This is a genomic window from Pseudomonas sp. TH32 (assembly GCF_016650855.1).
Classification (GTDB): domain Bacteria; phylum Pseudomonadota; class Gammaproteobacteria; order Pseudomonadales; family Pseudomonadaceae; genus Aquipseudomonas.
This window is the reverse complement of sequence record NZ_JAEKFA010000002.1, coordinates 169,728-285,070: the sequence shown is the minus strand read 5'-3', so window position 1 is coordinate 285,070 and position 115,343 is coordinate 169,728. Positions and strand designations below refer to the sequence as shown.

At 61.5% G+C, this 115,343-nt stretch carries 89 protein-coding genes, 1 other RNA gene, 5 pseudogenes and 1 riboswitch (2 of these 96 cut by a window edge); of the genes and pseudogenes, 41 read left to right on the top strand and 54 right to left on the bottom strand.

Annotation, left to right across the window (positions count from 1 at the left end; genetic code table 11):
- On the bottom strand, positions 1 to 1,987 hold the 5' portion of the coding sequence (dnaX, locus tag JFV30_RS04980) for a DNA polymerase III subunit gamma/tau (RefSeq protein ID WP_201122208.1). The gene continues 71 nt to the left of window position 1, outside the view; only the first 1,987 of its 2,058 coding nucleotides appear in the window; its start codon is at positions 1,985 to 1,987; the stop codon falls past the left edge of the window.
- Positions 1,988 to 2,120: 133 nt separating this feature from the next.
- On the opposite strand from dnaX, the gene JFV30_RS04975 reads away from it, so the two are divergent.
- Positions 2,121 to 2,870 carry a substrate-binding periplasmic protein gene (locus tag JFV30_RS04975; protein ID WP_010176391.1) on the top strand — a complete coding sequence of 250 codons (750 nt, stop codon included), beginning with the start codon at positions 2,121 to 2,123 and terminating at the stop codon, positions 2,868 to 2,870.
- Between the two features lie 54 nt (positions 2,871 to 2,924).
- Here JFV30_RS04975 and JFV30_RS04970 read toward each other — a convergent pair whose 3' ends face one another.
- The 3 genes and pseudogenes from JFV30_RS04970 to JFV30_RS33560 form a co-directional block, all read right to left on the bottom strand.
- Positions 2,925 to 4,616 carry a putative bifunctional diguanylate cyclase/phosphodiesterase gene (locus JFV30_RS04970; protein ID WP_201122206.1) on the bottom strand — a complete coding sequence of 564 codons (1,692 nt, stop codon included), beginning with the start codon at positions 4,614 to 4,616 and terminating at the stop codon, positions 2,925 to 2,927.
- 18 nt (positions 4,617 to 4,634) lie between these two features.
- The gene (locus JFV30_RS04965; RefSeq protein ID WP_446739871.1) at positions 4,635 to 5,744 is read right to left on the bottom strand and encodes a methyl-accepting chemotaxis protein; all 1,110 of its coding nucleotides are present in this window, start codon (positions 5,742 to 5,744) and stop codon (positions 4,635 to 4,637) included.
- 129 nt (positions 5,745 to 5,873) lie between these two features.
- Positions 5,874 to 6,350, bottom strand: a pseudogene (locus tag JFV30_RS33560) (PAS domain-containing protein); the annotation flags it as partial.
- A gap of 310 nt (positions 6,351 to 6,660) precedes the next feature.
- On the opposite strand from JFV30_RS33560, the gene JFV30_RS04960 reads away from it, so the two are divergent.
- Together JFV30_RS04960 and JFV30_RS04955 are read left to right on the top strand one after the other, a co-directional pair.
- A complete protein-coding gene (locus JFV30_RS04960; protein ID WP_003219061.1) occupies positions 6,661 to 6,975 on the top strand; it encodes a helix-turn-helix domain-containing protein in 315 nt (104 codons plus the stop codon).
- Positions 6,976 to 7,122: 147 nt separating this feature from the next.
- A complete protein-coding gene (locus JFV30_RS04955; RefSeq protein ID WP_177045735.1) occupies positions 7,123 to 7,494 on the top strand; it encodes a VOC family protein in 372 nt (123 codons plus the stop codon).
- Here the strand turns inward: JFV30_RS04955 and JFV30_RS04950 are convergent.
- On the bottom strand, positions 7,408 to 8,376 hold the full coding sequence (locus tag JFV30_RS04950) for a DMT family transporter (protein ID WP_201122202.1): 969 nt from the start codon (positions 8,374 to 8,376) through the stop codon (positions 7,408 to 7,410). The genes JFV30_RS04955 and JFV30_RS04950 overlap by 87 nt on opposite strands.
- A gap of 97 nt (positions 8,377 to 8,473) precedes the next feature.
- Here JFV30_RS04950 and JFV30_RS04945 point away from each other — a divergent pair, with 97 nt between their 5' ends.
- Both JFV30_RS04945 and JFV30_RS04940 read left to right on the top strand, forming a co-directional pair.
- Positions 8,474 to 9,337 carry a LysR family transcriptional regulator gene (locus JFV30_RS04945; protein ID WP_003219067.1) on the top strand — a complete coding sequence of 288 codons (864 nt, stop codon included), beginning with the start codon at positions 8,474 to 8,476 and terminating at the stop codon, positions 9,335 to 9,337.
- Between the two features lie 61 nt (positions 9,338 to 9,398).
- Complete coding sequence (locus JFV30_RS04940; protein ID WP_201122200.1) at positions 9,399 to 10,310, top strand: DUF2167 domain-containing protein; 912 nt, start codon at positions 9,399 to 9,401, stop codon at positions 10,308 to 10,310.
- Positions 10,311 to 10,367: 57 nt separating this feature from the next.
- Here the strand turns inward: JFV30_RS04940 and JFV30_RS04935 are convergent, their stop codons facing one another.
- From JFV30_RS04935 to JFV30_RS04900, 8 genes are all read right to left on the bottom strand, one after another.
- Positions 10,368 to 10,979 (bottom strand): hypothetical protein, encoded by a 612-nt coding sequence (locus tag JFV30_RS04935; protein ID WP_242487025.1) that lies wholly within the window; start codon positions 10,977 to 10,979, stop codon positions 10,368 to 10,370.
- Position 10,980: 1 nt separating this feature from the next.
- Complete coding sequence (locus JFV30_RS04930; RefSeq protein WP_201122198.1) at positions 10,981 to 12,027, bottom strand: N-acetylmuramidase family protein; 1,047 nt, start codon at positions 12,025 to 12,027, stop codon at positions 10,981 to 10,983.
- Positions 12,028 to 12,339: 312 nt separating this feature from the next.
- Positions 12,340 to 12,436: signal recognition particle sRNA small type (gene ffs, locus JFV30_RS04925), an RNA gene on the bottom strand.
- Between the two features lie 112 nt (positions 12,437 to 12,548).
- Positions 12,549 to 13,715, bottom strand: a complete 1,167-nt coding sequence (locus JFV30_RS04920) for a zinc-binding metallopeptidase family protein (protein ID WP_201122196.1) — start codon at positions 13,713 to 13,715, stop codon at positions 12,549 to 12,551.
- A gap of 138 nt (positions 13,716 to 13,853) precedes the next feature.
- Entirely contained in the window at positions 13,854 to 16,214 is a 2,361-nt protein-coding gene (gene ligA / locus JFV30_RS04915; RefSeq protein WP_201122194.1) for an NAD-dependent DNA ligase LigA, read from the bottom strand.
- Positions 16,215 to 16,301: 87 nt separating this feature from the next.
- Positions 16,302 to 17,153 carry a cell division protein ZipA gene (gene zipA / locus JFV30_RS04910; protein ID WP_010176398.1) on the bottom strand — a complete coding sequence of 284 codons (852 nt, stop codon included), beginning with the start codon at positions 17,151 to 17,153 and terminating at the stop codon, positions 16,302 to 16,304.
- 258 nt (positions 17,154 to 17,411) lie between these two features.
- Complete coding sequence (smc, locus tag JFV30_RS04905; RefSeq protein ID WP_201122193.1) at positions 17,412 to 20,900, bottom strand: chromosome segregation protein SMC; 3,489 nt, start codon at positions 20,898 to 20,900, stop codon at positions 17,412 to 17,414.
- A gap of 2 nt (positions 20,901 to 20,902) precedes the next feature.
- Positions 20,903 to 21,562 (bottom strand): GntR family transcriptional regulator, encoded by a 660-nt coding sequence (locus tag JFV30_RS04900; RefSeq protein WP_010176400.1) that lies wholly within the window; start codon positions 21,560 to 21,562, stop codon positions 20,903 to 20,905.
- Between the two features lie 280 nt (positions 21,563 to 21,842).
- On the opposite strand from JFV30_RS04900, the gene xdhA reads away from it, so the two are divergent.
- The 4 genes and pseudogenes from xdhA to guaD all read left to right on the top strand — a co-directional run bounded on the left by xdhA (position 21,843) and on the right by guaD (position 27,960).
- Entirely contained in the window at positions 21,843 to 23,291 is a 1,449-nt protein-coding gene (gene xdhA / locus JFV30_RS04895; protein ID WP_201122191.1) for a xanthine dehydrogenase small subunit, read from the top strand.
- Positions 23,284 to 25,682, top strand: a pseudogene (xdhB, locus tag JFV30_RS04890) (xanthine dehydrogenase molybdopterin binding subunit). The gene xdhA and the pseudogene xdhB overlap by 8 nt, the downstream one beginning before the upstream one ends.
- A 123-nt stretch (positions 25,683 to 25,805) precedes the next feature.
- Complete coding sequence (gene xdhC, locus JFV30_RS04885; protein WP_201122189.1) at positions 25,806 to 26,648, top strand: xanthine dehydrogenase accessory protein XdhC; 843 nt, start codon at positions 25,806 to 25,808, stop codon at positions 26,646 to 26,648.
- A 7-nt stretch (positions 26,649 to 26,655) separates the two neighbouring features.
- Positions 26,656 to 27,960, top strand: coding sequence for a guanine deaminase (gene guaD, locus JFV30_RS04880; protein WP_169387406.1), 1,305 nt, complete (start codon positions 26,656 to 26,658; stop codon positions 27,958 to 27,960).
- A 123-nt stretch (positions 27,961 to 28,083) separates the two neighbouring features.
- Here the strand turns inward: guaD and JFV30_RS04875 are convergent, their stop codons facing one another.
- A complete protein-coding gene (locus JFV30_RS04875; RefSeq protein ID WP_003219095.1) occupies positions 28,084 to 28,848 on the bottom strand; it encodes a GntR family transcriptional regulator in 765 nt (254 codons plus the stop codon).
- A 233-nt stretch (positions 28,849 to 29,081) separates the two neighbouring features.
- On the opposite strand from JFV30_RS04875, the gene JFV30_RS04870 reads away from it, so the two are divergent.
- Positions 29,082 to 30,272, top strand: coding sequence for a benzoate/H(+) symporter BenE family transporter (locus tag JFV30_RS04870; protein ID WP_201122187.1), 1,191 nt, complete (start codon positions 29,082 to 29,084; stop codon positions 30,270 to 30,272).
- A 55-nt stretch (positions 30,273 to 30,327) separates the two neighbouring features.
- On the opposite strand, the gene JFV30_RS04865 is transcribed toward JFV30_RS04870, so the two are convergent.
- Positions 30,328 to 30,672, bottom strand: a complete 345-nt coding sequence (locus JFV30_RS04865; RefSeq protein WP_003219101.1) for a YggL family protein — start codon at positions 30,670 to 30,672, stop codon at positions 30,328 to 30,330.
- A gap of 235 nt (positions 30,673 to 30,907) precedes the next feature.
- Here JFV30_RS04865 and dacB point away from each other — a divergent pair, with 235 nt between their 5' ends.
- The gene (dacB, locus tag JFV30_RS04860; RefSeq protein WP_010176406.1) at positions 30,908 to 32,368 is read left to right on the top strand and encodes a D-alanyl-D-alanine carboxypeptidase/D-alanyl-D-alanine endopeptidase; all 1,461 of its coding nucleotides are present in this window, start codon (positions 30,908 to 30,910) and stop codon (positions 32,366 to 32,368) included.
- Between the two features lie 53 nt (positions 32,369 to 32,421).
- Here the strand turns inward: dacB and JFV30_RS04855 are convergent, their stop codons facing one another.
- Positions 32,422 to 34,821: a sensor domain-containing diguanylate cyclase gene (locus JFV30_RS04855; RefSeq protein ID WP_201122185.1), complete on the bottom strand. Its 2,400-nt coding sequence runs from the start codon at positions 34,819 to 34,821 to the stop codon at positions 32,422 to 32,424.
- Positions 34,822 to 34,961: 140 nt separating this feature from the next.
- Positions 34,962 to 37,226, bottom strand: coding sequence for a bifunctional 23S rRNA (guanine(2069)-N(7))-methyltransferase RlmK/23S rRNA (guanine(2445)-N(2))-methyltransferase RlmL (gene rlmKL / locus JFV30_RS04850; RefSeq protein ID WP_010176408.1), 2,265 nt, complete (start codon positions 37,224 to 37,226; stop codon positions 34,962 to 34,964).
- Between the two features lie 532 nt (positions 37,227 to 37,758).
- Here rlmKL and rmf point away from each other — a divergent pair.
- Positions 37,759 to 37,974, top strand: coding sequence for a ribosome modulation factor (gene rmf / locus JFV30_RS04845; RefSeq protein WP_002553055.1), 216 nt, complete (start codon positions 37,759 to 37,761; stop codon positions 37,972 to 37,974).
- Positions 37,975 to 38,095: 121 nt separating this feature from the next.
- Here rmf and JFV30_RS04840 read toward each other — a convergent pair whose 3' ends face one another.
- The 4 genes from JFV30_RS04840 to sctC all read right to left on the bottom strand — a co-directional run bounded on the left by JFV30_RS04840 (position 38,096) and on the right by sctC (position 41,669).
- Positions 38,096 to 39,121, bottom strand: a complete 1,026-nt coding sequence (locus JFV30_RS04840; protein ID WP_169387402.1) for a quinone-dependent dihydroorotate dehydrogenase — start codon at positions 39,119 to 39,121, stop codon at positions 38,096 to 38,098.
- A gap of 86 nt (positions 39,122 to 39,207) precedes the next feature.
- Positions 39,208 to 39,669: a transglycosylase SLT domain-containing protein gene (locus JFV30_RS04835; RefSeq protein WP_010176410.1), complete on the bottom strand. Its 462-nt coding sequence runs from the start codon at positions 39,667 to 39,669 to the stop codon at positions 39,208 to 39,210.
- Entirely contained in the window at positions 39,666 to 40,031 is a 366-nt protein-coding gene (locus JFV30_RS04830) for a winged helix-turn-helix domain-containing protein (protein ID WP_201122183.1), read from the bottom strand. The genes JFV30_RS04835 and JFV30_RS04830 overlap by 4 nt, the downstream gene beginning before the upstream one ends.
- A 174-nt stretch (positions 40,032 to 40,205) precedes the next feature.
- A complete protein-coding gene (sctC, locus tag JFV30_RS04825; RefSeq protein WP_201122181.1) occupies positions 40,206 to 41,669 on the bottom strand; it encodes a type III secretion system outer membrane ring subunit SctC in 1,464 nt (487 codons plus the stop codon).
- Between the two features lie 236 nt (positions 41,670 to 41,905).
- Here sctC and JFV30_RS04820 point away from each other — a divergent pair, with 236 nt between their 5' ends.
- The 8 genes from JFV30_RS04820 (at position 41,906) to cobA (ending at position 53,948) form a co-directional block, all read left to right on the top strand.
- Positions 41,906 to 43,105, top strand: coding sequence for a CmpA/NrtA family ABC transporter substrate-binding protein (locus JFV30_RS04820; protein WP_201122179.1), 1,200 nt, complete (start codon positions 41,906 to 41,908; stop codon positions 43,103 to 43,105).
- 12 nt (positions 43,106 to 43,117) lie between these two features.
- Positions 43,118 to 43,693 carry an ANTAR domain-containing response regulator gene (locus JFV30_RS04815; RefSeq protein WP_010176414.1) on the top strand — a complete coding sequence of 192 codons (576 nt, stop codon included), beginning with the start codon at positions 43,118 to 43,120 and terminating at the stop codon, positions 43,691 to 43,693.
- A 912-nt stretch (positions 43,694 to 44,605) separates the two neighbouring features.
- A complete protein-coding gene (locus tag JFV30_RS04810) occupies positions 44,606 to 45,817 on the top strand; it encodes a nitrate/nitrite transporter (protein WP_010176415.1) in 1,212 nt (403 codons plus the stop codon).
- Positions 45,817 to 47,487, top strand: coding sequence for a bifunctional protein-serine/threonine kinase/phosphatase (locus JFV30_RS04805; RefSeq protein ID WP_201126125.1), 1,671 nt, complete (start codon positions 45,817 to 45,819; stop codon positions 47,485 to 47,487). The genes JFV30_RS04810 and JFV30_RS04805 overlap by 1 nt, the downstream gene beginning before the upstream one ends.
- A gap of 232 nt (positions 47,488 to 47,719) precedes the next feature.
- Complete coding sequence (nirB, locus tag JFV30_RS04800) at positions 47,720 to 50,173, top strand: nitrite reductase large subunit NirB (protein ID WP_010176417.1); 2,454 nt, start codon at positions 47,720 to 47,722, stop codon at positions 50,171 to 50,173.
- Complete coding sequence (gene nirD / locus JFV30_RS04795) at positions 50,170 to 50,487, top strand: nitrite reductase small subunit NirD (protein WP_010176418.1); 318 nt, start codon at positions 50,170 to 50,172, stop codon at positions 50,485 to 50,487. The genes nirB and nirD overlap by 4 nt, the downstream gene beginning before the upstream one ends.
- Positions 50,487 to 53,195, top strand: coding sequence for a nitrate reductase (locus tag JFV30_RS04790; protein ID WP_201122177.1), 2,709 nt, complete (start codon positions 50,487 to 50,489; stop codon positions 53,193 to 53,195). Before nirD ends, JFV30_RS04790 begins: the two co-directional genes overlap by 1 nt.
- Before the next feature lie 9 nt (positions 53,196 to 53,204).
- A complete protein-coding gene (gene cobA, locus JFV30_RS04785) occupies positions 53,205 to 53,948 on the top strand; it encodes a uroporphyrinogen-III C-methyltransferase (protein WP_201122175.1) in 744 nt (247 codons plus the stop codon).
- 60 nt (positions 53,949 to 54,008) lie between these two features.
- Here the strand turns inward: cobA and JFV30_RS04780 are convergent, their stop codons facing one another.
- The 8 genes and pseudogenes from JFV30_RS04780 to ppsA all read right to left on the bottom strand — a co-directional run bounded on the left by JFV30_RS04780 (position 54,009) and on the right by ppsA (position 62,143).
- The gene (locus tag JFV30_RS04780; RefSeq protein ID WP_010176421.1) at positions 54,009 to 54,992 is read right to left on the bottom strand and encodes an OmpA family protein; all 984 of its coding nucleotides are present in this window, start codon (positions 54,990 to 54,992) and stop codon (positions 54,009 to 54,011) included.
- Between the two features lie 107 nt (positions 54,993 to 55,099).
- The gene (gene sigX / locus JFV30_RS04775; protein ID WP_003215014.1) at positions 55,100 to 55,690 is read right to left on the bottom strand and encodes an RNA polymerase sigma factor SigX; all 591 of its coding nucleotides are present in this window, start codon (positions 55,688 to 55,690) and stop codon (positions 55,100 to 55,102) included.
- Positions 55,691 to 55,777: 87 nt separating this feature from the next.
- Positions 55,778 to 56,602, bottom strand: coding sequence for a mechanosensitive ion channel family protein (locus JFV30_RS04770; protein WP_008432650.1), 825 nt, complete (start codon positions 56,600 to 56,602; stop codon positions 55,778 to 55,780).
- Positions 56,603 to 56,604: 2 nt separating this feature from the next.
- Positions 56,605 to 56,850 (bottom strand): hypothetical protein, encoded by a 246-nt coding sequence (locus JFV30_RS04765; protein ID WP_003215011.1) that lies wholly within the window; start codon positions 56,848 to 56,850, stop codon positions 56,605 to 56,607.
- A gap of 85 nt (positions 56,851 to 56,935) precedes the next feature.
- Positions 56,936 to 57,930, bottom strand: a pseudogene (locus tag JFV30_RS04760) (zinc transporter ZntB).
- Positions 57,931 to 57,955: 25 nt separating this feature from the next.
- Positions 57,956 to 58,447 (bottom strand): ribonuclease E activity regulator RraA, encoded by a 492-nt coding sequence (gene rraA / locus JFV30_RS04755; RefSeq protein WP_010176422.1) that lies wholly within the window; start codon positions 58,445 to 58,447, stop codon positions 57,956 to 57,958.
- 222 nt (positions 58,448 to 58,669) lie between these two features.
- Complete coding sequence (locus JFV30_RS04750; RefSeq protein ID WP_201122173.1) at positions 58,670 to 59,659, bottom strand: alpha/beta fold hydrolase; 990 nt, start codon at positions 59,657 to 59,659, stop codon at positions 58,670 to 58,672.
- Positions 59,660 to 59,767: 108 nt separating this feature from the next.
- Positions 59,768 to 62,143 (bottom strand): phosphoenolpyruvate synthase, encoded by a 2,376-nt coding sequence (gene ppsA / locus JFV30_RS04745; RefSeq protein ID WP_003215003.1) that lies wholly within the window; start codon positions 62,141 to 62,143, stop codon positions 59,768 to 59,770.
- A gap of 178 nt (positions 62,144 to 62,321) precedes the next feature.
- On the opposite strand from ppsA, the gene ppsR reads away from it, so the two are divergent.
- The gene (gene ppsR, locus JFV30_RS04740; protein WP_010176424.1) at positions 62,322 to 63,140 is read left to right on the top strand and encodes a posphoenolpyruvate synthetase regulatory kinase/phosphorylase PpsR; all 819 of its coding nucleotides are present in this window, start codon (positions 62,322 to 62,324) and stop codon (positions 63,138 to 63,140) included.
- 169 nt (positions 63,141 to 63,309) lie between these two features.
- On the opposite strand, the gene JFV30_RS04735 is transcribed toward ppsR, so the two are convergent.
- Positions 63,310 to 64,734: an aminotransferase-like domain-containing protein gene (locus JFV30_RS04735; RefSeq protein ID WP_201122171.1), complete on the bottom strand. Its 1,425-nt coding sequence runs from the start codon at positions 64,732 to 64,734 to the stop codon at positions 63,310 to 63,312.
- A 150-nt stretch (positions 64,735 to 64,884) separates the two neighbouring features.
- Between JFV30_RS04735 and JFV30_RS04730 the strand changes: the two genes are divergently transcribed.
- From JFV30_RS04730 to JFV30_RS04700, 7 genes are all read left to right on the top strand, one after another.
- Positions 64,885 to 65,778, top strand: a complete 894-nt coding sequence (locus tag JFV30_RS04730) for a DMT family transporter (protein ID WP_169389303.1) — start codon at positions 64,885 to 64,887, stop codon at positions 65,776 to 65,778.
- 1 nt (position 65,779) lies between these two features.
- Positions 65,780 to 67,639: a molybdopterin-synthase adenylyltransferase MoeB gene (moeB, locus tag JFV30_RS04725; protein WP_201122169.1), complete on the top strand. Its 1,860-nt coding sequence runs from the start codon at positions 65,780 to 65,782 to the stop codon at positions 67,637 to 67,639.
- A 24-nt stretch (positions 67,640 to 67,663) separates the two neighbouring features.
- Positions 67,664 to 68,578: a PLP-dependent cysteine synthase family protein gene (locus JFV30_RS04720; RefSeq protein WP_029616140.1), complete on the top strand. Its 915-nt coding sequence runs from the start codon at positions 67,664 to 67,666 to the stop codon at positions 68,576 to 68,578.
- Positions 68,579 to 68,600: 22 nt separating this feature from the next.
- Complete coding sequence (locus tag JFV30_RS04715) at positions 68,601 to 69,593, top strand: serine O-acetyltransferase (RefSeq protein WP_010176429.1); 993 nt, start codon at positions 68,601 to 68,603, stop codon at positions 69,591 to 69,593.
- 2 nt (positions 69,594 to 69,595) lie between these two features.
- Positions 69,596 to 70,324 (top strand): alanyl-tRNA editing protein, encoded by a 729-nt coding sequence (locus tag JFV30_RS04710; RefSeq protein WP_010176430.1) that lies wholly within the window; start codon positions 69,596 to 69,598, stop codon positions 70,322 to 70,324.
- A gap of 225 nt (positions 70,325 to 70,549) precedes the next feature.
- On the top strand, positions 70,550 to 72,295 hold the full coding sequence (locus tag JFV30_RS04705) for an ABC transporter permease (protein ID WP_201122167.1): 1,746 nt from the start codon (positions 70,550 to 70,552) through the stop codon (positions 72,293 to 72,295).
- Positions 72,296 to 72,309: 14 nt separating this feature from the next.
- A complete protein-coding gene (locus JFV30_RS04700; RefSeq protein ID WP_010176432.1) occupies positions 72,310 to 73,632 on the top strand; it encodes an ABC transporter ATP-binding protein in 1,323 nt (440 codons plus the stop codon).
- 166 nt (positions 73,633 to 73,798) lie between these two features.
- Here JFV30_RS04700 and prpD read toward each other — a convergent pair.
- The 6 genes and pseudogenes from prpD to JFV30_RS04670 all read right to left on the bottom strand — a co-directional run bounded on the left by prpD (position 73,799) and on the right by JFV30_RS04670 (position 82,180).
- Positions 73,799 to 75,282 (bottom strand): annotated as a pseudogene (gene prpD / locus JFV30_RS04695) (2-methylcitrate dehydratase).
- A 93-nt stretch (positions 75,283 to 75,375) separates the two neighbouring features.
- Entirely contained in the window at positions 75,376 to 76,566 is a 1,191-nt protein-coding gene (gene prpF, locus JFV30_RS04690) for a 2-methylaconitate cis-trans isomerase PrpF (protein ID WP_201122165.1), read from the bottom strand.
- A gap of 42 nt (positions 76,567 to 76,608) precedes the next feature.
- Positions 76,609 to 79,203, bottom strand: a complete 2,595-nt coding sequence (gene acnD / locus JFV30_RS04685) for a Fe/S-dependent 2-methylisocitrate dehydratase AcnD (RefSeq protein ID WP_201122163.1) — start codon at positions 79,201 to 79,203, stop codon at positions 76,609 to 76,611.
- Positions 79,204 to 79,408: 205 nt separating this feature from the next.
- Positions 79,409 to 80,536, bottom strand: coding sequence for a bifunctional 2-methylcitrate synthase/citrate synthase (prpC, locus tag JFV30_RS04680; protein ID WP_010176436.1), 1,128 nt, complete (start codon positions 80,534 to 80,536; stop codon positions 79,409 to 79,411).
- 40 nt (positions 80,537 to 80,576) lie between these two features.
- Positions 80,577 to 81,470 (bottom strand): methylisocitrate lyase, encoded by an 894-nt coding sequence (gene prpB, locus JFV30_RS04675; RefSeq protein WP_003214976.1) that lies wholly within the window; start codon positions 81,468 to 81,470, stop codon positions 80,577 to 80,579.
- Entirely contained in the window at positions 81,467 to 82,180 is a 714-nt protein-coding gene (locus JFV30_RS04670) for a GntR family transcriptional regulator (protein WP_008432676.1), read from the bottom strand. Before JFV30_RS04670 ends, prpB begins: the two co-directional genes overlap by 4 nt.
- A gap of 272 nt (positions 82,181 to 82,452) precedes the next feature.
- On the opposite strand from JFV30_RS04670, the gene rloA reads away from it, so the two are divergent.
- The 4 genes and pseudogenes from rloA to pabB all read left to right on the top strand — a co-directional run bounded on the left by rloA (position 82,453) and on the right by pabB (position 86,855).
- Positions 82,453 to 82,986, top strand: coding sequence for a retropepsin-like aspartic peptidase RloA (gene rloA / locus JFV30_RS04665; protein ID WP_029616141.1), 534 nt, complete (start codon positions 82,453 to 82,455; stop codon positions 82,984 to 82,986).
- A gap of 5 nt (positions 82,987 to 82,991) precedes the next feature.
- A pseudogene (gene rloB, locus JFV30_RS04660) lies at positions 82,992 to 84,523 on the top strand (osmotic stress tolerance membrane protein RloB).
- Positions 84,523 to 85,509 carry an alpha-L-glutamate ligase-like protein gene (locus JFV30_RS04655; RefSeq protein ID WP_010176439.1) on the top strand — a complete coding sequence of 329 codons (987 nt, stop codon included), beginning with the start codon at positions 84,523 to 84,525 and terminating at the stop codon, positions 85,507 to 85,509. Before rloB ends, JFV30_RS04655 begins: the two are co-directional and overlap by 1 nt.
- A 5-nt stretch (positions 85,510 to 85,514) precedes the next feature.
- Positions 85,515 to 86,855 carry an aminodeoxychorismate synthase component I gene (gene pabB, locus JFV30_RS04650; RefSeq protein ID WP_201122161.1) on the top strand — a complete coding sequence of 447 codons (1,341 nt, stop codon included), beginning with the start codon at positions 85,515 to 85,517 and terminating at the stop codon, positions 86,853 to 86,855.
- Between the two features lie 113 nt (positions 86,856 to 86,968).
- Here the strand turns inward: pabB and thrH are convergent, their stop codons facing one another.
- Entirely contained in the window at positions 86,969 to 87,586 is a 618-nt protein-coding gene (thrH, locus tag JFV30_RS04645) for a bifunctional phosphoserine phosphatase/homoserine phosphotransferase ThrH (protein ID WP_169387390.1), read from the bottom strand.
- A 152-nt stretch (positions 87,587 to 87,738) separates the two neighbouring features.
- On the opposite strand from thrH, the gene JFV30_RS04640 reads away from it, so the two are divergent.
- The 3 genes from JFV30_RS04640 to JFV30_RS04630 all read left to right on the top strand — a co-directional run bounded on the left by JFV30_RS04640 (position 87,739) and on the right by JFV30_RS04630 (position 91,091).
- Positions 87,739 to 88,473: a phosphoadenylyl-sulfate reductase gene (locus JFV30_RS04640; RefSeq protein WP_010176442.1), complete on the top strand. Its 735-nt coding sequence runs from the start codon at positions 87,739 to 87,741 to the stop codon at positions 88,471 to 88,473.
- 352 nt (positions 88,474 to 88,825) lie between these two features.
- Positions 88,826 to 90,355 (top strand): NCS1 family nucleobase:cation symporter-1, encoded by a 1,530-nt coding sequence (locus JFV30_RS04635; protein WP_201122159.1) that lies wholly within the window; start codon positions 88,826 to 88,828, stop codon positions 90,353 to 90,355.
- A 13-nt stretch (positions 90,356 to 90,368) separates the two neighbouring features.
- Positions 90,369 to 91,091 (top strand): aspartate/glutamate racemase family protein, encoded by a 723-nt coding sequence (locus JFV30_RS04630; protein WP_201122157.1) that lies wholly within the window; start codon positions 90,369 to 90,371, stop codon positions 91,089 to 91,091.
- Here the strand turns inward: JFV30_RS04630 and JFV30_RS04625 are convergent.
- On the bottom strand, positions 91,088 to 92,011 hold the full coding sequence (locus JFV30_RS04625) for a LysR family transcriptional regulator (protein ID WP_201122156.1): 924 nt from the start codon (positions 92,009 to 92,011) through the stop codon (positions 91,088 to 91,090). The two genes, JFV30_RS04630 and JFV30_RS04625, sit on opposite strands and share 4 nt — an antisense overlap.
- A gap of 114 nt (positions 92,012 to 92,125) precedes the next feature.
- Between JFV30_RS04625 and JFV30_RS04620 the strand changes: the two genes are divergently transcribed.
- Both JFV30_RS04620 and JFV30_RS04615 read left to right on the top strand, forming a co-directional pair.
- Complete coding sequence (locus tag JFV30_RS04620; protein WP_201122154.1) at positions 92,126 to 92,872, top strand: 3-oxoacyl-ACP reductase family protein; 747 nt, start codon at positions 92,126 to 92,128, stop codon at positions 92,870 to 92,872.
- A gap of 120 nt (positions 92,873 to 92,992) precedes the next feature.
- Positions 92,993 to 96,463 (top strand): hybrid sensor histidine kinase/response regulator, encoded by a 3,471-nt coding sequence (locus JFV30_RS04615; RefSeq protein WP_201122152.1) that lies wholly within the window; start codon positions 92,993 to 92,995, stop codon positions 96,461 to 96,463.
- Positions 96,464 to 96,565: 102 nt separating this feature from the next.
- Here JFV30_RS04615 and rmuC read toward each other — a convergent pair whose 3' ends face one another.
- Entirely contained in the window at positions 96,566 to 97,930 is a 1,365-nt protein-coding gene (gene rmuC / locus JFV30_RS04610) for a DNA recombination protein RmuC (protein WP_177325020.1), read from the bottom strand.
- A gap of 175 nt (positions 97,931 to 98,105) precedes the next feature.
- A complete protein-coding gene (locus tag JFV30_RS04605; protein ID WP_026078187.1) occupies positions 98,106 to 98,429 on the bottom strand; it encodes a hypothetical protein in 324 nt (107 codons plus the stop codon).
- 846 nt (positions 98,430 to 99,275) lie between these two features.
- Here JFV30_RS04605 and JFV30_RS04600 point away from each other — a divergent pair.
- The 3 genes from JFV30_RS04600 to JFV30_RS04590 all read left to right on the top strand — a co-directional run bounded on the left by JFV30_RS04600 (position 99,276) and on the right by JFV30_RS04590 (position 101,684).
- Positions 99,276 to 99,500 (top strand): hypothetical protein, encoded by a 225-nt coding sequence (locus JFV30_RS04600; RefSeq protein WP_003214941.1) that lies wholly within the window; start codon positions 99,276 to 99,278, stop codon positions 99,498 to 99,500.
- A 265-nt stretch (positions 99,501 to 99,765) separates the two neighbouring features.
- Entirely contained in the window at positions 99,766 to 100,248 is a 483-nt protein-coding gene (locus tag JFV30_RS04595; RefSeq protein ID WP_201122150.1) for a hypothetical protein, read from the top strand.
- Positions 100,249 to 100,394: 146 nt separating this feature from the next.
- Positions 100,395 to 101,684: an OmpP1/FadL family transporter gene (locus tag JFV30_RS04590; RefSeq protein WP_201122148.1), complete on the top strand. Its 1,290-nt coding sequence runs from the start codon at positions 100,395 to 100,397 to the stop codon at positions 101,682 to 101,684.
- Between the two features lie 65 nt (positions 101,685 to 101,749).
- Here JFV30_RS04590 and JFV30_RS04585 read toward each other — a convergent pair whose 3' ends face one another.
- The 13 genes from JFV30_RS04585 to cobO all read right to left on the bottom strand — a co-directional run bounded on the left by JFV30_RS04585 (position 101,750) and on the right by cobO (position 113,432).
- Positions 101,750 to 102,301 carry a glutathione peroxidase gene (locus JFV30_RS04585; protein WP_201122146.1) on the bottom strand — a complete coding sequence of 184 codons (552 nt, stop codon included), beginning with the start codon at positions 102,299 to 102,301 and terminating at the stop codon, positions 101,750 to 101,752.
- A gap of 150 nt (positions 102,302 to 102,451) precedes the next feature.
- A complete protein-coding gene (locus JFV30_RS04580; RefSeq protein ID WP_201126124.1) occupies positions 102,452 to 103,651 on the bottom strand; it encodes an MFS transporter in 1,200 nt (399 codons plus the stop codon).
- A gap of 62 nt (positions 103,652 to 103,713) precedes the next feature.
- Positions 103,714 to 104,118 carry a MarR family winged helix-turn-helix transcriptional regulator gene (locus JFV30_RS04575; protein WP_010176454.1) on the bottom strand — a complete coding sequence of 135 codons (405 nt, stop codon included), beginning with the start codon at positions 104,116 to 104,118 and terminating at the stop codon, positions 103,714 to 103,716.
- Positions 104,119 to 104,160: 42 nt separating this feature from the next.
- Positions 104,161 to 104,889, bottom strand: coding sequence for an adenosylcobinamide-GDP ribazoletransferase (locus JFV30_RS04570; RefSeq protein WP_201122145.1), 729 nt, complete (start codon positions 104,887 to 104,889; stop codon positions 104,161 to 104,163).
- 2 nt (positions 104,890 to 104,891) lie between these two features.
- A complete protein-coding gene (gene cobC, locus JFV30_RS04565) occupies positions 104,892 to 105,467 on the bottom strand; it encodes an alpha-ribazole phosphatase family protein (RefSeq protein ID WP_201122143.1) in 576 nt (191 codons plus the stop codon).
- Positions 105,464 to 106,519 (bottom strand): nicotinate-nucleotide--dimethylbenzimidazole phosphoribosyltransferase, encoded by a 1,056-nt coding sequence (gene cobT, locus JFV30_RS04560; protein WP_201122141.1) that lies wholly within the window; start codon positions 106,517 to 106,519, stop codon positions 105,464 to 105,466. Before cobT ends, cobC begins: the two co-directional genes overlap by 4 nt.
- On the bottom strand, positions 106,516 to 107,037 hold the full coding sequence (gene cobU / locus JFV30_RS04555; RefSeq protein WP_010176458.1) for a bifunctional adenosylcobinamide kinase/adenosylcobinamide-phosphate guanylyltransferase: 522 nt from the start codon (positions 107,035 to 107,037) through the stop codon (positions 106,516 to 106,518). The genes cobT and cobU overlap by 4 nt, the downstream gene beginning before the upstream one ends.
- Positions 107,038 to 107,450: 413 nt before the next feature.
- Complete coding sequence (locus JFV30_RS04550; RefSeq protein ID WP_201122139.1) at positions 107,451 to 108,902, bottom strand: cobyric acid synthase; 1,452 nt, start codon at positions 108,900 to 108,902, stop codon at positions 107,451 to 107,453.
- The gene (cobD, locus tag JFV30_RS04545) at positions 108,899 to 109,888 is read right to left on the bottom strand and encodes a threonine-phosphate decarboxylase CobD (RefSeq protein WP_169387380.1); all 990 of its coding nucleotides are present in this window, start codon (positions 109,886 to 109,888) and stop codon (positions 108,899 to 108,901) included. The genes JFV30_RS04550 and cobD overlap by 4 nt, the downstream gene beginning before the upstream one ends.
- Positions 109,881 to 110,789 carry an adenosylcobinamide-phosphate synthase CbiB gene (cbiB, locus tag JFV30_RS04540; RefSeq protein ID WP_201122136.1) on the bottom strand — a complete coding sequence of 303 codons (909 nt, stop codon included), beginning with the start codon at positions 110,787 to 110,789 and terminating at the stop codon, positions 109,881 to 109,883. Before cbiB ends, cobD begins: the two co-directional genes overlap by 8 nt.
- Positions 110,786 to 111,436, bottom strand: a complete 651-nt coding sequence (gene bluB, locus JFV30_RS04535) for a 5,6-dimethylbenzimidazole synthase (protein ID WP_201122134.1) — start codon at positions 111,434 to 111,436, stop codon at positions 110,786 to 110,788. Before bluB ends, cbiB begins: the two co-directional genes overlap by 4 nt.
- The gene (locus tag JFV30_RS04530) at positions 111,433 to 112,824 is read right to left on the bottom strand and encodes a cobyrinate a,c-diamide synthase (protein ID WP_201122132.1); all 1,392 of its coding nucleotides are present in this window, start codon (positions 112,822 to 112,824) and stop codon (positions 111,433 to 111,435) included. The genes bluB and JFV30_RS04530 overlap by 4 nt, the downstream gene beginning before the upstream one ends.
- Positions 112,821 to 113,432 (bottom strand): cob(I)yrinic acid a,c-diamide adenosyltransferase, encoded by a 612-nt coding sequence (gene cobO / locus JFV30_RS04525; RefSeq protein WP_003210751.1) that lies wholly within the window; start codon positions 113,430 to 113,432, stop codon positions 112,821 to 112,823. Before cobO ends, JFV30_RS04530 begins: the two co-directional genes overlap by 4 nt.
- An 80-nt stretch (positions 113,433 to 113,512) precedes the next feature.
- A riboswitch (cobalamin riboswitch) is annotated at positions 113,513 to 113,749 on the bottom strand.
- Between the two features lie 99 nt (positions 113,750 to 113,848).
- Between cobO and JFV30_RS04520 the strand changes: the two genes are divergently transcribed.
- Positions 113,849 to 115,162 (top strand): PQQ-dependent sugar dehydrogenase, encoded by a 1,314-nt coding sequence (locus JFV30_RS04520; RefSeq protein WP_201122130.1) that lies wholly within the window; start codon positions 113,849 to 113,851, stop codon positions 115,160 to 115,162.
- A 50-nt stretch (positions 115,163 to 115,212) separates the two neighbouring features.
- Here the strand turns inward: JFV30_RS04520 and JFV30_RS04515 are convergent, their stop codons facing one another.
- Positions 115,213 to 115,343: the 3' portion of a C40 family peptidase gene (locus JFV30_RS04515; protein WP_003210749.1), read on the bottom strand. Its footprint extends 412 nt past the window's final position; the window shows 131 of its 543 coding nt (coding positions 413-543); its start codon lies beyond the right edge, outside the window — the gene reads right to left on this strand; its stop codon occupies positions 115,213 to 115,215.

Sequence of the window (115,343 nt, the reverse complement as noted above, 5' to 3'; positions counted from 1 at the left end):
CCATCATCTGCTGGATGAGCGGATCACCGTGGATCGACTCTTCAGCCTCGCGCTGGCGGTTGACCCGGCGACGGGAAGCGGCCTGGGCCGGGGTTTCCTGCTCGGGCTTGATCAGCTCGATGCTGATGGTCAGCGTGCGTCCGTGGAACTGGTTCAGGGCATCGTTGAGCCGACGCTGCTGGGTCGCGTTGAACAGGGCGCTGTGGGCCGGGTCCAGGTGCAGCAACCAATGGTCGCCATCCACGGCAATCAGCGTGCAGTTGGCGGCGATGCTGCCGGTCATGCCGGAAATCGGCAGTTTCGGGAACAGCTCCAGCCATTGCAACGCCAGGCCGGTGGCCGGCATCGCTGCCGGTTCGGGTTCGGGCTCCGGGGCGGGCTCGGCGGTATGTTCGCTGGCCAGGTCGTCCAGGTAGCTGTAGGCCGAGTCCATGTCCGGCTCGATGTAGTCTTCGTCCAGCGGCGGCTCGTCGTCGAGGTCGGTGCCCGGGGTAGCGGCGTCCACTTGAGCGACGGTCGGCTCCGGCACCGGGGCCGACACCCACTCGGGAGCGTCCGGCACCACGCTGTCCGGGGTTGGCGACGGCATCGGCGTCAGTTCGGGCTGCTCGGCGGCGGTTTCCAGTACCGGCTCGACGGCAGGCTGCAGCTCGACTTCGGCTTCTACCGGGTCGTTCCACGGCAAGTCGACTTCAGGCACAGGGGCCGGCTCAACCACCGGTTCAGGCACGACCACAGGCGCTACGGGCTCGGCAACCACCGGGGCCGGTGCCGGCGCAACCGGCGCAGGCGGCGAAACCACTGGCGCGACAACAGCCGGGCCAGCCACTGGTTTGGCGGAATCAACTGTGGCCTGGCTGATCCCCACTGGCTTTAGCGGCTGTCTCGGCGCATCCGCCGTGTCGACGGGCCTGAAGGCCAGCATCCGCAGCAGGACCATTTCGAAGCCGCCGCGCGGGTCGGGTGCCAACGGCAAGTCACGTCGGCCAATCAGGCCCATCTGGTAGTAGAACTGCACATCTTCGGCCGGCAGCGCCTGGGCCAGGGCCAGCACGCGGTCGCGGTCGCCATGGCCGTTGTCGACACCTTCAGGCAAGGCCTGGGCGATGGCGACTCGGTGCAGCACGTTGAGAATTTCCGAGAGCACGCCATTCCAGTCCGGGCCTTGCTCGGACAGATGGCGCACGGCTTCGAGCAACGCCTTGGCGTCGCCCTCGATCAGCGCGTGCAGCACATCGAACACCTGGCCGTGGTCCAGGGTGCCAAGCATCGCCCGCACATCGGCCGCCATGACCTTGCCTTCACCAAAGGCGATGGCCTGGTCGGTGAGGCTCATGGCGTCGCGCATCGAGCCGTCGGCGGCACGCCCCAACAGCCACAGGGCGTCGTCTTCGAACGGCACGTTCTCGACGCCCAGCACGTGGGTCAAATGCTCGACCACCCGCTCCGGGGTCATGTTTTTCAGGGAGAACTGCAGGCACCGCGACAAAATCGTTGCAGGAAGTTTCTGCGGGTCGGTGGTGGCCAGGATGAATTTGACGTAGGGCGGCGGCTCTTCCAGGGTTTTCAACAACGCGTTGAACGAGTGGCTGGAGAGCATGTGCACTTCGTCGATCAGGTAGACCTTGAAGCGGCCGCGGCTCGGTGCGTACTGCACGTTGTCGAGCAGCTCGCGGGTGTCTTCGACCTTGGTGCGGCTGGCGGCGTCGATCTCGATCAGGTCGACAAAGCGCCCTTCGTCGATTTCCCGGCACACCGAGCAGGTACCGCAGGGCGTCGAGGTAATGCCGGTTTCACAGTTCAGGCACTTGGCGATGATACGGGCAATGGTGGTCTTGCCCACACCGCGGGTACCGGTGAACAGGTAGGCGTGGTGCAGCCGCTGGCTGTCCAAGGCATTGATCAGAGCCTTGAGCACATGGGTCTGGCCGACCATTTCGCGGAACGAGCGCGGACGCCATTTACGTGCAAGAACCTGATAACTCATCGAAAACCGTCGCAACTGGGAAGCGGAAGCGGGTAATGCTAGCGGAGCAAGGGGGAAATTGCATCCGGCACGCTCGTCTAATCTGACTAAGCTGGTCTAACCAAGCCTTTAAATGGCTGAAGCCGGAGAGTTTATGCGCGCAGTCCTGGGCGCCTTGTGGATGATTGCAACGGTCAGCCTGGCGGCCCCCGCACCTCTGCGTTTCTCCATTTCCGACAGCTGGACCATGCCCATGGTGCAACTCGACCAGGGCCAGCCGACCCAGGGCATTTTGTATGACGTGATGTTGAGCCTGGCCACCCAGGTCGGGCGCCCCGCGAAATTCGTGGTGCTGCCCCGTGCGCGCATCGACACCGCCATGGAGCGCGGGGACGTTGATGTTCGCTGCTACGTAACGCCGGCGTGGCTGAACAACCTGTCGGGCGACTACACCTGGAGCCTCCCGCTGATGGTGCAACGCAATGTGCTGGTCGCCGCGCAGGTGCCACCGCTGTCAGTGCGCCTGGACAGTCTGGCGTCGCAACACATCGGCACGGTGCTTGGCTATAGCTACCCGACCCTGGAACCACGCTTCGCCAGGGGCCAGCTCAGCCGCGAGGACAGCCGCAGTGAGGAGCAGGTGTTGCAGAAGCTCGCGGCCGGGCGCTTCAACTATGCGGTGAGCAATGAATGGATCCTCGACCGCTTTAATCAGCAATTACCGCCCACACAGCGCCTGCACACAGTGGCCGTGATCGAAGAACAAAGCCTGGGTTGTTATGTGCGCAACGACCCGCAGGTGCCCGGGCAACAGATCCTGCGCACGTTGCTGCGGATGAAAATGTCCGGCGAGATTGATGAAATCATCCAGCTGTACACCGGGAACAGCGCCCCCGCCCCTTGAGGTCATCTGATTTACTCTGTGGCGAGGGAGCTTGCGCCCTCGCCACAGTAAACATCACTCGAGCTTTTGCCACTGCAGCGGCGGCGCAAACCCTTCAACCCAACCCGGCACCTCCACCGCCGGCATCGGCCGGGCGATGAAATAGCCCTGGGCCACTTCGCAACCCATGCGCATCAATAGCTGCCCGTGCTCCAGGGTCTCCAGGCCCTCGGCGATCACTTCGCGGCCAAACGCCCGGGCGAGGCCGATCACGGCCTTGGTCAGCGCCAGGTCGTCCTTGTCGTGCAGGATGTCGCGCACGAACGACTTGTCGATCTTGATGGTCTGGGTCGGCAGCCGCTTGAGGTAGCTGAGGGACGAATAGCCGGTGCCAAAATCATCCAGGGAAAACTGCACGCCCAGGGCCTGGCAGGCTTCCAGGTGCTGGGTGACGCGCTGGATATTGTCGATGGCCACCGACTCGGCGATCTCCAGGTCCAGCCGGTGCGGCTCCACCTGCGGATAGTGCGCAAGCAAGTCTTGCAGCCGCTCGACAAAATCCTCGCGCTGGAAATGCCGCGCCGCGATATTCACGCTCACCGACCACCAGTGCCCATGCACCTGCCACTGGTGCATCTGACGCAACACCTGGTCGATCACCCATTCGCCGATGTCGACAATCAGGTCGGTCTGCTCGATCAGCGGCAGGAAGTCCCCCGGCGTCACCAGGCCACGCTCGGGGTGCTGCCAGCGCAATAACGCTTCAAACCCCACCACCGTGCCGCAGCGCAAGTTGACCTTGGGCTGGTAGTGCAGGCACAACTGCCCCGCCGCCAGGGCCTGGCGAATCTGCTCCACCGTCTGGTGGCTGGCTTTGACCTCTTGCTCCAGGGACACATCAAACAACTGGTAACGGTTGCGCCCGCTCTGCTTGGCCACGTACATCGCCTGGTCGGCATGACGCAGCAAGGTGTCGGCGTCTTCGTCATCCAGGGGAAACAGCGTGACGCCGATGCTGGCGAACACGTTAAGCTCGGCACCCTGGATCGAGTACGGCTCGGAAATCGCCTTGAGGATGCGCAGCAAGGCACCGTTGAGCTCATCGATATCACGCACGTAACGCAGGATCAGCACAAACTCATCACCGGCGAGCCGCGCGACCACGTCCTCGCCGCGAATAATCTCCCGCAACCGCGTAGCCACCTCCACCAACAGCAAATCGCCGCAGGCATGCCCATACCCGTCGTTGACCGCCTTGAAGCCGTCCAGGTCGAGCATGCACAACGCCAGCGGGATGTCTTCGTTGCGGGAGAATTCGAGGGACTGGTTAAGCAACTCGGACAGGTAGGCACGGTTTGGCAAGCCGGTCAGCACATCGTGGCCGACCCGCCATTGCAGGGTGTGCAGCAGTTGACGCTTTTCGCTGACATCAAAGCGGATCGACACGTACTTCTGCACGCGCCCGGTCTGCTCATCGAGCAGCGGCACCATGGTGCTGTCGACCCAATACAATGTCCCATCCTTGGCCCGGTTGCAGATTTCCCCACGCCACACCCGGCCTTCGCTGATGGCCTGCCACATGCCCTGGAAAAACGCCGCAGGGTGCAGCCCGGAACTGAGGATCCGGTGGTTTTGGCCCAGCAACTCGTCACGCCCGTAGCCGGACATGCCGCAGAACTGGTCATTGACGTAAGTGATGCAGCCCGCCAGGTCAGTCTCGGAGAAAATGGCGGCTGCATCCACGGCCCTGCGGTATTTCTCGTCCATGAGTCAGGCTCACTGTGGCTAGCGGTTGAACCGCTCGACCAGGGCGCGCAACCCGGAAGAGATGCTTTCGAGTTCCCTGCCACGGGTGACTGCAGCGTTGGCATTGCCCGCTGTCTTTTGCACCGTGGCGGCGACGTTATTGATCTGGTGTGACACTTCCTCGGCGACGTGGGATTGTTCCTGTGAAGCAGCAGCCATTTGCTGACTCATGTCGGTAATACGTTCCACCGCGTGGCGAATGCCTTGCAGCGCCTGTTGCGCCTCAAGCACTTGCTGCACGCCCTGCTCGGCTTCGTGAATGCCCAGGCTTGCGATCTCGACCGCCTCATCGGCACCGGCCCGCAGGTTCTGGATAATGCCCTGGATCTGCTGGGTCGATTCCCGCGTCTTGCCCGCCAGTGCACGCACCTCGTCGGCCACCACCGCAAAGCCGCGGCCTTGCTCGCCGGCGCGGGCCGCTTCAATGGCCGCGTTGAGCGCCAGCAGGTTGGTCTGGTCGGCGATTGCCTGGATCATGCTCGCAGCCACCTGGATCTGCTGGGTCTGCCCGGCCAGGTTGCCTACGGCCTGGTTGATCTGGGTGACGGTGCCGGCCAGCAACTGGATCGCCTCACGGGAAGTACCGGCCACCTGGCTGCCCTGTTCGGCGAGGGTGTTGGCGGTGTGGGCTTCGCTGGCGGTTTGTTGCACGTGCACCGCCACTTCGGCGATGGACGCGGCCATCTCGGTCATGGCGGCGGCGGTCATGTCGGTCTCGGCACGCTGTTCCAGCAGCGCCGATTCGGTGGTACTCGACAGCACACTGGAGTGAGCGGCGGCTTCGGCCATCTGGTTGGCCAGGTCGCTGAGTCGGGTAAGCGCGGTTTTCAGCCGCGCCTCTTCGCTGATCAGGATCATTTCCAACTGCGCGGTCGGGCCCAGCGCATCGCTGTAGGTCATGGCGCTGATAGGGTCGGAAAAGGTATTGGGCGTGTTCTGCACAATCCGCTTGAGCTGCAGTCCCAAGCGTTGATGGCCCCAGATGCCGACACCGAGAAACAAACCGGCAGTCAACGCCTGGGCCCACACACCTGGAGCCCATTGGAAGGCGGCGAGGCTGGCCACGGCGGCGGCCAATGGCAAGGCCATGGCCCGGGCGATCGACGCCAGGCGCCGCACTGGCGCGACCGCCGCACCACCGGCCTGCAAACGTGCGTACAGCGCCTCTGCGCGCCGCACCTGTTCGCGGGTGGGCTTGACCCGCACCGACTCGTAGCCGGTCAGGCGCCCGTCTTCGAGAATCGGCGTCACATAGGCGCTGACCCAATAATAGTTGCCGTTCTTGCAGCGGTTCTTCACCACGCCCATCCAGCTCTGCCCGGCCTTGAGGTAGCTCCACATCAGCTGGAACACGGCGGGCGGCATGTCCGGGTGGCGCACCAGGTTGTGGGTGCTGCCGATCAGCTCGGCCTGGGTAAAGCCGCTCATAGCAGCAAACTCGGCGTTGCAGTAGGTAATGTGGCTGTTGACGTCAGTCGCGGAAATTAGCCGTTGCTGCTCCCCAAAAGTCTGTTCAACAGCAGTGACCGGCAAATTGAGACGCACGTTAAAGCTCCATGGACAGCATTCGATCGCTCTCTGGACCACCGGGTAGGCAGGACAGGTGGATTCGTATTTCCAGTCGGGCTGCGCCGTCGATCGGCTGGTTGGCCGCAAAGGTACGCAAACCCACGATTTTGCACAGCAATTCACCATCCATTCAGTGATGATCAACTAGGCTTTAATTCGGGTATCCGGCACGTGAGGCGCAATGATGCGTGGCACTGACGAGCGACATTTCGGTCCCTGCCAAGCGACCGTTTTAGGGGCACATTTATGAGAGTAAGGAGAAAGCAATGATTTCCTGTTTCATAAACCTGCCTTCTGAAACGAGACCACCAAATACTTGTCCTAGATGCCGATTCTACGAATTACATCACATTTTGCAAGAAAAGGTGATGGTACGTGCGGTTGTCTAATTTTAAGATTTATCGTTAAGTTCTTGATTCTAAATGGGAATTGAGCGATGCACATTTCAAGTTTGGGTCCGGCCATCAGACGTTACCGCAAGGTCGCAGGGCTTACTCAGGCTGAACTAGGTGAAAAAACCGGTTTTGACCCTAAAACCATCAGCCGCTTCGAAACCGGCACCTATACACCCAGCGTCGAGGCTCTGTTCTTGTTCGCAGAGGCGCTGGGAGTGAAGCTGAAAGTCTTTTTCGCAGACCTGGTCGACGAGGAGGAACAGCGCGCTTATCTGTTCGGTGTCATTCATAAAGCCACCCCGAAGGATCTGGGAAAGCTGATCGCAGCGGTAGACCAGGCCTTGTCCAAGCCTTAGAGCTCGTAACACAAGTGCACGCAATAAAAAGAGCAGACAGCGAGACTGTCTGCTCTTTGCTGGATGACTCCTGACATGAACTGACAGGACAGCCCCTTAGACTAGGGACTGAGCCGCGCCATTGCTGCGCCATTCCAGGGAGTCATCATGAATAGCATTGCCCATTACTTTTTGTTGTACGTCGACAGCCCGGCCACCAGTGCCAACCTCTATAGCCGCCTGCTGGACAAGCCGCCCGTGGAACTGGGGCCGACCTTTGCCCTGTTCATCCTCGACAACGGCGTAAAGCTCGGCCTGTGGTCGCGCCATACCGTGGAGCCCGCGGCCCAGGCCACGGTCGGCGGTGGCGAAGTGGGATTCTGCGTCGCGGATGTAGCAACGGTCGATGAACTGCACGCGCGCTGGGCGGACCTGGGGCTGAGCATCATCCAGTCACCGGTCGAGGCGGACTTCGGCTACACCTTTGTCGCCCAGGATCCCGACGGTCACCGGCTGCGGGTGTTCACCGTGAACCCGTAGCGGCTTGCGGCGCCAGCGCCCTTCCAGGCTGATGGCGCCGACACTGGCCAGCACGATCAGGCCACCCAGCACCACGCGCAGCGAAACCTGCTCGCCCAGCAGCGTGGCGGCCATCACCATCGCCACGGGCGGCACCAGGTACAACGCCACCGAAGCGCGGCTGACCTCGACATGCCGCAACACATAGGCCCACGCCAGGTAAGCCATGGCGCTGGGGAACACGCCGAGCAGCAACACCGCTAAATCGGCTTGCATGGATGCCTGCGACACCACCGCCGGCAACCCCGGCAAATAGACACACAGCAGCAAGGTGCCCGACCACACCGTGTAGCACACGGTGGTCAGCGGGCTGTAGCGCCGGGAATAGTGTTTCTGAAGGGTGAAGTAGAGGCTCCACGACAGCGCCGCCACCAGGATCATCAAGCCACGGGGGTCGATCTCGCCCAGACCATGCTCGCCCCAGATCACCACCAGCACCCCGCTCAACCCCAGCAGCACGCACCCCCAGCGCCAACCGGTGACGCGCTCCTTCAACCCGAAAAACGCCACCAGCACCGTAAACAGCGGAACCGACTGCGCCAGCACACTGGACGCGGCAGCCGTGACAAATTGCTGGCCGAAGTTGATGGTCAGGTGGTGCAGGAAAATCCCGAAGAATCCCAGCACCAACAGCCACGGCAAGTCCCGCAGGCGTGGCCGCTCGATCCTCATGACCAATGCCACGCCGGCCATCAATACCGAAGCAATCAAGAACCGCCCCAAGGCTAACTGGCCCGGGCTGTAGCTGTGCAAGGCCATATGCACACCAATCGGCGAATACGCCCAACAGAGGATGACGCTGGCAGTGACTAGCGTAAGCTTTACAGGTGACGGGGCATTCATGAACGGCGTCCAGCAGTGGGAATGCCGTCAGTCTTGGCCCCGCCAAGACGCAGGACAATTAACCGTTTCTGACTTCTGCAATCACTGGAACTGAGCGATGGAACTGGCCCAACTGAAAATGGTGAAAGCCGTGGCGCAAACCGGCAGCGTGGCCCAGGCCGCCCTGCAATTGCACTGCGTGCCGTCCAACATCACCACGCGCATCAAGCAGCTGGAAAGCGAGTTGGGCACCCCGCTGTTCATTCGTGCCGGGCGCGGGCTGGCGATCAGTGCGGCCGGCGAAGTGTTTCTCGACTACTGCGAACGCATCCTGGCGTTAGTGGAAGAGTCCAAGCGCGCCGTCGACAGCAACGCGATTCCCCGCGGCAAACTGCGCATCGGCGCGGTGGAGTCCAGCGCCAGTGGCCGGTTGCCGCCGTTGTTGGCCGAATACCATCGACGTTATCCACAGGTGGAGCTGGAACTGGTAACCGGCGCCTGGGCTCAGCTACTCGATGACCTGCAACACCACCGCATCGATGCCGCGCTGGTGGCCGCCGGCGGCAAACGCCCGAAGCTCGAACAAAGCGTGGTCTACAGCGAGCGCCTGGTGCTGATCACCAGCGCTTCCAGCGCACCAATCGAGGATGCCCGAGACCTGGCCGGCCGCACCTTGCTGGTCTGGCCGCCCGGCTGCCCGTACCGCGCCGCCCTGGAAAACTGGCTCAAGCCCCACGACATCAAGCCGGCCATCGCCAGCTATGCCAGTTGGGGCACGATCATTGGCTGCGTCAGCGCGGGGATTGGCGTGGCACTGGCGCCGGAAGGCATCCTGGCGCGCTACGAGCAGGCCAACCAATTGACGTCCTATCGTTTTGACGAATTGGCGGCGGTGGACAACCTGCTGTTCTGGCACAAGGACACCCAGCGCCACTTGGCGCGGGACGCCTTTGCCGGGCTGCTGCGGGAAACATTCGGCTAACCCGTTGCAACATGTTTCAGTTATCCTGCCGCGAAATTAATTCAAATTGTAAGGGACTACCATGAATTACTTCCGCCTAGTGTTGGCGGCGGCCGCTCTGAGCCTGCCTGTCGCACCCGCTTTTGCCGCCCCCAAGCCGGCGCCTGTTGAAGCCACCGCCCCCGCCGAAGCTCCCGAAACCGCCGAACACTTTCTGGCTTCTCTCAAGCAGAAGACCGGCACGGTCACCCTGCCCGGCGACATTGCGACCCTCAAGCTCAACGATGAGTTCTACTACCTCGACCCCGCAGACACCGAGCGCCTGTTGACCGATGGCTGGGGCAACCCACCGGGCTTCAAGACCCTGGGCATGATCGTGCCGAAAGCCGTCAGCCCCTTGTCGGAGCGCGGCTGGGGCGTGATCGTCAGCTACAAGGCCGACGGGCACATTTCGGACGAAGACGCCGCGAAAATCGACTACACCGAACTGCTCAAGCAAATGCAGGAAGAAGACGTCGAAGACAACAAGGCGCGCCAGAAACAGGGTTACGCCGGCCTGCACCTGCTGGGCTGGGCCGAGCCGCCGCACTATGACGACACCACCCACAAGATGTACTGGGCCCGCGAACTGAAGGCCGACGACGCCAAGCAGACCACCCTCAACTACAGCATCCGCGTGCTGGGCCGTGAAGGCGTGCTGGAACTCAACGCCGTCGCCGGGATGTCCGACCTGGCCACCATCAAGCAGGAACTGCCCAAGGTCCTGGCCTTTACCAACTTCACCGATGGCAACCTGTACACCGACTTCAACCCGAAGACCGACAAACTCGCGACCTACGGCCTCGCGGCACTGGTTGCCGGCGGGATCGCCGCCAAGGCCGGGCTGTTCGCCAAGATCGGCATCTTCCTGCTGGCGGCGAAGAAATTCCTGGTAGTCGGCGTCGTGGCGCTGTTCGCCGTCATCCGCAAACTGTTCAACCGCAACAAGGCCTGATTCGCCGGCGTAAAAAAGCCGCGGCGTGCCTGGCACACCGCGGCTCACAGAACGACTTCAGCTTTTCGCAGGGGCCAGCCTGGCGTATTGGTCCTGGCTGATCCAGCCTTTGGAAGAGCGGCCCTCGCCATTGATGTACTCCACCTGGGCCCAGCCATCCTTGAACGCCAGCACCGCGACCACATCGTCCTTGACCACGTAGGCACGATGATTGGCCTTGGCGTCCGGGGTTTTCTGCAGGAAGGCCTTGTCGGCCGAGACAGTGACCAGGCCAATCCACTTTTTGGCAGCCGTCTGGGTCAGGTCCAGGCCGGTGGCAATTTCGGGCATCAACACGCTGATACAGCCGGGGTGTTCGCGGCCCTTCTCCACGGTCAGCGTCACACCGTCCGAGGACGCAGCGACGGTTCCCGGATACGCCGCATCCAGCCACGTGGACACCGACGCCTTCGCGCCATCGACCTTGCCCTGCAAATAGAACGTGCACGTGCGGGTCACACCCTCGCCCATCTCCTCAGAATAAAAACCTTCCACCTGATGCTCAGGCGTAACGGCCAGCATCAGCCCTTCGTACTTGCCCGAGTGCAGCGTGGCGGCAAATGCAGGCGTTCCGACCACACACACGAAAGAGGCAACCCACAACCGGGACAGGCAATGTTTGAACGGCATACTATTTTTTCCCTTCAAGTGCTTCGTAGGCTTTTTTGATGCGTTGGTCATAGTCGCCATAATCCTTGCCGTTATAGTTCAGCGCCATGGCGGCGTAATCCTTGTTCTTCATGGCCTTGACCAGTGCCGGGCTCTGGCTGCAAAAACCGAGGAAGGCCTTTAGTTGATGCCCGGCATTAATCTTCATCGCCACCACGAATTCAAACACCGTTTTATAACCGCATGCCGTGAAGTTGGAGCCCATTATCTGAAACATGCCCCAGGAGGCCGACTTCAAGGCCGCTTCCTGATCCAGTGCAAAGGCGGTGGCCATGGTTTCCCAGGCCTTGGTCTGGTCCTTGTTATTGGCCTTCCACTGGGGCCCGGCCTTCTTCACGTAGGGGTACGACAACAGCGGGTGGGTCTGATCGTATTTCTGATGGGTGTACTTGCGAAAGTGGTGCCCTTCAAAGGCGATCACCGGCAACTTGGCCGGCCCAAAGCCGGAGCGCCCGCCTGACTCCACCGTGGCGAAGGCCTTGATGATATTGACGGATATGCCGTTACCCAACTGCGTGGCGGCGTTCTGGAAGTCCGTGTCCGTCAGCGTCGTCCCGCCGTCGCACGTGGCCTGGAGCATCATCTGCCGGTTGCGCCGCTCGGCCTCGATCATCGCCCGCATGCGGTCCAGGTAATTATTGACGGTCGCCTGGACCATGTCGGAACTGGTGTTGCCGAACACATTCAGGAAAGTCGGAATGCGCAGGGTCGGGTGCGACTTGACGGGCACCTTCACCGCCTCTTCGATCAGGCTATTGAAAGTGCGCCCGGTGGGGTCGATAACACCATCCGGGTGAGCGTACTTGAGGTAGCGGAACTGATACTGGCTGATGCACTGCACCAGTTGGCCGTCGCACTTGCCGTTTTCGGCCAGGGGAAAACCCAACTTGGGAATGATCAAGTTGAACAAGTACTGGACGCACTGAACGTCGGCGGGCAAGTTGCGGGCTTTGCCCGGCGCCCCGACGGAAGCGCTGATGAGAGTAGGCAACCCTTGCAGGCTTTTCATTACCGACATCCTTGTTAGTTGGGGTGAATGAGCCCTAAAGCGCCATCACTTTAATATCATCCATGTGCCGTCGACATATTTAGAAATATGTCGCTGGCGCAAACTAACAAGGCGAAATTGGGTTGTCCAGAGTGGATTCTTGAAGTTGTGAAAGGGCACTCACAGTGTTTTTTCGATAGCGATTGCTTTGCGGCGGGTGAGCGCTTTGCCAACGGACGAACAGCAGAAATCGCTTCGCACTTGACGATTGTCAGCGAAGGGTCTCATAAGCGTATTTTTTTGAATCAAGGAGGGGTGGCGTTATGGAGGCAACCCCACCAGCCACACCCCGGCACACAATGTTCCCGCTGTGGCTGCTGCCTTCCGGCTCTGATCAGGTTCACGGGTAATCGTTGCGGGGGGACCGATGGGGTCACCATAACGACGCTCGCCTCTCGGCAAGCGGGGCCATTGTACCGATCTCATCGGAAGTTACAACCGTTCGCGTGGGATTAAAAATATGAAGGGCTTCAAGCACTTGCCTATTGGGCCTGGAGCACCTCATCCGCCCTGCCGCCCTCTTGCTGGATCACCAGGTGAATGAAGTGCAGCTTGGCAATCACCGCCGGCGGCAGGACGAACGGATAGAAATCCGGCTGGCCCATGCTGCGGGACAGTTCGTTGAGCATGCCGGCCAGTTCGATCCAGGCATTGACGAATGACAGGAACGCCGCGCCGCCGGGATGTTCAGGGTCATACAGCGTGCTGACGGGAAACGGCTGGTAATCCAGGTCCATTTCGCGGGCGCTCATGCCGAAGCCCAGCGCAGTGTCGACGGCGTCCATCATGTGCAGGTAATGCGCCCAGGTTTCCGCCCAGTCTTCCCAGGGGTGCATGGTGGCGTAGGCGCTGACGCAGGTTTGCTGCCAGTCCGGGCGCGGGCCGTTCTGGTAGTGCTGTTCAAGGGCGTCGGCGTAGCTGGCGCGCTCGTCACCGAACAACGTGCGGAATGGCTCCAGCCAGTGGCTGTTGGCGATCAGGCGGTCCCAGTAGTAGTGGCCGACCTCATGGCGAAAATGCCCGAGCAAGGTGCGGTAAGGCTCGCGCATCTGCACACGGATTTTTTCGCGGTGGGCGTCGTCGGCTTCCTTGATGTCGAGGGTGATCAGGCCATTGGCGTGGCCGGTGGTGGGCGCGTTGCCTTCCAGGTCGATGCCGACGAAATCGAAGGCCAGGCCGGTGTCTTCATCGACGGTCTTGGGGATGACCTGCAAACCCAGGCTGATCAGTTGCGCGACCAGACGGCGCTTGGCGGTTTCGACCTTGCGCCAGCGCTCGGGGTTTTCAGGGATCGACAGGTCGGGGATGGTGCGGTTCAGGCTGCAGGCTACGCACAAGGCCTGGCCGCTGTCGGAAGGCACCAGCCAGTTGCAGGCAGCCGGGCTGTCGAGGTTGGCACAGCGGCGAAAGGCGCCAGCTTCAGGGTCGGCGTCCAGCAGCCACGTGTCGGCGTATGGGCCAGGCTGCAACGATGTCAGCCGACTCTGCTCCGGCTGGTAACCCAGCAGCGCCGAACAGGCCAGGCACTGGCTGTTGCGAAAGAACAGCGACTGCCCACAGCGGCACTGCCAGACCTTGCTGTTGCGCGAGGTCTCGGCCATGAACGGTGCGGCAATGCGCGAACTGAGTTGTTCGAAGAAGCGGTACATGGCGATCTCTCCCTGGGCTGCCCAAGACTAGATCATTTCCTTCCGATGATCGTTCCCACGATTTGTAGGAGCCGGCTTGCCGGCGATGGCGATCTTGAAAACGCCATCGCCGGCAAGCCGGCTCCTACAGGATGAGCGTCAGGCAACGGTTATGCCGTGCTGGGCGAGGAACGCGACGAACGCCTCTTCATCCAGCACTTTCAAACCCAACTCACTGGCCTTGGCCAGCTTCGAGCCGGCGCCCGGCCCGGCCACCACGCAATGGGTTTTCGCCGACACCGAGCCCGCCACCTTGGCGCCGAGGCTTTCGAGTTTTTCCTTGGCGACATCACGGCTCATCAGCTCCAGGGAGCCGGTGAGCACCCAGGTGTGACCGGCCTCGGGCAAGCCTTCGACGACCTTCTTCTCGCTCTGCCAGTGCATGCCGAAGTCCTTGAGCTGCTGCTCGATGGCCAGCGCACGATTAGCGTTTTCTTCGATGTCGAAGAAATCCCGTACGGCCTTGGCCTGCTTCTCCGGCAACGCCTGGCGCATGTCGAGCCAATCGGCCTTGATCACGCCTTCCAGGGAGCCAAACTTGTCTGCCAGCTTCTGCGCCGCACCCGGGCCTACGGACGGCACGTGCAGCTTGTCGAGCAAGCCACCCAGCGTGGTGCTGGCCGCGAATTCGGCGCTGAGCTCGCCCTGCTCCTGCAACTCCAGGCCGCACTCCTCCTTGGAGATCAAGGCCCCGATCACTTCCTGGTTATGGCTGTCTTCAAAGAAGCTGTGAATCTCGTGGGCCACTTCCAGGCCGACGTCCGGCAAGTACGTCAGCACTTCCGGCAAGGCCTGCTGCACGCGCTCCAGGGACGCCAGCGAGCGCGCCAGCACCTTGGCGGTCTCCTCGCCTACATCGGGAATGCCGAGGGCGTAGATAAACCGTGCGAGGGTTGGCGTCCTGCTGTTTTCAATGGCGGTGATCAGCTTCTTGCTGGAAACGTCGGCAAAGCCTTCCAGGTCGATGATCTGTTCGTACTTGAGCTTGTAGAGGTCTGCCGGCGAGCCGATCAGCTTCTCGTCCACCAGTTGCTCGATGGTCTTGTCGCCCAGGCCATCAATGTCCATGGCGCGGCGCGAAACGAAATGGATGATCGCCTGCTTGAGCTGCGCACCGCAGGCCAGGCGCCCGACGCAGCGATACACCGCGCCTTCGCTGACGGTCTCCTTGCCCTTGCTGCGCTTGACCAGTTGCGTGCGCTCCACGTGGGAACCGCACACCGGGCAGCTCTCGGGGATCTGCACCGCGCGGGCGTTTTCCGGGCGACGCTCGGTGACCACCGAGACCACCTGGGGGATCACATCACCGGCACGGCGGATGATCACGGTGTCGCCGATCATCAAGCCCAGGCGCGCCACTTCGTCCATGTTGTGCAGGGTTGCGTTGGACACAGTCACACCGGCGACCTTGACCGGTTTCAAGCGCGCCACCGGCGTTACCGCGCCGGTGCGGCCGACCTGGAATTCAACGTCCAGCAGTTCGGTCAGCTCCTCCATGGCCGGGAATTTGTGAGCGATTGCCCAGCGTGGTTCGCGGGCACGGAAGCCCAGTTCCCGTTGGTAGGCAATGCTGTTGACCTTGAACACCACACCGTCGATTTCATACGGCAAGGCATTCCGGCGCTCACCGATATCGCGGTAGTAGTCGAGGCAATCCTGAATCCCCTTGGCCAGCTTCAGCTCATGGCTGATGGGCATGCCCCACTGCTTCAGCTGTTGCAGATTGCCGATGTGGGTGTCGCTGATATCCGTGGTCACTCCGTAGCAGCAGAATTCCAGCGGACGGCTGGCGGTGATCTTCGAATCCAGCTGGCGCAGGCTGCCCGCCGCCGCATTGCGCGGGTTGGCGAAAGTCTTGCCGCCGACTTCCAGTTGCGTGGCGTTCAGCCGTTCGAAACCGGCCTTGGACATGAACACTTCGCCGCGCACTTCCAGGGTCGCTGGCCAGCCGCGGCCCTGCAGCTTGAGGGGAATATTGCGCACGGTGCGCACGTTGACGCTGATGTCTTCACCGGTGGTGCCATCGCCGCGCGTGGCGCCACGCACCAGTTCACCGTCCTGATACAGCAGGCTGACCGCCAGACCATCGAGCTTCGGCTCGCAGCTGTATTCCACTGCCGCGCCACCGCCAAACAGGTCGCCTGCCGGCAGGTCCAGGCCTTCGGTCACCCGGCGATCGAACTCCAGCATGGTGCTTTCATCGAAGGCGTTGCCCAGGCTGAGCATCGGGATTTCGTGACGCACCTGAGTGAATGCAGACAATGCCGCACTGCCGACCCGCTGCGTCGGTGAATCACGGGTGACCAGGTCCGGGTGCTCGGCTTCCAGGGCCTTGAGCTCGTGGAACAACCGGTCGTACTCGGCGTCCGGGATGCTCGGTTCGTCGAGGACGTGGTAACGGTAGTTGTGCTGATCCAGTTCAGCGCGCAGTTCGAGGATGCGGGTGTGGGCGGCGGTCATGGGTGTTCTCTCATAAAGCAAAAGAGCAGCCGAAGCTGCTCAATATGTTAGTGCATGGATTCTACAGGCAACGCTTAAGCTTGAACCTCAGCGCTTCTGTGTCAGGGCGCGACGCTCGAACTCGACGATGCGCTGACGGTAATGCTCGATGGTCTGGGCGGTCAGGACGCTGCGTTGATCGTCCTTGAGTTCGCCGTTGAGTTCCTGGGACAGCTTGCGGGCGGCGGCCACCATCACGTCGAACGCTTGTTTCGGGTGACGCGGGCCTGGCAGACCGAGGAAGAAACTCACCGCCGGGGTGCTGAAATGGTCGATGTCGTCCAGATCAAAGATGCCCGGCTTGACCGCGTTGGCCATGGAGAACAGGACTTCACCGTTGCCGGCCATGCTTTCGTGGCGGTGGAAAATATCCATCTCGCCAAAACGCAGGCCGCTTTCCAGAATATTCTGCAGCAAGGCCGGGCCCTTGAAGCCGGCGGCGTCACGGCAGATCACGCTGATCACCAGCACCTCTTCGGCAGCCGGTTGGTCCTTGACGGATTCTTTATGGGCGCTCTTGGTCGGTGCTTCATCCGGGAAGTCATCGTCACGGCTGCTGAAACTCGGGCCTTCGTCCAGGTCCAGGTTCAGGTCGCCCTGAGCGGGTTCGCTGGCCGCAGCACGCTTGCCGCGCTTGGGCTCGCGGGCTTCACGCACCGGTGCGCTCATCGACGGCAGGTCGTGCTCGTCCAGTTGCGGCTCTTTATGGTTATCCAGGACACGCGGTGGCCCCAGCAGCTCGGCGCTGCCGTCGTCGTCCGGCAAATTGGACAGGTTGCGGTCCAGGCGGAATTTCAACTTGCCCTTGCCGCCGCGCATCCGGCGCCAGCCATCAAAAAGAATACCGGCAATGACAATAATGCCGATGACGATCAGCCACTCGCGCAGACCGATTTCCATGTAATCCCGTGCCTCTAATAAAAAATGCTGAAAAATAAGGGGTTTAGCACCGTGCAAACCGCTTTAAAACGTGGCGCCAACTCTATGTTCTGAATGACGTTTTGCCCACGCATACGAAAATTTGACATTAAACTAGCACGACCAAAGATAACTTTACACCGTCTGTCAAAATGCCTTGAACAAATATGTCCATTTGCCACTTTTCCCAGACCGGTAAATCACCTTACGTCCTGCTGAAAATCCTCCTTCGAGTGCGACTCAGGATTCCACCAGCGCCATCGCCTCTTCGACATCCACCGCCACCAACCGCGAACAGCCCGGCTCGTGCATCGTCACGCCCATCAACTGATCGGCCATTTCCATGGCGATCTTGTTGTGGGTGATATAGATGAACTGCACCGTCTGGGACATCTCTTTAACCAGTCGGGCATACCGTCCAACGTTAGCGTCATCCAGCGGGGCGTCAACTTCGTCGAGCATGCAGAACGGCGCCGGGTTCAACTTGAAGATCGCAAATACCAGGGCCAATGCCGTCAGTGCCTTCTCGCCACCGGACAACAAATGGATGGTGCTGTTCTTCTTGCCCGGAGGCCGCGCCATGATCGTTACCCCTGTATCGAGTAGATCTTCGCCCGTCAGTTCCAAGTAAGCGCTGCCACCACCGAAAACTTTCGGGAATAACGCCTGTAAACCGCCATTAATCTGATCAAAGGTATCTTTGAAGCGATTACGGGTTTCCTTGTCGATCTTGCGGATCACGTTTTCCAGGGTGTCCAGGGCTTCGACAAGGTCGGCGTTCTGCGCATCCAGGTAACGTTTGCGTTCGGACTGCTGCTGGTACTCGTCGATGGCGGCGAGGTTGATTGCGCCGAGGCGTTGAATGCGCGCGGCAATCCGTTCAAGTTCTTCTTCGGCTTCTTTCTCGTTGGCCTCGGCGGTCAGCGTATTGAGCACGCCGTGCAGGTCGTAGCCGTCTTCCAGCAACTGGTCTTGCAGGGTTTTGCGGCGCACGGTCAGGGCCTGCCATTCCATGCGCTGTTGTTCGAGTTGGCCACGGATCAGTTGCGACTGCTGCTCGGCCTGGGTCCGGCGTTTTTCGGCGTCGCGCAGTTCGCGGTCGGCGTCTTCCAGGGCGATTTGTGCAGTCTTGAGTTCTTCGTCGACGGTCATGCGCTTGTCGAGCAACTCTTCGAGCTTCAGGCGCAGCTCTTCCAGCGGGGCTTCGCCCTCCTCCAGGTTGAGGCTCAGTTGCTCGCGCTTTTCGGTCAGGCGTTCGGACTGCATCTCGAGACGCTCAAGGGCCTGGCGCGTGGAGTCATGTTGCGCACGCAGGGAACCGAGGCGCACGGCCAATTGATGGGCGTGATCCTTGTGCTGGCGGGCTTCCTGGCGCACCCGGTCGAGGCGCTCGCGCAGGCTGTCGCGCTGGGCCAGCAGCAACTCGCGCTGCTCGGTGTCCAGGGCCATGCTGTCGAGGGCTTCCTGCAATTGCAGGCGCGCTTCGCCGACTTGTTCGTGTTCAAGGGCGCGTTGCTCGCCCATCTCCGCCACTTCTTCGTCGAGACGAGTACGGCGCAGGGTCAGTTGCTCGACCTTGGCCTTGCTCGCCGAGAGCTGGGCTTTCAATTCGCCTTGCTGGCGCGCTTCGTCCTGCAACAGGCGGCGCAAGTGTTCGCGGCCGGTCTCTTGCTGGCGCTGGGTGGCGCGCAGGGTTTGCAGCTGGTTTTCCAGGGACTCAAGCGTCGCTTCGCGCTCTTCGCGCTCGGCGGTCAGGTTGACGATTTCCTGGCCACGGGCCAGAACACCGCTTTCCGCTTCGCTGGCGCGACGCACCCGCAGGAAGTGCCGGCCAACCCAGAAGCCGTCGCGGCTGATCAGGCTTTGCCCCGCCGCCAATTGGCCGCGCTGGGCCAGGGCCTGCTCAAGGCTGTCCACCGGTTTGACCTGGCCCAGCCAGGGCGACAGATCAATCGCCGCCTCGACCTTGTCCAGCAGGCTGCCCGGCACACGGGTGCCGTCCGCCGCCGGGCTGAGCAAGCGCAGATCGCCCTGGGCAAACCCCGCCAGGTCGAAGCCGCCAAAATCATCCACCAGCACCGCTTGCAGGTCGGCGCCGAGCACGGTTTCCACCGCCAGCTCCCAACCGGCTTCAACCTTCAAGCCTTCGGCCAGGCGCGGGCGCTCGGCCAGGTGTTGATCGCGCAGCCATTCCGCCGTGCCGGTGCCCGGGTCGAGCGCCGCTTGCTGCAAGGCTTCCAGGGAGGCCAGCCGGCCGTTGAGCCGCTGCAAATCGCCCTGGGCCTGCTGCTGTGCCTGGGTCGCCTGCTGCAGTTGCTGACGCAATTGCTCCAGGCGCTCCACTTGTTGTTCTTCGCTGGCTTCCAGCTCTTCCAGCGTCATTTCGCTTTCGGCCAGCTTCTCGCTCAACTCCAGGATCGCCGCGTCTTCCGGGTCGGCGGCGAGCAGCACACGCTCTTCCACCAAACGCCGCTGACGCTCGGCCAGACGCTCCATGCTGGTTTCCAGTTGCTGGATGCGCGACTGCTGCACCTCAGCCTGGCGGCGGGGCTCGGCGGATTGCAGGTTGAAAGTGTCCCACTGCTCCTGCCAGCCGTGCATGGTGGTTTCGGATTCTTCAAGGGCTGCAGCGGCTTCTTCAGCGGCAGCGCTGGTGACTTCCTGCTCGGGGGTGAGCATGTCCAGCTCTTCCCCAAGGGTCAGCAGCAGGGTGCGGTCGTGGCCCAGGTGGGACTCGGTTTCCAGGCGTGCGCGTTCGGCTTCTTTGAGGTCATCCTGCAATTGGCGCAAACGTTGTTGACCGTGCTGGATGCTCTGCTCGACCCGGGCGATATCGCCGCCCACCGAATAGAAACGCCCCTGCACCAGATTGAAGCGCTCGGACAGGTCATGGTGACCGTCCCGCAGGCGCTCGATACTGGCGTCGGCATTGCGCTGTTCGGCCACCAGGGCCTCAAAGCTGATTTCCTGGGTGCCGATAATCGCTTCGCGCTGGCCCACTTGATCGTTCAATGCCTGCCAGCGCAGGGCCGACAGTTGCGCCTTGAGCTGGCGCTCTTCGCCCTTGTATTCCTGATACTTCTCTGCGGCCTGGGCCTGGCGGTGCAGGCGCTCCAACTGGCGCTCCAGCTCTTCACGCAGGTCGGTCAGGCGGGCGAGGTTTTCATGGGTACGGCGGATGCGGTTTTCAGTCTCGCGGCGACGCTCCTTGTACTTGGAGATACCGGCCGCTTCTTCGATAAAGTTACGCAGGTCTTCCGGCTTGGCTTCGATCAGCTTGGAGATCATGCCCTGCTCGATGATCGAGTAGCTGCGCGGGCCCAGGCCGGTGCCGAGGAAAATGTCGGTAATGTCCCGGCGGCGGCACTTGGTGCCGTTGAGGAAGTAGCTGTTCTGGCTGTCGCGGGTGACTTTACGACGGATGGAAATTTCCGCGTAGGCCGCGTACTCGCCCACCAGGGTACCGTCGGAGTTATCAAATACCAGTTCGATGCTGGCCTGGCTCACCGGCTTGCGGCTGGTGGAGCCATTGAAGATGACGTCGGTCATCGACTCGCCACGCAGGTTTTTCGCGGAGCTCTCGCCCATCACCCAGCGTACGGCGTCGATGATGTTCGACTTGCCGCAGCCATTGGGCCCCACCACTGCCGCCATGTTACTGGGGAAGTTCACCGTGGTCGGGTCGACGAAGGATTTGAACCCCGCCAGTTTGATGCACTTGAGCCGCACGCTTAGGCGTCCGCCAACGCAGCGATGACCAGCGAGCAGCTGCGCTCGCCGTAAGCCGAGAGCACCTGGCGAATCTGCGGCAGGTCACGGGCCAGCACGGCGGCGAGCAATTGCTCAAACAGCACCAGGTACTCGCTCATGGACGCCTTGCGTTGATCCAGCGCCAGGTAATAGGCGCGGTTCATCGCCGGCTGCAGGTTCTCGACGGTCTCCTGCAAATACGGATTGTTGGCGAACGGATAGGCGGCGCGCATCACGTTGAAGCTTTCTTCGACGAAGGCGCGGATGTCCTGGCGTTCGAAGCTGGCGATCAGGCGCTGCTGGATTTGCACGAACGGCGCCATGTCGGCCTGGGTCTGCCAGCCGGCGGCGACCGCGTTGCCCAGCAGGATGTACAGCTCGCCCATCAGCGTGCACAGGCTCTGCACCTTGTGGGCAGTCAGCTCGGTGACATGGGCGCCACGGCGCGGCAGGATCGCGATCAAGTGCCGGCGCTCAAGGATCAGCAAGGCTTCGCGCACGGAGCCACGGCTGACATTGAGCGCCAGTGTGACCTTCTGCTCCTGGATCCGCTCCCCAGGCTTGAGGTCGCCGCGAATGATACGTTCGGCGAGGTGGTGAGCGATTTGCTCGGCAAGACTATCCGGCGCCTTGAACGTCATGTTTTCCCTTCAAAATCGTCTATCGGTACAAGCGCGGCAGTGTAGCGCAAATGCCCGCTGATGGCGCTGGGCCCACAAACCAGAATTTGGCATGAAATAAGCAGCCGTTAAAGTCCAGAAGCCCCCAAAAACGGCGGTTCCAGAGAACTGGACCATAATTAAAGATGTTGAGATCGCATTTTCTTGACCTTTCGGTCAGAAAATCGTTGACCGAAAAGTCAGACATGACTAGATTCGGCGCAAAGCGGTTAACAACAATAATGAGTCTGCGAGGCCTTCCGTGATCCAGTTTTTACTAAACCAGGAGCTCCGTAGCGAGCACGCCCTGGACCCGAACCTGACCGTGCTCAACTATTTGCGTGAGCACCTGGGCAAATCCGGCACCAAGGAAGGCTGCGCCAGCGGCGACTGTGGCGCCTGCACCGTGGTGGTCGGCGAGTTGCACACCGACGATCAGGGCGCGGAGCAGATTCGCTATCGCAGCCTCAACTCGTGCCTGACCTTTGTCTCGTCCCTGCACGGCAAACAACTGATCAGCGTCGAAGACCTCAAGCACCAGGGCCAACTCCACAGCGTGCAACAAGCCATGGTGGAGTGCCACGGTTCGCAATGCGGCTTCTGCACCCCGGGCTTTGTGATGTCACTGTTCGCCCTGCAGAAGAACAGTGATGCACCCGACAGCCAGAAAGCCCATGAAGCCCTGGCCGGCAACCTCTGCCGCTGCACCGGCTATCGCCCGATTCTCGCGGCTGCCGAACAGGCCTGCTGCAACAAACCCCAAGACCAGTTCGACAGCCGCCAGGCCGAGACGATCGCCCGCCTGAAAGCCATCGCCCCGACGCAAACCGGTGAACTGAACAGCGGCGACAAACGTTGCCTGGTGCCGTTGACCGTCGCCGACCTGGCCGACCTTTACGACGCGTACCCACAAGCCCGGCTGTTGGCGGGCGGCACCGACCTGGCGCTGGAAGTCACCCAGTTCCACCGCATGCTGCCGGTGATGATCTACGTCGGCAATATCGAAGAAATGAAGCGCATCGAAAGCTTCGACGACCGCCTGGAGATCGGCGCGGCCACGTCGCTGTCCGATTGCTACACGGCCCTCAATAACGAATACCCGGACTTCGGCGAATTGCTCCACCGTTTCGCCTCGCTGCAGATCCGCAACCAGGGCACCCTGGGCGGCAATATCGGCAACGCCTCGCCCATCGGTGACTCGCCGCCGTTGCTGATCGCCCTCGGTGCGCAGATCGTGCTGTGCAAGGGCAACACCCGCCGCACCCTGGCCCTGGAAGACTACTTCATCGACTACCGTGTCACTGCGCGTCAGGACAGCGAATTCATCGAAAAAATCATCGTGCCCAAAGGTGTGCCGCTGTTCCGTGCCTACAAGGTGTCCAAGCGCCTGGACGATGACATTTCCGCAGTCTGCGCCGCCTTTAACCTGAAGATCGATAACGGCGTTATCAGCGACGCCCGGGTTGCGTTCGGTGGCATGGCCGCCACCCCGAAACGTGCGAAGAATTGCGAAGCGGTGCTGAGGGGTGCCACCTGGAATTCCGCCACCGTGGAAAAAGCCTGCGCTGCGCTGGCCGAAGATTTCACCCCGCTGTCGGACTTCCGTGCGAGCAAGGAATACCGCCTGCTCAGCGCACAGAACCTGCTGCGCAAATACTTCATCGAACTGCAAACGCCGCACATCGAGACTCGGGTGACCGCTTATGTCTAACCATCATGCCGTGGAAAAATCCCAGGCCGAACTCGCCGAACTGTTTGCCAAGGACCTGACCAGCGGAGTCGGTCGCAGCGTCAAGCACGACAGCGCCGCCAAGCACGTCTCGGGCGAGGCGCAGTACATCGATGACCGCCTGGAATTCCCCAGCCAGTTGCACCTGTATGCACGCATGTCGGACCGCGCCCACGCGAAGATCATCAGCATCGACACTGCGCCCTGCTACGCCTTCGACGGCGTGCGCATCGTCATCACCCACGAAGACGTTCCGGGCCTGAAAGACATCGGCCCGCTGATGCCCGGCGACCCGCTGCTGGCCATCGACACCGTGCAGTTTGTCGGCCAGGTGGTGCTGGCGGTTGCCGCCCGCGACCTGGAAACCGCGCGCAAAGCTGCCATGGCCGCCGTGATCGAATACGAAGACCTGGAGCCGGTGCTGGACGTGGTCGAGGCGTTTCGCAAAAAGCATTTCGTGCTGGACAGCCATACGCACCAACGGGGTGATTCCGCCGGCGCGCTGGCGACCGCAAAAATCGTATCCAGGGCACCCTGCACATCGGTGGCCAGGAACACTTCTACCTGGAAACCCAAATCTCCTCGGTGATGCCTACCGAAGACGGCGGCATGATCGTCTACTGCTCTACGCAAAACCCCACCGAAGTGCAGAAGTTGGTGGCTGAAGTACTCGACGTGTCCATGAACAAAATCGTCGTCGACATGCGCCGCATGGGCGGTGGTTTTGGCGGCAAGGAAACCCAGGCGGCCAGCCCGGCGTGCCTGTGCGCGGTGGTCGCACGCCTCACCGGCCAGCCGACCAAAATGCGCCTGCCGCGGGTCGAAGACATGCTGATGACCGGCAAGCGCCACCCGTTCTATATCGAGTACGACGTGGGCTTCGACGACACCGGCCGCCTGCACGGTATCAATCTGGACCTGGCGGGCAACTGTGGCTGCTCACCGGACCTGTCGAACTCGATTGTCGACCGTGCCATGTTCCACTCCGACAACTCGTATTACCTGGGCGATGCCACGGTCAACGGTCACCGCTGCAAGACCAACACCGCGTCCAATACGGCTTACCGTGGCTTCGGCGGGCCCCAGGGCATGGTCGCCATCGAGGAAGTGATGGACGCCATTGCGCGCCACCTTGCGCTCGATCCGCTGGCCGTGCGCAAAGCCAACTACTACGGCAAGACCGAGCGCAACGTCACCCACTACTACCAGACCGTCGAGCACAACATGCTCGAAGAGATGACCGCCGAACTCGAACACAGCAGCCAGTATGCCGAGCGCCGCGAAGCGATCCGTCGCTACAACGCCAACAGCCCGATCCTGAAAAAAGGCCTGGCGCTGACCCCGGTGAAATTCGGGATTTCGTTCACCGCCAGTTTCCTCAACCAGGCCGGTGCGCTGATCCACATCTACACCGATGGCAGCATCCACCTGAACCACGGCGGCACCGAGATGGGCCAGGGCTTGAACATCAAGGTCGCGCAAGTGGTGGCCGAGATATTCCAGGTGGAAATCGACCGCGTACAGATCACCGCCACCAACACCGACAAGGTGCCGAACACCTCGCCGACGGCCGCTTCCAGCGGTGCCGACTTGAACGGCAAGGCCGCGCAGAATGCCGCCGAAACCATCAAGCAACGCCTGGTGGAATTTGCCGCGCGCAAGTATGAAGTCAGCGAGGCCGACGTTGAGTTCCACAACGGGCATGTGCGGGTTCGCGATCATATCCTGACGTTTGAGGCGCTGATCCAGCAGGCGTATTTCGCCCAGGTGTCGCTGTCGAGCACCGGCTTCTACAAGACTCCGAAAATCTTCTACGACCGTAGCCAGGCACGCGGTCGGCCGTTCTACTACTTCGCGTTCGGCGCGGCCTGTTGCGAAGTGATCGTCGACACCCTGACCGGCGAATACAAAATGCTGCGCACCGACATCCTGCACGACGTGGGTGCCTCGCTGAACCCGGCCATCGACATCGGCCAGGTCGAAGGCGGCTTCATCCAGGGCATGGGCTGGCTGACCATGGAAGAGCTGGTCTGGAATAACAAGGGCAAGCTGATGACCAACGGCCCGGCCAGCTACAAGATCCCCGCCGTGGCCGACATGCCGCTGGACCTGCGGGTGAAGCTGGTGGAAAACCGCAAGAACCCGGAAGACACGGTGTTCCATTCCAAGGCCGTGGGTGAGCCGCCGTTCATGCTCGGCATCGCCTCGTGGTGTGCGATCAAGGATGCCGTGGCGAGCCTGGGTGACTATCGCCATCAGCCGAAGATTGATGCACCGGCGACTCCGGAGCGGGTGTTGTGGGGCTGTGAGCAGATGCGCCAACTGACCGCCGCAAAAGCTGTGGAAACCGAAACCGAGCTGGCTTCGCTCTAGACCGAGGCGCTGCCATCGCGGGCAAGCCCGGCTCCCACATTTTGATGTGTGAACCCGATCAAATGTGGGAGCTGGCTTGCCTGCGATAGCGGTCGAACTGACAACAGAGATGCTGAGGTAAACATGAACAACTGGATCAGCGCCCTCGCCGACCTGCAGAACCAGGGTGAACCCTGCGTGCTGGTGACCATCATCGAAGAGCTTGGCTCCACGCCACGCAATGCCGGCTCGAAGATGGTCATCAGTGCCGCCCACACGTTCGACACCATCGGTGGCGGGCACCTGGAATACAAGGCCATGCAGATCGCCCGGGACATGCTCGTACGCGGCCAGCAGAACACCCACCTGGAGCGCTTCAGCCTCGGCGCCAGCCTGGGCCAGTGCTGCGGCGGCGTGACGGTCTTGTTGTTCGAACCGATGGGCCAGGTGCAGGCGCAGATCGCGGTGTTCGGCGCCGGCCACGTGGGCCGCGCGCTGGTGCCGTTGCTGGCCAGCCTGCCGTGCCGGGTGCGCTGGATCGATTCCAGGGAACAGGAATTCCCGGAACACTTCCCTCAGGGCGTGCGTAAAATCGTCAGCGAAGAGCCGGTGGATGAAATCGACAACTTGCCTGTGGGCAGTTACTGCATCGTCATGACCCACAACCACGCCCTGGACCTGGAACTGACCGCCGCCCTGCTCAAGCGCAATGACTTCACCTACTTCGGCCTGATCGGTTCGAAGACCAAGCGCGTCAAGTTCGAACACCGCCTGCGGGATCGCGGTTTCGACACCGCGCAACTGCAACGCATGCATTGCCCGATGGGGCTGACTGAGGTCAAAGGCAAATTGCCTGTGGAAATCGCCATCTCCATCGCCGGCGAAATCATCGCCACCTACAACGCCAACTTCGGCCAGCACACTGCGAGCGCCGAACCCATTGCCAAACTGCTGCCGGTTTCACGCCGCAGCCAAGCGACTAACTGAGACGACCATGCCTTTGACACGAAAAGCCTACCGTGCCGCCATCTTGCACAGCATCGCCGACCCTGCCGAGGTAGGAATCGAAGCCTCCTACGAGTATTTCGAAGACGGCCTGCTGGTGATCGACAACGGCCAGATCAGCGCCCTGGGCCACGCCAGCGAATTACTCCCCAGCCTGCCCGCCGACATCGAGGTCACCCATTATCAGGACGCGCTGATCACCCCCGGCCTGATCGACACCCACATTCACCTGCCGCAAACCGGCATGGTCGGCGCCTATGGCGAGCAGTTGCTGGACTGGCTCAACACCTACACCTTCCCGTGTGAAAGCCAGTTCGCCGACAAGGCCCACGCCGAAGAAGTCGCGGGGATTTTCATCAAGGAACTGCTGCGCAACGGCACCACCACCGCGCTGGTATTCGGCAGCGTGCACCCGCAGTCCGTGAACTCGTTTTTTGAAGCCGCCGAGAAGCTCGACCTGCGGATGATCGCCGGCAAAGTGATGATGGACCGCAACGCGCCGGACTATCTGACCGACACCGCGGAATCCGGCTACGCAGAAAGCAAGGCACTGATCGAGCGCTGGCATGGCAAGGGCCGTTTGCACTACGCGGTGACGCCACGTTTCGCACCGACCAGTACGCCCGAACAACTGACCCTTGCCGGGCAGTTGCTGGGGGAATACCCGGACCTGTACATGCAGACCCACATCAGTGAAAACCTGCAGGAAGTGGAATGGGTGAAGGAACTGTTCCCGGAGCGCAGCGGCTACCTGGACGTGTACGACCATTACAAACTGCTGGGCGAGCGCTCGGTGTTCGCCCACGGCGTGCACCTGTGTGACGACGAATGCGCACGGCTGGCGGAAGCGGGTTCGGCAGTCGCGTTCTGCCCGACGTCGAACTTCTTCCTGGGCAGCGGGTTGTTCAACCTGCCGATGGCCGAGAAGCACAAGCTGAATGTCGGCCTGGGTACGGATGTCGGTGGCGGCACCAGCTTCTCGCTGCTGCAAACCCTGAACGAAGCGTACAAGGTGATGCAGTTGCAAGGCGCGCGGTTGAGCCCGTTCAAGTCGCTGTACCTGGCCACCTTGGGCGGTGCGCGGGCGCTGCGGCTGGAAGACAAGATCGGCACGCTGCAACCGGGCACTGACGCAGACTTTTTGGTGCTGGATTACAACGCCACGCCACTGCTCAGCTATCGCCTGAAGCAGGCCAATAACATCGCCGAGACGCTGTTTGTACTGATGACGCTGGGGGATGACCGGGCGGTGTTGCAGACGTATGCGGCGGGGCAGCTCGTGCATCAACGCTGATTCAGCAAACACCTCAAAACAAATGTGGGAGCTGGCTTGCCTGCGATGCAGACACCTCGGTGTATCAGTGATACCGAGGTGATGCTATCGCAGGCAAGCCAGCTCCCACATTTTTGATGGGGTTTACAGTTTTACAGACGAACGCCCCGGCTTCTTGGTCTGCAACAAATGCGAGAACACCGCATGCAGGTCATCCGACGCACTTTCCTCGTCGAGGTTGAGTTTGCTGTCGATGTGATCCATGTGGTGCATCATCAGGTTCACGGCCAGATCCGCATCCCGGGCTTCGATCGCGTCGATCAACTGGGTGTGCTCATCGTAGGAACAGTGCGAGCGGTTGCCGCTTTCGTACTGGGCGATGATCAACGAAGTCTGGGACACCAGGCTGCGCTGGAAGCTGATCAGGGGCGCGTTCTTCGCCGCTTCGGCCAGTTTCAGGTGGAACTCGCCGGAAAGCCGGATACCCGCGCCGCGATCGCCACGGGAAAAGCTGTCGCGCTCGTCGTTGACCATCTGCCGCAACTCGGCCAGTTGCTCGGCCGTGGCATGCTGCACCGCCAACTCAGTGATCGCACGCTCCACCAGGCGACGGGCGAGGAACACCTGGCGGGCTTCCTCGACACTCGGGCTGGCCACTACCGCGCCGCGATTGGGCCGCAGCAGTACCACGCCTTCATGGGCCAGGCGCGACAGCGCGCGGCGAATGATGGTGCGGCTCACGCCAAAGATTTCGCCCAGCGCTTCTTCACTCAATTTGGTACCGGGCGCCAGGCGTTGTTCGAGGATCGCCTCGAAGATATGCGCGTAGACGATATCGTCCTGGGTTCCACTGCGACCGGCCTTACCGGCTCGCGGTTGTTTCTTGAGGGGCTGCAACTGTTCGTTCATGGGCACTCGGGTCGGGAGAACGGCGGCGAATTGACGTTGACTGTAATACGGCACAGAGGGTCGCTGGCAAGTATCGCGTAAAATCAGCGCACATTGTACACAACCCAGTGCGCCAACACACTGTACGGCTGTTTGCGGCGCCGGCTGTATTGCAATGAATCGTTACGTTTGAGTTTAGGCTTGATTCTGCATTCGCTCCTACAAAAAGCCCCAGGCATAAGGAACACCGCCCCATGTCCGACGCCCCCCAAGCGCGATTACGTCCACTGGCCGACACTTCGCCTTCGGCCATCGTCGCCGGTTTCATTGCCATGATGACCGGCTACACCAGCTCCCTGGTGCTGATGTTTCAAGCCGGCCAAGCCGCCGGCCTGACCACGGCGCAGATTTCCTCGTGGATCTGGGCGATCTCCATCGGCATGGCGGTGTGCAGCATCGGCCTGTCCTTGCGCTACCGCGCGCCGATCACCATTGCCTGGTCGACCCCCGGCGCGGCGCTGTTGATCACCAGCCTGGGCGGCGTGAGTTACGGCGAAGCCATCGGCGCCTACATCACCTGTGCGGTGCTGGTGACGATCTGCGGGCTCACCGGCAGCTTCGAAAAACTCGTCAAGCGCATCCCGGCTTCCCTGGCGGCGGCCTTGCTGGCGGGGATTCTGTTCAAGATCGGCAGCGAGATTTTCGTCGCCGCGCAGCACCGTACCGGGCTGGTACTGGGGATGTTCTTCACTTACCTGGTCATCAAGCGTCTGTCGCCGCGTTATGCGGTGCTCGCCGCGCTGCTGATCGGCACCGCGTTGTCCGGGCTGATGGGGTTGCTGGACTTCAGCGGTTTCCACCTGGAAGTGGCGACGCCGGTGTGGACCACGCCGCACTTCTCCCTGGCAGCGACCATCAGCATCGGCATCCCGCTGTTCGTGGTGGCCATGACCTCGCAAAACATGCCGGGAGTCGCGGTGCTGCGGGCCGATGGCTATAACGTGCCCGCCTCGCCCCTGATCACCACTACCGGCCTGGCCTCGCTGGTGCTTGCGCCGTTTGGCTCCCATGGCATCAACCTCGCGGCCATCAGCGCGGCGATCTGCACCGGGCCCCACGCCCATGAAGACCGCAACAAGCGCTATACCGCTGCGGTCTGGTGCGGGATTTTCTACGGGATTGCCGGGGTGTTCGGCGCAACGCTGGCCGCGCTGTTCGCCGCCCTGCCCAAGGAACTGGTGCTGTCAATTGCGGCACTGGCGCTGTTTGGCTCGATCATCAATGGCCTGAGCATCGCCATGAATGAGCCGAAGGAGCGGGAAGCCGCGCTGATCACCTTTATGGTCACAGCGTCAGGGCTGACGTTGTTTTCCATCGGTTCGGCGTTCTGGGGGATTGTGGCGGGGGTGTTGACGCTGGTGATTCTGAACTGGCGCAAGGCCTGAGTTTTTAAGACCCGGAAACGAAAAAGCGACCCGGGCGGGTCGCTTTTTCATGACATCAGACTGCCGGATTGATCGGCTTTTCTGGATGCCAAGCGTCCAACAGGGCGCTGACTTCAACGCGGGTCAGCTCTGGACGAGCCTTCAGCCACGCTTCAACAGCGGCACGCTGCTCTTCGTTGACCGAACCACGGGTGGCTTTGCAAACCAGACCGAAGTCATCACCGCCGACGTAGTCCAGGCCGTTGCCGTCCATCGCTTCGGTCAGGAATGCTTCGAGGAAAGCGTCAACCGCTTCATCGTCCAAACCTTCTTTGAAGTCCAGGTTCAGTTCGAAACCCAGCTCTTGAAATTCATCAACGCACAGTTTTTTGCGCAGACGCCGGGAACGGTTAGTCGCCATTGGAACAATCCTCTTAAGTAATAACGGGCCGCACTTTAGCAGTTTAAGCCGGCCTTTGCCCGATTCTCTGGGACGGGCGGCAGAGTGCCCGTAAAAAAAACCGCGAATAGCAGCTATCGTTCAGCCACAAGTGCAACGGCCTTGGGGCATAATGCCGACACTTTCATGACCATTGAGGGATTTTTCGTACATACCCCTCGCCTTTTTACCCCTCAGCAGTAGGGTTTTAATTCTTATGATCAAATCTTTGCGTCCATTGTTGCTGGCCGGTTTTCTGCTCCCCCTGGCCTTTTCCGTTACCGCCGCCCCGATCAACACTTCCCTGCCGCCCAAGGTCCAGGAAGCCCTCCAGAAAGCCAAGTTGCAAAACAACGCCTTGTCCCTGGTGATGATTCCCCTCAATGGCCCGGGCACGCCTACCGTGTTCAATGCCGATGTATCGGTCAACCCGGCCTCGACCATGAAGCTGGTCACCACCTACGCGGCCCTGGAAATGCTCGGCCCCAACCATCAGTGGAAAACCGAGTTCTACACCGACGGCACCCTGAGCGGCGGCATCCTCAACGGCAACCTGTACCTCAAGGGCGGCGGCGACCCCAAGCTGAACATGGAAAAACTCTGGCTGCTGATGCGCGACCTGCGGGCCAATGGCGTGCAGCAAGTGACCGGCGACCTGGTACTGGACCGCGGCTTCTTCATCCCGCCGCAACTGCCGGAGTTCAATGACGACGGCAACGACGAGAACAAGCCGTTCCTGGTCAAGCCCGATGCCCTGATGGTCAACCTCAAGGCCCTGCGCTTCGTCACCCGTAATGACTCGGGCAAAGTGCTGGTCTCGGTGGAGCCGCCGATTGCGAGCATCCGCATCGACAACCAGGTCAAGGTTTCCAACGCCAAACAATGCACGGGCGATGTGCGCTACAGCCCGATGACCGCCGCCGATGGCAGCGTCACCGTGACCGTCAGCGGCCAGTTGGCGGATGGCTGCAGCTCGCAGACCTATCTGTCGTTGCTGGACCACGCCACCTACACCGCCGGTGCTGTTCGGGCGATCTGGAAGGAACTGGGCGGCAGCATCCAGGGCCGCGATATCCAGGCGCCGGTACCAAAGAACGCCAAAGTGCTGGCCCGGGCGTTCTCGCCGGACCTGGCAGAGATCATCCGCGACATCAACAAATACAGTAACAACACCATGGCCCAGCAGCTGTTCCTGAGCCTGGGCGCGCAGTTCCGCACCGATGCCGACGGCGATGACGCCAAGGCAGCCCAACGCGTGGTGCGCCAGTGGCTGGCGAAAAAAGGCATCACCGCGCCGCACCTCGTGATGGAGAACGGCTCCGGCCTGTCCCGTGCCGAACGGGTCAGCGCCCGTGAGATGGCGACCATGCTGCAAGCGGCGTGGAGAAGCCCGTACGCGGCGGAATACATCAGCTCGCTGCCGATTGCCGGCACCGACGGCACCATGCGCAAACGCCTGAAGACCACCGCCATGCGCGGTGAAGCCCACGTCAAGACCGGTACCCTGAACACCGTGCGGGCGATCGCCGGGTTCAGTCGCGACAACAATGGCAATACCTGGGCGGTGGTGGCGATTCTCAACGATCCTAAACCGTGGGGCGCGTCTTCGGTGCTGGACCAGGTGCTGCTGGACCTGTACCGCCAGCCGAAGCTGGCGACGGCTGCGCCGGTCCTCTAGCGCTTTCAATGCAGCTCAATGTGGTGAGGGGGCTTGTCCCCTCACCACAACGTTCAAGCCGGCAACCGTTCTGCCTCCACCCTATCCCTGCCCGCCTGCTTCGCCGCATACACCCCCGAATCCGCCCGCAGCAACAAGCCGTCAACGCCCTCCTCGACGCGCCAACTGGCCACCCCGAAGCTCGCCGTCACCGTCCCCACACCGTCCATCGGCGTGCTGCGCAACGCTTGCCACAACTCCAGGGCAACACCGTAGGCCTGGCTGCCATCGGTATTGGGGCACAACACTACAAACTCCTCGCCCCCCAGCCGGCAAAACACATCCGTGCGCCGCAACCGCTGGCTGATGCGCCGGCACAATTGCTTGAGCACCTCATCGCCCGCCGCGTGGCCGTGCTGGTCGTTGATGCGCTTGAAGTGGTCGATGTCGAGCATGATCACCGACAATGCCCCCGAGGCGCGCTTGACCCGGGTCATCTCGGCCTTCAATCGGTCCTGGAAATAACGCCGGTTGTGAATCCCCGTCAACGAATCGGTAATCGACAACGCCCGCAGCTCTTCCTCGACCCGCTTGAGGTCGGAAATGTCCGACACATAGCCATGCCATAACGTACCGCCGCCGGGCAATTCTTCCGGCGTCGCTTCGCCGCGAATCCAGCGCAGACCGCGCTGGGGCAGCAGCACCCGGTACTCTTCACGCCAATGGCTCAGTTGCAAGGTAGACAGCCGAATGGACTCGCGTACCCGTTCAACGTCCTGAGGATGAATCCGCTCGAACACCTTGCTCGCATCCTGCTGCAACAGCGCCGGCTCGATTTCGTAGATATCGCGAATGCCGTCGCTGGCATAAATGAAACGCGAGACATCGTTCGGCTCCAGAATGAACTGGAAAATGCCGCCGGGCACATGGGCACTGAGTTTCTTCAGCAACCGATCCCGCGCGGCCAGTGCCTCATAGGCGCGCTTCTGCTCGGTGACATCCAGGCAGATCGCCAGGTGCCCGACCCACAGGCCGTGCTCATCCAGCAACACAGTGGCGAGCATGTTCACCGTCAGTTGGCTGCCCCCCTTGCGCACCAGCGTCCACTCGCGGGCTTCGTGAACGGTATCGGCGCTGTCCACCAGCATCGCCTGGCCGGGCGGTATGCGCTTGCCCAGCGCTGCGCTCAACTGCACAGCGCGGGCTTCCAGCTCGGGCGCCAGGTGCAGGCTTTCGAGGGTCAGGTGGCCGAGTACCTCGTCCGCCTCAAAGCCCAGCATCTGCTCGGCGCCGGCGTTGAAAGTAGTGATCACGCCGCGCAGGTCAGTGGCAATGATCGCCACCTGGGTCGCCGCATTGAGCACGCTGCGCAACTGGCCATGTGTGCCCCGCAGCTCCTGTTCACGTTGACGCAACTGGGCCGTGCGCTGCTCCACCAGTTTCAAGGCGCGCTGGCGCTGACTGACCAACACATAGAGCAACGCACTGAGCAACAGGCTCAGCAGGCTGCCCATGACCAGGATACTGATCAACGAAGAATGATTGCCCTGCTGGAACACCTGGCTGGGGCGCAGGCTCAAGGCGTAGATGTGGTCACCCAGGGTCAGCCGGCGCGCGGCTACCAGGTCGCTGTCTGCCAGGGCATTGCTGGATTCGTACAGCACTCGTTTTTCTGCGTCGGAGGTGTCGACGATTTGTATCACCAGGTTGTCCCGGTCAGCCTTGGGCAAACCATCGGCCACCAGTTGGCGCATGCTGATCACCGCCATCACGTAGCCGTAAGGTTCGCTGACGGGCACTTGTGTCGTCGGTGCCCGGCTGACCGGCGCCACCAGCAGCACGCCCATGGCGTAGGCCGGCTCCACACCCACCAGTTGCATGGGCTGGGACACGGCCATTTTCCCTGACTGTTGCGCACGCTCCACCGCCGAGCGCCGCAATGGCTGGGCCAGCAGGTCAAACCCCAACGGCGAGCCAAGCAGGCTCTGGGTCTGGCTGTACAGCACCGGCACATACTCATCGCGCTGGCTGGCCGGGGTCAGTTCACCGGCCGTGTTCAATTCGCGAATGGAGAAACTCGCGCGGCGCTCAGCCGTCACCTCTTGCTCAAACGCACTGCGTTGGTCACGCAACACCCGGGGCGCCCAAGCATAGGCGCGGGTACGCAGCAGCAAAGGCTGCGCGAAACCGTCGAACTCTGCGCGGGAGACTGTATTGGAATTGACGAAGAACCGCCGCAGGCTGCCCAGGCGTTGCTCCTGGTCCTCGAAACGTTCCTGGAGGCGGCTGTAACGCTCGTTGACCAGCAACTGGAAACGCTGGCGCAACTGCTGCTGATAGAGATCGGAGGCGGTCCAGGCGACGATGACCGTCAGTGCGATTCCCGTCAGAAACACCACCACCGCCACCAGCCACGCCGACACCTGCTCACTGATAAAGCCTAGGATTTTCGGGCGGACGGCATGCAGCGGCATAGACAAGACTCGAAACGCCAGCGTGCAGGTGCGTCACTTTGGCCAGGCCTTAAGTTATAGCCACAGGACTGGCGTTTGACCAGCGCAAAAAAGCCGCAAGGCCGGAATAATCCGGGCTTGCGGCTTCAGGCAGGCAGCGATCAGCGAGCGGTGATTTTCCACGCCCGATGGATCTTGGCGTTGCGCGCAAAATCCGGGTCGATGGTCTTGTCACTGATCTCCTCGACGGCATACCGCTCGACGAGGTTGTCTTCCAGCTGGAACTTGCGGAAGTTGTTCGAGAAGTACAACACGCCGCCCGGCGCCAGGCGTGCCATGGCCAGGTCCAGCAACTGCACGTGGTCACGTTGCACGTCGAAGATGCCTTCCATGCGCTTGGAGTTGGAGAAGGTCGGCGGGTCGATGAAGATCATGTCGAACTCATCGCGGCTGGCTTCCAGCCAGGCCATGACATCACCCTGCTCCAGGCGGTTCTTGTCGGAGAAACCGTTGAGGGAGAAGTTGCGGCGGGCCCAGTCCAGGTACGTTTTCGACAGGTCGACGCTGGTGGTGCTGCGCGCGCCACCCTTGGCGGCGTGCACACTGGCAGTGGCGGTGTAGCAATACAGGTTGAGGAAGCGCTTGCCGGCCGCCTCTTTCTGGATGCGCATGCGCATTGGGCGATGGTCGAGGAACAGGCCGGTGTCCAGGTAATCGGTCAGGTTGACCAGCAACTTGACGCCGCCTTCACTGACTTCGGTGAACTTGCCCTGGGCGCTCTGGCGCTCGTACTGCTTGGTGCCGCTCTGGCGTTCGCGACGCTTGACCACCACACGGTTCTTGTCGATGCCCAGCGCCTGGGGAATGGCCGCCAGGGCATCGAACATGCGGGCCGAGGCTTTTTCCGGGTCGATGGACTTCGGCGCCACGTATTCCTGGACGTGAACCCAGTCGTGGTACAGATCGATGGCCATGGAGTATTCCGGCATGTCGGCATCGTACACACGGTAGCAATCGACGCCTTCGCGCTTGGCCCACTTGCCCAGCAGCTTCAGGTTCTTTTGCAGGCGGTTGGCAAACATCTGCCCGCCTTCGCTCAAGCGCGCCTGCTCGACCACAGGGGCCGGGGCGGGTTTGATCGGGTTACCGTTCTTGTTGTACTGACGCTCTTGCGGCTCGGTCGGCGCCTGATCGTAGGCGGCCTGCTCGCGTTCGGCCTGGCGCTGCTCCGGGGTGCGACGCTCGCCGGTGACGAACTGGTCCGGGGTGACCTTGATCAGCAACAACTTGCACGGCAAGGCGCCGTTCCAGAACGAATACTGTTTGTGGCTGCGGATGCCCATGCGCTTGCCCAGGTCCGGGGCACCGGTGAACACCGCCGCTTCCCAGCCCAGGCACGCCTGGCGCAGACGCTCGCCGAGGTTCTGGTAGAGGTACAACAGGCTGGCTTCATCACCCAGACGCTCGCCGTACGGCGGGTTGCAGATCACCAGGCCTTTCTGGTTCTGGTCCGGACGCGGCTCGAAGGTGCCGACTTCGCCCTGGTAGATCTTGATCCAGTGGCTGAGGCCTGCGCGTTCGATGTTGTTACGGGCCGGCTGGATCAGGCGAGGGTCCGCTTCGTAACCACGGATCCACAGCGGTGGCTTGGCCATGCCGATAGCGGCGCGTTCGCTGGCCTCTGTATGCAGTTTCTTCCACAGCGCCGGAACGTGGCCGAGCCAGGCGGTGAAGCCCCACAGCTCGCGGTTCAGGTTGGGCGCCATGTCGGCGGCGATCATCGCGCCTTCCACCAGGAAGGTACCGACGCCGCACATCGGGTCGCTCAGCGCGCCGCCTTCGGCAGCAATACGCGGCCAGCCGGAACGAATCAGGATCGCCGCCGCGAGGTTTTCTTTCAACGGCGCAGCGCCCTGCTGCAGGCGATAACCGCGCTGGTGCAGGCTGTGGCCGGACAGGTCGAGGGACAGGATCGCTTCGCCACGGTCCAGGCGCAGATGAATGCGCAGGTCCGGGTTGATCTTGTCGATGGACGGACGTTCGCCGGTCGGGGTGCGCAGCTTGTCGACAATCGCATCCTTGACCTTCAGCGCGCCGAAGTGGGTGTTGTCGATGCCCGAGCCATGGCCGCTGAATTCAACGGCCAGGGTGCCGTCGGCGAGCATGTGGTCTTCCCACTCGATGTCCAGCACGCCGTGGTAGAGGTCTTCGGCGTCCTTCATCGGGAAGCGCTTGAGCACCAGCAACACGCGGTTGGCCAGGCGCGACCAGAGGCACAGGCGGTAGGCGGTCTCCATGTCGGCCATGCCGCGCACGGCCGAGGTGTGCTCGCGGGCTTCCTCAAGGCCAAGCCCGACGGCTTCCTCGATCAGCAGGCCTTCGAGGCCCTTGGGGCAAGTGAGGAAGAGTTCAAAACGGTCCGACATGGGGCATTCCAGGCTTTTCAGCAATAAGTGAACGGGCGACGCATCGCGCGTTCGGTTTTCAATCAAGCGCTTTTCTTGAAGAGCGCTCGTGTGGCACGAATGTGCCGTTCCACCCCGGCTACAGGCCTTACGGGCCTTTATTGACGGGGCAGTTCATGTATTGGGTGCAACAAAAAGAAATATTCCGACCCTTCGTCGAATAATAACCGACTGCAACAGACGGGCATTCTCACCAAAGGATTAAACCCATCCTCTTTGAAGGGCACATCATAGCTGGGTTTGCCCAACAAAAGGGGCGAAAAGCCATCCCAGCTTATGGCTATAGCATCATTATCGTTACGTGCTTATGACAAAACGATCATTGAATCCATGTGACCTATTGGTTAGAACTCAACACAGGTTGGCGCCGTAACGACGCCGACACATTGGCTCGCCACGCCGGCAGCGAGCCCACCAACGGCAGAAAAACTCTGCCCGGCCTCGGACGAGGCCGAAGGATATCAAGACAGTCAACAAGTGAGGGAAACACCCTATGAGAAGACTTAAGCGTGATCCGTTGGAAAGAGCATTTTTACGCGGATATCAATATGGCGTTCATGGCAAATCCCGTGAGCTTTGCCCATTTACTCTACCGTCGGTACGCCAAGCCTGGATCAACGGCTGGCGAGAAGGACGCGGCGACAACTGGGACGGTATGACTGGCACTGCGGGAATCCACAGACTCAACGAACTTCACGCCGTCGGCTAATCAAGGGCATTTAATTCCGACACCACCACGAATACGCAACACCTTAACCATGCACGCCCTATCCGGGCGGCGGGCTTCGGCCCAGGGGCTCCTTCAAGGAGCCCTTTTTAATGGGCGGCGATTAACCTCTTGGCAGTGCGGCGATTGCATCCACAGACTGGCGAATCAACGCCGGGCCCTTGTAGATAAAGCCGGAATACAGCTGCACCAGGCTCGCACCTGCGGCGATTTTCTCGGCCGCGTGCTTGCCCTCGGTGATGCCACCCACCGCAATGATCGGCAAGCGCCCGCCCAGCTCGGCCGCCAGCACCTTGACGATGTGGGTGCTCTGGTCGCGTACCGGCGCACCGGACAAGCCGCCCGCCTCGTCACCAAAGGCCAGGCCTTCGACACCGACGCGGCTCAGGGTGGTGTTGGTGGCGATCACCGCATCCATGCCCGAGTCCACCAGGGCCTGGGCCACCAGCACGGTTTCTTCATCGCTCATGTCCGGGGCAATCTTGATCGCCAACGGCACGCGCTTGCCGTGGCGCACAGCCAGGTCTTCCTGGCGCTGGCGCAAGGCTTCGAGCAATTGCTTGAGGGAGTCGCCAAACTGCAGGCTGCGCAGGCCCGGGGTGTTCGGGGAGCTGACGTTGACCGTGACGTAGCTGGCGTGGGCGTAGACCTTGTCCAGGCAAATCAGGTAGTCATCCACGGCACGTTCTACCGGCGTGTCGAAGTTCTTGCCGATGTTGATCCCCAGGATGCCCTTGTACTTCGCCGCCTGGACCCGCGACAGCAAGTTGTCCACACCCAGGTTGTTGAAGCCCATGCGATTGATGATCGCCTCGGCTTCCGGCAGGCGGAAGATCCGCGGCTTGGGATTGCCCGGTTGCGGCCGAGGGGTCACCGTGCCGATTTCGACAAAGCCAAAACCCAACTGCGCAAAACCGTCGATGGCTGCACCGTTCTTGTCCAGGCCAGCCGCCAGGCCGACCGGGTTGGGGAAATCGAGCCCCATCACCGACACCGGCATTTTCGCCGGCGCCTTGCACACCAGCCCATTGAGCCCCAGGCGGCCACCGGCCCCGATCAAATCCAGGGACAGATCGTGGGAGGTTTCCGGAGAGAGTTTGAACAACAGCTGGCGGGCCAGGGTATACATGGGCGGGATTGACTCGGATGGCGGCGAAAGGTGGCGGCGATTATAGCCGGGGTGACGGGCTGCATGCGAGGCGTGCCGTCCAATCGTCAGTTGCGGTGCGCCATCAGTTGCTCGTAGCGAACCCAAATCTTTTGCGCATAGCGAAGACGCAGCTCTTCACGCCGGGGCCCGGGGCCGCCCCCCACATTGTAGGAACCGATCGCCGTCCAGTTGTAGCCGAACTGCTTGATAAACTCGGCCAGGATCGAGGCACCGACCTCCACCGATAAACAAGGCTCATCCAGCAAGCGTTGCTCGGTAATGCCTTCCTTGAGCAGGCGCGGCAGGTGAATGCTGTTGATCTGCATCAGCCCGATATCACGGGTGCCGTTGTTGTTGGCGTGGTTCATGGCCTCGGCGCGATAACCCGACTCTACCGCAGCGATGGCCTGCAGCAGCTCCGGCTCGATGCCATATCGGTTGGCGGCCTCTGCCCAGCAATACGCCCGGGCTTCATGGCCAAAGCAGACCGTGAGCAGCAACAGCCCCTTGCGCCAGACGCCTTTCATGCGTGGCCCCGACCGCAGGAGGAACAGACCTGGCTCGCCGCGTTGACCGAACAGGTCACTCGATACCCCTTGCCATACACCGTCTTGATCAGCCCCCTGCCCTCCTTCAAATACTTGCGCAGTGAACAGATGCAACGGGTCAGGGACTCCTCGGTGGCATCGTTATGGGGCCATGCCCGTTCCAGCAACTGGTCCTTGGTCACGAGCACACCGGCCGACGCCAACAACAGGCGCAACACATGCCCCTCCTTGGGCGGCAGTTGAATATCCGAGTCTTCGCCGGTCAGCCTGCCGTCGCTGTGCAATGTCCACCGATCAAAGACCATAGGCGCCGCCATTCCCCCCTCCATCACCCCTGCCATTCACACCTCTGCACCTGACTCCCCCATTTCCGACACGGGCCCTCCTGCAAGGTCGCGACTATAAAAAGCTCACCCGTCGTATAGGAGAGGCAAAGGCCCACAGGCACGGTATTTTTCAGACGGGCTATGTAAGACTTTTCCAGACCGCCAGTCCTGGGTGGACAATCAACGGTGTTATCCCTCGGATACGCGGGTAAATGCCCGCTTCACGCGCTCATGCTGGGAGGGTGTCAACGGCGGTGCCTGCCCCGGTCCGCCACCTGTGTGCGAAGCACCATCTACCGGTGCAACCTGGATGACAAACAGCCGCACGCTATTGGCCATAGGCCCGTAGTAGCGCCCGGCCAAGGCCGCGCCGGTTTCACGCTGAAAATCCCCCACCAGCAACCGCCGGCCCGGAGCCACACGCACCACGGTGCTGATCCCCATGCGTTCCACCGCCGCCGAGCGTTTGTCGCGACTGCCGGCCTTGCCCATCTGACGGCCATCTTCGAGGGTGAGCTGCATCTCGATTTCATTCTCCTCGGCGAAGCGCGGCAGCACACTGACCTGTGTGCCGTAGACCACCGGTTGCCACTCATCACTGTTCTCACCCGGCCGGGGCAGGTAGAACGTCTGGTTGTCGTTGAAAACCGCCGGCACATTCTCCTGGGTCAGAATCACCGGCAACGCCGTGACCTTCGCTCGCCGACGCTGCTCCAGTGCCGTGATCCGTTTCATGAACACATCGTCCTCGACGGGTGCCATTACGCGGGTTGCCGGAGGCTTGTCGGGCCCCTTGTGCAGGACATCGCCCACCTTCTTGAGCTCGTCGCGGTCCACGTCCACCAGCCACAATGAAACCTCAACCGCACGCTTCGGCACGTCCAGTTCCGCCACCAGGTTTTCGATAAAGCTCACTTGCGCAGGCTTGCCCTTGATCAACAAGCTGTTGGTGTCCGGGTACGCCAGCACCGAAATAGTCTTGTCGGCGAGTAATCCGGGTTGCCGTGGGGATGCGCTCTTCTGCTCGACGGCCAGCAGTTTTTCGATCATGGAAGCCATGCCCGGCACCGTGACGGTTTTGTCACCCATGTCGTACTCGCGGTCGGCAACGTGGGTGTTGAGCACCTGCACCACGCCAATCCGCTGCGGCCCCATGCGCAGCTCCGCACGCTGGCGGTCCATCAGCTGTGCCAGGCGCAACACTTGGTCGACGTAGTTCGGCGGCCCGGACACATAGAACACCCGCGCCGCACTCGCACGCAGCGGATAGCGCGCCTCGTCGAGCCCGGAGCGGCGCATGAACCCGCGCAACATATCGACCGAAATATGCCGCAGGGTTACCACCGAGCTTTTCGCCTCGTCGGCGTCATACAGGTAAAGCACCTGGCCGTCGCTGTACCAGATCAAACCGTGCTGCCGGGCAACTGACGCCAGAAGCGTTGGGGCCGAATCGAAATCGAACGTCCCGCTGATGCGCTTGCGGGCCGCCGCCTGACTGACCACGATCGGCTGCCCCAACGGCAAGGACAACGCGGTAAAAAACGTGTGCAGGTTCTCATCACGGGCCTCGTAAGGCTCACCGAGCACCCGGGGACTGCCCAGCACCAACAGCCAGAAAAACACAGTCGCAATACGATGGCGGTTGATGAACATGCCTGCAAAGCCCGGGATCAAGGAGCGGCCATACTGGGAGCCAGGCCGGTTTCAATCCTGACGGGAAGCTGACGGCCTGCCGGGCTTTCCCGGTGCGTGGCATGTGCCTTGCTTTGCCTTGCCTATCGCAGCCCGCGCCAACGGCGGAACGGGTTCAGGACAAAGACGTCGTTACCCCGGGCCTCCTCCGTGCGTGGCCCGACGGAGCGGCGTTTTTTTATGAAAGGTACATACAAATGAATGATCCCCTGGCTTGGGTCAACGGCAGTGATGCTCCGGAAAAGAGCAGCCTCAACCTGGGCTTCATGGCCCTGAGCGATTGCGCCTCAGTGGTAGTCGCCGCCACCCAGGGCTTCGCCCAGCCCTATGGCCTGACGCTGAACCTCAAACGCCAGTCGTCATGGGCCAGCCTGCGGGACAACCTGGTCAGCGGCGAACTGGACGCGGCCCACAGCCTGTATGGCCTGATCTACGCCGTGCACCTGGGCATCGGCGGCGTGGCGCCCACCGACATGGCGGTGCTGATGGGCCTGAACCAGAATGGCCAGAGCATCAACCTGTCCCGTGGCCTGCAACAGTTGGGGGTGACCAGTCCTGAGGCACTGGACCGTCACGTGCACCAAAGCCGAACAAAACTCACCTTCGCCCAGACCTTTCCCACAGGCACCCACGCCATGTGGTTGTATTACTGGCTGGCCAGCCAGGGGATCCATCCGTTGCAGGATGTCGACAGCGTGGTGGTGCCGCCGCCGCAAATGGTTGCTCACCTGCAGGCCGGACGCATCGACGGGTTTTGTGTGGGCGAGCCGTGGTGCGCCAGTGCGGTGAAGCAAAACCAGGGCTTCACCCTGGCCACCACCCAGGCGATCTGGCCGGATCACCCGGAAAAAGTCGTCGGCTGCACCCAGGCGTTTGTCGAGCAGTACCCCAATACCGCCCGGGTGCTGGTGATGGCTATCCTGCAGGCCAGCCGGTTTATCGAAGAAAGCACGGAAAACCGCCGCTCCACCGCGCAATTGCTGAGCGCCCCGCACTACCTCGACGCACCGCTCGACTGCATCGAACCGCGCTTGCTGGGCAACTATGACGACGGCCTCGGCAACCACTGGCAGGATCCCCATGCGCTGCGGTTTTATGGCGACGGCGCGGTCAATCTGCCCTACCTGTCGGATGGTATGTGGTTCATGACCCAATTCCGTCGCTGGGGCCTGCTGCGCGAAGACCCGGATTACCTCGGCGTCGCCCGGCGCGTGCAGCAACTGGATATCTATCGCCAGGCGGCCAGCGCCGTAGGTGTGCCGGCCGGTGGCGAGGCCATGCGCAGCAGCCAGTTGATCGACGGCAAGGTCTGGGACGGTTCGGACCCGGCCGGGTATGCCCGCAGCTTTCGCCTGCATGCCATGACAGATGTTGTCAGCCGCCAAGCCTTGCGCTGACAGGAGGACCTTATGTTGCGAATCCTGTTGATCAACGATACGCCGCGCAAGGTGGGGCGGCTCAAGGCCGCGTTGACCGAGGCCGGGTTTGAAGTAATCGATGAGTCGGGGCTGACGATCGACCTGCCGGCGCGGGTTGAAGCGGTGCGCCCGGATGTGATTTTGATCGATACCGAGTCGCCGGGGCGCGATGTGATGGAGCAGGTGGTGCTGGTGAGCCGGGATCAGCCGCGGCCGATTGTGATGTTTACCGACGAGCATGATCCGGGAGTGATGCGACAGGCGATCAAGGCTGGGGTCAGTGCCTATATTGTCGAGGGGATTCAGGCGCAACGGTTGCAGCCGATCCTGGATGTGGCGATGGCGCGGTTTGAGAGTGACCAGGCGATGCGCGCACAGTTGCAGGCCAGGGATCAGCAGTTGGCGGAGCGTAAGCGGATCGAAACGGCCAAGGGGCTGTTGATGAAAATGAAGGGATGTAATGAGGAAGAGGCCTACACGCTGATGCGGCGTCAGGCGATGAGTCGGCAGCAGAAGCTGATTCAGGTGGCGGAGCAGATTATTGCGATGAGTGAGTTGTTGGGGTGAGGGGTGTATATCCGTTATTTAGGTAACGGCCACTATTGGTTCCGCTCTTACAGCGGCTCACTTTTGAAAAGCGCAAAAGTAAGCAAAACGCTCTTGCCCCACCACTCGGCACCTCGCTCAGGCTCGGTGTGCCCTCACTCCGGCATTACTACGCGGGCCGCCGCGACGGGGCGTCCCTGCCCCGTCGCGGCTAAACCGGCGTCCTGCCGGTTTACCCGCTCCGTACTACCTGCGTTCGGCCAGCGTGGTTTAACGGGGCGCCTAAGATCAAGATCAAAAGCAAAAGCACAGCGGCCTACAGGCCGGCTTGAGTGTGGTGAAGCAACAGCAACGGCAACAGCAAAATCAGAAGCGGGCACGGTCCAAATGTGGGAGCGGGCTTGCTCGCGAATGCGGTGTGTCAGTCACCGAATGCATCAACTGGAAGACTGCATTCGCGAGCAAGCCCGCTCCCACATTTTTGACCGCGTGTGCTCTTGCTTTTGATCTTGATCTTAGGCGCCCCGTTAACCACGATGGCCGGAGTGCGGGCATGCCGAGCCTAAGCGAGGCACCGAGTGGTGGGGCAAAGACCTTTTGGTTACTTTTGGCTGGGCCGGCATTCCGGGCGTTTGCCAAAAGTGACCCGCTGTAAGAGCGGAACCCTAAGCCGCCGTTACCGCAGCAACGGATATGTACACCATCAAAAACAGCCCCCCATCCCTGTTGGCCCACCTCTTGCTAATCAATCCCCACAGGTAGCCAACGGCGGTTGCCCCATCCACGACAAAGACGTCGCACATCCGGTTTGCCCACGCGAACCCGGTGGCGGCGTTTTTTCGTTTTGGCCCCATAGCCCGGGGCCGGTGGGGCGGCCACAGCCGTTCCATCACCAGGCCTTCTCATAAGACCCCTTTACCGCTGAGGTGCGTGATGAAATCAAGCTTCTGGAAATCCGGTCATACCCCGACCCTGTTTGCCGCGTTCCTGTATTTCGACCTGAGCTTCATGGTCTGGTACCTGCTCGGCCCCCTGGCGGTGCAAATCGCCGCCGACCTGCACCTCACCACCCAACAACGCGGCCTGGTGGTGGCCACGCCCATTTTGGCCGGCGCCGTGCTGCGCTTCCTGATGGGCATGCTGGCCGACAAACTCTCGCCCAAGACCGCCGGCCTGATTGGTCAGGTGATTGTCATCTGCGCCCTTTTCGGCGCCTGGAAACTGGGGATCCACAGCTACGAACAAGCCCTGCTGCTGGGCATGTTCCTCGGCATGGCCGGCGCCTCGTTCGCCGTTGCCTTGCCCCTGGCGTCCCAGTGGTACCCCGCCGAGCACCAAGGCAAGGCCATGGGCATCGCCGGCGCCGGCAACTCCGGAACGGTGTTTGCGGCCTTGCTGGCACCGGTGCTCGCCGCCGCGTTTGGCTGGAGCAATGTGTTCGGCTTCGCGCTGATCCCGCTGGTCCTGACTCTGATCGTCTTCGCCTGGCTCGCCCGCAATGCCCCGCAACGGCCCAAGGCCAAATCCATGGCTGACTACTTCAAAGCCCTGGGCGACCGCGACAGCTGGTGGTTCATGTTCTTCTACAGCGTGACCTTCGGCGGCTTTATCGGCCTGGCCAGTGCGCTGCCCGGTTACTTCAACGACCAATACGGCCTGAGCCCGGTGACTGCCGGGTACTACACCGCCGCCTGTGTGTTTGGTGGCAGCCTGATGCGGCCGTTGGGCGGCGCGCTGGCTGACCGTTTTGGCGGGATTCGCACCCTGCTCGGCATGTACGGCGTGGCAGCGATCTGCATCGCGGCGGTGGGTTTCAACCTGCCAAGCTCCTACGCAGCACTGGCGCTTTTCGTGTGCACCATGCTCGGTTTGGGTGCCGGTAACGGTGCAGTCTTCCAGCTGGTGCCCCAGCGTTTTCACCGGGAGATCGGCGTCATGACCGGCCTGATCGGCATGGCCGGCGGTATCGGCGGTTTTGCCCTGGCGGCGGGCATGGGCGCGATCAAGCAAAGCACCGGCAGCTATCAGTTGGCCCTGTGGTTGTTCGCCAGCCTGGGCGTGCTGGCCTGGTTCGGCCTGTATGGCGTTAAACGTCGCTGGAGAACCACTTGGGGCTCGGCAGCGGTGACGGCTGCACGCGTCTGATGACCCTGCAACTGAGCTTCGCCCAGGCCAGCGCCACCGGCCCACGGCAGGAAAACCAGGACGCCGTGCGCCTGGTCACTCCCGCCCCTGAGTTGGCCGCCAGCAAAGGTTATCTGTGTGCCATCGCCGACGGCGTCAGCCAGTGTGCCGATGGCGGACTGGCCGCGCGCTCGACCTTGCAGGCCCTGGCCCTGGACTACTACGCCACGCCGCAAACCTGGGGCGTGGCCCAGGCGCTGGAGCGCTTGCTGGTGGCGCAGAATCGCTGGTTGCAGGCCAACGGCGGCGGCCTTCCACTGCTCACCACCCTCAGCGCCCTGGTGTTTCGCGGGCAGCGTTTCACCCTGGCCCATGTGGGTGATTGCCGGGTGTATCGCTGGCTCGATGGCGAGTTGCATCGCCTCAGCGAAGAGCATGTGTGGGAACAACCGGGCATGCAGCATGTGCTCAAGCGCGCCATGGGCCTGGATCAACACCTGGTGCTGGATTTCCTCGACGGCGAGTTGCGGGCGGGCGAATGTTTTCTGCTGCTCAGCGACGGCGTGTGGGCAACCCTGGGGGATCACGCCATTGGCGCGATCCTGCGGGAACAGTCAAATCTGGACCTGGCCGTGAACACCCTGGTCAGCGCCGCGCACCTGGCGGGCAGCCAGGACAATGCCAGCGCGGTGCTGGTGCGGGTCGACCAACTCGGCGCCGCCACCCTCGGGGATGCACTGGTGCAGTTGCAGCAATGGCCACTGCCGCCACCCCTCAAAATCGGGCAACACTTCGAAGGCTGGCAGGTGGAAGCGCTGCTGGGGCAAAGTCGTCAGTCCCTGCTCTATCGGGTACGCGACGCCCAGCAACAGGCCTGGTTGCTGAAGACCTTGCCGGTCAGCCATGACGACGACGTGTTCGCCGCCCAGGCCCTGCTGTCGGAGGAATGGTTCCTGCGCCGGGTCGCTGGCCGCGCGTTTCCTGAAGTCCATCCGGCCAGCGGCCGTCAGCATTTGTACTACGTGATGCGTGAATACGCCGGGCAAACCCTGGCCGAACTGTTCAAACACCAGGGCCCGTTACCCCTGGCACAGTGGCAATCCCTGGCCGAGCGCCTGTTGCGCGCGGTCGGGCTGCTGCACCGCAGGCAGATCCTGCACCGCGACATCAAGCCGGAAAACCTGCTGCTGGGTGACGATGGCGAATTGCGCGTGCTGGACTTCGGCCTGGCCTACTGCCCCGGGCTCTCCGAGGATCGCGCGCACCTGTTGCCAGGCACGCCGAGCTTTATCGCGCCGGAAGCCTTCAATGGCGAACGCCCTACGCCGCAGCAGGATCTGTATAGCGTCGGCGTGAGCTTGTATTACCTGCTGACCGGGCATTATCCCTACGGCGAAATCGAAGCATTCCAACGCCCCAGGTTCACCACGCCGGTCAGCGCCAGCCGTTACCGCCCCGACCTGCCCGACTGGTTGCAACAGAGCCTGGAACGCGCAGTCGCCGCCCAGCCTGAACAACGTTATGAAACCGCCGAGGAGTGGTTGCGGGTGCTGGAGCAGGCAGACCGACGCGAGTTGAGCATGCGGCCAAAACCGCTGCTGGAACGCGAACCGCTGAAGGTCTGGCAAACCTTGGCCGTGCTGTCGTTGCTGATCAATCTGGTGCTGTTGTACTGGCTGTTGCACCACTAAGAGGCGAAATTTCTCGATATTTGGACGCCAGGCTCAACAAATCAGGCCAAACCGCTACTTGGCACAACCACTGCATTAGCTTTCCCATCAACACACATATAGCCGCGCCTTCAACGTCGAAGGTCGAGCTTCCCGAGAGAACGGGACCAGGACAAAGGCGTCCTCGCTACTTGCGTAGCGGGGACGCCTTTTTTTGTTGCGCACGATTTGTCGAGCCACTGCGGAGAACGACATGAAGAAACTCAAACTGGTGATGATCGGCAACGGCATGGCCGGGGTTCGCACCCTTGAAGAATTGCTCAAGCTGAGCAGCGACCTGTACGACATCACCGTCTTCGGCGCTGAACCCCACACCAATTACAACCGCATCCTGCTGTCGCCGGTGCTGGCCGGTGAGCAGACCTTCGAAGAGATCGTGCTCAATGATTTGAGCTGGTACCTCGATAACAACATCAAGCTGCTGCTCAACCGCAAAGTGGTGCAGATCGACCGGGTCAAACGCAAAGTCATCGCCGAAGACGGCAGCGAGGCCGAATACGACCGCCTGCTGATCGCCACCGGCTCCACGCCGTTTATCCTGCCGATCCCCGGCAATACGTTGCAGGGTGTGATCGGCTACCGCGACATCGCCGACACCCAGGCCATGATCGACACCGCCAAGACCCACAAGCACGCCGTGGTGATCGGCGGCGGCCTGCTGGGCCTGGAGGCCGCCAACGGCCTGATGCTGCGCGGCATGCACGTGACCGTGGTGCATATCGGCGAGTGGCTGTTGGAGCGGCAACTGGACAAGACCAGCGGCCAACTGCTGCAAACCGAACTGGAGAGCCGTGGCCTGGTGTTCCGCCTGCAGGAACAAACCCAGGCGCTGCATGACGCTGGCAACGGTCGCGTCGGCTCGGTGCAATTCAAAAATGGCGACGTGATACCGGCGGACCTGGTGGTAATGGCCGCCGGTATCCGCCCCAACACCGAACTCGCGGAAAAATCCGGCATCCCGTGCAACCGTGGGATTCTGGTCAACGACACCCTGCAAACCTACGACCCGCGCATCTATGCCATCGGCGAATGCGCCAGCCATCGCGGTATCGCCTACGGCCTGGTGGCACCGCTGTTCGAGCAGGCCAAGGTCTGCGCCAATCACCTGGCCCAGCTGGGCTTCGCACGCTACCAGGGCTCGGTGACCTCGACCAAACTGAAAGTCACCGGCATCGACCTGTTCTCCGCCGGCGACTTCATGGGCGGCGAAGGCACCGAGACCATCACCCTTTCCGATCCGATTGGCGGCGTCTACAAGAAGCTGGTGATCAAGGACGACATCCTTGTCGGTGCCTGCCTGTACGGCGACACCGCTGACGGTGGCTGGTATTTCCGACAGATCCGTGAGAACCACGCCATTGGCGAGATCCGCGATCACCTGATGTTTGGCGAAAACGCCATCGGCGATGTAGGCCATCAGGGCCAGGACAAAGCCATGAGCATGGCCGACAGCGCCGAAGTCTGCGGCTGCAACGGCGTGTGCAAGGGCACCATCGTCAAGGCGATTCAAGAACACGGGCTGTTCAGCGTCGACGACGTGAAGAAGCACACCAAGGCCGCCAGTTCCTGCGGCTCCTGCGCCGGGTTGGTGGAACAGATCCTGATCAACACCGTAGGCGGCGCGGCAGACGTCAAACCAAAAAGCGAAAAAGCCATCTGCGGCTGCAGCGACCTCAACCACGGGCAGATTCGCCAGGCCATCCGCGACCAGCACCTGCTGACCATCGCCGGCACCATGAGCTACCTGAACTGGCGCACCCCGAACGGCTGTGCCACTTGCCGCCCGGCACTCAACTATTACCTGATTTCCACCTGGCCCGGCGAGGCAAAAGACGACCCGCAATCGCGCCTGATCAACGAACGGGCCCACGCCAATATTCAGAAAGACGGCACCTACTCGGTCGTCCCGAGGATGTGGGGCGGTGTGACCAATCCCTCGGAGCTGCGGCGCATCGCCGATGTGGCAGACAAGTACAACGTGCCGATGGTCAAGGTCACCGGCGGGCAGCGCATCGACTTGCTGGGCATCAAGAAGCAGGATTTGCCCGGTGTGTGGAAAGACCTCGATATGCCGTCCGGCCATGCCTACGGCAAATCCATCCGCACCGTGAAGACCTGCGTGGGCAGTGAGTTCTGCCGCTTTGGTACGCAAAACTCCACGCAACTGGGAATCGAACTGGAGCACGACCTGTTCAATATGTGGTCGCCCCACAAGGTCAAACTGGCGGTGTCCGGTTGCCCGCGCAACTGCTCGGAAGCCGGGATCAAGGACGTGGGAATTATCGGCGTCGACTCGGGCTGGGAGATGTACATCGGCGGTAACGGCGGGATCAAGACCGAGGTCGCCGAGTTCTTCGTCAAGTTGAAAACCGCCGAAGAAGTGCGCGAATACAACGGCGCTTTCCTACAGCTTTACCGGGAAGAAGCCTTCTACCTGGAGCGCACGGTGCACTACCTGCAACGGGTGGGCATGGAGCACATCAAGAAGGCCGTACTGGAAGACCCGGCGCGGCGCCAGGCACTCAATGAACGCCTGCAATTCTCCCTGTCGTTCGAACAGGACCCGTGGAAAGAACGCCTGGAACAGCCGTTGCTGAAAAAGGAATTCGACACCATCCCCGTCAAACTGCTGGAGGTGCCGGCATGAACTGGCTGGATATCTGCGCCCTCGAAGAAATCAACGCCCTGGGCTCGCGCATCATCACCGGCCCGAAAGGCGACATCGCGATTTTTCGTACCAGTGACGACGAAGTGTTCGCCCTCGACGACCGCTGTCCGCACAAGGGCGGGCCACTGTCCCAAGGGCTGATCTACGGCAAACGCGTGGCCTGCCCGCTGCATAACTGGCAGATCGACCTGGCGTCCGGTGAGGCCCAGGCACCGGACATTGGTTGCGCCCATCATCACCCGGCCCGCGTGGAAAACGGTCGGGTGATGTTGGCGCTGCGGGACGCCGGTTGATGAACCGCCAGACCACCGCTTCGACCTGCTGCTACTGCGGGGTCGGCTGCGGCGTGCTGATCGAACATGACGGCTCGCAGATCTTCGGCGTCAGCGGTGATCCGAGCCACCCGGCCAACTTCGGCAAGCTGTGCAGCAAGGGGTCGAGCTTGCACCTGACCGGCGACCTCGCGGCCCGCGCGTTGTACCCGGAACTGCGGCTGGGCAAAGGCCTGGCGCGCAGCCGCACCGATTGGGACACGGCCCTGGAACACGCGGCGAATGTGTTCGCCGAGACTATCGCTGAACACGGGCCGGACAGCGTGGCGTTCTATATCTCCGGGCAGTTGCTGACCGAGGACTACTACAGCTTCAACAAACTGGCGCGGGCGCTGGTGGGCACCAACAACATCGATAGCAACTCGCGGCTGTGCATGTCTTCAGCGGTGGTCGGCTACAAGCGCAGCCTGGGCGCCGATGCGCCGCCGTGCAGCTATGAGGACCTGGAGTCGAGCGACTGCGTGATGATCGTCGGCAGTAACATGGCCTACGCGCATCCGGTTTTGTTCCGACGCCTGGAAGAAGCAAAAGCCCGTCGGCCACAGATGAAAGTGCTGGTGATTGATCCCCGGCGCACCGACACCTGCGATTTGGCGGACCTGCATCTGGCGATTTTGCCGGGTACAGATGTCGCGTTGTTCCATGGGATCTTGCACTTGTTGCTGTGGGAAGACTGGATCGACCGCGACTTTATCCAGGCCCACACCGACGGCCTGGTCGAGCTCAAACGCCTGGTTCACGACTACACGCCACACATGGTCACGCAGCTGTGCGGCATCAGTGTCGAGCAACTGCGCCTGTGCGCGGAATGGGTCGGCACCTCGGCGAGTTTTCTGTCGTTGTGGTGCATGGGGCTTAACCAGTCCACGGCGGGCAGCGCGAAGAACAGCGCCTTGATTAACCTGCACCTGGCAACCGGCACCATTGGCCGCGCCGGCTGCGGCCCCTTCTCCCTGACCGGTCAGCCGAATGCCATGGGTGGGCGGGAAACCGGCAGTTTGTCGAATTTACTGCCCGGCCATCGCGAGGCGTCCAACCCGGAACATCGGGCAGAAGTGGCCGCGTATTGGGGTGTAGAGCAACTGCCTGCCAGCACCGGGCTGACCGCCATCGAGCTGTTTGAACAGATACAGGCCGGCAAGATCAAGGCCCTGTGGATTGCCTGCACCAACCCTGCCCAATCCCTGCCCGACCAGAACAGCGTGCGCCAGGCCCTGGAGGCGTGTCCGTTCGTGGTGCTGCAGGAAGCTTTTCGTACAACCGAGACGGCGCGTTTCGCCGACCTGTTGTTACCGGCGGCGAGCTGGGGCGAGAAAGAAGGCACGGTCACCAACTCCGAGCGGCGTATTTCCCACGTTCGACGGGCCATTACCCCACCCGGGGAAGCTCGGCCGGACTGGGCAATCACAGTGGATTTTGCCCAGCGCCTGGAGCGACGTCTTTGTCCCGGAAAACCGGGTCTTTTTGCCTTTGAGCAACCGGCGCAGATCTTTGATGAATTCAAACTGCTGACCCGTGGACGCGACCTGGACCTGTCGGGCATCAGTCACGCCCTGCTCGACCGGATCGGCCCGCAGCAATGGCCGTTCCCGGCCAGCGCAGTAAGCGGCACCCCGCGCCTGTATACCGGTGGAATATTTCCTACCGAGACAGGCCGCGCGCACTTTGTGGCCGACCCTTATCGCGCCGCCAAGGAGCAGCGTGACGCGCGCTTCCCGCTGACCCTGATCACCGGACGCCTGCGGGACCAATGGCATGGCATGAGCCGCACCGGCACCGCTGCGCAGCTGTTCGGGCATGTCAGTGAAGCGCTGCTCAGCCTGCACCCGGATGAACTGCGCCGGCATCGCTTGAAGGAAGGTGACCTGATCAGCCTGAAAAGCCGGCGCGGCAGCGTAATTGTGGCCGTCGACAGCGATGACAGCGTACGTCCCGGCCAGGCGTTTCTGCCAATGCACTGGGGCGATCGCTTTCTCAAAGGCGGCGTGAATGCCCTCACCCAGCCGGCGTTCGACCCGCTGTCCAAGCAGCCGGAACTCAAACACAGCGGCGTACGCCTGGAGGCGGTGCAACTGCCCTGGCATTTGTTTGCGCTGATTGAAGGCGATGTGCAGCGACACTTCGAAGCATTGCGCCCGCTGTGTGAGGGTTTTGCCTACGTCAGCCTGAGCCTGACTGGCCGGGAGCGGCCCGCGCTGCTGATTCGTGCAGCACATCACGAGGCGCCCGCCCTTGAACTGCTTAAGCAGATCGACCAATTGCTGGGCCTCAATGACGGCCCGGTCATGGCCTACGACGACCCGCGGCGCTCTATCGGCAAGCGAGTAAAAATCGAAAAAGGTCGCATCACTGCGATCCGCCTGGCCGGCGAAACCCTGGCTCGCCATTGGTTGCAAAGCCTGTGGCTGGAGGGTCGTACCGATGACCCATTACGACGCTGGCTGCTGGCGCCATTGAGTGCGCCACCCGGGGGCGGTTCGACCAGTCACAAGACGTTGTGCAACTGCAAGAACGTCAGCGAAAGCGCGGTCTGCGCCGGCATTGCCCGGGGCCTGGACCTGAATGGGCTGAAACAGGAACTGGGTTGCGGCACGCAATGCGGCTCCTGTGTGCCGGAAATAAAACGGCTGTTGGCGAGTGGCACGCAGCCAATCGCAATCACGGTGTGAGGAAAGCATATGAGCGCAAAAGTCTGGCTGGTGGGCGCAGGCCCCGGCGATCCGGAGCTGCTGACACTCAAGGCGGTGAGAGCCCTGCGGGAAGCCGATGTGGTGCTGATCGATGATCTGGTCAAACCGGCACTGCTGGAGCATTGCCCCGCTGCACGGCTGATCACCGTGGGTAAACGCGGCGGCTGCCGTTCCACACCCCAGGCATTTATCCACCGCCTGATGTTGCGCTATGCCCGCCAAGGCAAGTGCGTGGTGCGGCTCAAGGGTGGCGATCCGTGCATATTTGGTCGTGGCGGCGAAGAGGCGGCCTGGCTCAGGCAGCAAGGGGTGGAGGTTGAGTTGGTCAACGGCATTACGGCAGGGCTGGCCGGGGCTACTCACTGTGATATTCCACTCACGTTGCGCGGAGTCAGCCGTGGCGTCACGCTGGTCACGGCCCACACGCAAGACGACAGCAGCCTCAATTGGCGAGCACTGGCCGAGGGCGGCACGACGCTGGTGATCTATATGGGCGTGGCGAAGCTGGGAGAGATTCGACAGCAGTTACTGGAGGGTGGCATGAGCGATGACATGCCGGTGGCGATGATCGAAAACGCCTCGTTGCCACAGCAGCGTGAGTGCCGCAGCAGCCTTGCCCGGATGCAGGACGATGCGCACGAATTTGCGCTCAAGAGCCCGGCAATCCTGGTGATTGGCCGGGTTGTCCAGCCGGCACAGGCGGTTGAGGCCCTGGCCAGCGCGACTGCCTGAGGCAAATTACAGGCGAAAAAAAGCCCGGCCTAAGCCGGGCTTTTTTCTACAACTCAGTAATTACTGAGCTGCTTGTGCTTCTACCGAGGCTTCTACGCGACGGTTGATAGCACGGCCAGCTTCAGTTGCGTTGTCAGCAACTGGGCGGGATTTGCCATAACCAACCGAGCTTACACGGTTAGGAGCAATACCGTCTTTGACCAGGACTTGCTTAACAGCGTCAGCACGACGCTGGGACAGCTTCTGGTTGTAAGCGTCAGGACCGACGGAGTCAGTGTGACCTTCAACAACGGTGGTGGTTTGTGGGTACTGTTTCATGAAGTCAGCGAGGTTTTTCACGTCGCCGTAGCTGTTAGGCTTAACAACCGACTTGTCGAAGTCGAACTTCACGTCCAGCTCAACACGAACAACCTGAGCAACCGGAGCTTCTGGCTCTGGAACTGGCTCTGGAGCTGGTGCCGGGGTAGGAGCTGGAGCAGTTTTACCAGCGTTGCCGCCGAAGTTTACGCCCAGACCAACCAGTGCGGAGTAGTCCCACTTGCCGTTGTCCAGTGCGTAGTCAGCTTCAACACCAGCACGTGCGAACAGGTTGTCGGTGAAGTAGTACTTCACACCAGCGCCAGCGATAGCCAGGGTCGATTGATCGCGACCTTTGTGACCATCAGCTTCTACGTTGGTACGGCTCTGGTGGCCGAAACCGCCCTCTACGTATGGACGCAGGGAGTCGACACCAGCTTGACCGAAGTGGTACTGGGCAGTAACGCTGCCGGTATCACCCTTGATCTTCTGGCTACCGGTACCGTCGTTCGAACGGGTGTGGTTGGTAGTGTCGTAGTTCAGGTTGATCGACACGTCGTCGGTCAGGAAGTAACCGATGCTTGCGCCAGGATTGTAGCCGTCTTCGATATGCTTGACGCTATCGTTGAACTGCTTTTTGTAGAACAGCTGGCCTTCAACTGCGCCTTGACCTTGTGCCAGAGCGCCGAAGGAAGTAGCAGCAATAAGAGTACCAATGGCCAAGCCCAAGGTGTTTTTCAGTTTCATCCGTTAAATCCCCATCTGGTGATTGTAAAGCAGTCCCACATACCGGGGGACAACTCGGCGACAAGTCTAACAGAACTTGCCTACACGTAAGAGATATTTGCCACGCACTAAGTTTCAGTACTGCCCGCAAATTTCTCACGTAATTTATCAAGAGCACGTTTGTAACGCATTTTTGTAGCACTCAAACCCATATGCATGATGTCAGCGATTTCCTGAAATTCCAGCTCTGCGACAAATCGTAGCACCAGAATTTCCCGGTCAATCGGGTTCACATGCACCAACCAGCGATCGAGTCCGCCCTTTTCTTCCGGGGTTGGCGCCTTCTCTTCAGACGCTTCCTCAAGGGGGTCCAGACTCAAAGCGTCCATCAAGCGACGCTTTCGCCGTTCCTTCCGATACTGCGTGATGCACTCGTTGTACGTGATGCTATAAAGCCATGTCTTGAACTTCGATTTGCCCTCGAAGTTCTTCAGGCCGTATAGCACCTTGAGCATCACTTCCTGACAGACATCATCCGCATCTCTATCGTTCCCTAAATACCTTGAACAAACGTTGAACAGAGTGCGTTGATACCTGCGCATCAATTCTTCGTACGCGCGTGTTACGTGAAACAGCTCCGTGTGCGAGCGCGCGACCAACTCCTCATCAGAGAGCTCACGGGGGTCATAGCGCGTGGACAGCGTTTGGGCTTTATTCAAAACAAGTCGTGCCGACAGTCAGGTCAATGTCCGCCTCAGCCTGGATACCCAGGTTTGCGGCGGCGTACATTAGCAGGGTTTGCCGGGTTAGCGGCTAGTCACATGCTGTTCCAGCAGGATCCGATTCGAAAGCGACACCAGTTCGCCATCGTCGGTCAGCACTGTTGTCTTAACCGTGCCGATCTCCTCGATCTGCCCTTCGACCTCGCCCACACGCACTTGTTGCCCAACCTGATACAGCTCACGCACATAGATTCCCGCAAGAATCTGCCCGGCAATTTCCCGGCTTCCCAGTCCCATGGCCAGCGCAACGGCCAGACCAACGGTAATCAAAACAATCACAATCACATGGTTCAGCAGGTCAGTCTTGACCTCCAACTGGCTGATCGCGACCGAAATACTGATGATAATCACCAGGCCCTGAGCGATTCGCCCCAGGCCGCTGGCGTAATCCAGCCCTACCCCTTCAGCCGCGCCGCGCACCAGGCCATTGGCCAGTTGCGCCAGCAAAACCCCTACGAGCAGCACCAGCGCGCCACCGAATACCTTCGGCAAATACAGCGCCAGCATGTCGAGCGTAGCTGAAACTCGCTCAAGTCCAAGGGATTCAGCCGCAGAAACCAGAAAAATCAGCAAAACAAACCAATAAACGATCTTGCCGATCAATGTCGAGATCGGCACTTGCAGCCCGGCACGTCCCAGAATCTTGGTCAGGCCGGTACCGCCCATCAGTCGATCGAGACCCAGTTTAGCCAGCAATTTGGAGAGCAGGGTGTCGAGCAGCTTGGCCACGACAAAACCCAGCAATACCACCACCAGGGCACCAAACAGGTTGGGAATGAAATTCGCCACCTTGGTCCACAGCGCAGTCATTGCAGTTACCAGACTCTGGGTCCAGAGATCGAGTTCCATATTCATTCAGCCTTATCAGCAGTGCGAGCAAGAGGTTTACGACGGGAAACCGGTGAAACATGGGCCGAACCGTTGTTCAGGGCCATCATCAATGCCGGCAACCAGCGGCCGAGCAGACCGAACAGGTCCCCCGCCCCGACCTGGCGGTTGGCGGTTTTCAAAACGCGACCCAGGCAAGCATCGTCGTCCCGGTTGGACGGCGAAGCATTCAGCATGTCACGCAAAGACTGTTCGAACGGATCGTGCATAAAAACCTCTCGCAAGTGATTTAAAAGACGAGGGTAAAATTCTTCGGGTCACATGACCTCTTTCCACGTTCAGGTCACATTCAGGTCAGACCCAACGTAAACGTCGAAACAACCACCACTGCCCGACCGCCACCGAGACCATCATCAGGCAGGCAATCAGGAACCCGTAAGGGCTGGAAGAGAACGGAATTCCCCCACATTGATCCCCAGCAAACCGGTCAGGAAACTCATCGGCAGGAAGATCCCGGTGATGATCCCGAAGCGGTACATGGTGCGGTTCATGCGCAGGCTCAAACGCCGGTCTTCGGTCTCAAGCACAAGCCCCACGCGCTCCCGGGCCAATTCGAGCTCCTCCAGGTAACGGGTCAGGCTGTTGTTCAATTCGTTCCAGTAGTCAGCATCGTCGTCGCAGAACCAGGGCAGTTTGATCCGGGTCAACTGCGCGAAAATATCCCGCTGCGGCGACAGGAAACGTTTCAGCCCGGCGGCGCGCCGACGGATCTGCAAAACGCTGCCATGCTCCGGGGTATACCGTTCGTCGGCATCCAGTTTTTCTTCTTCGATATCGACGATTTCGGACAGATCACTGACCAGATCCTGGACCTTGTTGGTCAGGTACTGCGCCATATAAAGGACCAGTTCCGACGACGTTTTCGGCCCCTTGCCATCCGCCAACTGCACCAGCAGCTCATCCGTTGCACGTAACGGGCGCAAGCGCAGGGAAATCACCCGCGCCGCCGAGGCAAAGATACGCACCGAGACCATGTCTTCCGGTTCGGCGCCGGGGTTCAGGTTGACCCCGCGTAAAAACAGCAGCAGTTCGGCGTCCGGCAGCGGCAACAGGCGTGGGCGGGTGTTTTCCTCCAGCAGCAGGTCACACGCGAACTCGCTCAAGCCGCTGGATTTGCGCAACCAGGTCTGGGTCTGGGGATGGCTACGGTCCCAATGCAGCCACAGGCTTTCCTGAGGCTGCAGTTGCAGCTCATCAAGCTCTGTCCGGGCAATCGAACGCGCACCACCTTTACCGTCCAGCACCAGGGCGTGCACCAGCCCCCACTGCGCGTTTTCTTCCTCGAACATCCTCACCCCTGTCGGCTACTGCTATTTATTCAGGCATTTTCAGCGGGCTGGGAGAGACGATCACACCGTTATTGTCGGCGTACACGTACTCACCCGGGCGGAAGGTCACGCCAGCGAAGGTCACCGCCACGTTCAAATCGCCGATACCGCGCTTTTCTGTCTTCATCGGGTGGCTGGCCAGGGCCTGTACACCCAAATCGGTCTGGGCAATCACGTCCACATCGCGGATGCAGCCGTAGATCACCAGCCCTTCCCAGCCGTTTTTCGCGGCTTTCTCGGCAATCATGTCGCCCAGCAACGCACGGCGCAGGGAACCACCACCGTCGACCACCAGCACCTTGCCGGCGCCATTGAGTTCGGCTTGTTCCTTGACCAGGGAATTGTCTTCAAAGCACTTGATGGTCACGATCTCGCCACCAAAGGAGTCTCGGCCGCCGAAATTGCTGAACATCGGCTCAACCACCTGCACCAGCTCCGGGTAGGCGTCACACAGGTCGGGGGTAAGGTAATGGTTCATCGAGAAACTCCTGTAGGTGAAAGAAGGTGTCAAACATCCCACTGTTTACTTACATCTGGAAACGCTTTGCCATGAAGGTTCTTTAATCCGGGCCGAATAGTCAGGCCCATCCGACAGCAACGCAAGACCCACTGCGCGACTGAATATGACCAGAACCAACCAACGCGTCATATCTTAGCCGCTACGGCAAACAAGCGAAACGCCCCTGATAGAGCCTTGCGCTCAAACCGCAGCGAGTTCCTGCGACTGCGCCCCCGCCAAAGGTGTAAGCGGATCTTTCAGCCAACGCTTCACCAACGGCCACACTTCAGCCTGGGCAGCCTTGCTGACGAGCATCTCGACGTGCCCGAAATCCCCGCTGAACCCTTGCCGGCGCCCCAGGCACAGGTACTGGCGATGCTCGGAGCCGACTTGCTCGAAGAGTTTGCGACAGGCCCAGTCCGGGTCCTGGTGATCGCCGGCAGCGCTCACCGCCAATAGCGGTACGTCGACCGCTGCCAGGCCTTTCCACCAATCCTGCTTCCCTTCGCCAAAGCGGCCGAACAGGCCATTCCAGCGCATGGCTTCAATCAGCACACCTGCCGGTTCGTCTTCGGGGCCGCGTTTCAGTCGCGAGCCAGACAATTGGCCAAAGCGCTTCAAGAGCAGGCGACCGGTCCATTCCAACGGTGGAAGTTTCAACGGCCAATGGGTACGGCTGACCTGGCAGCCAAACAGCGCCACCGAGGCCACTGCCGGCGCGCCAAGGTGCTGCCCACCCAGGGCCGCAGCCAGGGTTGTGCCACCCAGGGAATGCCCGATCCAGTGGGGAACCTGCCCACTTTGCTCACGCACAAAGGCGGCAATGGCCGGCAAGTCGTAGCGAGCATAGTCGGCAACGCGGTTTTTGGCGTAGTCGTGGTTACGTCGGGACAGCCCGTGGCCGCGCATTTCCGGGATCCAGACGTCGAACCCCTCGCGCGCCAGGTAAGCGCCCAGGCCGATCCCCTTGGGCGAATACCAAAAGCGTCGGTTGGAGAAACTGCCATGCAACAAAACCACCGGCACGCCCCGGTTTTCCGGGACATCGGCCAGGCCCAGGCGGGTCACGGCCAGCTCGACGGTACCGTCAGGGCTGTTGCCGGGCTTGAGGCGATACACATCTTCACTCAGGTCGCCACGACGCTCAGCGCTGATCAAGGCGACAGGAAACAGGTTGCTGCTGCTTTGCATAATGCTCTTGCACAAAAAAGGGCGGCGTCCGGAAGGAGTTCCGCCCTGTACAGAATGAGAAATGCCGGCCAACCCTTACGATTGACCGGCACTTTTTGAGGTTGCGTCTTACGCCTGAGCTTGACCTTCAGCCAGGAAGAACCAGGTTTCCAGTACGGAATCGGGGTTCAGCGAGACGCTTTCGATGCCCTGTTCCATCAGCCATTTGGCCAGGTCGGGGTGATCGGAAGGGCCTTGGCCACAGATCCCGATGTACTTGCCAGCCTTGTTGCACGCCTGGATGGCGTTGGCCAGCAGCTTCTTGACCGCAGGGTTACGCTCGTCGAACAGGTGGGCGATGATCCCCGAGTCGCGGTCCAGGCCCAGGGTCAGTTGGGTCAGGTCGTTGGAGCCGATGGAGAAGCCGTCGAAGAACTCCAGGAACTCTTCAGCCAGGATGGCGTTGGACGGCAGCTCGCACATCATGATGACGCGCAGGCCGTTCTCGCCACGGGACAGGCCGTTTTCAGCCAGCAGGTCCACCACCTGGCTCGCCTCGCCCAGGGTGCGCACGAATGGCACCATGATTTCGACGTTGGTCAGGCCCATCTCGTTGCGCACGCGCTTGAGGGCGCGGCATTCCAGCTCGAAGCAGTCGCGGAAGGCTTCGCTGATGTAACGCGAGGCGCCCCGGAAGCCCAGCATCGGGTTTTCTTCTTCCGGCTCGTAGAGCTTGCCGCCGATCAGGTTCGCGTATTCGTTGGACTTGAAGTCCGACAGCCGCACGATGACCTTTTTCGGGTAGAACGCGGCCGCCAGGGTGCTGATGCCTTCCACCAGTTTCTCGACGTAGAAGCCCACCGGGTCGTTGTAGCCGGCGATGCGCTTGTCGACGCTTTCCTTGATGTCCGGCGGCAGGCCGTCGTAGTTCAACAGTGCCTTGGGGTGCACGCCGATCATGCGGTTGATGATGAACTCCAGGCGGGCCAGGCCCACACCGGCGTTCGGCAACTGCGCGAAGTCGAAGGCGCGGTCCGGGTTGCCGACGTTCATCATGATCTTGAACGGCAGGTCGGGCATGGCGTCGATGGAGTTTTGCTTGATGTCGAAGCCCAGTTCACCTTCGAAGATGAAGCCGGTGTCGCCTTCAGCGCAGGACACGGTCACGCCCTGGCCGTCTTTCAACAGTTGGGTGGCGTTGCCGCAACCCACCACGGCCGGGATCCCCAGTTCACGGGCGATGATCGCCGCGTGGCAGGTACGCCCGCCACGGTTGGTGACGATGGCGCTGGCGCGTTTCATCACCGGTTCCCAGTCCGGGTCGGTCATGTCGGAGACCAGCACGTCGCCTGGCTGGACCTTGTCCATCTCGGACACGTCCTTGATGATCCGCACCTTGCCGGCGCCGATGCGCTGGCCGATGGCACGGCCTTCCACCAGCACGGTGCCGGTTTCTTTCAACAGGTAGCGTTCCATGACGTTGGCCGAGGTGCGGCTCTTCACGGTTTCAGGGCGGGCCTGGACGATGTACAGCTTGCCGTCGTCACCGTCCTTGGCCCATTCGATGTCCATCGGGCACTTGTAGTGCTTTTCGATGATCATCGCTTGTTTGGCCAATTCGCTGACTTCGGCGTCGGTGAGGCAGAAACGCGCACGTTCGGCCTTGTCGACATCAACGGTTTTTACCGAGCGACCGGCCTTGGCCTCGTCGCCGTAGATCATCTTGATCGCCTTGCTGCCCAGGTTGCGGCGCAGGATGGCCGGGCGGCCAGCTTCAAGGGTGTGTTTGTGGACGTAGAATTCGTCCGGGTTCACCGCACCTTGTACGACGGTTTCGCCGAGGCCGTAGGCGCCGGTGATGAAGACCACGTCGCGAAAGCCCGACTCGGTGTCCAGGGTGAACATCACGCCGGCTGTGCCGGTTTCCGAACGCACCATGCGCTGCACACCGGCAGACAGGGCCACCAGCTTGTGGTCGAAACCCTGGTGTACACGGTAGGAAATGGCGCGGTCGTTGAACAGCGAGGCGAACACTTCCTTGGCCGCGCGGATCACGTTTTCCACGCCGCGGATGTTCAGGAAGGTTTCTTGCTGACCGGCAAAGGAGGCGTCTGGCAGGTCTTCGGCGGTGGCCGAGGAGCGCACGGCGACGGCCATGTCCGGGTTACCGGCCGACAGCGTGGCAAACGCGGTGCGGATCTCGGCGTTGAGCTTCTCGGGGAACTCGGCTTCCATGATCCATTGACGGATCTGGGCGCCGGTCTTGGCCAGGGCGTTGACGTCATCGACGTCCAGCGCATCGAGGGCGGCATGGATCTGATCGTTGAGGCCGCTCAACTCGAGGAAATCACGGTAAGCCTGGGCGGTGGTGGCAAAACCACCAGGAACCGATACACCGGCGCCCGCAAGATTACTGATCATCTCGCCCAGGGATGCGTTCTTGCCCCCTACGTGCTCTACATCATGGACGCCGAGCTTATCGAGGGAAACTACGTACTCTACCAAGGTGATCTCTCCACTTTCTGTGTTGGAAAAGCTCAGGACGCCGGCGGCTCAGTAGGAGCGGTTACCGGCGTTTGTGGCCTGGACCTGGAAAATAAGTGAGAATGCGGCCCACTGCGGGACGGCAAAATCGCGCCTATCATATCCAAGATTCGTCATCAGCTTAAGGCCCAAGGCTCAAATGAAACGATCTGCTTTCTTTATCTCCGACGGCACCGGCATCACAGCCGAAACCCTGGGTCAAAGCCTGTTGGCGCAGTTCGAAAACATTACTTTCAGCAAATTCACGCGACCCTATATCGATAGCGTGGATAAAGCGCGAGCCATGGTACAACAAATCAATCTGGCGGCCGAAAAAGACGGATTTCGTCCGATCATTTTCGACACCATCGTCAATCAGGACATTCGTGAGATCCTCGCGACCTCCAATGGTTTCATGATCGACATCTTCTCTACCTTCCTGGCGCCGCTGGAACAAGAGTTAAGTGAACATTCGTCATACTCTGTCGGAAAATCTCACTCCATTGGTCACAACTCCAACTATATGGAGCGGATCGAGGCGGTGAACTTCGCCCTCGACAACGACGACGGCGCCCGCACTCACTACTACGACAAGGCTGATCTGATCCTGGTGGGCGTGTCCCGCTGCGGCAAGACGCCGACCTGCCTTTATATGGCCATGCAATTCGGGATTCGCGCGGCCAACTACCCGCTGACCGAAGACGACATGGAGCACCTGACACTGCCTGCCGCCCTGCGCGCGCACCAGCACAAGCTGTTCGGGCTGACCATTGACCCGGACCGGCTGACGGCGATTCGTAATGAACGCAAGCCCAATAGCCGATACTCCAGCTATGCGCAGTGCGAATTTGAAGTGCGGGAAGTAGAAAATCTGTTCCGCCGGGAGAATATTGCGCACATCAATTCCACGCATTTTTCGGTGGAAGAGATTTCGGCGAAGATTCTGGTGGAGAAAGGGGTGGAGCGGCGGTTCAAGTAACCGGTTGTTCAGACACCACTGATCCCCTGTGGCGAGGGGCTTGTCCCCCGTTGGGCTGCGAAGCGGCCCCAGTAATGCCACCGCAGTCTCTCAGACAGAACGGCGTCGGCAGGTTTGGGGCTGCTGCGCCGCCCAACGGGGACAAGCCCCTCGCCACAAGGGTCTATCTTCACAAGTGGAATCTCCCCCCGCCCTGCCCCAGCGCCGTCGCCAGCGCATCAAACCCTGCCAGCAACAACTGATCATCCCCCGACGTGTTGCAGATGCTTGCCCGGATGAACTGCGGCACCGCCGTCTGGCCCACCGCAAACGCTTCGGCTGTGGCAATCAGGTAATTATTCTGCTTCAACTCCGCCTCGATTTCCGACGCGCGCCAAGGCTCCGGGACTTCGATCCAGAAGTGCGGGCTATTGAGATGGGTGCGATATTCCAGGCCGATCAGCAACCCTTCCACCAACGCCTTGCGTCGGCTGATTTCCTGAATCTGCTGGTGCAGCAGGTGCTCCGCCGTGCCGTTTTCAATCCATTGGGTGGCCAGTTCCAGGGTCACCGGCGTGGCCATCCAGCAGGTTGAGCGCAGCGCCGCGGAAATCCGGCTGACCAGCGCCGGTGGCGCATGCACGTACCCCACACGCAACCCCGCCGACACTGCCTTGCTCAGGCTGCTGATCAGAATCGTACGTTCCGGCGCGAAATGGCTCAGGGGCGGCGGACGATCTTCCACCAACACGCCGTGGGCCTCGTCCTCGAGAATCAGCAGATTGTGTTCACGGCAGACCTTGACCAGCGCCTCACGGCGCGCGACCGACAGCACCGCCGTCGTAGGATTCTGGATGGTCGGCGTGCAGTACAACGCTGAAACCCGGTGATTGCGGCACACCTCATCCAGCGCTCCCGGCAACAGCCCTTCTTCGTCCACTTCCAGGCCGATCAGGCGTATCCCCAGCATGCGCGCGGCGGTGATCAGCCCCGGGTAGGTCAACTGTTCGGTGACCACCGTGTCGCCGGCCCGCAACAGCGCCATCAATGCGCACAGCAGCCCGTGCTGGCCGCCGTTCACGCAAATCACCTGCTCGGGAATCGGATGGAAATCCCGCTGCACCAGCCACTGCGCGCCCGCCGCACGGTAGCGCGGCAACCCGGCGTCCGGGGTGTAGGCGCTGATGTCCTGCAAAAACTTGGCGTTGGTGGCCAGTGTCTGGAAGCTTTGGGCCAGGAACGTGGTCTCCTGCCCCGGGATATGCATGTTGCGGCTCATATCAAAATACTGCCGCGGCTCGTCGCTGAAGTTGCGAAAACCTTCATCCCGTTGTCGCTCCATCCCACGCTTGCGCACGAAGGTGCCGTCACCCACCCGCGCCACCACCAACCCCAGCCGTTCCAGCTCACCGTAGGCGCGGCTGATGGTGCCAATGGTCACCCCCAGATTGTCGGAAAGCACCCGATGAGGCGGCAGTTTTCTTCCCGGTTCAATCAAGCCTTCAAGAATGCCCCGCTCCATGACATCGGACAGGCGTTTGTACTTCACGCCCTGCCCGCTGGAGAGTCCTTCTCGCATAATTGACACCATGTCAATATTTGTTTTGACAGCCATCATTCGCCCTAATAGTGTGCTTTTACGGGTTCAATCACCGAATCAAGGCACTCAATATAGAGGTCAATTCGGTCTCATGGAAGCAATGTCACGATGCCAATGTCCGCCGTTCTCGAAAACGCTGAAAAAACAAAAACTCACAAGCAGTGGTTGGCTGGGCTGATTACCAGTGTGATGTTCCTGATCGTGTGCCTGAGCTGGGGCACCACCTGGCTGGGCATCAAGATCGCCGTGGAAAGCGTGCCGCCGCTGACCTCCGCCGGGCTGCGCTTTCTGATCGCCTTCCCGCTGTTCCTGTGTTTTGCCTGGGTGCGCCGCGAGCCGATCCTGTTTCCCCGGGAAAGCCGCTGGTTCTTCGTGTTCGTGACGCTGTCCTACTTCAGCGTTCCGTACTACCTGCTCAACTACGGCGAGATGCATGTCTCGTCCGGCCTCACCGCCTTGCTGTTCAGTTGCATGCCGGTGTTTATCCTGATTTTCTCTGCGCTGTTCCTGCGTGAACGCATCTACTTTTCCCAGGTGGTCGGTATCGCCATCGGTTTCGGCAGCCTATACATGATCATCAAGAGCCAGGGCCTGCACCTGGACCATGCCGAGTTCTTCGGGGTGCTGGCGATTCTGACCGCCGCGATCATGCATGCCCTGTGCTACGTGATTACCAAGAAACAAGGCAGCGCCATCAGCGTGATCACCTACAACACCCTGCCCATCGGCATCGCCGGGATGATGCTGTTTGTCGCCGGCCTGTGGTTTGAAACCCCGACCTTCGAAGACATCACCCTGCGCTCCTGGAGTGCGCTGTTCTACCTCGGACTGGTGGCCTCGGTGGGCGGTTTTATCGTGTATTTCATGCTGCTCAAGCGCCTGAGCCCGATCATTTTGTCCTTCGTGTTCATCATCTTCCCGGTGTTCGCGGTGATCATCGGTGCCTGGTACGAAGGCGTGCAGATTTCCAGGGACCTGATGATGTATTCGGCGATCCTGCTGGCCGGTTTTGCGATTACCAAGCTGCCCATCGAAAAGCTCCTGGCGAAGAAAAACTGAGATGAAGGTCCTGAGCCCAAGCGCCCTGGAGCAGATTTACGCCCACGCCGACCGCAGCTACCCCGAGGAATGCTGCGGTTTCGTTTTCGCCGATGGCAGCGTGTACCTGGGCAGCAATATCCAGAACGAACTGCACCGCAAGAACCCCGAGATGTATTCACGCAGCGCTGCCAACGGCTACACCTTTTCGGTGGCCGACACGCTGATGATGAACAAGGCGTTTCGCAGTGATAACCCGGTGGTGGTGATCTACCACTCCCACCCTGACGTCGGCGCGTATTTCAGCGACGAAGACCAGGACAAGGCCCTCTTCATGGGCGAGCCGATCTACCCCGTGAGCTACCTGGTGGTGGATGTTCGCCATGGCAAGACCCAAGGTTCCAAGCTGTTTGCCTGGGATGGCAAGCGCTTCGCCCAAAACCCCTTCAACGACCTGCAAACGGAGTTGTGCATGAACGCTGTCTCTTTCCCCGACATCCTGGTCCGCGTGGCCAAGCTGCCAGCATCGACCCTTGAGGGTGCCGGATCGACATTGCGCGAAGTCATTGAAAACCTGTGCACCGAGCACCCGCAGTTACGGGCGCACCTGCTCTACGAGAACAACCAGCTCAAGGAACACTTCCTGTTCACCGCCGAGGAAGAACTGATCGACGCCAACGACCCGTTGCCCGAGAAAGCGAAAATCGAAGTGCTGCTGGCCACGTCCGGCGGCATCGACGTCGACTCACTGAGCAACGAAGAAGTGCAGCGCTACGTGCGCCACATCACCCTGCCCGGCGTCGGTCGCGAAGGCCAACTGAACCTGAAGAAAGCCCGCGTGCTGATCATCGGCACCGGCGGCCTCGGTTCGCCCATCAGCCTGTACCTGGCGGCGGCCGGCATCGGCACCCTGGGGTTGGTGGATTTCGACGTGGTGGAAAGCAGCAACCTGCAACGCCAGATCGTCCACGGCAACAGTACCCTGGGCCTGCCCAAGGTCGAGTCCGCCAGGCGGCGCTTGCAGGACCTGAACAGCCACATCCAGATCAACACCTACGACACCGCCTTCAACACCGACAACGCCCTGGAACTGGTGGACGCCTATGACCTGGTGATCGACGGCACCGACAATTTCGAAACCCGCTACCTCGTCAACGATGCCTGCGTGCAACTGGGCAAACCGTTGGTGTACGGCGCCATCTACCGTTTCGACGGGCAGATCAGCGTGCTCAACTATAAAGGCGGGCCGTGCTACCGCTGCCTGTTTCCCCAGGCCCCGCCGGCGGAACTGGCCCCCAATTGCAGCGCCGGCGGCGTCATCGGCGTATTGCCCGGCTTGGTCGGGATGATCCAGGCCACCGAGGCGATCAAGCTGTTGATCGGCATTGGCGAACCGTTGTCGGGCCGGCTGATGCGTTTTGATGCACTGGCGATGAAATTCAGCGAGATCCGCTTCAAGCGCCGCGCCGACTGCCCTTGCTGCTCGGAACTGCGCCACAGCCAATCCGTCGCACCTGCCGTGTGTGCGGATGCCGTGCCGAGCCAGCCGTCGTTGGCCGAAGAGCGCTACATCAAGCCACGGGTGCTCAAGCAACTGCTCGAACAACACAGCAAGGCCGACGTGTTGCTGGACGTGCGCGATGCCAGCGAACTGGAAGTGTGCAAGTTGCCAGGCGTGGTGCACATCCCGCTGGCCGAACTCGACGGGCAACTCGCCACACTCAGCCGCGACAACACGCACTACCTGATCTGCTACGCCGGAACGCGCGCGGAACAAGCCGCCACTACCCTGCTGGCAGCCGGATTCGCCAACACCAAAGTACTGCAAGGTGGCATGAAACACTGGGTTCGCGACGTCGAACCCGACATGCCTTTGTACTGATCAGCGGCCATGGGTTCTTACTTGATGTTGCATAACTCGATACTCGACGCGATTGGCCAAACGCCCATCGTGCGCCTGGAACAGTTTTCCGAAGACCTCGGCATTGAGGTCTACGCGAAGCTGGAGTCCCTCAACCCCGGCGGCAGCCACAAGGCGCGCATCGCCCTGGGCATGATCCTCGACGCCGAGCGCCGGGGCATTCTGATCCGTGGCTCAGGGCAAACCATTATCGAGCCCAGCGGTGGCAACACCGGCATCGGCCTGGTGATGGCCGGCAACGTGCTGGGCTACAAAGTGGTGCTGGTGATCCCCGACAACTACAGCCCCGAGAAGCAGAAACTGCTGCGCCTCTATGGCGCCAGGGTGGTGCTGTCGGACAGCCGCCTGGGCAACAATTCCCACGGTGAAAAGTGCATGGAGCTGCAGCTGGAAAACCCCAGCTACGTGATGCTCAACCAGCAGCGCAACGGCGCCAATCCGCAAACCCACCGCGACACCACCGCCCGGGAAATCATCCGTGCCTTCGGCGAGCAGCGGGTGGACTACTTCGTCAGCGGCATCGGCACCGGCGGCCATATCACCGGCATCGGCGAAACCCTCAAGGCCACCTGGCCGGCGATCCGCGTGATGGGCGTGGAGCCGGAGGAGTGCGACCTGCTCAGCGACCGCCACGCACCCCACCATATCCAGGGCCTCTCCATCGGCCTGATCCCGAGCATTCTCAACGTCGCGATCATTGACGGGATGCTCAAGGTGTCGCGCCAGGAATGCATCGACATGATCAAACGCATCATGCGCACCGACGCCATCAGCCTCGGGTTGTCGTCGGCCGCCAACATGGTGGCCATCGCCAAGCTGGCGCCGGAGCTGCCTACCGACACCGTTGTGCTGACCATGGTCTACGACAGTGCCGACGGTTATTTGCCCTGTTTTGAATAACAACTATTGCGGGGGTGCCTCCATGGGGGGCTTTATCGACATGCAACAACTGCACGATGAGTTGCTCACCCACCTCATCACCACGCTGACGCCAACGCAGTTGAAGCAACTGGAAGAGCACCTTGGCACGCTGGTCCAGGCGGCGGCCCAGGCGGTGGCCGAAGACCTGATCGCCTATGCCTGGCGCGACCCGGCGTCCCGCGGGCGCGGGGAGCTGATCCTGGAGTCCTACGCCTCGTTCAAGGCGGTGCTGTACTACCGGCTGGCGCACCTGGTGTGGAATTTCCCGGACAAGAACAACGGCGTGTTTTGCGCCATCGCCCTGAAGCTGAGCAACCAGGGCAAGATTTTGTCCGGCGCCGAAATTCACCCCGCCGCGCGGATCGGCCGGCGCTTTGTGCTGGACCACGGCTACGGCACGGTCATCGGTGAAACCTGCGAGATCGGCAACGACTGCTACATCCTCTGCGGCGTAACCCTGGGCGCCCGGGGCATCGCCAACAACCCCGACGGCAAGCGCCACCCGCGCCTGGGCAACAACGTGGAAGTCGGTTCCGGCGCGCGGGTGCTCGGTTATGTGCTGATCGGCGACAACGTGTTTATCAGCCCTTCCTGCGTGATCACCCAGGACGTGCCGGCCGGCACCAAGGTCAAGGTGGTCAACCAGATCCAGTTGCAGAAAAACGACGAGTCGGACCACAGCAACTACCTCGGCGCGTTTGCCCTCGACGAGCGGCTGCACGTGGTCGGCGAGGTCAACGCCAGCCACAAGGTCACGGTGCTGGACGCCGACTTTCATCCCCTGCCCGGCCTGCTGCTGGAGCCGACGGTCAAGGAACGCCACCACCTGCAGTTCCGCCTGCGCCATATCGAGACAACGGCCTACCCGCCGCGCCTGCCACTGAACCTGAAAGTGACCGGGCCCGAATTTGAAATCACCCTGCTCTCTCCCCCTGGCTTGAGCGCGATGGTTCGTCGCCTGCTGCAAGCCAGCCCACTGATCGTCGGAGGTTGAACATGTCCGTGCACACCATGGAAACCCTCGCGCTGTTCGACAGCGCGCCTTACCAGAACGCTTTCAGTGCGCGGGTGATTGCCGTCAGTGAGCAAGGAATCGCGCTGGAACACACGCTGTTCTACCCCACCGGCGGCGGGCAGCCGGGGGACACCGGCCACTTCATCCTGCCCGATGGCAGCCGTGTCGACATCACCGGCACCGTGCGCGACCCGGTGCTGCGCTCGATCATCTGGCACCAGGTGGAACACTGCCCAGAACAGCTGGCGGCCGGGATGCAAGTGGACGCCAGCCTGGATTGGGAGCGCCGCTACCAGCACATGAAAATGCACACCTGCCTGCACCTGCTGTGTTCGATCATCGACGCGCCGGTGACCGGCTGCAGCATCGGCTTTGATAAGGGCCGCCTGGATTTCGACCTGCCGGAAATGACCCTCGACAAAGAGACCATCACCCGCGACCTCAATGCCTTGATCGAACAGGCCCACGCGGTGAAAACCCTGTCCATGCCGGCCTCGGAGTATTCCACCCTGCTGCAGATCACCCGCACCCAGGCGGTGGCACCACCGGTGATCCAGGGTTCGGTACGGGTGATCGAAATTGCCGGAATCGACATCCAGCCTTGTGGCGGCACCCATGTGACCAATACCGAGGAAATCGGCCGGGTGTTCTGCGAAAAGATCGAGAAGAAGAGCAAGCACAACCGCCGGGTGATCCTGCGGTTTGAATAGCGCTCGAGCGACGGCTGGGGCGCCAACGCCCTAGCTGCAGTTCGTACAGGAAACTGACAGCAAATTTATGTGCTTGTAACATTCAGAAACGTACAATCCCGCCTGCAACGCCTCGTTGCCCCTGACTCGCGAAACAGCGCCCTTCCTTCCCGGTGGGTCATTCGTGCAGCAGCTAAGCTCACTCCCATCACGCCCTGAACCTGAACGCTGCAGGAATGACTGCCTATGAAAAGAGTGCTCCGTCACTACATCCCTGCGTCCACATTGCGCTTGTTGCCCAACCGCTGGGACCTGGTCGCCCTGCCCCTGGTGATCGGCTTTTTATTGTTTTTCTCCATCACTGCCCGGGAAACCTGGGCGCCCATCGCCACCTTGCAAAGTGAAGTCATCTCCCTTGACCCGGCCAACCTGCCGGAATACGCGATGCGCACCACCATGCGCATGCTCGCGGCGATGGTGGCAGCACTGGTGTTCACCCTGCTGTACGGCACCCTGGCCGCCAAAAGCCGGCGCGCCGAGAAACTGCTGGTGCCGGTGCTCGACATCCTGCAATCAGTGCCGGTGCTGGGTTACATCTCGTTTACCGTGACATTCTTCCTGCTGCTGTTCCCCGGGCGCGTGCTCGGCGCGGAGTTCGCGGCCATCTTTGCGATTTTCACCAGCCAGGCCTGGAACATGACGTTCAGCTTCTACCAGTCGCTGCGCATGCTGCCCCATGACCTGGTAGAAGTGTCGACCAACCTGCGGCTGTCCGGCTGGCAGAAGTTCTGGAAGCTCGACGTGCCCTTCGCCATGCCGGGGCTGGTGTGGAACATGATGATGAGCATGTCCGGCGGCTGGTTTTTCGTGGTCGCTTCCGAGGCCATTACCGTCGGCGACAAGACCATCACCTTGCCGGGCGTGGGTTCGTACCTGGCCCTGGCGATTGCCCAGAAAGACCTGCACGCCGTGGGTTACGTGATCCTGGCGATGATCGTGGTCATCCTGATGTACGACCAGTTCCTGTTCCGCCCGTTGGTGGCCTGGGCCGACAAGTTCCGCATGGAAACCACCGCCTCCCAGGGCGCGGCGCCGCAATCCTGGCTGCTGAACCTGATCCAGCGCACGCGCATCGTCCAGCGCATCCTGCGCCCTGTCACCCGCGCCATCAGCCGCATCGGCAACAAGCGCTTCAGCCTGGCAGGCGGTGCACTCAAGGCGTTGCCGGCAGAGACACCAAAAGCCTCAAAAGTGATCGACTGGGTGTGGGGCACACTCATCGCGCTGCTGGCCGCTTATGCGCTGTATCACATTGTGCAGTACGTCGGCACCGAAGTGACCCTGGCCGAAGTCGGCCATGTGTTTGTGCTGGGCCTGATCACGCTGTTGCGGGTGGCTGGCCTGATCCTGATCGCCTCGCTGATCTGGGTGCCTCTGGGTGTGATGATCGGCTTGCGCCCGGCCCTTGCGGAAAAAATCCAGCCGCTCGCGCAGTTTCTCGCGGCCTTCCCGGCGAACCTGCTGTTCCCGGTGTTCGTGATCGTGATCCTGCACTACAACCTCGACCCGGATATCTGGCTGAGCCCGCTGATTGTGCTGGGTACCCAGTGGTACATCCTGTTCAACGTGATCGCCGGCGCCAGCGCGTTTCCCAACGATTTCAAGGAAGCCGCCGCCAACTTCCGCATTCGCGGCTGGCTGTGGTGGCGCAAGGTGATGCTGCCGGGGATTTTCCCGTACTACGTCACTGGCGCCATTACCGCCTCGGGCGGTGCCTGGAACGCCAGCATCGTGTCCGAGTACGTTTCCTGGGGCCAGGACAAGGTGGTCGCCCACGGGCTGGGCGCCTACATCGCACAGACCACCGCTGCCGGCGACTTCCCGAAAATCGCCCTGGGCGTGGTGGTGATGTCGATCTTCGTGGTGGCGTTCAACCGCGCGGTATGGCGGCCGATGTACGCCATGGCTGAAAACAAACTTCGTCTGAATTGATGGGATTCGCTGTGATGACTACCTATACCGAGCACACCGCCGACACCCCGGAAATCTACTCGTTGAAAAACGTGAACCGGGTGTTCGGCAAAGGTAAAGACGAGCTGCAAGTCCTCAGCGGCGTGGACTTGAGCCTGCACGAAGGCGAGATTGTCGGCATGCTCGGCCGCTCAGGCTCAGGCAAGTCGACCTTGCTGCGCATCATCGCAGGGCTGATCCAGCCGTCGTCAGGCGAAGTACGCTACAACGGCGCGCCACTCAACGGCCCGGCCGAAGGCGTGGCCATGGTGTTCCAGACCTTTGCGCTGTTCCCGTGGCTGACCGTGCTGGAAAACGTCGAGGCCGGGCTGCAAGCCTTGCAGGTCGAGCGCAAGGAAACCCGCAGGCGCGCCCTGGCCGCCATCGACTTGATCGGCCTGGACGGTTTTGAAAACGCCTACCCGCGGGAGCTGTCCGGCGGCATGCGCCAGCGTGTGGGTTTCGCCCGCGGGCTAGTGGTCAACCCGACGCTGCTGTTGATGGACGAACCGTTCTCGGCGCTGGACGTGCTCACCGCTGAAACCCTGCGCACCGACCTGCTGGACCTGTGGAGCGGCAAGCAGCTGCCGATCAAATCGATCCTGATCGTGACCCACAACATCGAAGAAGCCGTGCTGATGTGCGACCGCATCCTGGTGCTGTCGTCCAACCCTGGCCGGGTGGTAGCCGAGATCAAGGTGCCGTTTGCACACCCGCGCAACCGGCTGGACCCGACCTTCAGGCAAATGGTCGACGACATCTATGCCCTGATGACTGACCGCCGCAGCGCTGACGCGAGCAGGGGTTTACCCGAGCTGAAAATGGGCAGCCTGCTGCCGGAAGTGTCCACCAACCTGATGGCCGGCCTGATCGAAACCCTGGCCGCCGAACCCTACAACGGCCACGCCGGCCTGCCGACCGTGGCCGAACGGCGCTTGCTGGAGGTCGACGATCTGTTCCCGGTCGCGGAGATGCTTGAGCATTTGGGCTTTGCCGAACTCAAGGGTGCCGACATCACCCTCACCGACGCCGGCAAACTGTTCGCCGACTACGGCACCCAGGAGCGTAAAACCCTGTTCGCCGAACATTTGATCCGCCACGTGCCATTGGCCGCCCGCATTCACCAGGTGTTGCTGGAACGCAGCGGCCACCGCGCGCCACGGGTGCGTTTCGAGCAGGAACTGGAAGACTCGATGACAGAAGCCTTTGTGGAAAAAACCCTGGAAAGCGTGGTGGCGTGGGGACGGTATGCGGAGATTTTCTCCTATGACGACCATACCGAGACGTTCAGCCTGGATGACGTAGAAGGCAGCATGTAACGGCGCGATGTCGACCACTTTCCATTGAACAACACAGAACAAATGTGGGAGCTGGCTTGCCTGCGATGCAGACACCTCGGTCTTTCAGATACACCGAGGTGATGCTATCGCAGGCAAGCCAGCTCCCACATTGATTGGGTTTACACAGTGAGTGCCGTGGTGTTTCTCAGATCACGAACAGGTCCACAAACCGGTTCACGGGCGTTGCCTCAAGCCGTGCCTGATCCTTGCACAGGGCAAAGATCTCGGCACTGCGCTGTGCGGTAAACCGGGTCGCCAGGTTGGCCTTGAACTTGTCTTCCAGCAACGGAATGCCATCTACCCGACGGCGACGGTGGCCAATCGGGTATTCCACGGCCACCTGTTCGGTGCTGGAACCATCCTTGAAGAACACCTGCACTGCGTTGGCGATGGAGCGCTTGTCGGCCTCCAGGTATTCGCGGCTGTAGCGCGGTTCCTCGACGATGACCATCTTGTCCCGCAGCTCATCGATGATCGGATGGGCCGCGTGGAACTCATCCTCGTATTGCTCGGCCACCAGGTTGCCAAACGCCAGCGGCACGGCGGTCATGTACTGGAGGCAATGATCGCGGTCCGCCGCGTTGGCCAACTGCCCGACCTTGGAAATGATGCGAATCGCCGACTCGTGGGTGGTGATGACAATCCTGTCGATCTCATGCAGGCGGTGCTGCACTTGTGGGTGCAACGTGACCGCCGCCTCGCAGGCGGTTTGTGCGTGGAACTCGGCGGGGAAGCTGATCTTGAACAGGACGTTCTCCATCACATACGTGCCGTAAGGCTGCGAGAGGCTGAAGGCGCGCTTGTCCTCGGGCTTGAGCGCCAGGTCCTTGTTGGTGTGGCTGAACAGCACGTCATAAAAACCCCACTGCGGCGCGCTCAACACCCCGGGAATGCCCATCTCGCCGCGCATGGCGATGTCGGCCAGGCGCACCCCGCGACTCGACGCATCCCCGCCGCCCACGACTTGCGCGAACCGGCGTTCGGCGCATGGCGATACGTACGCAATGCCTGGCCGTCGACAAACGCCTGGGACAATGCCGACAGCAGTTGCTCACGATTGGCGCCCATCAGTTTGGCGGTGACGGCGGTGGAGGCGACTTTCACCAGCAGCACATGGTCGAGGCCGACACGGTTGAAGGAGTTTTCCAGGGCAATCACGCCCTGGATTTCGTGGGCCATGATCATCGCCTCCAGCACCGCCCGCACGGTCAGCGGAGCATCGCCATTGGCCACGCGTTTTTGCGAGAGGTGGTCGGCGACGGCGAGGATGCCGCCCAGGTTATCGGAAGGATGGCCCCACTCGGCGGCGAGCCAGGTGTCGTTGTAGTCGAGCCAGCGCACGATGCAGCCGATATCCCACGCGGCCTTGACCGGGTCCAGGCGGAACGAGGTGCCCGGCACCCGCGCACCGAATGGCACCACCGTGCCTTCAACGATCGGCCCCAGATGCTTGGTGCACTCCGGGAAACGCAGGGCCAGCAGGCCGCAACCGAGGGTGTCCATCAGGCAGTTGCGGGCGGTGTCGAGGGCGTCGCGGGATTCGATCCTGAAGCCCAGGACGTAGTCGGCGATGTCCTGCAGGACCTGGTCGTAGTCGGGGCGGTTGTTCTGGTCGACGTTGGCGCTCATGGCAGTACTCCAAAGTGGGTTAGGTGTGTTCCATCCTCAGGGTCAGGGTTGAAGTGTTATAAAAGGCAGGTCTTGGTGCCTGCCTGTGATCGGTTAGAAAGAGTCGCCGGGCACGCGCACGAAACCTTCCATCAATACCCGCGCACTGCGGCTCATGATGGCTTTTTTCACGACCCATTCACCGTCGACCTGGCTGGCCTCGGCGCCTACGCGCAACGTGCCGGACGGATGCCCGAACCGCACCGCATTGCGCTCCACACCGCCCGCCGCCAAATTCACCAGCGTGCCGGAAATCGCCGCCGCCGTGCCAATCGCCACCGCCGCCGTGCCCATCATCGCGTGGTGCAACTTGCCCATGGACAGCGCCCGTACCAGCAGGTCCACATCGCCGGCCTTGATCGCCTTGCCGCTGGACGCCACGTAGTCCGCAGGCCGTGCCACAAACGCCACCTTCGGCGTGTGCTGACGCTGGGCCGCTTCGTCCAGGTGCTTGATCAGGCCCATGCGCAGCGCACCGTGGGCACGGATGGTTTCAAACATCGCCAGGGCTTTGGGGTCGCTGTTGATAGCGCCCTGCAGCTCGGTGCCGGTGTAACCCAGGTCATGGGCATTGATAAAGATGGTGGGAATCCCGGCATTGATCAGCGTCGCCTTGAACGTGCCCACACCCGGCACTTCCAGGTCATCCACCAGGTTGCCGGTAGGGAACATGGAGCCACCGCCGCCCTCTACTTCCGCCGCCGGGTCCATGAATTCCAACTGCACTTCGGCGGCCGGGAAGGTCACGCCGTCCAGTTCGAAGTCGCCGGTTTCCTGCACGGCACCGTCGGTGATCGGCACGTGGGCGATGATGGTCTTGCCGATATTCGCCTGCCAGACCCGCACCACGGCCACGCCGTTGTGCGGAACGCGTGCGGCGTCCACCAGCCCCGCGCTGATGGCGAAGGAGCCCACCGCCGCCGACAGGTTGCCGCAGTTGCCGCTCCAGTCCACGAATGGCTTGTCGATGGACACCTGGCCAAACAGGTAGTCCACGTCGTGATCGGCGCGGGTGCTTTTGGCGAGGATTACGGTTTTGCTGGTGCTGGAGGTCGCACCGCCCATGCCGTCGATTTGCTTGTCATACGGGTCGGGACTGCCGATCACCCGCAGCAACAATGCATCCCGCGCAGCGCCGGGAACCTGGGCCGACTCGGGCAAATCCTTGAGGCTGAAAAACACCCCTTTACTGGTGCCGCCACGCATATAGGTGGCGGGAATCTTGATCTGCGGTACGTGTGCCATGGTGGTCCTCATGGGCCGGGGCGTTCACCCCGGCCACAGTTGTCAGGCGGTAACAGCCGATTCCAGGAAGTCCTGGGCAAAACGTTGCAACACGCCGCCCGCCTCGTAGATCGACACTTCTTCAGCCGTGTCCAGGCGGCAGGTCACCGGCACCTCGACACGCTCGCCATTCTTGCGGTTGATCAACAAGGTCAGCTGGGCACGCGGGGTGCGCTCGCCGATCACGTCGTAGGTTTCGGTACCGTCGATCTTCAAGGTCTTGCGGTCGGTGCCCGGCAGGAACTCCAGGGGCAACACGCCCATGCCCACCAGGTTGGTGCGGTGGATGCGCTCGAAGCCTTCGGCGGCGATCGCTTCCACACCGGCAAGGCGCACGCCCTTGGCCGCCCAGTCCCGGGACGAACCCTGGCCGTAGTCGGCACCGGCGATGATGATCAGCGGCTGCTTGCGCTCCATGTAGGTTTCGATGGCTTCCCACATGCGCGTGACCTTGCCTTCCGGCTCCAGGCGCGCCAGCGAACCCTGCTTGACCTTGCCGTCTTCAATGACCATTTCATTGAACAGTTTCGGGTTGGCGAAGGTGGCGCGCTGCGCGGTCAAATGGTCGCCCCTGTGAGTCGCGTAGGAGTTGAAGTCGACTTCCGGCAGGCCCATTTTTGCCAGGTATTCGCCAGCGGCACTGTCGAGCATGATCGCGTTGGACGGCGACAGGTGATCGGTGGTGATGTTGTCTGGCAGCACTGCCAGCGGGCGCATGCCCTTGAGCGGGCGCGCACCGGCCAGTGCGCCTTCCCAGTAAGGCGGGCGGCGGATGTAGGTGCTCTGCGGGCGCCAGTCGTACAGCGGCGTGACTTTGGGGCCGGTGTCTTCATGGATAGCGAACATCGGGATGTAGACCTGGCGGAACTGCTCCGGCTTGACCGAAGCCTTGACCACCGCGTCGATTTCTTCGTCGCTCGGCCAGATGTCCTTCAGGCGGATTTCCTGGCCGTTGGCGTCCAGGCCCAGCACGTCTTTTTCGATGTCGAAACGGATGGTGCCGGCAATCGCGTAAGCCACCACCAGCGGCGGCGAAGCGAGGAACGCCTGCTTGGCATACGGGTGGATACGGCCGTCGAAGTTGCGGTTACCCGAAAGCACGGCGGTGGCGTACAGGTCGCGGTCGATGATCTCTTGCTGGATCACCGGGTCGAGTGCGCCGGACATGCCGTTGCAGGTGGTGCAGGCAAACGCCACCACGCCAAAACCCAACTGCTCCAGCTCAGTGGTCAGCCCGGCTTCGTCGAGGTACATCGCCACGGTTTTCGAGCCCGGTGCCAGGGACGACTTGACCCACGGTTTGCGGGCCAGCCCGAGCTTGTTGGCGTTGCGCGCCAGCAACCCGGCGGCGATCACGTTGCGCGGGTTGCTGGTGTTGGTGCAGCTGGTGATAGCGGCGATGATCACCGCGCCGTCGGGCATTTGCCCCGGCACGTCATCCCACTGGCCAGAGATGCCCTTGGCCGCCAGGTCGCTGGTGGCAACACGGGCGTGTGGGTTGCTCGGGCCGGCCATGTTGCGCACCACCGAGGACAAATCGAAGCTCAGGCCACGCTCGTATTGCGCGCCCTTGAGGTCGTCTGCCCACAGGCCGGTGTGGCGAGCGTATTGCTCCACCAGCGTCACTTGCTCGTCTTCACGGCCGGTGAGTTTGAGGTAGGCGATGGTCTGTTGGTCGATGTAGAACATCGCGGCCGTGGCGCCGTATTCCGGGGCCATGTTGGAGATGGTGGCGCGGTCGCCGAGGGTCAGCGCGGAGGCGCCTTCACCGAAGAACTCCAGCCACGCACCCACGACCTTTTGCTTGCGCAGGAACTCGGTCAGCGCCAGCACCATGTCAGTGGCGGTGATGCCCGGTTGCAGCTTGCCCGTAAGCTCCACGCCAACGCTTTCCGGCAGGCGCATCCACGAGGCGCGGCCGAGCATCACGCTCTCCGCTTCAAGTCCGCCAACGCCGATAGCGATCACGCCCAGGGCGTCTACGTGCGGCGTGTGGCTGTCGGTGCCGACGCAGGTATCCGGGAAGGCCACGCCGTCGCGCACCTGGATCACCGGAGACATTTTCTCCAGGTTGATCTGGTGCATGATGCCGTTGCCCGGCGGGATCACGTCGACGTTCTTGAAGGCCTTTTTGGTCCACTCGATAAAGTGGAAACGGTCTTCGTTGCGACGGTCTTCGATGGCGCGGTTTTTTTCGAACGCGTCCGGGTCAAAACCACCGGCTTCGACGGCCAGGGAGTGGTCGACGATCAGTTGGGTCGGCACCACCGGGTTGACCTGGGCCGGGTCACCGCCTTGCAGGGCGATGGCATCGCGCAGGCCGGCGAGGTCCACCAGGGCGGTCTGGCCGAGAATGTCGTGGCACACCACGCGGGCCGGGAACCACGGGAAATCGAGGTCGCGCTTGCGCTCGATCAGTTGGCTCAGGGAAGCGTCGAGGGTCGCCGGGTCGCAGCGACGCACCAGGTTCTCGGCGAGTACGCGGGAGGTGTACGGCAACGTGGCGTAGGCGCCGGGGGTGATTGCATCGACCGCCGCACGGGCGTCGTAGAAATCGAGGCGGCTGCCGGGCAGCGGTTTGCGGTGTTCAGTGTTCATAGGCTGGGACTCGGTCACGGTAAGGTGTACAGCAAAAACCTGTGGCACTGGCCTGGATGAACACGGTCCCTGTGGGAGCCGGGCTTGCCCGCGATGCAGGCACCTCGGTGTGTCAGTTACACCGAGGTGATGCTATCGCAGGCAAGCCAGCTCCCACATTGAACCGGTTCCGATCCTTAAAACCGGCGCCTCAGATTCCCACCACTCAGCGACGTTCGATTGGCACGAACTTGCGCTGCTCAACGCCGATGTACTCGGCGCTCGGACGGATGATGCGGTTGTTGGCACGCTGCTCAAATACGTGAGCTGCCCATCCGGTCAGCCGCGAGCAGACGAAAATCGGGGTGAACAGCTTGGTCGGGATGCCCATGAAGTGGTACGCCGAGGCATGGTAGAAGTCGGCATTGGGGAACAGTTTCTTTTGCTCCCACATGGTCTTGTCGATGGCTTCGGAAACCGGGAACAACACGGTGTCGCCCACTTCGTCGGCGAGTTTTTTCGACCAGCCCTTGATCACTTCATTACGCGGGTCGCTGTCTTTATAGATCGCGTGGCCAAAGCCCATGATCTTGTCCTTGCGCGCCAGCATGCCGAGGGTGCCTTCCACCGCTTCCTGGGCGGACGAGAAACGCTCGATCATCTCCATCGCCGCTTCGTTGGCGCCGCCGTGCAGCGGGCCACGCAGGGAACCGATGGCGGCGGTGACGCAGGAATACAGGTCTGACAGGGTCGAGGCACACACCCGAGCAGTAAAGGTCGAGGCGTTGAACTCGTGCTCGGCGTAGAGGATCAGCGACACGTTCATCACTTTGACGTGCAAGTCGCTCGGCTTCTTGTCGTGCAGCAGGTGCAGGAAATGGCCGCCGATGGACGGCTCGTCGGTCACGCAGTTGATGCGCTGGCCGTCGTGGCTGAAGCGGTACCAGTAGCACATGATCGCCGGGAACGCCGCCAGCAGGCGGTCGGTCACGTCGCGCTGCACGCTGAAGTCTTTCTCCGGCTCGATATTGCCCAGGAACGAGCAACCGGTGCGCATCACGTCCATCGGGTGGGCGTCGGCGGGGATGCGTTCCAGTACTTCTTTCAGCGCCTGGGGCAGGTCGCGCAGCTTGCCGAGTTTGGCGGTGTAGGCGGCCAGTTCGGCCTGGGTCGGCAGCTCGCCGTACAGCAACAGGTAGGCGACTTCTTCAAACTGCGCGTCCGCAGCCAGTTCGCGCACGTCGTAGCCGCGATAGGTCAAGCCGGCACCGGCCTGGCCCACGGTGGACAGTGCGGTTTGCCCGGCAACCTGGCCACGCAGGCCAGCTCCACTCAGTACTTTTGCTTCGGCCATGGTTATCTCCAATCTTGTCGTTATTAGTGGGGCGCTCGCCTTACTTCTTGGCGGCGAACAGCGCGTCGAGCTTTTGCTCGAAGGTGTGGTAGTCGATGCGATCGTAAAGCTCCATGCGGGTTTGCATGGTGTCGATCACGTTCTGCTGGGTGCCGTCGCGACGGATCGCGGTGTAGACGTTCTCGGCGGCCTTGTTCATGGCGCGGAAGGCCGAGAGCGGGTACAGCACGATGGAAACATCCGCAGATTTCAACTGGTCGACGGTGTAGAGCGGCGTGGCACCAAACTCGGTGATGTTGGCCAGGATCGGCGCTTTCACGCGGGAGGCGAACAGCTTGTACATCTCCAGCTCCGTTATGGCTTCCGGGAACACCATGTCGGCACCGGCCTCGATGCAGGCGGCGGCGCGTTCCAGGGCGGATTCCAGGCCTTCGACGGCCAGCGCATCGGTACGGGCCATGATCACAAAGCTGTCATCGGTGCGCGCATCCACGGCGGCCTTGATGCGGTCGACCATTTCCTGTTGCGAGACGATTTCTTTATTCGGGCGATGGCCGCAACGCTTGGCGCCCACCTGGTCTTCGATATGGATCGCCGCCGCGCCGAACTTGATCATCGACTTGACGGTGCGCGCCACGTTGAACGCCGAGGAGCCGAAACCGGTGTCCACGTCCACCAGCAGCGGCAGGTCGCACACGTCGGTGATGCGGCGCACGTCGGTCAGCACGTCATCCAGGCCGGTAATCCCCAGGTCCGGCACGCCGAGGGAGCCTGCAGCCACCCCGCCACCCGACAGGTAGATCGCCTTGAAACCGGCACGCTTGGCCAGCAGCGCGTGGTTGGCGTTGATCGCGCCGACCACCTGCAAGGGATGCTCGCTGGCGACCGCGTCACGGAAACGCTGGCCGGGAGTAGTGTTGTTATTGGAACTCATGACTCACCTCGTGATTGGGGAGCGCCGTCCGGGAAGTGACGGGCAATGTTGCGTTTGGAAGCGCCGATATGCCGGCGCATCAACAACTCGGCCAGTTCACCGTCGCGATCGGCAATCGCGTCAAGAATGCGGTGATGCTCGGCAAAGGCCTGGCGTGGACGATTGGGGGTGGCGGAGAACTGGATGCGGTACATACGCACCAACTGGTACAGCTCGCCGCACAACATTTGGGTCAGGGTGCGGTTACCGGCGCCTTGAATTATCCGGTAATGAAAATCGAAGTCGCCTTCCTGCTGGTAGTAGCCGACACCGGCCTGGAACGCGGCATCGCGCTCATGGGTATGCAACACCTGGCGCAATTCTTCGATTTCAGCGTCGGTCATGCGCTCGGCCGCCAGGCGGCAGGCCATGCCTTCCAGGGACTCGCGGATTTCGTAGAGTTCGATCAGCTCTTCATGGCTCAAGGACACTACTCGCGCGCCCACATGGGGAATGCGCACCAGCAGGCGCTGGCCTTCCAGGCGGTGGATCGCCTCGCGCAGCGGGCCACGGCTGATGCCATAGGTGCGCGCCAGTTCCGGCTCGGAGATCTTGCTGCCCGGGGCGATTTCGCCCTTGACGATGGCGGCCTGGATACGCCGGAAGACGTTCTCGGACATGGTCTGGGAATCGTCTTGGGCCATCACTGGGGTTTCCAGTTGATCCAGCATATTGTCGACACCTTTAAAAGCAATGCCGCAAAAACTAGCCAATCAGCCCCTGATAGTCAAAGAATAAATACATATTGTCGACAATCGTCTAATAACCCACCTTGCACCCTATCGGGGCATGGCCGGCTGCCAGCGCTGGCGCAAGAAAACCTTCATGTTAGAATGCCGGCCACTTTTGCCTCACATCCCTGGATGAAAAGGCGCACGAGGGAGCTTGCGCAGCAATGCCAGTCGCCTTGAATTGAACATCGCACTGCACCGCGTCAGGATTTATGAGACTCAAGCCCTTCCCCCTTTTGCTTTTAATGCTTGTACCGGGCCTTGGCGTTGCTGCCGAGAAGACCGTGTATGGCCTCAATGAATACGCCAAGTTGGCAGGCATTGACCTGGAAGTGGCCGCCAAACTCGACACCGGCGCCAAGACTGCATCGTTGAGCGCCCGCGACATCAAGCGTTTCAAGCGCAACGGCGAATCCTGGGTGCGCTTTTACCTGGCGATCGACACCGCCCATTCCCACCCCATCGAGCGTCCCCTGGCCCGCGTGAGCAAGATCAAGCGCCGCGCCGGTGACTACGACCCCGATGAAGACAAGAACTACACCGCCCGTCCAGTGATTGCCCTGGACATCTGCATGGGCACCGCTTTACGCAGCATCGAAGTGAACTTGACTGACCGCAGCGCCTTCCAATACCCGCTGCTGATCGGCTCCGAAGCGCTGAAACGCTTTGATGCGCTGGTCGACCCCAGTCTTAAATACGCGGCGGGCAAACCTGCCTGCGCCACCGACGCTCATACCGCTGAGTAATTTGAATGCGCTCTCTTAATCTGCACCTGAAAATCCTGATCGCCGTGCTGGTGGTCCTGGGCATTTCGGTCACCGCCTATCAGATTTTCGTGCTGGGGATTCCCGTCACCGAGGACGCCACCGACGACCTGTGGAACATCGACGCCAAGGTCGAGTTCGTCGCCAGCGCCAAGGACCCGGTAAAAATCCAGATGTTCGTGCCGCCCCTGAGCCGCGACTTCGTCAGCCTGAATGAAAGCTTTATCTCGAATAACTACGGCGTGAGCGTCAACCGCCTCGACGGCAACCGCAAGGTCACCTGGTCGGCCCGCCGGGCCAAGGGCAACCAGACCCTCTACTACCGCCTGGTACTGACCAAGCGTTACAGCGGTGAAAAGGTCAAGGTCAAGGGCCCGACCTTCCGCGACAGCATCGCCGTCGAAGGCCCGGAAAAATCGCCGCCGAAGCCCTGCTGGCGCCGATCCGCCAGCACTCGGCCGACGTCGAGACCTTTATCAGCGAAGCCATCAAGCGCACCAACAACCTCAACGACGACAACGTGAAGCTGCTGCTGGCGGGCGACCCGTCGACGCCGCACAAGGCCAAGATCGTCGAGTTGCTGCTGTCCATTGCCCACGTGCCGGTGGAAAAGGTCCACACCATCCGCCTGGTGGCCGACCAGCCGCAAACCCCGGAGCTCTGGCTGCGCAGCTTCAACGGTAATGACTGGTTGTACTTCAACCCCGACACCGGCGAACAAGGCCTGCCGGCCGACCGCCTGCTGTGGTGGACCGGCGATGAAAACCTGATCACTGTCGATGGTGGCAAGAAAGCCATGGTGACCTTCAGCCTCAACAACAGCGAAATGAACGCGATTCGCCTGGCCAAGCTGACGGACGAAAACACCGACGCCAACTTCCTCGAATACTCCCTGTACGGCCTGCCACTGCAAACCCAGCAGACCTTCATGATCATGGTGATGATCCCGATTGGCGTGCTGGTGATCCTGATCCTGCGCAACCTGATCGGCCTGCAGACCCTCGGCACGTTTACTCCGGTACTGATTGCCCTGGCGTTCCGCGAGACACAGCTGGGCTTCGGGATTGTGCTGTTCACCATTATTACGGCGCTGGGGCTGTCGCTGCGGTCTTATCTGGAACACTTGAAACTGCAGATGCTGCCGAGGCTGTCGGTGGTGCTGACCTTCGTGGTGGTGCTGATTGCGGCCATCAGCCTGTTCAGCCACAAGCTGGGCCTGGAGCGCGGGCTGTCGGTGGCGCTGTTCCCGATGGTGATTCTGACCATGACCATCGAACGCCTGTCGATCACCTGGGAAGAGCGCGGTGGCGGCCATGCGATGAAAGTCGCGATCGGCACGCTGTTCGCGGCGTCCCTGGCCCACATCATCATGAGCGTGCCGGAGCTGATCTACTTCGTGTTCACCTTCCCGGCGATCCTGTTGATCCTGGTGGGTTTCATGCTGGCCATGGGTCGCTATCGCGGCTACCGCCTGACCGAACTGGTGCGCTTCAAGGCGTTCCTCAAGGCTGACTCGTAATGTTCGGCTTCTGGAAGACCTGGAAGGCCCTCGAAGCGCGGGGGATCATGGGCATCAACCGGCGTAACGCCGACTACGTGCTCAAGTACAACAAGCGCAGCCTGTACCCGATCGTGGATGACAAGATCATCACCAAGGAACGGGCCATGGCGGCCGGCATCCATGTGCCGGAGATGTACGGGATCATTTCCACCGAAAAGGAAATCGACAAGCTCGACGAGATCATCGGCGGGCGCAGCGACTTCGTGATCAAGCCGGCCCAGGGCGCCGGCGGTGACGGCATCCTGGTGATTGCCGACCGTTTTGAAGGGCGCTATCGCACGGTCTCCGGCAAGATCATCAGCCATGAAGAGATCGAACATCAGATTTCCAGCATCCTCACCGGCCTGTATTCCCTCGGCGGCCACCGTGACCGGGCGCTGATCGAATACCGGGTGGTGCCCGACCAGATCTTCAAAAGCATCAGCTACGAAGGCGTGCCGGACATCCGCATCATTGTGCTGATGGGCTACCCGGTGATGGCCATGCTGCGCTTGCCCACCCGGCAGTCCGGCGGCAAGGCCAACCTGCACCAGGGCGCGATTGGCGTGGGTGTCGACCTCGCCACCGGCCTGACCCTGCGTGGCACCTGGCTGAACAACATCATCACCAAGCACCCCGACACCACCAACGCGGTGGACGGTGTGCAACTGCCCAACTGGGACGGTTTCATGAAGCTCGCGGCCGGCTGCTATGAGCTGTGCGGCCTGGGCTATATCGGCGTGGACATGGTGCTGGACCAGGAAAAAGGCCCGTTGATCCTGGAGCTTAACGCCCGCCCGGGGCTGAATATCCAGATTGCCAACGACTGCGGCCTGACCTTGCGCACCCATGCGGTGGAGGCCCGACTGGAAGAGCTGAAGGCCGCCGGTGTAACGGAAACGCCGGAAGAGCGGGTGAAGTTTGTGCAGGAAATGTTTGGGCATATTCCTGCGGTCGAGGGCTGAATCCAGTGAGCTGTTCCGTACACCCGCTGCCCTACCGGGCCAACCCTGCCGAATACTTTGCAGCGATTCTCCATGCCCCCGGCGCAGTGCTGCTGGACAGCGGCCGACCAACTGCCGACCGTGGCCGGTATGACCTGCTGAGCGCCTGGCCGGAGGCAACCCTGACGGTGCAACCCGACGAAAGCGGCAGCGATTTCCTGCAACGCCTACGGGAAAACCTGACGTTGCTGGGTGAAGCCAGCATTCCTGCGCCCTATGAGCTGCCATTCGCCGGTGGCCTGATCGGTTACCTGAGCTACGACTTCGGTCGTCATCTTGAACACTTGCCGCACTTGGCCGTGGACGACCTGCACCTGCCGGACGCGCGCTTTGGCCTGTACCCCTGGGCCCTGATCAGCGATCACCAGGCGCAGACCAGCCAACTGGTGTTCCACCCCAAACTGGCGGACAGCGAGCGGCAACGCCTGATCAGCCTGTTCAGCCAGCCGGCCATGCACGCACCGGCAACCTTCAAGCTGCAAGGCCCAATGGCGCCGGACGTGACCGCCGAAACCTACAAGCAGGCCCTCGCCCGCATCCAGGACTACATCCAGGCCGGTGACTGCTACCAGGTCAACTTCGCCCAACGCTTCCGCGCACTGTGCAGTGGCGACCCGTGGGTGGCTTACTGCGCCCTGCGTGAAGCCTGCCCGACGCCGTTTTCCGGGTTTCAGAGCCTGCCGGATGATGGCGCGGTGTTGAGTTTGTCGCCGGAGCGCTTCGTCAAAATCAGCCAGCGCCAGGTAGAGACTCGCCCGATCAAGGGCACCCGGCCACGCGGTGCAACGCCTGCTGAAGATGCGGCCAACGCCGCCGAGCTGCTGGCCAGCCCCAAGGACCGAGCCGAGAACCTGATGATCGTCGACCTGCTGCGCAACGACCTGGGCCGCACCTGCCGTACCGGCTCGGTGAAGGTCCCGGAGTTGTTCAGCCTCGAGAGCTATCCGAATGTGCACCACCTGGTGAGCAGCGTGACCGGCGAACTGGCCGACGATAAAGACGCCCTCGACCTGATCGCCGGCAGCTTCCCCGGCGGGTCCATCACCGGCGCCCCGAAGATTCGCGCGATGCAGATCATCGACGAGCTGGAGCCGACCCGGCGTGGCTTGTACTGCGGGTCACTGGTGTACCTGGACGTGCGCGGTGAGATGGACAGTTCCATCGCCATTCGCAGCTTGCTGGTCAAGGATGGGCAGGTGTGCTGCTGGGGCGGCGGCGGGATCGTCGCGGACTCGCAATGGCAGGCGGAGTACCAGGAGTCGATGACCAAGGTGCGGGTGTTGTTGGAGACGCTGGAAGGCCTGTAGCGACTGGACAGGCCTCATCACAGGCAAGCCAGCCCCCACATTTGAATGGGTTCACACATCAAAATGTGGGAGCTGGCTTGCCTGCGATGAGGGTGTCAGCTGCGCCGCATGACTTACAGGCTCAACGTCCGATTCGACGCCTTGATGAACTCTTTCTTCAAGTCCTCAAACGTATGCACCGCCGGGAACTGCGGGAACTCGCGGATCACGTTCTCCGGCGCGTGGAACAGAATCCCGCGGTCTGCCTCACCCAGCATGGTGGTGTCGTTGTAGGAATCACCGGCGGCAATCACCCGGTAGTACAGGGTCTTGAAGGCCAGTACCGACTGACGTTTGGGATCTTTCTGACGCAGTTGGTAGCTCACCACCCGGTCGTTCTCGTCGGTGATCAAGCGATGGCACAGCAAGGTCGGGAAGCCCAGTTGACGCATCAACGGTTGGGAGAACTCATAGAACGTGTCCGACAGGATCACCACCTGGAAGCGCTCGCGCAGCCAGTTGACGAATTCAATGGCGCCGTCCAGGGGCTTGAGGGTGGCGATCACTTCCTGGATGTCCGACAGTTTCAGCCCGTGCTCATCAAGAATGCGCAGGCGCTGTTTCATCAGCACGTCGTAGTCGGGAATGTCCCGGGTCGTGGCCCGCAAGGATTCAATACCGGTTTTTTCGGCGAAGGCGATCCAGATTTCCGGGACCAGCACCCCTTCCAGGTCGAGACAGGCAATTTCCACAAGACACTCCCATTTAAAGTTATTGAGTTGAGCGAGCAAAAGGACTGCCGAACTCTAGCGACTCACGCTGGCCGCCGCAACGCAGGCGGGATTTTGTTACCATCGCCCCCCTATAGAGCGCTCAGCGCCATTGACCTGTAGGAACCGTCCTGATGAACCAAGCCTTCGACGTCGCTGAACTCGCCGCGACTTACGCCAACAAATCCGCCCAGGACATTCTCAAGCTGGCGTTCAGCCAGTTTGGCGACGACCTGTGGATCTCTTTCAGCGGTGCCGAGGACGTGGTGCTGGTAGACATGGCCTGGAAGCTGAACAAGAACGTCAAGGTGTTCAGCCTCGACACCGGCCGCCTGCACCCGGAGACCTACCGGTTCATCGAGCAGGTGCGTGAGTTCTACAAGATCGACATCGAGCTGATCTCGCCCGACCAGAGCAAGCTGGAACCCTTCGTCAAGGAAAAGGGCCTGTTCAGCTTCTACAAGGACGGCCATGGCGAGTGCTGCGGCGTGCGCAAGATCGAACCGCTGCGCCGCAAGCTGTCCGGCGTGAGCGCCTGGGCCACCGGCCAGCGCCGCGACCAGAGCCCAGGCACCCGCAGCCAGGTGGCCGCGCTGGAAATCGACAGCGCCTTCTCCACACCGGAACGCACCCTGTACAAGTTCAACCCGCTTGCGCAGATGACCAGCGAAGAGATCTGGGGTTACATCCGCATGCTGGAGTTGCCGTACAACAGCCTGCACGAGCGCGGTTTTATCAGCATCGGCTGTGAGCCCTGCACCCGCCCGGTACTGCCGAACCAGCACGAACGCGAAGGCCGTTGGTGGTGGGAAGAAGCAACCCAGAAGGAATGCGGGTTGCACGCGGGAAACATCATCAGCAAGGCGTAACGCCAGATCCAGAATCCTGTACACAGAAATGTCACCATCGGTGCCATTTTTGTGTGCACTTATAAAATCCTGCACCGAAAAGTTACACCCTTCTGCGCAGCACCTCCGCTTAAATCCCGTCCCGTCCCTGCACTACAAAATAAATAGCTGTTCAATCGGTCAATTTATATCGCTTTAAATTCAGCTGTTTATTTCCAATCACTCTAAAAACCAAATCCTCCGACATTTTCCCAGGCGAAAATCTGGCACGCATGTGGCTTAAGGCAAAACACACTTTGTATACAATTAATAAAAAAGATACATACACTTTGACCTCAGCCAACCGCCTGCTGATGTCCAGGAGCCTGCCGGAATGCGTACAAGTCTCTCCAATAACATCGCACTGGATCTGCCCTCCTCCACCCTGAACCCCGAGGCCGCGAGCCCCGGCCCGCTGGTACTCAGCCCGCGCCTGCACAACAAGGACCTTGCGCCTACCAAGGCCGAAGGCCGGCGCTGGGGCCGCTACAGCATCTTTGCCCTGTGGACCAACGATGTGCACAACATCGCCAACTATTCCTTCGCCATTGGCCTGTATGCGCTGGGCCTGGGCGGCTGGCAGATTCTGCTGTCCCTGGGAATCGGCGCGGCGCTGGTGTACTTCTTCATGAACCTGTCCGGCTATATGGGGCAGAAGACCGGCGTGCCGTTTCCGGTGATCAGCCGCATCAGTTTCGGCATCCATGGCGCGCAGATTCCGGCGCTGATTCGCGCGGTGATCGCGATCGCCTGGTTCGGGATTCAGACCTACCTCGCCTCGGTGGTTTTCCGCGTGCTGTTGACGGCAGTTCATCCAGGTTTTGCCGACTACGACCACAACTCGATCCTCGGCTTGTCGAGCCTCGGCTGGGCGTGTTTCGTGGCGATCTGGCTTGTGCAACTGGCCATCCTCGCCTATGGCATGGAGATGGTACGTCGCTATGAAGCGTTCGCCGGGCCGGTGATTTTGCTGACCGTGGCATCCCTGGCCGGCTGGATGTACTTCCAGGCGGGCGGCCAGATCGCCTGGTCGATCCGCGAGCCGCTGAGCGGTGGCGAAATGTGGCGCAATATCTTTGCCGGTGGCGCGCTGTGGCTGGCGATCTACGGCACGCTGATCCTGAATTTCTGCGACTTCGCCCGCTCTTCGCCCTGCCGCAAGACCATCAAGGTCGGCAACTTCTGGGGCCTGCCGGTGAATATCCTGGTGTTCGCCGCCATCACCGTGCTGCTGTGTGGCGGGCAGTTCCACCTCAATGGCCGGGTGATCGAGAGCCCCACGGAAATCATCGCGGCGATTCCAAACACCTTCTTCCTGGTGCTGGGTTGCCTGGCGTTCCTGATCGTGACCGTGGCGGTGAACATCATGGCCAACTTCGTCGCACCGGCCTTTGTGCTGAGCAACCTGGCGCCCAAGTACCTGAACTTCCGCCGCGCCGGGCTGATCAGCGCCACCGTGGCGGTGCTGATCCTGCCGTGGAACCTCTACAACAGCCCGTTGGTGATCGTGTATTTCCTCTCGGGCCTGGGCGCGCTGTTGGGGCCGTTGTACGGCGTGATCATGGTCGACTACTGGCTGATCCGCAAAAGCCAGGTGGATGTGCCGCAGCTGTATAGCGAAGACCCGAATGGCGCTTATTACTACAGCCGCGGCGTCAATCTGCGCGCGGTGGCTGCGTTTATTCCTGCGGCGGTGATCGCCATTCTCCTCGCGCTGCTGCCCGGTTTTGCCCACGTGTCGCCCTTCTCCTGGCTGATTGGCGCCGGTATTGCAGGGCTGCTGTACCTGCTGTTTGCCAAACGCCAGCCGTATTACGCCGATGTGAGCGGCGAAAGCATTGCAGTCGATAACGTCAGTCATTAAGTAAGGACATTCCATGCGCATCCTTGTGGTCAACGTCAACACCACCGAATCCATCACCGAGGCCATCGCCAAACAGGCGCGGGCGGTGGCGTCCCCGGGCACCGAGATCGTCGGGCTGACGCCGTTTTTTGGTGCCGAATCGGTGGAGGGCAACTTTGAAAGCTACCTGGCGGCCATTGCCGTGATGGACCGGGTGATGGCCTACGACCAGCCGTTCGACGCGGTGATCCAGGCCGGGTACGGCGAGCATGGCCGCGAAGGGTTGCAGGAGTTGCTCAATGTGCCGGTGGTGGACATCACCGAAGCGGCCGCCAGTACTGCGATGTTCCTCGGGCACGCCTATTCGGTGGTGACCACCCTGGACCGCACCGTGCCGCTGATCGAGGACCGGCTGAAGCTGGCGGGTTTGTATCAGCGTTGCGCGTCGGTGCGGGCCAGCGGCATGGCCGTGCTGGAACTGGAAGAAGACCCGTTGCGCACCATGGAAGCCATCGTGCGCCAGGCTGAATTGGCGATCAGCGAAGACAAGGCCGAAGTGATCTGCCTGGGCTGCGGCGGCATGGCCGGGCTGGATGAACAGATTCGCTACCGCACCAAGGTTCCGGTGGTGGACGGCGTGACGGCGGCAGTGACGATTGCCGAAGGATTGGTGCGGTTGGGCCTGTCGACCTCGAAGATCCGCACGTATGCGACGCCGAGGCCGAAGAAAGTGATCGGCTGGCCGGGGCGTTCCTAGATCGCACTGAACCGCTGCCCCAGCTCGCGCTCGACAAACTGCTCGAGGATGAAATCCACAAACGCCCGGGTCTTGCCGGGCAGCAGTTTGTGTTCGGCGTAGTACAGCGAGATGTTGCCGTCGTCGACGTACCAGTCGGGCAGTACCCGTACCAGTTGGCCGCTGTCCAGATACGGTACGGCCATCGGCATGCTGACCAGCGCAATCCCCAGGCCCTGGGCGCTGGCGCAGCAGGCGGCGCCGGAGTCACTCATGGTCATGCGCGGCTTGAGCACCAACGGGCGTTGTTCGCGCGTACGGTGGGTGAGTTGCCAGGAACGTATGCGCCCGGTTTGCGGTGAGCGGATCAGGATGCCGTTGCAGAGCGACAAGTCCTCGGGGGCGATCACCGGCTTGCGTGTGGCGAGGTATGCCGGCGAAGCCAGCAGGATCCGGTGCGCCGGTGCCAGCTTGCGCGCGACCACGCCTTGGGGCAGTTCAAAACCACCGCCGATCGCCGCATCGAAGCCTTGTCCGATCAGGTCCACCTGGCGGTTATCGAAATGCCAGTCGGGGTTGATGTCAGGAAAACGCCTTAGAAACTCCCCCAGCAACGGCACCACATAACGGTTGCCGAACACCGTGCCCATGCTCACTTTCAGCGTGCCCACCGGCCGGCCTTCGGCACTGGCCAGGTTGGCCACGGCGTTTTGAATGGTGGTGAGGCTGCCACTGACTTCCTCCAGGAACAGTTTGCCGGCTTCCGTCAGGGTCAGGCGCCGGGTGCTACGCTGGAACAGCCGTACACCGAGGCGCGCCTCCAGCTTGGCCACGCTTTTGCCCACGGCCGCCGGGGTCAGGCTCAGGTGCCGGGCGGCCTCGGCAAAGCTGCCGCCTTCGGCGCTGCGCACGAAGCATTCGATACTTCCAAAGCTTTCCATATCGCCCCACTCTAAACTTTTGGTTTACACAGACTATAGCAATCACGGTCTACCGGGCGCGCCGGGTGAGGTCGATACTCGGCTCCAACCTCAACACACCTTTTGGAGAACGACATGACCACACAAAACCTCAGCGGCAAAGTCGCCTTGATCCAGGGCGGTTCCCGCGGTATCGGCGCCGCCATCGTCAAGCGCCTGGCCGCCCAGGGCGCAGCCGTCGCCTTTACCTACGTCAGCTCGGCCGCCAAGGCCGAGGAATTGCAGAACAGCGTGATCAGCGAAGGCGGCAAAGCCCTGGCGATCCATGCCGACAGCGCCGACGCAGACGCCATCCGCAGCGCCGTCAACGCCACCGTCAAGGCATTCGGGCGCCTGGATATCCTGGTCAACAACGCAGGCGTGCTGGCCGTCGGCCCGCTGGAAGATTTCAAACTGGAAGACTTCGACCGCACCCTGGCGATCAACGTGCGCAGCGTGTTTGTGGCCACCCAGGAAGCCGCGCGCCACATGGGCGAAGGTGGCCGCATCATCAACATCGGCAGCACCAACGCCGAACGCATGCCATTTGCCGGTGGCGGCCCGTACGCCATGAGCAAATCCGCGCTGGTAGGCCTGACCAAAGGCCTTGCACGGGACCTTGGGCCACGTGGCATCACCATTAATAACGTGCAGCCAGGCCCGGTGGATACCGACATGAACCCGGCCAGTGGTGACTTCGCCGAGAGCCTGATCGGCTTAATGGCCGTCGGCCGTTATGGCCATGTGGAAGAGGTCGCCAGTTTCGTCGCTTACCTGGTGGGCCCTGAAGCCGGCTATATCACCGGCGCCAGCCTGACCATCGACGGCGGTTTCAGCGCGTAAGGCAAAGCTGCGACATCACACCACGCTCCGACCTTGGTCGACACTGACTAACGCCAAGCATCATGCGAGACTGTTCGCCCGGGCCGGGAATGCCCGGGCGTTCTTATGTCTGGAGTTCTCATGACGCTGTCCAGCGGGCTGATCGCCGCCGTTGCCCTGGCCTATATGGCCATTATGTTTGCCATCGCCTTCTACGGTGACCGTCGCCATGCGCCGTTGCCACCGCGCGTGCGTGCCTGGGTGTATAGCCTGTCGCTGGCGGTGTATTGCACCAGCTGGACCTTCTTTGGTGCCGTAGGCCAGGCGGCCGAACAGTTGTGGGCGTTCTTACCGATCTACCTCGGACCGGTGCTGCTGCTGGTGCTCGCGCCGTGGGTCCTGCAGAAGATGGTGCTGATCAGCAAGCAGGAAAACATCACCTCCATCGCCGACTTTATTGCCGCCCGCTATGGCAAATCCCAATCCCTCGCGGTGGTGGTGGCGCTGATCTGCCTGGTGGGCGTCCTGCCTTATATAGCCTTGCAGCTTAAAGGCATCGTGCTGGGGGTGAACCTGCTGATCGGTGCCAGCACCGATACCACCGGCACCCGCTCCCAGGACACGGCGCTGATCGTGTCGTTGGTATTGGCGTTGTTCACCATTGTGTTCGGTACCCGCAACCTGGACGCCACGGAACACCACCGGGGCATGGTGCTGGCGATTGCCTTTGAATCCCTGGTCAAGCTGTTCGCGTTTCTCGCCGTGGGTGCGTTTGTGACCTACGGCCTGTACGACGGTTTCGAAGACTTGTTCAGCCAGGCGATGCTCGCGCCACGGCTGGAGGAGTACTGGAAAGAAACCGTCAACTGGCCTTCGATGGTGGTGCAAACCGGCGTAGCCATGATGGCGATCATCTGCCTGCCCCGGCAGTTTCACGTCACCGTGGTCGAAAACATTGACCCTCAGGACCTGCGCCTGGCCAAGTGGGTGTTCCCGGCGTACCTGATCCTCGCCGCGCTGTTTGTGATCCCGATTGCCCTCGGCGGGAAGATGATGCTTCCGGGTTCGGTATTGCCGGATTCCTACGTGATCAGCCTGCCGCTGGCCGAAGCCCATCCGGCCCTCGCCGTGCTGGCATTTATCGGCGGTGCCTCGGCGGCCACGGGCATGGTGATCGTCGCAAGCATCGCGTTGTCGACCATGGTTTCCAACGACATGCTGTTGCCCTGGCTGCTGCGCCGCTCCAGCGCCGAACGGCCATTTGAGGTATTTCGTCACTGGATGTTGTCGGTGCGTCGGGTGAGCATTGTGATCATCCTGCTGCTGGCTTACGTCAGTTACCGGCTGCTGGGGTCCTCTGCCAGCCTTGCAACGATCGGGCAGATTGCCTTCGCCGCCGTGACCCAACTGGCACCGGCGATGCTGGGTGCGTTGTATTGGAAACAGGCCAACCGACGCGGGGTATTTGCCGGGTTGGCGGCGGGTACGTTCCTGTGGTTCTACACCTTGGTCCTACCGGTCACCGCGAAAAGTCTCGGCTGGTCGTTCAGCCTTTTCCCCGGCATGACGTGGTTGCATTCGCACCCGTTGGGTCTATCGGTGACTTCTCTGACGCTGGGCACCGTATTTTCCCTGGCGGGTAACTTCACGTTGTTCGTGTGGGTCTCCATGCTCTCGCGCACGCGGGTGTCGGAGCATTGGCAGGCCGGGCGTTTTATTGGCCAGGAAACCAGCCAACGGGCCAGCGCCCGCTCGATGCTCTCGGTGCAGATCAACGATTTGCTCAGCCTCGCGGCGCGGTTTGTCGGTGAAGAACGGGCTCACCAGAGTTTCGTGCGTTTCGCCTACCGCCAGGGCAAAGGCTTTAACCCCAACCAGAACGCCGACAACGACTGGATCGCCCACACCGAACGCCTGCTGGCCGGTGTGCTGGGGGCCTCATCGACCCGGGCGGTGGTGAAAGCCGCCATTGAAGGCCGGGAAATGCAGCTGGAGGACGTGGTACGCATCGCCGACGAAGCGTCGGAAGTGCTGCAGTTCAACCGGGCGCTGTTGCAAGGCGCCATCGAAAACATCACCCAGGGCATCAGCGTGGTGGACCAGTCCCTGCGGCTGGTGGCGTGGAACCGGCGCTACCTGGAGCTGTTCAATTACCCCGACGGTCTGATCAGCGTGGGCCGGCCGATTGCCGACATTATTCGCTACAACGCCGAGCGCGGGCTGTGCGGCCCGGGCGAGGCCGAAGTGCACGTGGCGCGCCGCCTGCACTGGATGCGCCAGGGTCGCGCGCACACGTCCGAGCGGCTGTTTCCCAATGGCCGGGTGATCGAACTGATCGGCAACCCGATGCCGGGCGGCGGGTTTGTCATGAGTTTCACCGACATCACCGCGTTCCGCGAAGCCGAGCAAGCACTCACCGAGGCCAATGAAGGGCTGGAGCAGCGGGTGACCGAGCGTACCCATGAACTGTCCCAACTGAACGTCGCGCTGACCGACGCCAAGGGTGTCGCCGAGACCGCCAGCCAGTCAAAAACCCGGTTCCTCGCGGCGGTCAGTCACGACTTGATGCAGCCGTTGAACGCCGCCAGGCTGTTCTCCGCCGCCCTCTCCCACCAGAACGACGGCATGTCGGCCGATGCCCGGCAGTTGGTGCAGCACCTCGACAGTTCGCTGCGTTCGGCGGAAGACCTGATCAGCGACCTGCTGGATATCTCGCGCCTGGAAAACGGCAAAATCAATCCGCAGCGCCAGCCCTTCGTGCTCAACGAACTGTTTGATACGTTGGGCGCCGAGTTCAAGGCGCTGGCCCAGGAGCAGGGTTTGCGCTTCCGGCTGCGGGGCAGTCGCTTGCGGGTGGACAGTGACATCAAGTTGCTGCGGCGGGTGTTGCAGAACTTCCTCACCAACGCGTTCCGCTATGCCGACGGGCCGGTGCTACTGGGTGTCAGGCGCCGTCGCGGAGAGTTGTGCCTGGAGGTGTGGGACCGTGGTCCCGGCATTCCCCAGGACAAGCAGAAAGTCATCTTCGAAGAATTCAAACGCCTGGACAGCCATCAGACCCGCGCGGAAAAGGGCCTGGGCCTGGGCCTGGCGATTGCCGACGGCTTGTGCCGCGTGCTCGGGCATCGCTTGAGTGTGCGCTCATGGCCCGGCAAGGGCAGTGTCTTCAGCGTCCGCGTGCCGTTGGCGCGTACCCAGGTCAGTGCACCCGCCAAGCCGGCGCTCGAAAGCGGCCAACCGCTGAGCGGCGCCCAGGTGCTGTGTGTGGACAACGAAGAAAGCATCCTGATCGGCATGCGCAGCTTGCTCACGCGCTGGGGCTGTGAAGTCTGGACTGCCCGCGACCAGGCGCAATGTGCCGCGCTGCTGGCGGAGGGCGTACGGCCGCAACTGGCCCTGGTGGATTACCACCTCGACCACGGCGAAACCGGCACCGAGCTGATGGGCTGGCTACGGGCGCAATTGGCAGAGCCGATTCCGGGTGTGGTGATCAGTGCCGATGGACGGCCAGAGATGGTGGCCCAGGTGCATGCGGCGGGACTGGATTACCTGGCCAAGCCGGTGAAGCCAGCGGCGTTGCGGGCGTTGTTGAGCCGGCACCTGCCGCTCTGACCCTGTGGGAGCTGGCTTGCCTGCGATGCAGGCGGCTCGGTCTCTGAAGTGAAACCGAGTTGCTACCCTCGCAGGCAAGCCAGCTCCCACAAAGGCCGGTGACTATTCCGGCAGCTGCGCCACGCCGTCTTCATCGGTCATCGCCCGCTCCAGCAGGTCAGCCGGCAGGCTTTTGCTGGCGCGGGCACCGAGCAGCTTCAATTGCTCGGTACGGCTGACCAGGTTTCCGCGCCCATCTGTCAGCTTGTTACGCGCCGCGCTGTAGGCTTTGTCCAACTGCTGCAGGCGGTTGCCCACCTCGTCCAGGTCCTGGATAAACAGCACGAACTTGTCGTACAGCCAACCGGCGCGCTCGGCGATTTCCCGGGCGTTCTGGCTTTGCCGTTCCTGTTTCCACAGGCTGTCGATGACCCGCAAGGTGGCCAGCAGCGTGGTCGGGCTGACGATCACGATATTGCGGTCGAACGCTTCCTGGAACAGGTTAGGCTCCGCTTGAAGCGCCGCCGAAAACGCGGCTTCGATGGGCACGAACAGCAGCACGAAATCCAGGCTGTGCAGACCTTCCAGGCGCTTGTAGTCCTTGCCGGCCAGGCCTTTGACGTGGTTACGCAACGACAGCACGTGTTGCTTCAGGGCGACCTGGCCGATCGCTTGATCGTCCTCGGCGACGTACTGCTGATAGGCAGTCAGGCTCACTTTGGAGTCCACCACCACCTGCTTGTCACCCGGCAGCATGATCAACACGTCGGGCTGGAAGCGCTCGCCGTCCGGGCCCTTGAGGCTGACCTGGGTCTGGTACTCGCGGCCCTTTTCCAGACCGGCGTGTTCCAGCACCCGCTCCAGAATCAATTCGCCCCAGTTGCCCTGGGTTTTCTGGCCCTTGAGGGCCCGCGTCAGGTTGGTGGCTTCATCGGACAGGCGCAGGTTCAGCTGCTGCAGGCGCTCCAGCTCCTTGGCCAGGGAGAACCGCTCGCGGGCTTCGCTCTGGTAGCTTTCTTCAACGCGCTTTTCGAACGACTGGATGCGTTCCTTGAGTGGGTCGAGCAATTGGCCGAGGCGTTGCTGGCTGGTCTCGGCGAAGCGCTGCTCGCGCTCGTCGAAGATCTTCCCGGCGAGCTCGGCGAACTGCGCGCGCAGTTCATCGCGGGAGCCTTGCAGGTCGTTGAGGCGTTGCTGGTGGCTTTCCTGCTGCTCGCGCAGTTCTGCGCGCAGGGACGCGGACAGGGCGTCCAGGCGGCGCAGTTCGGTTTCTTTGGCGGAACGGTCGAGGTTCCAGGCGTGGGCGGCATCGCGGGCGTTGTCGCGGTCGATCTGCAGCAGTTCGACTTCGCGGCGCACGGCCGCCAGGTCGGCCTGTTTGGCGGCGTTGGCCTGGCTCAGGTCGCTGATTTCGTCACGGCTGGCGTCCAGTTGCGCGGCAAGCCCTTCCTGGGCCAGCTGTGCGGTGGCCAGGCGCTCTTCGAGCAATTCCCAGCCGGCCATTCGGGCAGACAGTTTCCGCTGGATCTGCCAGCACAGGCCCAATAGCGGCAATCCAGCACCGGCGAGACCCAGCACAACACTGGTCCAGTCAAAAGCCATAGCGATTCCTGCCGTCACCCGAAAAGAAGAAGGTTAACCAAGCCTGCGCATCGAGGACAGCTCAGTCTTCGATCTGGCCCAATTCACGCTGGGCGATTCGGTCGCCGGCACGAGCGGCCTGGCGCAGCAGGTCGTGGCCGATGCGGCGGTCCCGGGCGTTGCCGCACTCGCGGCACATCAATTGGCCCAGACGGCTTTGCGCCACTACCACGCCAGCGCGGGCCGGTTGCTTGAGCAAATGCCCGGCGAAATGTTTGACGTTGGGGCTATGGCCCAGGCGCGGGCTGTCGAGCAACCACAAGGCGACTTTCAGGGAGAAACGCTTGGGTGCGGTAACAACCTGAGGGCTGTCGGTAACAGAAGGTGATACTGAGCGAAACTTCATAAAGCACTGTGGGACAGAACGGAAGGCGCGCCACTCTACTCTTTTTTTCACACAGGTAAAGCTGAAAAAAGCCTGCACGCCCGTTCTAGAGCAAGCGCTTGGGACAATCCACAGAAGCTGTGGATAACTCAGTGGACAACCGTTCTGTAACTCCCGCAAAGGCCCATGGAACGGGGTCCGCAGTCAAACTGACGATTTTTTCACCAATAAAAAAAAGCTCGATTTTTCATTGACTTAAATTTTAGTTGCAGGCACCCGGGGGCACTACAGGGCTTATGTCAGTGCGGTTACACAGGGCGCAACCAATGTGCACAACTACCCACCTTGCGGTTATATCCACCGAGTTTTTTGTCAGATCGGATGCTCAGAAATGTTACCGGCGCACCGAGGCCAGAAAAGTTTTTTGCCTACCACACTTTCTTTCCACGTTTCAATCCGTTACTATCCGCGGCGTTAGTACCAAGCTGAAAGTCAATTCTGGTCGAACAACTCCCTCACGGCACCGCCGACAAAAAGGGATCGACCACCTCGATGGTTTCCAGGTATCACTTGCGACGACACTGCCTTTGAACAATGCAAAGGGTGTCGCGAAGTACCCATACTCTGACCGAACCAGCCTGCAAATTGATCAGGATCTTCACCCGGGGCCCAGAACCTTTGCCCCTGTTGTGTTGCCTGCCCTCCTAAGTACCTACCTGCCAGCCCAAGCGCGCCAATTTAATAGCGCTTCAAACTGGCTGCTTTGTTCCAGTCGGGTTCTTCGCTTGATCAATGGTGATCAGCGTCACTGGAACGTTTTAACGTTGCACGGTTCTTAACCGTGTCATTTGTAGGAACACCAATAATATGTCCACTCAAATCCACACTCAGGATGCCATTCGCACCCTCACCAACGCTTTTGCACCAATGAACTGCCTGATCATGGCCGCTCGCAAAGGCTGCTTCAGCTTTACCCTGGTCAACGAACACGGCATCGCTCGTCACAGCGAACGCCTGTACCCCGATCAATACTCCAGCGCAGAACCGCTGCAGGCCGTGATCGATCGTACTCGCCAGGCACTGGTTGCCTGATCGACCCGGATCGCTGAAACACAAAAACCCCGGTTAAAACCCGGGGTTTTTTATTGCCTGAAATTCAGGCGCGCTAAGTTTAAATTGATATAAACGATATAACTAAATGATGAAAATATTTTAAAAACAGTCCTTTACGTCGTAAATATGACACTACACTTCAACTCAAGCGGCATGATCCGCTTCCGGCGAGCCTGAGATCCGATTCACTGCTGCCAAGCCCCCTCTCAGGTATCGCCGACCAATTTCATGGATTGAGGCTTTTATGGGCATCGCCGCCAGCGAATTGTGTCGTTATGTGATCCGGCCCACCCTGCTGTATCTGGGTCGCCATAACCCGACTGCCGAATCCCTACTGCTGGGCATCGCTGCCAGCCAGTCGGCACTCGGTTCAGCCCTGCACGACCGCCGCGGCCATGGCCTCTACAGCATTACCGAACCGCGCCACCGCGCCTTGTGGGACGACTACCTGGCGCTCGACCCCGAGCGCGCCAGCCTGGTTCGTGGCCTCGCCAGCCAGCACGCGTTCCTCAGCGGGCCGCAGCTGGAGCTGACGGTCAACCTGCGTTACGCCACCGCCATCGCCTGGCTGCTGGTGGAACAACACCACCCTGCCCTGCCGCCACCCGACGACGTTTTGGCCATGGCGCGTATCTGGAAAGAAATATTTCACCCCCAGGGCCGGCTTCGGGATTTCACCCAGGCCTGGCAAACCTGTGTTTCACCCATGAATCACGTCGCTTGTTAACCGGGCGATTTGCAAGATTCGGCTAAAAACGTTGATTTTGGTCGGATTGTCCTACAAAACCGCTCTATCTCCTATGTTTCAGCCTATAGCGCAAACATAAATTTATTGTTACTTTCCGCAGCGGTGATCACCACGGAGTTCTAATAATGAAAAAAGTAATGCTCAAGACGACACTTAGCCTCGCCGTTGCAATGGCCTCCTCCCACGTGTTCGCGAGCGGCTTCGCCCTCAACGAACAGGACGTTGCCGGGATGGGTACCGGTTTTGCGGGACGTTCTTCATCTGCCGATAACGCAAGCACCGTTTATGGTAACCCTGCCGGTATGGCTCGCCTCGAAGGCCAGCAAGTTACAGGTGGTGTTGCAGCGATCGATGCCTCCACCAATATCAAAGATGTCAGTGGCCGCTCCAGCGGCAGCAACAAAGGCGACATGGTGCCTTTCACTGCCGTTCCTTTCGGTTTCTACACCAATAAACTCAATGAGCAATGGGCTGTCGGTTTCGGCGTCTATGCACCATTTGGCCTGGTGACTGATTACGAAAATGGCTTCCAGGGCAAAGCATTCGGCAGTAAGAGCGAAGTGAAGGTCATCACCTTCCAGCCAACCGTCAGCTATGCCTTCAACGACAGGGTCTCCATTGGTTTTGGTCCGACTATCAACCGTATCTCCGGTACGCTTGAGTCCGACATCAACCTGCCAATCGCGGGTACCGGCTCCAACAACATCAAGATCAAGGGTGACGACACCGCGCTCGGCTTCAACGCCGGCCTGCTGGTACAAGCCACTGACACCACTCGTGTGGGCCTGACCTACCACTCGAAAGTGAAGTACAAGCTCGAAGGCCATACCGAAGTGACCAAAGGGACCAACGTTCCTGCCAGTCTCTTGAACAACGGCCGCTACGACGCCTCGCTGAAGATCGACACGCCTGAATCCTGGGACCTGTCCGTTACTCAAGACTTGAGCGACGCCTGGAAACTCTATGCGGGCGCAACCTGGACGCGCTGGAGCCGACTGAAAGACATCACCGTCAATAACGAAGGCGTCTCGGCCGCCGCGGGCAGCGGTGCCTTGGCTCCGCAAATTGTCGGCAGCATCAAGGAAGAGCAGAACTGGCACGATACCTGGGCCTACGCCCTGGGTACTTCGTACCGTGTGACCAAGCAGGTGGTACTGCGTACCGGCCTGACGTTCGACCAGTCGCCGACCAACAACACTGATCGCTCGCCGCGCATCCCTACCGGTGACCGGACGATCTTCAGCCTCGGCCTGGGCTACGACGTAATGCCGAACATGACCATCGACCTGGCTTACTCCTACCTCAAGGAAGAACCGGTCAAAGTTGCACGCTCTAACGCACTGGGCCAGTCCTACAACGCCAAGTACGAAAACAGCGCCAACGGTTTTGGCCTGGGTGTGACGTACAAGTTCTGATGTAAAGCGACATGAAAAAGCCCCGCTCTCTTGCAAAAGAGGCGGGGCTTTTTAGTCGGCGCTGATCAGGGCTTCGAAGCCAGCGCCTCTTCCACCGCCTTGATCAAATCGGGGCTATCCGGCTTGGTCAGGCTGGAGAAGTTGGCAATTACCTTGCCCTGGCGGTCCACCACGTACTTGTAGAAATTCCACTTCGGCGCGCTGCTCTGCTGCGCCAGGATCTTGAACAGATGCACCGCGTCCGGGCCCTTGACCTTCTGTGGCTCGGTCATGGTGAAGGTCACGCCGTAGTTCACATAGCAAACCTTGGCGGTTTCCTCGCCGGTCTTGGCTTCCTGCTTGAAGTCATCGGACGGCACACCAATCACTTCCAGGCCCTGGCCCTTGTAGCGCTGATACAAGGCTTCGAGCCCTTTGAACTGTGGCGCAAACCCGCAGAAGCTGGCGGTGTTGACGATCACCAGCGGCTTGCCGGCGAAGCGTTGGCACAGGTCGATGGATTCCTTGGCGCGCAGCTTGGGCAACTGGCCTTCAAGCAACTGCGGGCAATCGGCGGCCATGGCGACGCCGCCAAAAGCCACCATCAGAGCGGGTACTGCAAGCCAGCGCATGTGCATGTCACCTGTCCTTGAAAAGTCTCAGACACAGAACTTAACAGATCGCCATGCCCAACTGCATCAATGCCAGGCCGCCCTGTTGCCAGCCCCACCACGCCAACAGCAGCAAGACTCCTGCTCCTGCTGCGCCGAGCCAATGCCAGGTCGAATTCATGCCACCCCCATTTGCGCCTGCAAACGTGCCACCGGGCGCTCGCGCACCGGCCAGTTCAAGGCCGCTGCCACCAGGCTCAGGACGATTGCCACTTGCCAGATCAAATCGTAGCTACCGGTTCGATCATAGACCACTCCGCCCAGCCAGCCGCCGAGGAACGAGCCGAGTTGGTGGAACAGGAACACGATCCCACCGAGCATGGAAAGATTTCTGACCCCGAACAAGGTCGCGACCGTACCGTTGGTCAGCGGTACCGTGGACAGCCACAAGAAGCCCATCGCCATGCCAAACAGGTAGGCGCTGGTTTGCGTCACGGGCGCCCACAGGAAGATCACAATCACCACCGCCCGCAGCAGGTACAAACCGGTCAGCAAGCGCGGCTTGGACATGCGCCCGCCGAGCCAGCCGGCGGTATAGGTGCCGAAGATATTAAACAGCCCGATCAATGCCAGCACCGTGGTGCCCACGGAAGCCGGCAAGTGCTGGTCCACCAGGTACGACGGCAAGTGCACACCGATAAACACCACTTGGAAACCGCAGACAAAAAAACCGAACGCCAACAACCAGAACCCTGAATGGGAACAGGCCTCACGCAAGGCCTCGCGCAAAGTTTGTTGACCGGCCACCGCTGGCAGCGGGCGGTCCTTGAGCATGATCACCAACGGCACGATCAACGCCACCATCACTCCCAGCACCAGCAATGCGGCGGACCAGCCAAGCCAGCCGATCAAACCGAGGGTGCCCGGCAACATGGCGAACTGGCCGAACGAACCAGCGGCGCTGGCGATACCCATGGCCATGCTGCGTTTTTCCGGCGCCACGGCACGCCCCACCACCCCGAGGATCACCGAGAACGAGGTGCCCGACAGGCCAATGCCAATCAGCAAGCCGGCGCTCAGCGACAACGACCACGCCGAATCCGACAAGCCCATGAACACCAGGCCCAGCGCGTAAAGCACGCCACCGATCATCACCACCTTGGCGGCGCCGAAGCGGTCGGCCAGGGCGCCAGTAAACGGCTGCGCCAGGCCCCAGATGAGGTTTTGCAGGGCAATGGCAAAGGCAAAGGTTTCTCGGCCCCAGCCGAACTCGGCACTCATGGGCGCCAGGAACAGGCCAAAGCCATGCCGTACGCCGAGGGACAACGCCAGGATCAACGCACTCCCCACAAGAATCCAGCCGCTGGTGCGCCACATCGAGGTCATTTCTTATTCTCCGTTCGCGGGTATATACCCGCTTGTCATCGAACAAACCCGCGTCAAGCGAGTTCATCCAGCAAGGCCAACAGGGTTTCGCGCTTTTCGGCGCCCAACTGATCAATCAATTTCTGCTGCGCCGCTTCCCAGGCCGGCAATGCCGCGGCAAGCCGTTCGTTGCCCGCCTCGGTCAGCAACACCAGGCGGTTACGCAAGTCATCGCCCTCCACCAACTGCACCAGGCCTTCGCCCTCCAGCACCCGCAGGTTGCGCCCCAGCGTGCTGCGATCCAGGCCCATGGCATCGGCCAGGCTGGAAATGCTCGGTTGATCGAGGCGCTGCAGATTACACAGCAGAGAATACTGGGCAACGTTGATCCCGAAGCCATCGAGAGCGCCGTCGTAATGCCTGCTGACGCCACGAGCGGCGCGACGCAGGTTGGTGCATAAACATTGGGAGGCAAGCATGGAGCGTGTATATACCCGGGATTAATGAAATGCAAGAAACTGTTACAGCGCCAGACCGATCAACACCGCGACTTCCAGCAGTTCCAGCAGCGCGCCAGCGGTGTCGCCGGTGGTGCCGCCGAGGCGATTGACCATCAGTTGGCGCAAGCCGATAAAGCACAGGGCCGCCAGCAACACGGCAATCCCGCCACTGAAGCCGCCGATCAGGATACACGCCAGACCGCTGAGGATCAGCACCTGTTGGCCGACGATGCGTGGCAGATGATCCGCCAACGCCTGCCCCAACCCACCGGCACGTACGTACCGCGTGGTGAGAAACAGCGCCAGCATCGACGCGCGACCGATCAACGGTGCGAGGATCAGCGCGGCGCCGTTGTGTTTCTCGATCAATGCCACCAATGCGGTGAATTTGAGCAGCAACACCAGGCCCAGGGTGACCACCGCGATCGGCCCGCTGCGCGGGTCTTTCATGATGGTCAGGGTACGCTCGCGGTCGCCGAAGCCACCGAGCCAGGCGTCAGCGCTGTCGGCCAGGCCGTCCAGGTGCAGGCCGCCGCTGAGCAACACCCACGCGGTCAACAGCAGCGCGGCATGCAGCAGCAAGGGTGCGCCCATCAACACGGCGTTCACGCCCCACAGCAGTAGCCCGAACAAGAGCCCCACCACGGGATAAAACAGCAAAGACCGCCCCAGTTCCTGCGGTTGCGGCATGCCCGGCAAGCGAATCGGCAGGCTGCTGAGGAACTGCAAGGCGATCCAGAACGGCAGCATGTTTAGATTCCTTCCTTTAATACGCCATGCGCCTCGACCTGCAGGCTGAACAGGCCACCGTGGCCGACTTCGACATTCAACAACTGCTCACGCGGCAAACCGCGCGCCTGGGCGAGCAATAAACGCATGACCCCGCCGTGGCTGATCAGCAGCACGCGCTGGCCGTCATACGCTTGATACAAGCGGGCGACAGCGCCCAGTACTCGCGCGGAAAACTGCGACACCGGCTCGCCCTCGGGCGGTGTGAAGCGGTAGGGATCGGCCCAGAATAGCCCCAACGCGTCGGCGTCTGTCTCCATCAAGGCCGCAGCGCTCTGCCCTTCCCAGGCGCCGAAATGCAGCTCCTGCAAATCTTTTTCCAGCGTGACCGGCAGGTTAAGGCGCGCGCCCAGCTCCTCGGCAAATCGCGCACAACGTTGCAACGGCGAACTGACCAGACGGTCCCACGGGCCCTGCTCCACCACCGCCGCACGCATCTGTTCCCAGCCCCTGGCGGTGAGCGCGTCATCCAGGCTGCCGCGCAAGCCGCCGCCCAGTTCGGTTTCGCCGTGGCGCAGCAGGTCCAGGTGCAGGGTCATGCCGGGCGGTCCGCCACGGCTGCTTCGGCGAAGGTTGCCATCTGCCCGTGCAGCGCACAGGCCAGGCGCAGCAACGGCACGGCCAGCGCAGCGCCACTGCCTTCGCCCAGGCGCAGGCCGAGTTCCAGCAGCGGTTCGGCGTTGAGGCTTTGCAGCACATGACGATGGCCAGGCTCGGCACCGCGATGGCCGAACAGCAGCCATTCGCGACAGGCCGGGTTAAGGCGCGTGGCGACCAGTGCGGCAACCGTGCAGATAAAGCCGTCCACCAGCACCACCACGCCCTCTTGGGCACAGGCCAGGTAGGCGCCCACCAGCGCGGCAATTTCGAAGCCGCCGAGGTTGAACAGGGTTTTCAGTGCGTCATCACGGTCGCCAGCGTGCAGGGCCAGGGCGCGTTCGATGACGGCGACTTTGTGGCTGACACCCTGAGCGTTCAGGCCGGTGCCGGGTCCAGTGAGGTCACTGACCTGGCAGTCCAGCAGCGCGCAGGCCAGGGCGCTGGCGGCGGTGGTGTTGCCGATGCCCATTTCGCCGCCAATAAACAGCTGCGCGCCGCTCGCAATAGCGCGGTGCACGCTGTCGCGGCCGGCTTGCAGGGCCAGTCGGCCCTGGGCTTCAGTCATTGCCGGGCCATTGGCGAAGTTGGCGGTGCCGGCACCGATGTTGAGGTGGCGCACGCCGGGCAGGTTCAATGTGGGGGTGATGGTGCCGAGGTCGACCACTTCCAGTTTCGCGTCGAGTTGGCGCGCCAGCACGCTGATGGCGGCGCCGCCGGTGACGAAGTTGTGGAGCATCTGGCCGGTGACTTCCTGAGGGAAGGCGGAGACCCCTTCCTCGACGACGCCGTGGTCGCCGGCGAAGATAGCGATCCACAAGTGGTCGACGCTGGGTTTCACCTGGCCCTGAAGGCCGGCCAGTTGTACCGCGACGGCTTCCAGTTGGCCGAGGGAACCGGCGGGTTTGGTCAGTTGCTGCTGGCGGGCCAGGGCTTGCTCGTGAGCCAGCGGATCGATTGCTTTGCAGGGTTTGAGCCACCAGGTGTCGGTCATAACGCAGTACCTTTTAAAGTCAGGGGCAGGCCGGCGACGGTCAGGACAACGCGCTGACAACGCTCGGCCAAGGCTTGATGCAGCCAACCGGCTTCATCGACATAGCGGCGAGTCAATTCGCCCAGCGGCACGACACCCATTCCGGTCTCGTTGCTGACAAAAATGATTTCTCCTGGCAGGGAGGCCAGGGCTTGCAGCAGGGCTTCGCGCTCTTCCTTTAGACGGTCGGGGTCTTCGAGCATCAGCAGGTTGGTGAGCCATAGGGTCAGGCAGTCGACCAGCAGGCAATGGTTCGGGCTGGCGTTTTCCTTGAGCACGCGGGCCAGTTCGATGGGTTCCTCGATCAGGCCCCATTCGGCTGGGCGACGCTCGCGATGGTGGGCGACACGCGCACTCATTTCGCCGTCCAGGGGTTGGCTGGTGGCGATGTAGGTGACGCTCAGGCCGCTGTCGGTGGCGAGTTTTTCAGCCAGGCGGCTTTTGCCGGAGCGGGCGCCGCCGAGAATCATTTGGAGCATGGCTGGAGCCTCTGTTTTTGACGGTGTGTGTATCCGTTATTTTCGTAACGGCGGCTAGGGTTTCCGCCCTTACGGTGGGTCACTTTTGAAAAGAGCCGGAATGCCGGCGAAGGTCGTTAACGATGACGTGGGCATCCTGATTCAACGCGGCGTTCTCAGGTTTTTCGCCGGCAAGCCGGCTCCTACAGAAGAGCGGCGTTTGATCTTGATCTGCGGGCCCCGTCAACCACGATGGCCGCAAGCAGGCACGGTGGAGCCTAGGCGAGGCACCGAGTGGTGGGGCAAAGACCTTTTGGTTACTTTTGGCTGGGCCGGCATTCCGGGCGTTTGCCAAAAGTGACCCGCTGTAAGAGCGGAACCATAGGTCGCCGTTACCTAAACAACGGATATGTACACGGTCCAATACCAACAACTCAAACCCCACACAACGAACGCAGCAACCCAGTATCCAAATGCCGCTCTACCAGATCCGCCAACCGCTCAATATCCCGCTCCCGCAACCCGTGATAATCCACCTCTTGCACATCCTCCAACCCCGCCCACCGCAACAATGCACTGCATGCCGCCGGCGTCTCAAACAACCCATGCAAATAGGTCCCGAGAATCTGCCCATCCTCACTCTGCGCACCATCAGTGCGCCCATCGTCCAACTGCACCGCAGGTCTCAATAAACCGGCGCCACTGGTTACACCCGCGTGGATCTCATACCCACTCACCTCGGCCTCCTCCAGCAACAACCGCCCCCGCACATTGCGCAGCTGCTTCTCTTCTTCCAGCGTCGTACTGAACCCCAACAACCCAAGACCGGCGCTCGAACCGCAAGGCCCTTCCAACCCAAGCGGGTCATGCACCTGCTCGCCGAGCATCTGCAACCCACCACAAATCCCCAACACCTTCCCGCCATAACGCAGGTGCCGCGCCACGGCGGTGTCCCACCCATTGGCCCGCAAATACGCCAGATCACTGCGCACACTCTTCGAGCCCGGCAAAATAATCAGGTCCGCCGCCGGAATCGCCTGCCCCGGCCCGACAAACTGCAAATCCACCTGCGGGTGCAACCGCAACGGATCAAAATCCGTGTGATTGCTGATACGCGGCAACACCGGCACCACCACCTTGAGCACCTGCGCCGCCTTGTCGATCTGGCGCTGGTCGATACCGTCCTCCGCCTCCAGGTGCAAGTCCATCACGTACGGCAACACCCCCACCACCGGCTTGCCGGTACGCGCCTCCAGCCAATCCAGCCCCGGCTGCAACAGCGCAATGTCCCCGCGAAACCGGTTGATGATGAAGCCTTTGACCCGCGCCTGTTCGGTCGGCGACAGCAATTCCAGCGTGCCCACCAAATGCGCAAACACCCCGCCTCGATTGATGTCGGCGATCAGCAGCACCGGGCAGTCCACCGCTTCGGCAAAGCCCATATTGGCGATGTCATTCGCCCGCAGATTGATCTCTGCCGGCGAGCCCGCGCCCTCGACCATCACCACCGGATACGCCGCACTCAAACGCGCATGGGAGGCCAGCACTGCCTGCATCGCGATGGCTTTGTAATCGTGATAAGCCACGGCATTCATGGTGGTCACGGCGCGCCCATGGATAATCACCTGGGAGCCTGTGTCGCTGTTGGGCTTGAGCAGCACCGGGTTCATGTCGGTGTGGGGCGCCAGGTTGGCCGCCTGGGCCTGCACCGCCTGGGCGCGGCCGATCTCGCCACCTTCGGCAGTCACGGCACTGTTGAGGGCCATGTTCTGGGGTTTGAAGGGCACCACCGGGATGCCCTGGCGCACCAGCCAGCGGCAGAGTGCGGTCACCAGCGTGCTTTTGCCCGCGTCGGATGTGGTGCCCTGCACCATCAAAGTACTCATGAGGCGTCCTTGTAGGCGCTGAGCGCCTGTTCCAGCCGCAGCCAGTCGGCCTCGGTGTCCGGCAGGCCGAAACGCAGGCTGCTGTTGTCGACAAACAGGCGCAGCAGGATGCCGCGCTGGGCCATGAATTCATGCAGCTGCTCAGCCCGGTCGGTGATCATCCACTGGAACAGCGCGCAGCCGCCCTGAGGCCGCAAGTCGTGGCGCTCAAGCACGTCAAACAGACGCTGGCTGGCCGACTCGCAACGCAGCCGCTGTTGCACATGGCCGGCGGTATCGCGCAGGCACACTTGCCCCAGCACCCGCGTCGGCCCGCTGACGGCCCACGGCCCCACTTGCTCGGCGAGCAGTTTGAGCAGCTTGCGCTCGGCCAATACAAACCCCAGCCGTACCCCGGCCAGACCGAAGAATTTGCCGAACGAGCGCAGCACGATCAGGCCGACTTGATGAGCCTGGCTCGCCAGACTCAACTGCGGAGTGATGTCCATGAAGGCTTCATCCACCACCAGCCAGCCACCGCGCTGGGCCAGGCGTGCATGCCAGTCCAGCAAGCGTTGGGGCGACAGGCTCAGGCCGGTGGGGTTGTTGGGGTTGACCACCACCAGCACGTCGAGGCTGTCGAGGAAGAAGTCGACTTCCTGCTCCAGCACTTCGCGCACGATATAGCCGGCACGACGCCAGGCCTCCGCGTGCTCGGCGTAGCACGGCGACAACACGCCGACCTTGCCCGCCCGGCGCAGGCGCGGCAGTAACTGGATCGCGGCCTGGGAGCCAGCGACCGGCAGCACATGGGGCGCCCCATAATATTCGCAGGCGGCCTGTTCCAGGCCGTCATCGGTTTCTGGCAGGCGCGCCCAGGCCCGCAGCGGGATTTCCGGGATCGGGAACGGCCACGGCGCCAGGCCGCTGGACAGGTCCAGCCATTCGGCCTCGGGAATGCCGTATTGCATCGCCGCCTTGCGCAAGCGGCCACCGTGCTCAAGCATAAAATTCCGCCCCCACACACAGGATCAGCAACCACAGCCACACGCCGCGTTGCACCAGTTGCCAGCCGCGCTCGATGGAGTCTGCATCGGCGGGCGGGCCTTCGCCCAGTTGCGGGCGCTGGTGCAGTTCGCCGTGATAAATCGCCGCGCCGCCCAGCTCTACGCCGAGGGCGCCGGCACCCGCCGCCATCACCGGGCCGGCGTTGGGGCTGTCCCAGGTCGGGCCCTGGGTGCGCCAGCATTTGAGCGCCAGGCGGGTTTTGCCCAGCAGCGCGTAGGTCAACGCCACCAGGCGTGCCGGAATGTAGTTGAGCACGTCGTCGATCTTTGCTGCAGCCCAGCCGAAACGTTCAAAGCGTTCATTGCGATAGCCCCACATGGCATCCAGGGTGTTGCTCAGACGATAGAGCACCACGCCGGGCACGCCAGCAACCACAAACCAGAACAGTGCAGCGAATACCGCGTCGCTGCCGTTTTCCAGCACCGACTCGGTGGCCGCGCGGGCGACTTCGGTGTGGTCCAGTTCGCTGGTCTGGCGGCTGACCAGGTAGCTGACGCGCTGGCGCGCCTCGCCCAGGTCATCACTGCGCAGTGCCTGCGCCACTGGCAGCACGTGTTCGCCGAGGCTGCGCATGCCGAGCGCGCAATACAGCGCGAGGATTTCCAATACCCAACCGATGTAGGGCGCCCACGACAGGGCCGTGGCCAGCAGCGTCAGGGGCACCACCGCGATCACCCACGCCGTCACGCCATGGCTGCGCCAGCCACGGCCGCCGGAGTTGAAACGCTGCTCGATGCGCCCGGCAAAATTGCCGAACGCCACCAGCGGATGCCAGCGCCTGGGTTCGCCCAGCAGCGCATCCAGCGCCACGGCAGCGACACTCAGCAAGGCCACACTCATTGACTCACTCCCCAAACATTCTCATACAACATGTCGCTCAGTGGCCGTGGTTCGGTCCAGCCTTCGAGCTGCAACATCGGTGCCGGGTAGAACTCGGTCACCGGGCCCAGGCACAACACGGCCAGCGGTTTGGCGCCGGGCGGCAGGCCCAGCAGGTCGGCCAGGGCCTGGGGTTCGAACAGCGAGACCCAGCCCATGCCCAAACCTTCGACGCGGGCCGCCAGCCATAGATTCTGGATCGCACAGGACAACGACGCCATGTCCATTTCCGGCAAAGTGCGGCGCCCGAAGATATGCCGCTCGCGGTCGTCCATCAGGGCAGCCACCAGCACTTCGGCGCAGTCGTTGATGCCTTCGACCTTGAGCTTCATGAACTGGTCGGAACGCTCGCCGAGGGCTTCGGCGGTGCGTACGCGCTCCTCTTCCACCAGTTGCTGGATCTGCCCGCGCAGGTTGCGGTCACTGATGCGGATAAACCGCCAGGGCTGCATCAAGCCGACGCTCGGCGCCTGGTGCGCGGCTTGCAGCAGGCGATGGAGCAATTGCGGCGCAACGCTGCCGCCGCTGAAGTGACGCATGTCGCGGCGTTCGGCGATGGCGCGGTAAACGGCTTCGCGGTCGGCTTCGGGAAAGGCGTTGTCCGTCATGGCCTCTTCGCGAGCAAGCCCGCTCCCACATTGGATTGCGTTTCAACTCGGTCAAGTGTGGGAGCTGGCTTGCCTGCGATGGCGGTCTGATGGTCCGGCGCAAACAAGGCAGCCACCGCCACCGGGTTGGACGGGAAATAAAAGTGCACGTAGGACGCCGTCATCCGGCCCTGACGGTAAACCGCCTCGGCGCCGCGCCCGCCATTCGGGCTCAGGCCCCGGGCAATCGGCTGCCACTCGGTGCTGGTCAGCGAATGATGGTAGGTGTGGCCGCGCAACAGGCCTTCGGGCAGTTCGACGTTTTGCAGTGCCAACGCTGCCAGGCGTTTTTGCATGACGGCATCGCCCTGGAGCAAGCCGACCAGTTCAGCACGGGTACCGTCGACATCGGTGAGCGAATCCAGCAAATAGAGCATGCCGCCGCATTCGGCCAGCAGTGGCTTGCCGGCGGCGTGGTGGGCACGGATGGCGTCGAGCATCGCGGTATTTTCCGACAACGCCTGGTGATGCAATTCCGGGTAACCGCCGGGCAGGTACAGGCTGTCAGCTTTAGGCAATGCGCGGTCACGAATCGGCGAGAAGAAACGCAGCTCGGCGCCCATCGCCCGCAGCAGGTCGAGGCTGGCGCCGTAGGTAAAGGCAAACGCTTCGTCGCGCGCCACGGCAATACGCACGCCGGCCAGCAACGGTTGGGCCTCGATCACCTCGGGCGCGGCGAATTCCACCGGCGGTGGCAGCGCTACCTCGCAGCTGCTGCCCAGGGCCTGGGCGGCGGCATCGAGGCGCAGGTCGAGGTCGTTCAATTCGCTGGCCTGCACCAGGCCAAGGTGGCGACTGGGCAACTCGATGCCGGTTTCCCGGGACAGCGCGCCGTACCAGCGCAGGCCTTCGGTGAGGCTGCCTTCAAGCAATTGCGCATGGCGCAGGGTGCCGACGCGGTTGGCCAGCACGCCGGCGAACGGCAGGTCCGGCTGGTAGCGCGCCAGGCCCAACGCCAGGGCGCCGAAAGTCTGGGCCATGGCCGTACCGTCGATCACCGCCAGCACCGGCACGCCAAAGTGGCGCGCCAGGTCGGCACTGGACGGCGTGCCGTCGAACAGGCCCATCACGCCTTCGATCAGGATCAGGTCGGCTTCCCCCGCCGCTTCCCACAGCAACCGGCGACTTTCCTGCTCGCCCACCATCCACATGTCCAATTGGTAGACCGGCGCACCACTGGCGCGCTCGTGGATCATCGGGTCGAGAAAGTCCGGGCCGCATTTGAACACTCGCACCTTGCGCCCCAGGTTGCGGTGCAAGCGGGCGAGCGCGGCGGTGACGGTGGTTTTGCCCTGGCCAGACGCCGGTGCGGCGATCAGGACAGCAGGACAGTGACGGGGCTGATTCAAAGTTCGATGCCTTTCTGTGCCTTGATACCGGCCTGGAAGGCATGCTTGAGCATGCCCATTTCCGTCACGGTGTCGGCCATTTCGATCAATTCGGGTTTGGCACCACGGCCGGTTACCAGCACGTGTTGCATGGGCGGGCGGGCCTGCAGGTCGCTGAGCACCTGGTCCAGGTCGAGGTAGCCGTGCTTGAGGGCAATGTTCAGCTCATCCAGCACCACCAGGCCGATGGCCGGGTTTTGCAGCATTTCCCGGGAGACCGCCCAGGCGGCTTCGGCGGCAACGATGTCCCGCGCGCGGTCCTGGGTTTCCCAGGTAAAGCCTTCGCCCATCACGTGGAAGCGCACCTGCTCGGGGAAACGGCGGAAGAACAGTTCTTCGCCGGTGCTGTTGCGGCCCTTGATGAACTGCACCACGCCGCACTGCATGCCGTGGCCCATGGCCCGGGCCAGCATGCCAAAGGCCGAGCTGCTCTTGCCTTTGCCGTTGCCGGTGAGCACCAGCAGCAGCCCGCACTCGTTCGGTGAATTGGCAATGCGCTCGTCAATTACGGCTTTTTTGCGCAGCATGCGCGCCAGGTGGCGTTCGTCACGATCGGGGGATTCAGTCATGGCAGCTCTCCGTTGGGGCTGGACAAAAACGGCGGGCAGGAAAAAGACACATACAGACAGCCAAGCATCGCCCACCGTGATGCTGTTGGATGGATCAGGCCGGTCTCCGGGCTCATGAGTGACATGCAATGCCGAGGGTGCGCCTTCCCATATCGCGGGCGATACAGTGGCTTAAGGCACCGTCTTGACTCATTTACCGTTGCGGGGGCAGCGCCGGGATCGTGGCTGCACTGTAGAAAAGTACGCTCACTCACCGGCTTCCCTGTTTCACTCAGTCGGCGCGTACGCCACAGAGCACCTGAAACAAGCCGCGAAGGTTAGTGGGTTGGGGGTGGAGCGTCAATTAAAGCCGGACACGCGCGTGAACCATCGGGCCGGCGTGCACCTCTACCACTACAGGTATTAAGGAGAAAACCATGCACAAGACCCGACTTGCCCTACTGATCATGGTCGCCGGCACCCTCGCCGCCTGTGGTGAAAGCTCTACCCTGCAAGTGTCCGACGGCACCGGACCGTCGCCCAAGCTGCCGGAACCGAATAAAACCCTGATTCCCACGGTGAACATCGCGCCGGCGATCGGCTGGCCCGAAGGCACCCAGCCGACCCCGACGGCGGGCACTCAGGTCGCAGCGTTTGCCGAAGGCCTGGATCATCCGCGCTGGCTGTATGTGCTGCCCAATGGCGACGTGCTGGTGGCTGAAACCAATGCGCCACCCAAGCCGGATGATTCCAAGGGCATTCGTGGCTGGGTGATGGAGAAAGTCATGGGCCGCGCCGGCGCCGCCGTCCCCAGCCCGAACCGCATCACCCTGCTGCGGGACGCCGACCACGATGGCGTGGCCGAAACCCGCACGGTGTTCCTGGAGAACCTGAACTCGCCGTTCGGCATGACCCTGGTGGGCAACGACCTGTATGTCGCCGACTCGGACAAATTGCTGCGCTTCCCTTACCAGCCAGGCGAAACCTCGATCAAGGCAGCCGGCACCCCGGTGGTCGACTTGCCGGGTGGCAGCATTAACCACCACTGGACCAAGAACGTGGTCGCCAGCAAGGACGGCAGCAAGCTGTACGTGAGCGTGGGTTCGAACAGCAACGTCGGCGAAAACGGCCTGGAAGCGGAACAGGGGCGCGCCGCGATCTGGGAAGTGGACCGGGCCACCGGCCAGCACCGCATCTTCGCCTCCGGCCTGCGCAACCCCAACGGCATGGCCTGGGAACCACAAAGCGGAAAACTGTGGACGGCCGTCAACGAGCGCGATGAAATCGGCAGCGACCTGGTGCCGGACTACATCACCTCGGTCAAGGACGGGGCTTTTTACGGGTGGCCGTTCAGTTACTACGGGCAGCACGTGGATGTGCGGGTGACACCACAGAACCCGGACCTGGTGGCCAAGGCGATCGCACCGGACTACGCGGTAGGCCCGCACACGGCGTCCCTGGGGCTGACCTTTGCCGACGGCAACACGTTACCGGCGCAGTTCAGCAATGGCGCATTTATCGGCCAGCATGGTTCGTGGAACCGCAAGCCCCACAGTGGCTACAAGGTGATCTTCGTGCCGTTTGAGGCAGGCAAGCCCAAAGGCCAGCCGGTGGATGTGCTGACCGGGTTCCTCAACAGCGATGAGAAAGCCATGGGCCGTCCGGTCGGTGTGGTGATCGACAAACAAGGGGATTTGCTGGTGGCGGATGATGTGGGGAACAAGGTATGGCGGGTGTCGGCGGCTAAATAGCCCGCCCTGAAAAGCACTGTGGGAGCCTAGGCTCCCACAGTTGTTTTTGCTTATGGATTACGCGCGAGGTGCTCGGCCGGCAACACGCGCTTGGCACTCAGGTAGGCGTTCTGCCAATAGGCCTTGGAGAGCGTGTCCAGCTTCACCGTACCGCCGGTTTGCGGCGCGTGCACAAAGCGCC

Excerpts from the sequence above, each read along its gene's own strand:
- JFV30_RS04605 (WP_026078187.1), bottom strand. The coding sequence starts at position 98,429 with ATGAAGTTTCGCTCAGTATCACCTTCTGTTACCGACAGCCCTCAGGTT.
- bluB (WP_201122134.1), bottom strand. The coding sequence starts at position 111,436 with ATGACGGACAACGCCTTTCCCGAAGCCGACCGCGAAGCCGTTTACCGC.
- rmf (WP_002553055.1), top strand. The coding sequence starts at position 37,759 with ATGAGAAGACTTAAGCGTGATCCGTTGGAAAGAGCATTTTTACGCGGA.
- JFV30_RS04715 (WP_010176429.1), top strand. The coding sequence starts at position 68,601 with ATGGGGGGCTTTATCGACATGCAACAACTGCACGATGAGTTGCTCACC.
- JFV30_RS04810 (WP_010176415.1), top strand. The coding sequence starts at position 44,606 with ATGAAATCAAGCTTCTGGAAATCCGGTCATACCCCGACCCTGTTTGCC.
- rlmKL (WP_010176408.1), bottom strand. The coding sequence starts at position 37,226 with ATGTCGGACCGTTTTGAACTCTTCCTCACTTGCCCCAAGGGCCTCGAA.
- JFV30_RS04580 (WP_201126124.1), bottom strand. The coding sequence starts at position 103,651 with ATGTGGCGCACCAGCGGCTGGATTCTTGTGGGGAGTGCGTTGATCCTG.
- JFV30_RS04750 (WP_201122173.1), bottom strand. The coding sequence starts at position 59,659 with ATGCAAAGCAGCAGCAACCTGTTTCCTGTCGCCTTGATCAGCGCTGAG.
- prpC (WP_010176436.1), bottom strand. The coding sequence starts at position 80,536 with ATGGCCGAAGCAAAAGTACTGAGTGGAGCTGGCCTGCGTGGCCAGGTT.
- JFV30_RS04655 (WP_010176439.1), top strand. The coding sequence starts at position 84,523 with ATGTTCGGCTTCTGGAAGACCTGGAAGGCCCTCGAAGCGCGGGGGATC.
- JFV30_RS04520 (WP_201122130.1), top strand. The coding sequence starts at position 113,849 with ATGCACAAGACCCGACTTGCCCTACTGATCATGGTCGCCGGCACCCTC.
- ligA (WP_201122194.1), bottom strand. The coding sequence starts at position 16,214 with ATGACCGCCGCCCACACCCGCATCCTCGAACTGCGCGCTGAACTGGAT.
- ppsR (WP_010176424.1), top strand. The coding sequence starts at position 62,322 with ATGAAACGATCTGCTTTCTTTATCTCCGACGGCACCGGCATCACAGCC.
- cobA (WP_201122175.1), top strand. The coding sequence starts at position 53,205 with ATGAGCGCAAAAGTCTGGCTGGTGGGCGCAGGCCCCGGCGATCCGGAG.
- JFV30_RS04720 (WP_029616140.1), top strand. The coding sequence starts at position 67,664 with ATGTTGCATAACTCGATACTCGACGCGATTGGCCAAACGCCCATCGTG.
- JFV30_RS04955 (WP_177045735.1), top strand. The coding sequence starts at position 7,123 with ATGAATAGCATTGCCCATTACTTTTTGTTGTACGTCGACAGCCCGGCC.
- JFV30_RS04815 (WP_010176414.1), top strand. The coding sequence starts at position 43,118 with ATGTTGCGAATCCTGTTGATCAACGATACGCCGCGCAAGGTGGGGCGG.
- rloA (WP_029616141.1), top strand. The coding sequence starts at position 82,453 with ATGAGACTCAAGCCCTTCCCCCTTTTGCTTTTAATGCTTGTACCGGGC.
- JFV30_RS04960 (WP_003219061.1), top strand. The coding sequence starts at position 6,661 with ATGCACATTTCAAGTTTGGGTCCGGCCATCAGACGTTACCGCAAGGTC.
- JFV30_RS04630 (WP_201122157.1), top strand. The coding sequence starts at position 90,369 with ATGCGCATCCTTGTGGTCAACGTCAACACCACCGAATCCATCACCGAG.
- JFV30_RS04615 (WP_201122152.1), top strand. The coding sequence starts at position 92,993 with ATGACGCTGTCCAGCGGGCTGATCGCCGCCGTTGCCCTGGCCTATATG.
- dacB (WP_010176406.1), top strand. The coding sequence starts at position 30,908 with ATGATCAAATCTTTGCGTCCATTGTTGCTGGCCGGTTTTCTGCTCCCC.
- JFV30_RS04950 (WP_201122202.1), bottom strand. The coding sequence starts at position 8,376 with ATGAATGCCCCGTCACCTGTAAAGCTTACGCTAGTCACTGCCAGCGTC.
- JFV30_RS04625 (WP_201122156.1), bottom strand. The coding sequence starts at position 92,011 with ATGGAAAGCTTTGGAAGTATCGAATGCTTCGTGCGCAGCGCCGAAGGC.
- JFV30_RS04670 (WP_008432676.1), bottom strand. The coding sequence starts at position 82,180 with ATGCTGGATCAACTGGAAACCCCAGTGATGGCCCAAGACGATTCCCAG.
- nirD (WP_010176418.1), top strand. The coding sequence starts at position 50,170 with ATGAACTGGCTGGATATCTGCGCCCTCGAAGAAATCAACGCCCTGGGC.
- JFV30_RS04865 (WP_003219101.1), bottom strand. The coding sequence starts at position 30,672 with ATGGCGACTAACCGTTCCCGGCGTCTGCGCAAAAAACTGTGCGTTGAT.
- JFV30_RS04710 (WP_010176430.1), top strand. The coding sequence starts at position 69,596 with ATGTCCGTGCACACCATGGAAACCCTCGCGCTGTTCGACAGCGCGCCT.
- guaD (WP_169387406.1), top strand. The coding sequence starts at position 26,656 with ATGCCTTTGACACGAAAAGCCTACCGTGCCGCCATCTTGCACAGCATC.
- JFV30_RS04835 (WP_010176410.1), bottom strand. The coding sequence starts at position 39,669 with ATGAAAGGCGTCTGGCGCAAGGGGCTGTTGCTGCTCACGGTCTGCTTT.
- JFV30_RS04640 (WP_010176442.1), top strand. The coding sequence starts at position 87,739 with ATGAACCAAGCCTTCGACGTCGCTGAACTCGCCGCGACTTACGCCAAC.
- JFV30_RS04770 (WP_008432650.1), bottom strand. The coding sequence starts at position 56,602 with ATGGAACTCGATCTCTGGACCCAGAGTCTGGTAACTGCAATGACTGCG.
- prpF (WP_201122165.1), bottom strand. The coding sequence starts at position 76,566 with ATGGCACACGTACCGCAGATCAAGATTCCCGCCACCTATATGCGTGGC.
- JFV30_RS04765 (WP_003215011.1), bottom strand. The coding sequence starts at position 56,850 with ATGCACGATCCGTTCGAACAGTCTTTGCGTGACATGCTGAATGCTTCG.
- JFV30_RS04790 (WP_201122177.1), top strand. The coding sequence starts at position 50,487 with ATGAACCGCCAGACCACCGCTTCGACCTGCTGCTACTGCGGGGTCGGC.
- JFV30_RS04635 (WP_201122159.1), top strand. The coding sequence starts at position 88,826 with ATGCGTACAAGTCTCTCCAATAACATCGCACTGGATCTGCCCTCCTCC.
- rraA (WP_010176422.1), bottom strand. The coding sequence starts at position 58,447 with ATGAACCATTACCTTACCCCCGACCTGTGTGACGCCTACCCGGAGCTG.
- JFV30_RS04575 (WP_010176454.1), bottom strand. The coding sequence starts at position 104,118 with ATGCTTGCCTCCCAATGTTTATGCACCAACCTGCGTCGCGCCGCTCGT.
- cbiB (WP_201122136.1), bottom strand. The coding sequence starts at position 110,789 with ATGAGTGTGGCCTTGCTGAGTGTCGCTGCCGTGGCGCTGGATGCGCTG.
- JFV30_RS04920 (WP_201122196.1), bottom strand. The coding sequence starts at position 13,715 with ATGTACCGCTTCTTCGAACAACTCAGTTCGCGCATTGCCGCACCGTTC.
- JFV30_RS04945 (WP_003219067.1), top strand. The coding sequence starts at position 8,474 with ATGGAACTGGCCCAACTGAAAATGGTGAAAGCCGTGGCGCAAACCGGC.
- JFV30_RS04620 (WP_201122154.1), top strand. The coding sequence starts at position 92,126 with ATGACCACACAAAACCTCAGCGGCAAAGTCGCCTTGATCCAGGGCGGT.
- JFV30_RS04940 (WP_201122200.1), top strand. The coding sequence starts at position 9,399 with ATGAATTACTTCCGCCTAGTGTTGGCGGCGGCCGCTCTGAGCCTGCCT.
- JFV30_RS04590 (WP_201122148.1), top strand. The coding sequence starts at position 100,395 with ATGAAAAAAGTAATGCTCAAGACGACACTTAGCCTCGCCGTTGCAATG.
- JFV30_RS04585 (WP_201122146.1), bottom strand. The coding sequence starts at position 102,301 with ATGCACATGCGCTGGCTTGCAGTACCCGCTCTGATGGTGGCTTTTGGC.
- JFV30_RS04930 (WP_201122198.1), bottom strand. The coding sequence starts at position 12,027 with ATGAAAAGCCTGCAAGGGTTGCCTACTCTCATCAGCGCTTCCGTCGGG.
- cobT (WP_201122141.1), bottom strand. The coding sequence starts at position 106,519 with ATGACCGACACCTGGTGGCTCAAACCCTGCAAAGCAATCGATCCGCTG.
- JFV30_RS04820 (WP_201122179.1), top strand. The coding sequence starts at position 41,906 with ATGAATGATCCCCTGGCTTGGGTCAACGGCAGTGATGCTCCGGAAAAG.
- xdhC (WP_201122189.1), top strand. The coding sequence starts at position 25,806 with ATGAACAACTGGATCAGCGCCCTCGCCGACCTGCAGAACCAGGGTGAA.
- cobO (WP_003210751.1), bottom strand. The coding sequence starts at position 113,432 with ATGACTGAATCCCCCGATCGTGACGAACGCCACCTGGCGCGCATGCTG.
- JFV30_RS04705 (WP_201122167.1), top strand. The coding sequence starts at position 70,550 with ATGAAAAGAGTGCTCCGTCACTACATCCCTGCGTCCACATTGCGCTTG.
- JFV30_RS04595 (WP_201122150.1), top strand. The coding sequence starts at position 99,766 with ATGGGCATCGCCGCCAGCGAATTGTGTCGTTATGTGATCCGGCCCACC.
- JFV30_RS04550 (WP_201122139.1), bottom strand. The coding sequence starts at position 108,902 with ATGAGTACTTTGATGGTGCAGGGCACCACATCCGACGCGGGCAAAAGC.
- JFV30_RS04935 (WP_242487025.1), bottom strand. The coding sequence starts at position 10,979 with ATGCCGTTCAAACATTGCCTGTCCCGGTTGTGGGTTGCCTCTTTCGTG.
- JFV30_RS04700 (WP_010176432.1), top strand. The coding sequence starts at position 72,310 with ATGACTACCTATACCGAGCACACCGCCGACACCCCGGAAATCTACTCG.
- JFV30_RS04805 (WP_201126125.1), top strand. The coding sequence starts at position 45,817 with ATGACCCTGCAACTGAGCTTCGCCCAGGCCAGCGCCACCGGCCCACGG.
- JFV30_RS04830 (WP_201122183.1), bottom strand. The coding sequence starts at position 40,031 with ATGGCAGGGGTGATGGAGGGGGGAATGGCGGCGCCTATGGTCTTTGAT.
- cobD (WP_169387380.1), bottom strand. The coding sequence starts at position 109,888 with ATGCTTGAGCACGGTGGCCGCTTGCGCAAGGCGGCGATGCAATACGGC.
- zipA (WP_010176398.1), bottom strand. The coding sequence starts at position 17,153 with ATGGAAATCGGTCTGCGCGAGTGGCTGATCGTCATCGGCATTATTGTC.
- cobU (WP_010176458.1), bottom strand. The coding sequence starts at position 107,037 with ATGCTCCAAATGATTCTCGGCGGCGCCCGCTCCGGCAAAAGCCGCCTG.
- JFV30_RS04970 (WP_201122206.1), bottom strand. The coding sequence starts at position 4,616 with ATGGACGAGAAATACCGCAGGGCCGTGGATGCAGCCGCCATTTTCTCC.
- JFV30_RS04855 (WP_201122185.1), bottom strand. The coding sequence starts at position 34,821 with ATGCCGCTGCATGCCGTCCGCCCGAAAATCCTAGGCTTTATCAGTGAG.
- moeB (WP_201122169.1), top strand. The coding sequence starts at position 65,780 with ATGAAGGTCCTGAGCCCAAGCGCCCTGGAGCAGATTTACGCCCACGCC.
- acnD (WP_201122163.1), bottom strand. The coding sequence starts at position 79,203 with ATGAACACTGAACACCGCAAACCGCTGCCCGGCAGCCGCCTCGATTTC.
- JFV30_RS04840 (WP_169387402.1), bottom strand. The coding sequence starts at position 39,121 with ATGTATACCCTGGCCCGCCAGCTGTTGTTCAAACTCTCTCCGGAAACC.
- cobC (WP_201122143.1), bottom strand. The coding sequence starts at position 105,467 with ATGACCCTGCACCTGGACCTGCTGCGCCACGGCGAAACCGAACTGGGC.
- JFV30_RS04965 (WP_446739871.1), bottom strand. The coding sequence starts at position 5,744 with ATGGCCTTGCCATTGGCCGCCGCCGTGGCCAGCCTCGCCGCCTTCCAA.
- JFV30_RS04735 (WP_201122171.1), bottom strand. The coding sequence starts at position 64,734 with ATGGCTGTCAAAACAAATATTGACATGGTGTCAATTATGCGAGAAGGA.
- JFV30_RS04875 (WP_003219095.1), bottom strand. The coding sequence starts at position 28,848 with ATGAACGAACAGTTGCAGCCCCTCAAGAAACAACCGCGAGCCGGTAAG.
- nirB (WP_010176417.1), top strand. The coding sequence starts at position 47,720 with ATGAAGAAACTCAAACTGGTGATGATCGGCAACGGCATGGCCGGGGTT.
- JFV30_RS04570 (WP_201122145.1), bottom strand. The coding sequence starts at position 104,889 with ATGCTGCCGTTCTGGATCGCCTTGCAGTTCCTCAGCAGCCTGCCGATT.
- JFV30_RS04870 (WP_201122187.1), top strand. The coding sequence starts at position 29,082 with ATGTCCGACGCCCCCCAAGCGCGATTACGTCCACTGGCCGACACTTCG.
- sctC (WP_201122181.1), bottom strand. The coding sequence starts at position 41,669 with ATGTTCATCAACCGCCATCGTATTGCGACTGTGTTTTTCTGGCTGTTG.
- JFV30_RS04900 (WP_010176400.1), bottom strand. The coding sequence starts at position 21,562 with ATGACGTTCAAGGCGCCGGATAGTCTTGCCGAGCAAATCGCTCACCAC.
- prpB (WP_003214976.1), bottom strand. The coding sequence starts at position 81,470 with ATGAGTTCCAATAACAACACTACTCCCGGCCAGCGTTTCCGTGACGCG.
- JFV30_RS04975 (WP_010176391.1), top strand. The coding sequence starts at position 2,121 with ATGCGCGCAGTCCTGGGCGCCTTGTGGATGATTGCAACGGTCAGCCTG.
- JFV30_RS04780 (WP_010176421.1), bottom strand. The coding sequence starts at position 54,992 with ATGAAACTGAAAAACACCTTGGGCTTGGCCATTGGTACTCTTATTGCT.
- JFV30_RS04600 (WP_003214941.1), top strand. The coding sequence starts at position 99,276 with ATGTCCACTCAAATCCACACTCAGGATGCCATTCGCACCCTCACCAAC.